General features: G+C 58.3%; 103 protein-coding genes, 3 tRNA genes and 4 pseudogenes (2 of these 110 cut by a window edge). 71 read left to right on the top strand and 39 right to left on the bottom strand.

Translation table 11 applies throughout. The features are described from left to right. Both BST95_RS15450 and BST95_RS15445 read right to left on the bottom strand, forming a co-directional pair. On the bottom strand, nucleotides 1–16 hold the 5' end (the start) of the coding sequence (locus BST95_RS15450) for a glycosyl hydrolase (protein ID WP_157114498.1). 2252 nt of this gene lie to the left of the window's left edge; 16 of the gene's 2268 nt are visible here — the first part of the coding sequence; the start codon lies at nucleotides 14–16; its stop codon lies off the left edge, out of view. Nucleotides 17–354: 338 nt separating this feature from the next. Then, nucleotides 355–430: transfer RNA gene (locus tag BST95_RS15445), tRNA-Asn, on the bottom strand. A gap of 163 nt (nucleotides 431–593) precedes the next feature. On the opposite strand from BST95_RS15445, the gene uvrB reads away from it, so the two are divergent. Beyond that, a complete protein-coding gene (uvrB, locus tag BST95_RS15440; RefSeq protein WP_084200424.1) occupies nucleotides 594–2618 on the top strand; it encodes an excinuclease ABC subunit UvrB in 2025 nt (674 codons plus the stop codon). Here uvrB and BST95_RS15435 read toward each other — a convergent pair. After that, a complete protein-coding gene (locus BST95_RS15435) occupies nucleotides 2615–2938 on the bottom strand; it encodes a hypothetical protein (protein ID WP_084200423.1) in 324 nt (107 codons plus the stop codon). The two genes, uvrB and BST95_RS15435, sit on opposite strands and share 4 nt — an antisense overlap. A 186-nt stretch (nucleotides 2939–3124) precedes the next feature. On the opposite strand from BST95_RS15435, the gene BST95_RS15430 reads away from it, so the two are divergent. Further along, entirely contained in the window at nucleotides 3125–4681 is a 1557-nt protein-coding gene (locus BST95_RS15430; protein WP_084200422.1) for an arylsulfatase, read from the top strand. 79 nt (nucleotides 4682–4760) lie between these two features. Here the strand turns inward: BST95_RS15430 and BST95_RS15425 are convergent, their stop codons facing one another. Next, nucleotides 4761–6824, bottom strand: coding sequence for an ATP-binding protein (locus BST95_RS15425; RefSeq protein WP_084200421.1), 2064 nt, complete (start codon nucleotides 6822–6824; stop codon nucleotides 4761–4763). Further along, the gene (gene pdsR / locus BST95_RS15420) at nucleotides 6812–7501 is read right to left on the bottom strand and encodes a proteobacterial dedicated sortase system response regulator (protein WP_084200420.1); all 690 of its coding nucleotides are present in this window, start codon (nucleotides 7499–7501) and stop codon (nucleotides 6812–6814) included. Before pdsR ends, BST95_RS15425 begins: the two co-directional genes overlap by 13 nt. Before the next feature lie 142 nt (nucleotides 7502–7643). Between pdsR and BST95_RS15415 the strand changes: the two genes are divergently transcribed. The 16 genes and pseudogenes from BST95_RS15415 to BST95_RS15340 all read left to right on the top strand — a co-directional run bounded on the left by BST95_RS15415 (nucleotide 7644) and on the right by BST95_RS15340 (nucleotide 23306). Then, a complete protein-coding gene (locus BST95_RS15415) occupies nucleotides 7644–9455 on the top strand; it encodes a marine proteobacterial sortase target protein (protein WP_084200419.1) in 1812 nt (603 codons plus the stop codon). Then, nucleotides 9410–9835: a hypothetical protein gene (locus BST95_RS15410; protein WP_157114497.1), complete on the top strand. Its 426-nt coding sequence runs from the start codon at nucleotides 9410–9412 to the stop codon at nucleotides 9833–9835. The genes BST95_RS15415 and BST95_RS15410 overlap by 46 nt, the downstream gene beginning before the upstream one ends. Further along, the gene (locus tag BST95_RS15405; protein WP_102106105.1) at nucleotides 9828–10415 is read left to right on the top strand and encodes a class GN sortase; all 588 of its coding nucleotides are present in this window, start codon (nucleotides 9828–9830) and stop codon (nucleotides 10413–10415) included. The genes BST95_RS15410 and BST95_RS15405 overlap by 8 nt, the downstream gene beginning before the upstream one ends. A 73-nt stretch (nucleotides 10416–10488) precedes the next feature. After that, nucleotides 10489–11865 carry a wax ester/triacylglycerol synthase family O-acyltransferase gene (locus BST95_RS15400; RefSeq protein WP_102106106.1) on the top strand — a complete coding sequence of 459 codons (1377 nt, stop codon included), beginning with the start codon at nucleotides 10489–10491 and terminating at the stop codon, nucleotides 11863–11865. Further along, nucleotides 11865–13148 (top strand): alpha/beta fold hydrolase, encoded by a 1284-nt coding sequence (locus BST95_RS15395; protein WP_084200416.1) that lies wholly within the window; start codon nucleotides 11865–11867, stop codon nucleotides 13146–13148. The genes BST95_RS15400 and BST95_RS15395 overlap by 1 nt, the downstream gene beginning before the upstream one ends. 315 nt (nucleotides 13149–13463) lie before the next feature. After that, nucleotides 13464–15373, top strand: a pseudogene (gene thrS / locus BST95_RS15390) (threonine--tRNA ligase). A gap of 103 nt (nucleotides 15374–15476) precedes the next feature. Continuing rightward, nucleotides 15477–16067, top strand: coding sequence for a translation initiation factor IF-3 (infC, locus tag BST95_RS15385; protein ID WP_205737288.1), 591 nt, complete (start codon nucleotides 15477–15479; stop codon nucleotides 16065–16067). 56 nt (nucleotides 16068–16123) lie between these two features. Next, nucleotides 16124–16318 carry a 50S ribosomal protein L35 gene (rpmI, locus tag BST95_RS15380; RefSeq protein WP_066048269.1) on the top strand — a complete coding sequence of 65 codons (195 nt, stop codon included), beginning with the start codon at nucleotides 16124–16126 and terminating at the stop codon, nucleotides 16316–16318. A 25-nt stretch (nucleotides 16319–16343) separates the two neighbouring features. Then, on the top strand, nucleotides 16344–16700 hold the full coding sequence (gene rplT / locus BST95_RS15375; RefSeq protein WP_066048266.1) for a 50S ribosomal protein L20: 357 nt from the start codon (nucleotides 16344–16346) through the stop codon (nucleotides 16698–16700). A gap of 208 nt (nucleotides 16701–16908) precedes the next feature. Then, on the top strand, nucleotides 16909–17922 hold the full coding sequence (gene pheS / locus BST95_RS15370; protein ID WP_084200415.1) for a phenylalanine--tRNA ligase subunit alpha: 1014 nt from the start codon (nucleotides 16909–16911) through the stop codon (nucleotides 17920–17922). A gap of 27 nt (nucleotides 17923–17949) precedes the next feature. Continuing rightward, nucleotides 17950–20325, top strand: a complete 2376-nt coding sequence (gene pheT, locus BST95_RS15365; RefSeq protein WP_084200414.1) for a phenylalanine--tRNA ligase subunit beta — start codon at nucleotides 17950–17952, stop codon at nucleotides 20323–20325. A 10-nt stretch (nucleotides 20326–20335) separates the two neighbouring features. After that, on the top strand, nucleotides 20336–20644 hold the full coding sequence (gene ihfA, locus BST95_RS15360; protein WP_007228977.1) for an integration host factor subunit alpha: 309 nt from the start codon (nucleotides 20336–20338) through the stop codon (nucleotides 20642–20644). After that, nucleotides 20619–20981: a MerR family transcriptional regulator gene (locus BST95_RS15355; protein ID WP_084200413.1), complete on the top strand. Its 363-nt coding sequence runs from the start codon at nucleotides 20619–20621 to the stop codon at nucleotides 20979–20981. The genes ihfA and BST95_RS15355 overlap by 26 nt, the downstream gene beginning before the upstream one ends. A 58-nt stretch (nucleotides 20982–21039) precedes the next feature. Continuing rightward, nucleotides 21040–21115 (top strand) — tRNA-Pro (locus BST95_RS15350). 424 nt (nucleotides 21116–21539) lie between these two features. Then, nucleotides 21540–22175, top strand: a complete 636-nt coding sequence (locus tag BST95_RS15345; RefSeq protein ID WP_084200412.1) for an NUDIX hydrolase — start codon at nucleotides 21540–21542, stop codon at nucleotides 22173–22175. 258 nt (nucleotides 22176–22433) lie between these two features. After that, nucleotides 22434–23306, top strand: coding sequence for a DMT family transporter (locus tag BST95_RS15340; protein ID WP_084200411.1), 873 nt, complete (start codon nucleotides 22434–22436; stop codon nucleotides 23304–23306). Here BST95_RS15340 and BST95_RS15335 read toward each other — a convergent pair. After that, on the bottom strand, nucleotides 23290–23556 hold the full coding sequence (locus BST95_RS15335; RefSeq protein ID WP_180962004.1) for a CBU_0592 family membrane protein: 267 nt from the start codon (nucleotides 23554–23556) through the stop codon (nucleotides 23290–23292). The genes BST95_RS15340 and BST95_RS15335 overlap by 17 nt on opposite strands. Before the next feature lie 139 nt (nucleotides 23557–23695). Here BST95_RS15335 and BST95_RS15330 point away from each other — a divergent pair, with 139 nt between their 5' ends. Next, the gene (locus tag BST95_RS15330) at nucleotides 23696–25018 is read left to right on the top strand and encodes a M24 family metallopeptidase (RefSeq protein ID WP_084200410.1); all 1323 of its coding nucleotides are present in this window, start codon (nucleotides 23696–23698) and stop codon (nucleotides 25016–25018) included. Nucleotides 25019–25111: 93 nt separating this feature from the next. Here BST95_RS15330 and BST95_RS15325 read toward each other — a convergent pair whose 3' ends face one another. Continuing rightward, complete coding sequence (locus tag BST95_RS15325) at nucleotides 25112–27490, bottom strand: TonB-dependent receptor (RefSeq protein WP_084200409.1); 2379 nt, start codon at nucleotides 27488–27490, stop codon at nucleotides 25112–25114. A gap of 114 nt (nucleotides 27491–27604) precedes the next feature. Between BST95_RS15325 and BST95_RS15320 the strand changes: the two genes are divergently transcribed. Continuing rightward, complete coding sequence (locus BST95_RS15320) at nucleotides 27605–28396, top strand: SDR family oxidoreductase (RefSeq protein WP_084200408.1); 792 nt, start codon at nucleotides 27605–27607, stop codon at nucleotides 28394–28396. On the opposite strand, the gene BST95_RS15315 is transcribed toward BST95_RS15320, so the two are convergent. The 3 genes from BST95_RS15315 to BST95_RS15305 form a co-directional block, all read right to left on the bottom strand. After that, nucleotides 28393–29562, bottom strand: a complete 1170-nt coding sequence (locus BST95_RS15315; RefSeq protein WP_169843965.1) for a GGDEF domain-containing protein — start codon at nucleotides 29560–29562, stop codon at nucleotides 28393–28395. The two genes, BST95_RS15320 and BST95_RS15315, sit on opposite strands and share 4 nt — an antisense overlap. Before the next feature lie 93 nt (nucleotides 29563–29655). Next, a complete protein-coding gene (locus BST95_RS15310; protein ID WP_084200406.1) occupies nucleotides 29656–30423 on the bottom strand; it encodes an SDR family NAD(P)-dependent oxidoreductase in 768 nt (255 codons plus the stop codon). Nucleotides 30424–30515: 92 nt separating this feature from the next. Further along, the gene (locus tag BST95_RS15305; protein WP_084200405.1) at nucleotides 30516–31004 is read right to left on the bottom strand and encodes an Lrp/AsnC ligand binding domain-containing protein; all 489 of its coding nucleotides are present in this window, start codon (nucleotides 31002–31004) and stop codon (nucleotides 30516–30518) included. A gap of 117 nt (nucleotides 31005–31121) precedes the next feature. On the opposite strand from BST95_RS15305, the gene putA reads away from it, so the two are divergent. From putA to BST95_RS15295, 3 genes are read left to right on the top strand one after another with little or no spacing between them, the layout of a single operon-like run. After that, nucleotides 31122–34256 carry a bifunctional proline dehydrogenase/L-glutamate gamma-semialdehyde dehydrogenase PutA gene (putA, locus tag BST95_RS15300; protein WP_229801593.1) on the top strand — a complete coding sequence of 1045 codons (3135 nt, stop codon included), beginning with the start codon at nucleotides 31122–31124 and terminating at the stop codon, nucleotides 34254–34256. A 24-nt stretch (nucleotides 34257–34280) separates the two neighbouring features. Then, complete coding sequence (locus tag BST95_RS20680) at nucleotides 34281–34502, top strand: SDR family NAD(P)-dependent oxidoreductase (RefSeq protein ID WP_229801592.1); 222 nt, start codon at nucleotides 34281–34283, stop codon at nucleotides 34500–34502. Then, on the top strand, nucleotides 34457–34939 hold the full coding sequence (locus tag BST95_RS15295) for a Rossmann-fold NAD(P)-binding domain-containing protein (protein WP_229801591.1): 483 nt from the start codon (nucleotides 34457–34459) through the stop codon (nucleotides 34937–34939). The genes BST95_RS20680 and BST95_RS15295 overlap by 46 nt, the downstream gene beginning before the upstream one ends. A gap of 398 nt (nucleotides 34940–35337) precedes the next feature. Here the strand turns inward: BST95_RS15295 and BST95_RS15290 are convergent, their stop codons facing one another. Genes BST95_RS15290 through BST95_RS15280 form a run of 3 tightly spaced genes read right to left on the bottom strand, consistent with a single transcriptional unit; the run spans nucleotide 35338 to nucleotide 37959 of the window. Then, nucleotides 35338–36099 (bottom strand): heme ABC transporter ATP-binding protein, encoded by a 762-nt coding sequence (locus tag BST95_RS15290; protein ID WP_084200403.1) that lies wholly within the window; start codon nucleotides 36097–36099, stop codon nucleotides 35338–35340. 4 nt (nucleotides 36100–36103) lie between these two features. Further along, nucleotides 36104–37087 carry a FecCD family ABC transporter permease gene (locus BST95_RS15285; protein ID WP_229801590.1) on the bottom strand — a complete coding sequence of 328 codons (984 nt, stop codon included), beginning with the start codon at nucleotides 37085–37087 and terminating at the stop codon, nucleotides 36104–36106. 35 nt (nucleotides 37088–37122) lie between these two features. Further along, nucleotides 37123–37959, bottom strand: a complete 837-nt coding sequence (locus BST95_RS15280; RefSeq protein ID WP_169843964.1) for a heme/hemin ABC transporter substrate-binding protein — start codon at nucleotides 37957–37959, stop codon at nucleotides 37123–37125. Nucleotides 37960–38135: 176 nt separating this feature from the next. Here BST95_RS15280 and BST95_RS15275 point away from each other — a divergent pair, with 176 nt between their 5' ends. Genes BST95_RS15275 through BST95_RS15265 form a run of 3 tightly spaced genes read left to right on the top strand, consistent with a single transcriptional unit; the run spans nucleotide 38136 to nucleotide 41115 of the window. Next, nucleotides 38136–40160 (top strand): TonB-dependent hemoglobin/transferrin/lactoferrin family receptor, encoded by a 2025-nt coding sequence (locus BST95_RS15275; protein WP_205737287.1) that lies wholly within the window; start codon nucleotides 38136–38138, stop codon nucleotides 40158–40160. A gap of 11 nt (nucleotides 40161–40171) precedes the next feature. Beyond that, complete coding sequence (gene hutX, locus BST95_RS15270; protein WP_084200401.1) at nucleotides 40172–40573, top strand: heme utilization cystosolic carrier protein HutX; 402 nt, start codon at nucleotides 40172–40174, stop codon at nucleotides 40571–40573. 8 nt (nucleotides 40574–40581) lie between these two features. Beyond that, entirely contained in the window at nucleotides 40582–41115 is a 534-nt protein-coding gene (locus BST95_RS15265) for a HugZ family pyridoxamine 5'-phosphate oxidase (protein ID WP_084200400.1), read from the top strand. 8 nt (nucleotides 41116–41123) lie between these two features. On the opposite strand, the gene BST95_RS15260 is transcribed toward BST95_RS15265, so the two are convergent. The 7 genes from BST95_RS15260 to BST95_RS15230 all read right to left on the bottom strand — a co-directional run bounded on the left by BST95_RS15260 (nucleotide 41124) and on the right by BST95_RS15230 (nucleotide 47228). After that, nucleotides 41124–41804, bottom strand: coding sequence for an SDR family oxidoreductase (locus tag BST95_RS15260; protein ID WP_084200399.1), 681 nt, complete (start codon nucleotides 41802–41804; stop codon nucleotides 41124–41126). After that, nucleotides 41801–42688, bottom strand: a complete 888-nt coding sequence (locus BST95_RS15255) for a patatin-like phospholipase family protein (RefSeq protein WP_084200398.1) — start codon at nucleotides 42686–42688, stop codon at nucleotides 41801–41803. Before BST95_RS15255 ends, BST95_RS15260 begins: the two co-directional genes overlap by 4 nt. 740 nt (nucleotides 42689–43428) lie before the next feature. After that, a complete protein-coding gene (locus tag BST95_RS15250) occupies nucleotides 43429–44697 on the bottom strand; it encodes a saccharopine dehydrogenase family protein (protein WP_169843963.1) in 1269 nt (422 codons plus the stop codon). Continuing rightward, nucleotides 44694–45305, bottom strand: coding sequence for a TetR/AcrR family transcriptional regulator (locus BST95_RS15245; protein WP_084200396.1), 612 nt, complete (start codon nucleotides 45303–45305; stop codon nucleotides 44694–44696). Before BST95_RS15245 ends, BST95_RS15250 begins: the two co-directional genes overlap by 4 nt. A 709-nt stretch (nucleotides 45306–46014) precedes the next feature. Next, entirely contained in the window at nucleotides 46015–46317 is a 303-nt protein-coding gene (locus tag BST95_RS15240) for an aminotransferase class III-fold pyridoxal phosphate-dependent enzyme (protein ID WP_084200395.1), read from the bottom strand. A gap of 6 nt (nucleotides 46318–46323) precedes the next feature. Beyond that, entirely contained in the window at nucleotides 46324–47019 is a 696-nt protein-coding gene (locus BST95_RS15235; RefSeq protein ID WP_084200394.1) for a class II aldolase/adducin family protein, read from the bottom strand. Next, complete coding sequence (locus BST95_RS15230; RefSeq protein WP_084200393.1) at nucleotides 47016–47228, bottom strand: hypothetical protein; 213 nt, start codon at nucleotides 47226–47228, stop codon at nucleotides 47016–47018. Before BST95_RS15230 ends, BST95_RS15235 begins: the two co-directional genes overlap by 4 nt. Nucleotides 47229–47366: 138 nt before the next feature. Here BST95_RS15230 and BST95_RS15225 point away from each other — a divergent pair, with 138 nt between their 5' ends. Then, nucleotides 47367–47654: a helix-turn-helix domain-containing protein gene (locus BST95_RS15225; protein ID WP_157114496.1), complete on the top strand. Its 288-nt coding sequence runs from the start codon at nucleotides 47367–47369 to the stop codon at nucleotides 47652–47654. A 104-nt stretch (nucleotides 47655–47758) separates the two neighbouring features. Here BST95_RS15225 and BST95_RS15220 read toward each other — a convergent pair whose 3' ends face one another. Together BST95_RS15220 and BST95_RS15215 are read right to left on the bottom strand one after the other, a co-directional pair. Further along, nucleotides 47759–48283 carry an aminoacyl-tRNA deacylase gene (locus tag BST95_RS15220; protein WP_084200391.1) on the bottom strand — a complete coding sequence of 175 codons (525 nt, stop codon included), beginning with the start codon at nucleotides 48281–48283 and terminating at the stop codon, nucleotides 47759–47761. 84 nt (nucleotides 48284–48367) lie between these two features. Further along, entirely contained in the window at nucleotides 48368–49417 is a 1050-nt protein-coding gene (locus BST95_RS15215) for an isoaspartyl peptidase/L-asparaginase family protein (RefSeq protein WP_084200390.1), read from the bottom strand. A 78-nt stretch (nucleotides 49418–49495) separates the two neighbouring features. On the opposite strand from BST95_RS15215, the gene BST95_RS15210 reads away from it, so the two are divergent. After that, a complete protein-coding gene (locus BST95_RS15210) occupies nucleotides 49496–50536 on the top strand; it encodes a phosphotransferase (protein WP_084200389.1) in 1041 nt (346 codons plus the stop codon). A gap of 934 nt (nucleotides 50537–51470) precedes the next feature. On the opposite strand, the gene BST95_RS15205 is transcribed toward BST95_RS15210, so the two are convergent. Continuing rightward, a complete protein-coding gene (locus tag BST95_RS15205) occupies nucleotides 51471–52163 on the bottom strand; it encodes an anti-sigma factor family protein (protein ID WP_084200388.1) in 693 nt (230 codons plus the stop codon). A gap of 13 nt (nucleotides 52164–52176) precedes the next feature. Next, nucleotides 52177–52677 (bottom strand): RNA polymerase sigma factor, encoded by a 501-nt coding sequence (locus BST95_RS15200; protein ID WP_084200387.1) that lies wholly within the window; start codon nucleotides 52675–52677, stop codon nucleotides 52177–52179. Nucleotides 52678–52884: 207 nt separating this feature from the next. On the opposite strand from BST95_RS15200, the gene BST95_RS15195 reads away from it, so the two are divergent. Further along, nucleotides 52885–54606 carry a S8 family serine peptidase gene (locus BST95_RS15195; RefSeq protein WP_373295060.1) on the top strand — a complete coding sequence of 574 codons (1722 nt, stop codon included), beginning with the start codon at nucleotides 52885–52887 and terminating at the stop codon, nucleotides 54604–54606. A 1-nt stretch (nucleotide 54607) separates the two neighbouring features. Here BST95_RS15195 and BST95_RS15190 read toward each other — a convergent pair whose 3' ends face one another. Next, complete coding sequence (locus BST95_RS15190; RefSeq protein ID WP_146004152.1) at nucleotides 54608–55525, bottom strand: surface lipoprotein assembly modifier; 918 nt, start codon at nucleotides 55523–55525, stop codon at nucleotides 54608–54610. 153 nt (nucleotides 55526–55678) lie between these two features. Between BST95_RS15190 and BST95_RS15185 the strand changes: the two genes are divergently transcribed. The 4 genes from BST95_RS15185 to BST95_RS15170 all read left to right on the top strand — a co-directional run bounded on the left by BST95_RS15185 (nucleotide 55679) and on the right by BST95_RS15170 (nucleotide 59682). Further along, nucleotides 55679–56431: an esterase/lipase family protein gene (locus BST95_RS15185; protein WP_084200385.1), complete on the top strand. Its 753-nt coding sequence runs from the start codon at nucleotides 55679–55681 to the stop codon at nucleotides 56429–56431. Between the two features lie 84 nt (nucleotides 56432–56515). Beyond that, the gene (locus tag BST95_RS15180) at nucleotides 56516–56788 is read left to right on the top strand and encodes a DUF3144 domain-containing protein (protein ID WP_084200384.1); all 273 of its coding nucleotides are present in this window, start codon (nucleotides 56516–56518) and stop codon (nucleotides 56786–56788) included. Between the two features lie 16 nt (nucleotides 56789–56804). Then, nucleotides 56805–58283 (top strand): pyridoxal phosphate-dependent decarboxylase family protein, encoded by a 1479-nt coding sequence (locus BST95_RS15175; RefSeq protein WP_169843962.1) that lies wholly within the window; start codon nucleotides 56805–56807, stop codon nucleotides 58281–58283. A gap of 94 nt (nucleotides 58284–58377) precedes the next feature. Then, complete coding sequence (locus BST95_RS15170; protein WP_084200382.1) at nucleotides 58378–59682, top strand: nucleotide sugar dehydrogenase; 1305 nt, start codon at nucleotides 58378–58380, stop codon at nucleotides 59680–59682. Nucleotides 59683–59695: 13 nt separating this feature from the next. Here the strand turns inward: BST95_RS15170 and BST95_RS15165 are convergent, their stop codons facing one another. Then, complete coding sequence (locus BST95_RS15165) at nucleotides 59696–61228, bottom strand: FMN-binding glutamate synthase family protein (protein WP_205737286.1); 1533 nt, start codon at nucleotides 61226–61228, stop codon at nucleotides 59696–59698. Nucleotides 61229–61360: 132 nt separating this feature from the next. Here BST95_RS15165 and BST95_RS15160 point away from each other — a divergent pair. Then, nucleotides 61361–62113 (top strand): annotated as a pseudogene (locus BST95_RS15160) (aconitase family protein). Nucleotides 62114–62130: 17 nt separating this feature from the next. Here the strand turns inward: BST95_RS15160 and BST95_RS15155 are convergent. The 3 genes from BST95_RS15155 to mnmC are packed head-to-tail and all read right to left on the bottom strand — an operon-like array spanning nucleotide 62131 to nucleotide 67886. Continuing rightward, entirely contained in the window at nucleotides 62131–65070 is a 2940-nt protein-coding gene (locus tag BST95_RS15155; protein WP_084200381.1) for an insulinase family protein, read from the bottom strand. A 42-nt stretch (nucleotides 65071–65112) separates the two neighbouring features. Further along, nucleotides 65113–65871: a glutaminyl-peptide cyclotransferase gene (locus BST95_RS15150; RefSeq protein WP_084200380.1), complete on the bottom strand. Its 759-nt coding sequence runs from the start codon at nucleotides 65869–65871 to the stop codon at nucleotides 65113–65115. Next, nucleotides 65871–67886 carry a bifunctional tRNA (5-methylaminomethyl-2-thiouridine)(34)-methyltransferase MnmC2/FAD-dependent 5-carboxymethylaminomethyl-2-thiouridine(34) oxidoreductase MnmC1 gene (gene mnmC / locus BST95_RS15145; RefSeq protein ID WP_169843961.1) on the bottom strand — a complete coding sequence of 672 codons (2016 nt, stop codon included), beginning with the start codon at nucleotides 67884–67886 and terminating at the stop codon, nucleotides 65871–65873. Before mnmC ends, BST95_RS15150 begins: the two co-directional genes overlap by 1 nt. A gap of 140 nt (nucleotides 67887–68026) precedes the next feature. Between mnmC and BST95_RS15140 the strand changes: the two genes are divergently transcribed. Continuing rightward, on the top strand, nucleotides 68027–68536 hold the full coding sequence (locus tag BST95_RS15140; protein ID WP_146004153.1) for a hypothetical protein: 510 nt from the start codon (nucleotides 68027–68029) through the stop codon (nucleotides 68534–68536). On the opposite strand, the gene BST95_RS15135 is transcribed toward BST95_RS15140, so the two are convergent. Continuing rightward, entirely contained in the window at nucleotides 68525–69004 is a 480-nt protein-coding gene (locus tag BST95_RS15135) for a MaoC family dehydratase (protein WP_084200377.1), read from the bottom strand. The two genes, BST95_RS15140 and BST95_RS15135, sit on opposite strands and share 12 nt — an antisense overlap. Nucleotides 69005–69084: 80 nt before the next feature. Between BST95_RS15135 and hrpA the strand changes: the two genes are divergently transcribed. The 7 genes and pseudogenes from hrpA to BST95_RS15100 all read left to right on the top strand — a co-directional run bounded on the left by hrpA (nucleotide 69085) and on the right by BST95_RS15100 (nucleotide 77496). After that, the gene (hrpA, locus tag BST95_RS15130; RefSeq protein WP_084200376.1) at nucleotides 69085–72825 is read left to right on the top strand and encodes an ATP-dependent RNA helicase HrpA; all 3741 of its coding nucleotides are present in this window, start codon (nucleotides 69085–69087) and stop codon (nucleotides 72823–72825) included. 149 nt (nucleotides 72826–72974) lie between these two features. Continuing rightward, on the top strand, nucleotides 72975–73334 hold the full coding sequence (locus BST95_RS15125) for an HvfA family oxazolone/thioamide-modified RiPP metallophore (RefSeq protein ID WP_420866353.1): 360 nt from the start codon (nucleotides 72975–72977) through the stop codon (nucleotides 73332–73334). Continuing rightward, nucleotides 73324–74175, top strand: a complete 852-nt coding sequence (locus tag BST95_RS15120) for an HvfB family MNIO-type RiPP peptide maturase (protein WP_084200375.1) — start codon at nucleotides 73324–73326, stop codon at nucleotides 74173–74175. Before BST95_RS15125 ends, BST95_RS15120 begins: the two co-directional genes overlap by 11 nt. Next, nucleotides 74172–74918: an HvfC family RiPP maturation protein gene (locus BST95_RS15115; protein ID WP_084200374.1), complete on the top strand. Its 747-nt coding sequence runs from the start codon at nucleotides 74172–74174 to the stop codon at nucleotides 74916–74918. Before BST95_RS15120 ends, BST95_RS15115 begins: the two co-directional genes overlap by 4 nt. A 71-nt stretch (nucleotides 74919–74989) precedes the next feature. Continuing rightward, nucleotides 74990–75711 (top strand): annotated as a pseudogene (locus tag BST95_RS21430) (MlaA family lipoprotein). A 122-nt stretch (nucleotides 75712–75833) separates the two neighbouring features. Continuing rightward, entirely contained in the window at nucleotides 75834–77015 is a 1182-nt protein-coding gene (locus BST95_RS15105) for a PP2C family protein-serine/threonine phosphatase (RefSeq protein ID WP_084200373.1), read from the top strand. Nucleotide 77016: 1 nt separating this feature from the next. Next, nucleotides 77017–77496, top strand: a complete 480-nt coding sequence (locus BST95_RS15100) for an STAS domain-containing protein (RefSeq protein ID WP_084200372.1) — start codon at nucleotides 77017–77019, stop codon at nucleotides 77494–77496. On the opposite strand, the gene BST95_RS15095 is transcribed toward BST95_RS15100, so the two are convergent. Then, complete coding sequence (locus tag BST95_RS15095; RefSeq protein WP_084200371.1) at nucleotides 77497–79533, bottom strand: TonB-dependent receptor; 2037 nt, start codon at nucleotides 79531–79533, stop codon at nucleotides 77497–77499. A gap of 4 nt (nucleotides 79534–79537) precedes the next feature. Continuing rightward, a complete protein-coding gene (locus BST95_RS15090) occupies nucleotides 79538–79966 on the bottom strand; it encodes a group II truncated hemoglobin (RefSeq protein ID WP_084200370.1) in 429 nt (142 codons plus the stop codon). Between the two features lie 231 nt (nucleotides 79967–80197). Here BST95_RS15090 and BST95_RS15085 point away from each other — a divergent pair, with 231 nt between their 5' ends. From BST95_RS15085 to BST95_RS15065, 5 genes are all read left to right on the top strand, one after another. Continuing rightward, the gene (locus BST95_RS15085; protein ID WP_084200369.1) at nucleotides 80198–81301 is read left to right on the top strand and encodes a phosphoribosylaminoimidazolesuccinocarboxamide synthase; all 1104 of its coding nucleotides are present in this window, start codon (nucleotides 80198–80200) and stop codon (nucleotides 81299–81301) included. Nucleotides 81302–81311: 10 nt separating this feature from the next. Next, nucleotides 81312–82064: a sulfite exporter TauE/SafE family protein gene (locus BST95_RS15080; protein WP_229801584.1), complete on the top strand. Its 753-nt coding sequence runs from the start codon at nucleotides 81312–81314 to the stop codon at nucleotides 82062–82064. An 83-nt stretch (nucleotides 82065–82147) separates the two neighbouring features. Further along, nucleotides 82148–82954, top strand: coding sequence for an enoyl-CoA hydratase-related protein (locus BST95_RS15075; RefSeq protein WP_084200368.1), 807 nt, complete (start codon nucleotides 82148–82150; stop codon nucleotides 82952–82954). Between the two features lie 100 nt (nucleotides 82955–83054). Beyond that, nucleotides 83055–83459, top strand: a complete 405-nt coding sequence (locus BST95_RS15070; RefSeq protein WP_066051822.1) for a protein tyrosine phosphatase family protein — start codon at nucleotides 83055–83057, stop codon at nucleotides 83457–83459. A gap of 13 nt (nucleotides 83460–83472) precedes the next feature. Beyond that, on the top strand, nucleotides 83473–83970 hold the full coding sequence (locus BST95_RS15065) for a cyclic nucleotide-binding domain-containing protein (protein WP_084200367.1): 498 nt from the start codon (nucleotides 83473–83475) through the stop codon (nucleotides 83968–83970). A 2-nt stretch (nucleotides 83971–83972) separates the two neighbouring features. Here the strand turns inward: BST95_RS15065 and BST95_RS15060 are convergent, their stop codons facing one another. Continuing rightward, on the bottom strand, nucleotides 83973–85934 hold the full coding sequence (locus BST95_RS15060) for a DUF3604 domain-containing protein (RefSeq protein WP_084200366.1): 1962 nt from the start codon (nucleotides 85932–85934) through the stop codon (nucleotides 83973–83975). A 100-nt stretch (nucleotides 85935–86034) separates the two neighbouring features. Next, entirely contained in the window at nucleotides 86035–88311 is a 2277-nt protein-coding gene (locus BST95_RS15055; protein ID WP_169843960.1) for a TonB-dependent receptor, read from the bottom strand. 96 nt (nucleotides 88312–88407) lie between these two features. Between BST95_RS15055 and BST95_RS15050 the strand changes: the two genes are divergently transcribed. Beyond that, nucleotides 88408–89073, top strand: coding sequence for a cytochrome b/b6 domain-containing protein (locus tag BST95_RS15050; protein WP_084200364.1), 666 nt, complete (start codon nucleotides 88408–88410; stop codon nucleotides 89071–89073). Nucleotides 89074–89075: 2 nt separating this feature from the next. Here BST95_RS15050 and BST95_RS15045 read toward each other — a convergent pair whose 3' ends face one another. Then, the gene (locus BST95_RS15045) at nucleotides 89076–89555 is read right to left on the bottom strand and encodes a c-type cytochrome (protein WP_066051796.1); all 480 of its coding nucleotides are present in this window, start codon (nucleotides 89553–89555) and stop codon (nucleotides 89076–89078) included. A gap of 197 nt (nucleotides 89556–89752) precedes the next feature. Here BST95_RS15045 and BST95_RS15040 point away from each other — a divergent pair, with 197 nt between their 5' ends. The 4 genes from BST95_RS15040 (at nucleotide 89753) to BST95_RS15025 (ending at nucleotide 93754) form a co-directional block, all read left to right on the top strand. Then, nucleotides 89753–91468 (top strand): FAD-dependent oxidoreductase, encoded by a 1716-nt coding sequence (locus BST95_RS15040; protein WP_084200363.1) that lies wholly within the window; start codon nucleotides 89753–89755, stop codon nucleotides 91466–91468. Between the two features lie 6 nt (nucleotides 91469–91474). Continuing rightward, entirely contained in the window at nucleotides 91475–91717 is a 243-nt protein-coding gene (locus BST95_RS15035) for a hypothetical protein (RefSeq protein ID WP_084200362.1), read from the top strand. Nucleotides 91718–91870: 153 nt separating this feature from the next. Further along, a complete protein-coding gene (locus BST95_RS15030) occupies nucleotides 91871–92689 on the top strand; it encodes a formyl transferase (protein WP_084200361.1) in 819 nt (272 codons plus the stop codon). A 102-nt stretch (nucleotides 92690–92791) separates the two neighbouring features. Further along, nucleotides 92792–93754: a S49 family peptidase gene (locus BST95_RS15025; RefSeq protein WP_084200360.1), complete on the top strand. Its 963-nt coding sequence runs from the start codon at nucleotides 92792–92794 to the stop codon at nucleotides 93752–93754. Between the two features lie 47 nt (nucleotides 93755–93801). Here BST95_RS15025 and BST95_RS15020 read toward each other — a convergent pair. Then, nucleotides 93802–93888 (bottom strand) — tRNA-Leu (locus tag BST95_RS15020). A gap of 166 nt (nucleotides 93889–94054) precedes the next feature. On the opposite strand from BST95_RS15020, the gene BST95_RS15015 reads away from it, so the two are divergent. Genes BST95_RS15015 through BST95_RS14985 form a run of 7 tightly spaced genes read left to right on the top strand, consistent with a single transcriptional unit; the run spans nucleotide 94055 to nucleotide 98190 of the window. Next, nucleotides 94055–94312, top strand: a complete 258-nt coding sequence (locus BST95_RS15015) for a hypothetical protein (RefSeq protein WP_180962005.1) — start codon at nucleotides 94055–94057, stop codon at nucleotides 94310–94312. A gap of 57 nt (nucleotides 94313–94369) precedes the next feature. Continuing rightward, nucleotides 94370–95434, top strand: a complete 1065-nt coding sequence (gene queA / locus BST95_RS15010) for a tRNA preQ1(34) S-adenosylmethionine ribosyltransferase-isomerase QueA (protein ID WP_084200359.1) — start codon at nucleotides 94370–94372, stop codon at nucleotides 95432–95434. 14 nt (nucleotides 95435–95448) lie between these two features. Further along, complete coding sequence (tgt, locus tag BST95_RS15005; RefSeq protein ID WP_084200358.1) at nucleotides 95449–96552, top strand: tRNA guanosine(34) transglycosylase Tgt; 1104 nt, start codon at nucleotides 95449–95451, stop codon at nucleotides 96550–96552. After that, a complete protein-coding gene (locus BST95_RS15000) occupies nucleotides 96553–96870 on the top strand; it encodes a YqfO family protein (RefSeq protein ID WP_084200357.1) in 318 nt (105 codons plus the stop codon). Beyond that, a complete protein-coding gene (locus BST95_RS14995) occupies nucleotides 96867–97478 on the top strand; it encodes an NUDIX hydrolase (RefSeq protein ID WP_169843959.1) in 612 nt (203 codons plus the stop codon). Before BST95_RS15000 ends, BST95_RS14995 begins: the two co-directional genes overlap by 4 nt. Next, a complete protein-coding gene (locus tag BST95_RS14990) occupies nucleotides 97475–97999 on the top strand; it encodes a gamma carbonic anhydrase family protein (protein WP_066051726.1) in 525 nt (174 codons plus the stop codon). Before BST95_RS14995 ends, BST95_RS14990 begins: the two co-directional genes overlap by 4 nt. After that, nucleotides 97996–98190, top strand: a complete 195-nt coding sequence (locus BST95_RS14985; protein ID WP_066051722.1) for a DUF1289 domain-containing protein — start codon at nucleotides 97996–97998, stop codon at nucleotides 98188–98190. Before BST95_RS14990 ends, BST95_RS14985 begins: the two co-directional genes overlap by 4 nt. Here the strand turns inward: BST95_RS14985 and BST95_RS14980 are convergent. Both BST95_RS14980 and BST95_RS14975 read right to left on the bottom strand, forming a co-directional pair. Then, nucleotides 98187–99464, bottom strand: coding sequence for an HlyC/CorC family transporter (locus BST95_RS14980; protein ID WP_084200355.1), 1278 nt, complete (start codon nucleotides 99462–99464; stop codon nucleotides 98187–98189). The genes BST95_RS14985 and BST95_RS14980 overlap by 4 nt on opposite strands. A 70-nt stretch (nucleotides 99465–99534) precedes the next feature. Then, a complete protein-coding gene (locus tag BST95_RS14975) occupies nucleotides 99535–100338 on the bottom strand; it encodes a cytochrome C assembly family protein (RefSeq protein ID WP_084200354.1) in 804 nt (267 codons plus the stop codon). Nucleotides 100339–100455: 117 nt separating this feature from the next. Here BST95_RS14975 and ffh point away from each other — a divergent pair. The 11 genes and pseudogenes from ffh to recJ all read left to right on the top strand — a co-directional run bounded on the left by ffh (nucleotide 100456) and on the right by recJ (nucleotide 112219). Continuing rightward, nucleotides 100456–101866, top strand: a pseudogene (ffh, locus tag BST95_RS14970) (signal recognition particle protein). Nucleotides 101867–102190: 324 nt separating this feature from the next. After that, entirely contained in the window at nucleotides 102191–102439 is a 249-nt protein-coding gene (gene rpsP / locus BST95_RS14965) for a 30S ribosomal protein S16 (protein ID WP_066051713.1), read from the top strand. Nucleotides 102440–102458: 19 nt separating this feature from the next. Beyond that, nucleotides 102459–103007: a ribosome maturation factor RimM gene (gene rimM / locus BST95_RS14960; protein WP_084200353.1), complete on the top strand. Its 549-nt coding sequence runs from the start codon at nucleotides 102459–102461 to the stop codon at nucleotides 103005–103007. Nucleotides 103008–103015: 8 nt separating this feature from the next. Beyond that, nucleotides 103016–103753, top strand: coding sequence for a tRNA (guanosine(37)-N1)-methyltransferase TrmD (gene trmD, locus BST95_RS14955; RefSeq protein ID WP_084200352.1), 738 nt, complete (start codon nucleotides 103016–103018; stop codon nucleotides 103751–103753). Nucleotides 103754–103807: 54 nt separating this feature from the next. Further along, complete coding sequence (rplS, locus tag BST95_RS14950) at nucleotides 103808–104161, top strand: 50S ribosomal protein L19 (protein WP_066051704.1); 354 nt, start codon at nucleotides 103808–103810, stop codon at nucleotides 104159–104161. 463 nt (nucleotides 104162–104624) lie between these two features. Beyond that, the gene (xerD, locus tag BST95_RS14945; RefSeq protein WP_084201196.1) at nucleotides 104625–105530 is read left to right on the top strand and encodes a site-specific tyrosine recombinase XerD; all 906 of its coding nucleotides are present in this window, start codon (nucleotides 104625–104627) and stop codon (nucleotides 105528–105530) included. 86 nt (nucleotides 105531–105616) lie between these two features. Next, nucleotides 105617–106366, top strand: a complete 750-nt coding sequence (locus BST95_RS14940; protein ID WP_066051701.1) for a DsbC family protein — start codon at nucleotides 105617–105619, stop codon at nucleotides 106364–106366. Between the two features lie 171 nt (nucleotides 106367–106537). Continuing rightward, nucleotides 106538–107728, top strand: coding sequence for an alanine transaminase (gene alaC / locus BST95_RS14935; protein ID WP_084200351.1), 1191 nt, complete (start codon nucleotides 106538–106540; stop codon nucleotides 107726–107728). 31 nt (nucleotides 107729–107759) lie between these two features. After that, nucleotides 107760–109070 carry a homoserine dehydrogenase gene (locus tag BST95_RS14930; protein ID WP_084200350.1) on the top strand — a complete coding sequence of 437 codons (1311 nt, stop codon included), beginning with the start codon at nucleotides 107760–107762 and terminating at the stop codon, nucleotides 109068–109070. Nucleotides 109071–109080: 10 nt separating this feature from the next. Then, nucleotides 109081–110478 (top strand): threonine synthase, encoded by a 1398-nt coding sequence (thrC, locus tag BST95_RS14925; protein WP_084201195.1) that lies wholly within the window; start codon nucleotides 109081–109083, stop codon nucleotides 110476–110478. 7 nt (nucleotides 110479–110485) lie between these two features. Continuing rightward, nucleotides 110486–112219 (top strand): single-stranded-DNA-specific exonuclease RecJ, encoded by a 1734-nt coding sequence (gene recJ, locus BST95_RS14920; RefSeq protein ID WP_084200349.1) that lies wholly within the window; start codon nucleotides 110486–110488, stop codon nucleotides 112217–112219. 27 nt (nucleotides 112220–112246) lie between these two features. On the opposite strand, the gene BST95_RS14915 is transcribed toward recJ, so the two are convergent. Continuing rightward, on the bottom strand, nucleotides 112247–113560 hold the full coding sequence (locus tag BST95_RS14915) for an aminotransferase (RefSeq protein ID WP_084200348.1): 1314 nt from the start codon (nucleotides 113558–113560) through the stop codon (nucleotides 112247–112249). A gap of 180 nt (nucleotides 113561–113740) precedes the next feature. Here BST95_RS14915 and cueR point away from each other — a divergent pair, with 180 nt between their 5' ends. Continuing rightward, nucleotides 113741–114076, top strand: partial view of a Cu(I)-responsive transcriptional regulator gene (gene cueR / locus BST95_RS14910; RefSeq protein WP_084200347.1) — the 5' portion only. It continues 66 nt past the right edge of the window; 336 of the gene's 402 nt are visible here — the first part of the coding sequence; it begins with the start codon at nucleotides 113741–113743; its stop codon lies beyond the right edge, outside the window.

Below are 114076 nucleotides of genomic sequence, written 5' to 3'. Positions count from 1 at the left end.
CAGAAAATACCGACACAATAAAGGGATACCACCATCTTTCGGGTGGCTTGGAATAGCCGAAGGTTACTAGCAGGATCGCGCCAGCGACAAGGACGCTCCCGACCAAGGCTGAGGCTGCCAGAAGCAGTTTCTTCAGGGGAGGGGGTTCAATATGCACCTGTTATTATTGTTGGACCCAGCCAACATAGTGCATCGAACAATGCATGCATGCAAATGACTATTGACCCGGCAATGTGGAGCGTGTTCGCTGGCTAGATGGGGGCTTCCCGGTTCGTTGATTGATTTGTAGTCGCAGCAGTGATCTGACGGGTAAAAAAAAGCCCCGAAGCAATGCTTCAGGGCTTTTTCAGAATTTGGCTCCGCCTGCTGGGCTCGAACCAGCGACCCAATGATTAACAGTCATTTGCTCTACCAACTGAGCTAAGGCGGAATTGATCTCGTCAGAGGCCGCGTATATTAATGATGGAGGGGGGATGGTCAACACCCCGAATCGAATTATTTCAGATTCTTTTCGAGGGTCGAAAACAGGCTGCAATTCCGTCCTATGTGGATGATAATTAACGGCTATTTTTTGATCGCAAGAGCTGTCCACGATGTCGCGTCCCTTCAAGGTAGAGTCCAAGTTCGAGCCCGCTGGCGACCAGCCGGAGGCGATTCGTCAGTTGGTGGAAGGGGTGCAGGCGGGGCTGGCTTCCCAGACCCTGTTGGGGGTGACCGGATCCGGTAAGACCTTCACCATGGCCCAGGTGGTGGAAAAGCTGCAGCGGCCCACCATTGTCATGGCGCACAATAAGACACTGGCGGCCCAGCTCTACGGCGAATTCAAGGAGTTCTTCCCCAATAACGCGGTGGAATACTTTGTCTCCTACTACGACTACTACCAGCCTGAGGCCTATGTGCCGTCTTCGGATACCTTTATTGAGAAAGACGCCTCGGTGAACGACCACATCGAGCAGATGCGGCTATCCGCCACCAAGGCGTTGATGGAGCGCGATGACTGTCTGGTGGTGGCCACGGTATCGGCGATCTATGGCCTGGGTGATCCAGAGTCCTACTACAAGATGCGTATGCACCTGTCCCGCGGGGAGATTATTGACCAGCGCAAGATTCTCCGGCACCTGGCGGAGCTGCAGTACACCCGCAACGACGTGGATTTCTCCCGTGCCACCTACCGGGTGCGCGGCGATGTCATCGATATCTTCCCGGCAGACTCCGAGCGAGAAGCAGTGCGTATCGAGCTGTTTGACGAGGAAATCGAGAACATCTACCTGTTCGACCCCTTAACCGGAGCTGTCGAGGCCAAGATACCCCGGATTACAATTTTCCCGAAAAGCCACTATGTTACCGAGCGCGATGTCATGCTGCGCGCGGTAGATCAGATCGAGGCAGAACTGGAAGTGCGGCTCGATCAACTCAAGGATCTCGACAAACTTGTTGAGGCCCAGCGTCTGGCCCAGCGGACCAAGTACGACCTCGAGATGATTCGTGAACTGGGTTACTGCCAGGGGGTGGAAAACTATTCCCGCTATCTGTCTGGCCGTGCCGCCGGTGAGCCGCCGCCGACGCTGTTTGAATACCTGCCCGATAATGCGCTGGTGATTGTCGACGAATCCCACGTCACCATTCCCCAGATCGGCGCCATGTATAAAGGTGACCGGTCGCGTAAGGAAACCCTGGTGGAATACGGTTTCCGGCTGCCATCTGCCCTGGATAACCGGCCGCTGCGTTTTGAGGAGTGGGAGCGCTTGGTGCCCCAGGCAATCTTCGTCTCGGCCACGCCCGGCAAGTATGAAGACGAACATGCCGGACGGGTGGTGGAGCAGGTGGTAAGACCCACCGGGCTGCTTGATCCCGGGCTCGAAGTGCGACCTGCGACCACCCAGGTCGATGATTTGCTCGGCGAAATCCGGACAACTGTGGAGCGGGGCGAGCGTGTGTTGGTGACCACCCTGACCAAGCGCATGGCGGAGGACCTCACCGAGTACTTGAGCGACCACAGCGTGCGCGTGCGCTACCTGCACTCCGATATCGATACCGTGGAGCGGGTCGAGATTATTCGCGATCTACGCCTGGGTGAATTCGACGTGCTGGTGGGCATCAATCTGTTGCGGGAAGGTCTGGATATGCCTGAGGTGTCGCTGGTGGCTATTCTGGATGCCGACAAGGAGGGCTTCCTGCGATCGGATCGCTCGCTTATCCAGACCATTGGCCGGGCGGCGCGAAACCTCAATGGTCGCGCAATTCTGTATGCCGACAACATTACCGGCTCCATGGAACGGGCCATGGCCGAAACGGAGCGTCGCCGGCAGAAACAGCTCGCCCACAATGCTGAGCATGGCATTACCCCGAGGGGCGTGGAAAAATCGGTTCAAGACATCATGGAAGGTGCCCGGCGCATGCCCACCAAGGGCAAGGCAAAGGCCAAGAAGGTGGCGGAGCCCAAGCTCGCCTTTGGGGCCGAGATCGCCAGCCTGTCACCGGCGGCCCTGTCGCGCAAACTCAAGCAACTGGAAGACCAGATGCAGGAGCATGCCAAGAATCTGGAGTTCGAGGAGGCCGCTGCGCTGCGCGACCAGGTCGCCGAGATCAAGCAGCAGGCCTTCCTCTTGGAGGCCTAGTTGGCGGCCTCCTTGGCCATCACGCTTTCGAAGTAGGCTTGCGCTTCTGGCGTGGCAGTCATTTCCAGGGTTTCCAGCTCGCCCTCATCGTTGCGCCAGCTGACGACACTCAGCTCGTTATTCGCGGGTGTGGCGGCGGCCTCGTGCTTGTTGACCACTTTTTCCTTAGCGGCGCACATTTCTTGGCGAATGGACTCTGCGCCATGAAAGTCGCCGCGAGCGAGCATCTCTATCAACTCCCGCTTACGCGAATCATTGGCTGGCACCTGGGCCTCAGGCTGGTGCGGGCGGGGGCGTTTGGGAATAGCAACAATAGCCATATTCTGATCCTCCTGTGGTCATAAGAATCATCCTAAGGAGGCGGCAGGATGGCGCACATGGCAGCCGGCGACAGGATCATGGCCGTCAACGCCATGTAATGGGAAAGCGCGCATTGCGGATCAGGTTGCGTGGTCTATATTCAGACAGGAAAGCAACTTTCCGCAAGACATTCCAAGGAGTTATCAATGCTGAAATACACCAAGTTGTTAGTGGCTGGAGCCTTCGCGTGCATTGCGCTGGGTGCCCAGGCGGCTGACAGGCCCAACATCCTCGTCGTATGGGGTGATGATGTTGGCCAGTCCAATATCTCTGCCTATACCAAGGGGATGATGGGCTACACTACGCCCAACATTGACCGCATCGCCAAGGAAGGCATGATTTTTACTGACTACTACGGTGAGCAGAGCTGTACCGCTGGTCGCTCATCTTTCATCATGGGACAGTCGGTTTTCCGCACCGGTCTGAGTAAGGTCGGATTGCCGGGTGCAGACCTGGGCATGCGGGAAGAAGATCCCACCATTGCCGGTCTGCTCAAAAACCACGGTTATATGACGGGGCAATTTGGCAAAAATCACCTTGGGGACAAAGACGAACACCTGCCCACCAACCATGGTTTCGACGAGTTCTACGGCAACCTGTATCACCTCAATGCAGAAGAAGAGCCCGAAAACTACGACTATCCGGATGACCCTAGCTTCCGCGAGCAGTTTGGCCCGCGAGGTGTGATTCGCTCTTTCGCCGATGGCAAGATCGAAGACACCGGCGCACTCACCAAAAAGCGCATGGAAATTGTCGACGACGACACTGTGGCGGAAGCTCTCAAGTTTATTGAGAAGGCCGTCAAAGTCGACAAGCCGTTCTTCGTCTGGTGGAGCGGCACGCGCATGCATTTCCGCACCCATGTCTCTGATGACAAGCTGAAGTGGTGTCAGGAGACGTATCCACGTCGTGGTCGCGATCCTTACACCTGCGGCATGTTGGAGCATGATGCCCACATCGGCCTGTTTCTGGAGAAACTGGAAGAGCTGAATATCGCGGAAAACACCATCATCTTTTATTCCACTGACAACGGGCCTCATATGAACACCTGGCCCGACGCTGCCACGACGCCGTTCCGCGGTGAGAAAAACACCAACTGGGAAGGCGGCTGGCGAGTGCCGGCCATGGTGCGCTGGCCTGGCAAGATTGAGGCTGGCTCCGTGTCCAATGAGATCATGCACCACATGGACTGGCTGCCCACGTTCCTGGCCGCAGCCGGTGAAGCAGACGTAAAAGACAAATTGCTCAAAGGCCACCGAGCGATTGGTCGGCGCTACAAGGTGCACTTGGATGGCTACAACTTCCTGCCATTCCTCACCGGTGAAGCCACCGATACACCGCGTAACGAGATCTTTTACTTCTCTGATGACGGTGACCTGACCGCTATGCGCTATCGCGACTGGAAACTGGTATTCATGGAGCAGAAAACCCAGGGTGGTTTCCGGGTGTGGATGGACCCCTTCGTGCCTCTGCGTGTGCCCCTGATCTTCAATCTGCGCCGCGATCCGTACGAACGCGCGCCGCTCACCTCCAATACCTATTACGACTGGCTGCTGGACCGCGCTTATTTACTTGTGCCCGCACAGGCTTACGTAGGGCAGTTCCTGGAGACATTCAAGCAGTACCCGCCGCGCCAGAAAGCGGCGAGCTTCTCGCTTGATGAGGTGATGGACAAACTGACTGATCCCGGCGGTCCGCAGTGACGGACAACGGTAATTGATCAAGGGCCTCTTCTGAGGCCCCTTTTCTTGGTCCAGTGTCAGCGATTGCCGCTCACCAGGCTTAGCCGCCATCGCCGGGCAGTGAGAGCGTAAACCGTACACCGCCGGCCACGTTGTCCGCGAAAACGCGGCCTTCATGATATTCCGCAATCAGTCTCACCACGTGCAGGCCCAGGCCCAGATGCACTTCACCGGCGTCGCCTTTGCGCAATGACACCATGGGTTCGAACAGCCGATCGCGCAGTTCGTTCGGCAGCGGCGGACCTTCGTTGCTTATCGCTATCCGCCAGTGGTCATCGGCTGCCTCCAGGCGAATCACAATCGGTGTCTGCAGTGGCGCAAATGAGGCGGCATTGTCGAGAAGTTTATCCAGCGCCTGGGCGAGTAGTTCGGGTGCGGCACAGACGTTTGCCTGCTCGCTGCCGGTCTCGAAGCGCACCGTATGCCCGCTATGTACGTCAGCGTAGGCCGCGCTGATCTCCAGCAGGAACGGCACCAGATCGAGGTCCCGACGCGGATTGCTGCGCACGCTTTCTTCCAGGCGATTGGCTTCGCTCATGGCCGTTAGAATGGCTTTGAGTCGGTCCAGCCCTTCTCTCGCGCGCAACTGGTAAGTCTGGTGCTGCTGCGGTGAGGCGTCGGTGTGCTCCAGGTTTTCCAGTGACGACTGAATCACGGCAATGGGGGTGCGTAGCTCGTGGGCAAGCTTGCGGCTGAGGGTGCGCAGGTAGTCATTGTACTCGCGCAGTTTGGCCAGCAGGTCTGCATAGGCACGTGATAATTCGCCGATTTCGTCCTGTGCGCGACTGCGGGGAAACACGCCCTGGATAGAACCGTCGTTGGCGATCACACTGTGTGCGGCGCGATTGAGCCGGCCAATGCGGAATGACAACACACTGGCATAGCCCAGCAAACCCAGCACGCCGGTGCCCAGTGCCAGTAGGCTATAGCCCAGTAGCCGGCTAAAAGCCTGGTCGGTAAGCGAAAGGTATTGCTCGCCACTCTGGCTGACGATGACGGCGCCTATCGGCTGCTCGGCACCTTCCACTGGGGCGGTCGCCAGTAAAAGGTTGCGGTTGGCATTTCGCGGATCGCGAAAGCGCAGGTTCTCGGCGGTGCCTGCCAGGGCCTCCTCAATCACCGCTGGTGCGGCCTTGCCCGGCGTCTCGCTTTGTGGCGGCACCGGCAAGGTTTCCTCGGCGAGAATGCTGCGATACAGCAGCCGTACTAACCAGAACGTATTGCCGTCGGCGCGATGGCTGATGGCGCCGGCGCTGGCCAGCTGCCAACCGTCACGGTCCACTACTTGAATATTGACCTGTTGTTTGTCGAACAGGGAGAGGGCGGCCTGCAGGTTATCGCTGGTGTAAATCAGCCAGGGTGGTGAGCTTGCGCGCAGGGGCCGGATGTTGCCCAGGGTGACAACGTTGCGCCCTTCGCCGTGGCCCACGTCATTGATATACAGCCCCAGGCGGCCACCGGTCATGGCCATCGGCATCTCCACTTCGATCGTGTAACCATCGACGGCATCCTGCCAGTAGCCGCGAATTTTGCCGGGGTCCATGCCGCGGGTGCGACGACTCGCGGCGCGGGCACGCACACTGCCCGGGGCAGCTGTGGCAATCACATAGTCCTGGCGCCGGTCGGCCTGCCAGGTGCGAATCACCAGCCGATCGCCATTGGGTTCTGGAGAGAGGCCTGGGTTGTGGTACACCACCTCGTTGTCTTTGACTTGTACCAATAACAGTAGCCGGTCGTCGCGGGTCAGGGCCTTGATGGAAAGTGCCAGCTCAGTGTTCTGACTCTGCAGTGTCAGTGCCGGTGTTCCTTCCCAGCCCTCGGCATAACCATCGATGGCGATGGGCAGCGTCGCGGGATGAGCGTGAACGCTGGGGCGCTCTTCAGCAGGCGCGCTGAGTCGATCGGGATAGGGGTAGATAATCTGGGTGTCTGCCCCCACCACCGCGGCCACGGCCTGGGCGGTGGCCTGTAGCGTCTGGGCCTGACCATGGCGCAATGCGCCTTCCATCTCGCGGACGAACTGGCAGCCCGCCCAGGGCAGTGTGAGCAATAGCAGGGCGACAACAATCAGTTGCCGGCGCAGGCTGAATGTCAGCCTTTCCATCGGTAGCCCACACCGTAGGCGGTTTCGATGTTCTGGAACGTGTCATCGACGGTCTGAAATTTGCGCCGAATCCGCTTGATGTGCGAGGTAATGGTATTGTCGTCGAGAACCACATCGGCGCTATTCATTAACTGCTGCCGCGATTTCACATGGCCCGGGTGGCGAGCCAGGGCGTAGACCATCCAGAACTCTGTCACGGTAAGCTCTACCGGCTGGTGGTTCCAGCGAACCGTCATCCGTTCACGGTTGAGTTCAAGCTTACCTTGACGGATTACATCATCTTTCTTTTCCGGGCTGGCCAGCGCGCGAACCCGTCGCAGCAGTGCATGGATGCGCGCCATTAACTGCGCTTGGCTGATGTCCTTGGTGAGATACTCATCCGCCCCCAGGCGCAGGCCCGAGATAATGTCGAGTTCCGAATCGCGCGCCGTTAGGAATACAATCGGCAACTCTGCAGAGCGCACCCGCAATTCCCGGCAAAGCTCGAAACCACCTTCCATTTCGTCGCCCAGGCCCACATCAATAATCGCCAGATCCGGCAATGCCAGGGCAAAGGCGCTCGCCGCCTGCTGGCGATCGGCGTAAAGCTGGACGGCGAAACCCTCGCGTTCCAGGTGGTCGCGGTAGTTGGCGGCAATGGCCGGCTCGTCTTCGACAATGGCAATCTGTTGTGGCATTTCGCGATGGTTTCAAATATTCGGTGCCAGCTCAAGCGGCTGCCACAATTCATCATAATTCATCGCTGCATCGCCACGCTTCAATCGTGGTTTTGCCACGGTGGCGATTTTCAATACAGGTTCCCTGATCTGGAGACCTGTTATGAAAACCGAACGTTTACCCCAAACCTTACAGCGCGAGATGTTCGACTTTGGCGGACCCTTGCTGTGGTTGTGTTTCCGTTGCCTGCCGGTGCTGCTACTGGCGGGTATTTCGCTATTGTTACTGGTCAGCACAACGGTGCGGGCCGAGAGCACGCTTAATGATGCCGAAACCGGCCAGCTGTACTTGCAGGGCGATGCCCCTGGGTACCAACCCGCCGTGCTGCACGGCAGCAGCATGTCTGTTGATGCCTCCGGGATGATCGCTGTGGTCACGCTAAAGCAGGTCTTCAGTAACCCCTCCGATCAATGGCGAAAGGGAGTTTATGCCTTTCCACTGCCCGATGACGCGGCGGTGCGGGCCATGGAAATGCGTATTGGCGAACGTCGGATTATCGGCGAGATCCGCGAGCGCAAGGAGGCGCAAAAAGCTTACAAAAAGGCTCGCGAAAGTGGCAGGAAAGCATCGTTGGTGGAGCAACAGCGCCCCAATTTGTTTACTAACCGGGTGGCCAATATCGGCCCTGGCGAGGAGATCGAGGTTACGCTGGAGTATGTACAGCCGATAGCCTACCGCGACGGTGTGTTTGCGCTGCGTCTGCCCACGACGATCACGGCGCGCTACATCCCCGGTGGGGCGCTGACTGAGCCTGCGCTTGACGATGACACGCCAATGACGGTGTTGCCTGCCCATGGCTGGGCGAGGGCCACATCACAGGTGCCGGATGCGGCAGACATAACGCCTGTGCAGCACCCGCAGCCCGGCGCTGACGGCGCGCCCCACAATCCGGTGGTCATCGATGTGCGTCTGGATCCCGGTGTCCCACTGGCGGGGGTGGAGTCGCTGTACCACGACGTGGCCCTGAGCCGCAGTGGTGGCGTTTACACGATCACGCTGGCCACAGGGAAGGCTGAAATGGATCGAGACTATGTCCTTGAGTGGCGTCCCGCGACCGGCAGTAAACCTGCCGCCGCGCTATTTACCGAGCAGGTGGACGGCCAGTATTTTGGTTTGCTGATGGTCGTGCCGCCGGCCCTGGAGCGTGTGTCTCCTGCCACGCCCAGAGAGATGATCTTCGTGGTAGATACTTCCGGCTCCATGGGCGGTGTGTCGATTCGTCAGGCCCGCGAGAGCCTGCACGAAGCCCTGCGTATGCTGCGGCCTGAAGACACCTTCAACATTATCGCGTTCAGCAGTGATTATCGCAGTTTGTACCCGCGTGCCGTGCCGGCCAGCCGTCACCACCTGCAGCAGGCGCAGGAGTTTGTGCGCCACCTGGACGCTAATGGCGGTACGGAAATGTTGCCAGCGCTGCGCGCTGCGCTGCAGCCAATCGGGGAGCCGGACGAGTTCACGCCGCATGCCAGTCTGCGGCAGGTAGTGTTTATTACCGACGGGGCAGTGGGGAATGAGGAGGCATTATTTGCAGAGATTCAGCATCTGCTGGGTCCCAGTCGCCTGTTTACGGTGGGTATTGGTGCTGCACCCAATAGCTGGTTTATGCGCAAGGCCGCAGAGTTTGGTCGCGGCACATTTACCTTCGTCGGTGATGTCGGGCAGGTCAGTGAGAAAATGACCGCCTTGTTTCGTGAGCTGTCCAGCCCGGTAGCGGTGGATCTTGCGGTCAGTTTACCCGAGGGCGCCGATATGTGGCCCCAGCGGCTACCTGATCTGTATCGCGGCGAGCCGCTGCTGATTGCAGTGAACTTCGGTACACAACTGCCTGCTGATGACGTCATTGTCAGCGGTACCATTGCCGGGCAGGCATGGCAGCGACAACTGGGTTTTGGGGGGCAGATCCACAACAGATAGCGCAGCATGAGGGTGTCGCCTCCCTGTGGGCCCGGCGCAAAATTGAGGGCTTGCTGGACGACAAGGTACGTGGCGCCGACCCCGACACCATTCGCGCCGCGGTGCTGCCCCTGGCGCTTGCGCACCAGTTGCTAAGCCCCTACACCAGCTTTCTGGCGGTGGAGCAGCCTATTTCCCGGCCCGCTGAGTCGCCGCTGCGCAGCCATCCGGTACCCAACTCGCGGCCCCAGGGGCAGACGAGCCAGCCTTCCGCGGCCGCGCAAACTTATGCCTACCCGCGCGGGGCGACTACTGGCCCGGCGAAGCTCTGGTTTGGCGCTCTGCTGATGTTTGTGGCGCTGCTGGTGCGGGCTGTCCGCGGGGAGGGTGCCGATGCCTGATCTGCTGTGGCGAGCGCTGTGGCCATTGCTGCTGCTGGTGGCCCTACAACAGTTGGGTGGGGCAGGGCTGATTCATGCCAAGGCCTGGCTGGCGCCACTGCTTATGGAGCGCGCCTTCGCCGAAAGTGCGGCTCGTGGCGGTGCGGCGGTGCGACCCTGGCCATGGGCAGATACCTGGCCGGTGGCCGAACTGCGGGTACCCTCAATGCGTATCTCGCGCATGGTGCTCGCCGGTGATAGCGGTAACGTGCTGGCGTTTGGTCCGGGTCATAGCGCGGGTTCTGCGCCGCTGGGTGGGTCCGGTGAGAGTGTGATCGGCGGGCATCGGGACACCCACTTCGGCTTTCTTGAGCAGGTCACTCCGGGCACGCCTGTACTGCTGCAACTTGCGGATGGTCGCGGGGTGCACTATCGAGTGGTCGCCACGGAGGTTGTCGATACCCGCCGTCATGCCCTGCAGACAGGTGTCAATGAAACACGCTTGCTGTTGGTCACCTGCTATCCCTTTGATGCGCTCGACAGCAATGGGCCGCTTCGCTATGTCGTTACCGCCGAACCTGTGGCGCGTATGCATTTGTAGTGATATTTGCCCGTGGCTGTGGTTACGGGCGCTGCTATAATGCGCCGTCTTTCTGGTGCCCGAGCACAATGTTATGTCTGCTTACAAGCTGAAGCCGCTGGACTCCGTGTGGATGATGATGGAGACCCCTGATACCCCCATGCACGTTGGCGTATTGGCGATTTTTCGCAAGCCTGCCAAGGCCGGGGTAAATTACACGGCCGATCTGGCCGCGCAATTGCGTGAAGCCAAAGCTGTGGCCCCCTGGAATTGTCGCGTCAGTGGCAGCCTGAATCGACAGCTTGTCGAAGACGATGAATTTGAGCTCGACTACCATTTTCGTCGCTCAGCCCTGCCTGACCCCGGTGGTGAGCGGGAACTGGGACGCATGGTGTCGCGCCTGCATAGCAATTCGCTGGACCGTTCCAGGCCACTGTGGGAATTCCACCTGGTGGAAGGTTTAGAGAACCATCGCTTTGCGTTCTACATCAAGATCCATCACACCCTCGTGGAGGCAGTAAACGGCGTGCCAGCGCTGCTTTCGACCCTGGCGAGCAATGCGCGGGCTCGCAATGTTCTGCCGATCTGGACCACGCCGCTATCTGCCTCGGGTGCCGGCGGTGACCTGATCGAAGAGTTTGCCGGCAGCGGCGTGGAAGAGGCGATTGAGTCTGCTGGCGCGCTGGGGCGCGCCGCGGTGGAAATGGCTCGGGGCGCCTTACAGCCAGCCGAGCGCAACAGTTTCCTGTTTCCCCGGGGAACGCCTCGCTCCACCCTGAACCGACGCATTAATGCCCAGCGCCGTTTCGCCACCCAGCAGATTGAGCAAGGCCGTATCGAGGCTCTGGCCGAGGCCACGGACAGCACGGTTAATGAAATGCTCACCTACCTAATGGGGAGTTCGCTGCGCCGCTTTTTCAAGGAGTACAACGCGCTGCCGGACGAGTCGCTGGTGGGTATGATGCCGGTGTCTCTGCAGGAACGCGGCCAGCATCTGGCGGGCAATGCCATCGCCGGCCTGCGAGTCTCCCTCGGGACTCATCTCGGTGATCCGCTGGCGCGCCTGGAGTCAGTGAAAACGTCTATGCAGGAGGTGCGTCAGGATCGCGCCTCGCTGCCGGAAGATGCCGTCACCTCATATGTGATGCTGCGCGCTGCGCCGCTGTATGCGAGCCAGGTGGGCGCTCTCGGCCGATTCATTCCGCCGCTGTACAACCTGGCCGTCTCCAATACGCCGGGCGCTGAAAAGCCGCTGTACTTCAATGGCGCGCGTCTGGAAGCGGTATACCCGATGGCGCAGCTGATGCAGCACAGTGCCCTCAGCGTTGACTGTGTCAGTTATAACGGTCATTTCAATATCGGATTTACCGGTGCCCGCGATACCCTGCCGCATTTGCAGCGCATGGCCGTATATGTGGGTAAGGCCTTGCAGGATCTTGAAGAACTGGTTGCGAGCGGGGAGGTCGCCTGATGAATAAACTGGCCAATACCCTGATTCAAAAGGGCCTGGAACTGAATCACCGCATGGCCTCGTCCACGGCCAATAGCGTCGACTGGCTGTTCAAGCGCGATACCCTGATCAAGTCCGGACGCACCTGGTTTGAACTGGTGCACGATGGCGACCTGATGTCGGTGCGTTACTACGAACTGCCGGATGATGACGAAATTGAACTGGTCGATGGGACCCGTCTGCCGATTGAGCGACAGCAGCACGCGCTGCCGCTGGTGTTGATTCCACCCCTGGGCGTGACGACCGAAACCTTTGATCTGATGCCCCAGCGCAGCCTCGTCCGTTACATGGTGGCACGCGGCTTCAAGGTGTACCTGGTTGACTGGGGTAAGCCCAGAAAGGAACACGCCCACCTGGGCATGCTCGATTATTGCGACGACATGATGGGTACCGCGCTGGACAAAATCCGGCGCCATTCTGGCATCCAGGAACTGTCGTTAATGGGTTGGTGTATGGGCGGCCTGTTCTGCCTCATGTACCAGGGGCTTAATCAGGATCCCAATATCCGCAACATGATTACTGTGGCCAGCCCGATTGATCTGGAAAGTGGCAAGGGTGTGGTCGGCATGGTGGCCGGTGCGGCCCAGGCGCTGGATGGCCCTGCCCAACTGGTGAGTAACTACACCAACCTGCGCCTGAATACCCTAGACCCGGCGCGCCTGTCGCTGCCTGACTGGGCCACCACGATTGCCTTCAAGATGACAGACCCGGTGGGCAGCGTAGCCACCTACTGGGATCTCATGACCCGGCTGTCAGATCGAGAGTTTGTTGAATCGCACTCCACCACCTCGGATTACCTCAATCACATGCTGCGGTATCCGGGTGGTGTGGTCAGGGACATGGTGGGCAGCGTCAACGAAAACCAGATGGCCAATGGCAAGGTTTACATTGGCGATACGGTGGCCGATATCGACGAGATCCGCTGCAATTTGCTGGCATTTGCTGGTGAAACGGATGCGTTGGTGCACCCTGATGTGGCCGGCGCTATTGTCGATGTGGTCGCGTCAGAAGAGCGCGAATTCCGCGTCGCCCCTGGCGGCCACATGGGGGTGATTATTGGCAGCAAGGCCCCCAACGCCGTGTGGAAAGAATCCGCCGACTGGCTGACGCCGCGTTCTGAAGCCAAGCCCGTGAAGAAGAAACGCAAGGTCGCGACTCGAAAAGTTGCCGCCAAGCCAAAGGCCCGCGCGAAAGCTAAGGCCAAAGCTAAGACCAGAACCAAGGTGAAACCAAAGCTACGGTAGTCCCAAGGCCGTCCTGTTTGGATAGCCTTCATGTGGCATCGAGTGCGTTAGATAACGGATTTCGGAGCCCATGAAGGCGCCGCCAGCGCAGTTGCTGTCGCGGTAATTCTGCCCCTTTCAATTCCACAGCCATTACCTGATAATGCGCGTCCCCCGGTTGGGGGGCAGGCGGCCGTTCACCGAGCGAATTCCAGTGTAAGGGGTTACTCGAATGGTCGCCAAAAACCAGCCATACCCATTGAATGCTGGCGATATCTGTCGCTGGTGATGACATGTGGCCTTTAGTAGGGGTCACCACTGACACAAGGAAAGCTCATGCCTGTTATTACTCTCCCCGATGGTTCCCAGCGCGCGTTTGATGCGCCCGTCACTGTTATGCAAGTCGCCGAAGACATCGGCCCCGGTCTCGCCAAAGCGACCCTGGGTGGCCGTGTGAATGGCGAGCGTCGCGACACCGTTGACCTGATCACCGAAGACGCAGAACTCGCTCTGTTCACCGCCCGTGACGAAGACGGTCTGGAAATCATTCGCCACAGCTGTGCCCACCTTATCGGCCACGCTGTGAAGCAGCTCTGGCCGGATGCCAAGATGGCGATCGGCCCCACCATTGAAAACGGTTTTTACTACGATATCGATCTCGAACATCGCCTGACCGATGCCGATATCGAAACGCTGGAAGCGCGCATGCGTGAGCTTGCTGCCACGGAATATGAGGTCGTGAAAAAGAAAGTCGATTGGCAGACCGCCTACGACACTTTCCAGGCCCGTGGCGAGAATTACAAGATGGAGATTCTCGACCAGGATATCGCCAAGGACGACCAGCCCGGCCTGTATCATCACGAAGAATACGTGGACATGTGCCGCGGCCCCCACGTGCCCAACATGCGCCACTGTCAGCACTTCAAACTGATGCGCGTATCCGGTGCCTACTGGCGCGGTGATCACGACAACAAGATGCTGCAGCGTATCTACGGTGTGGCCTTTGGCGACAAGAAGTCCCTGAAAAAGTACCTGCAAATGCTGCAGGAAGCGGAAAAGCGCGACCACCGTAAGATCGGCAAGAAGCTCAACTTGTTCCACACCCAGGAAGAAGCCCGGGCATGGTGTTCTGGCATCCCGCCGGTTGGAGTGTGTACCAGACGGTAGAGGACTACATGCGCGAGCAGCAGCGTCGCCACGGCTACCAGGAGATCAAGACGCCGCAGCTGGTCGATTTGACCCTGTGGGAAAAGTCAGGTCACGCTGACAAGTTCGGCGACGACATGTTCATGCTCAAGTCGGAAGAGCGCGACTTCGCGGTCAAGCCCATGAACTGCCCCTGCCACGTGCAGGTGTTCAACCAGGGCCTAAAGTCCTACCGCGATCTGCCGCTGCGCCTGGCGGAATTCGGCTCCTGTCACCGCAATGAACCCTCGGGTTCGCTGCACGGCATCATGCGTGTGCGCGGTTTCACCCAGGACGACGCCCACATCTTCTGTACCGAGGAGCAGATCCAGCCCGAGGTGTCGACCTTCATCGACTTTCTGCACGAGGTCTACAAGGACTTCGGCTTCGACGATGTAATCTACCGCCTCTCGACCCGCCCGGAAAAGCGGGTGGGTACCGATGAGGACTGGGACCGCGCCGAAAAGGCCCTGGCCGACGCGCTGAATGCACATGACCTGCCCTGGGAAGAGCTGCCCGGCGAGGGCGCCTTCTACGGGCCCAAGATCGAGTTCTCACTCAAGGACTGCATTGGTCGGGTGTGGCAGCTGGGCACCATTCAGGTGGACTTCTCCATGCCGGGCCGTCTCGACGCCCAGTATGTGGCTGAAGATGGCTCTCGCAAGGTGCCGGTAATGCTGCACCGCGCGATTCTCGGCTCCTTTGAGCGCTTTATCGGTATTCTGATCGAGCACTACGAGGGTAATTTCCCGGTCTGGCTGGCGCCGGAGCAGGCGGTGGTACTTAATATCACCGACAAGCACGCGCCCTATGCCGAGGAAGTGGTCGCCAAACTGCAGACCCAGGGGCTGCGAGTGTCTGCGGACCTGCGCAACGAAAAGATTGGCTTCAAGATCCGCGAACACACCATGCAGCGGGTGCCATACCTGCTGGTTGTGGGTGGCAAGGAGATGGAGGAGGGCGCTGTCGCGGTCCGTACTCGCCACGGTGAAGACCTCGGTTCGATCAGTGTTGACGATTTTGTGGCGCGAATATCGGCTGAGGTGGCTGCACACAGCTAACACGTGGCCAAATAGGCCCCTTGAGAACCCTTGTAAAACAAAGGGTTCGGGCCAGATTTGGGGTTGAGAAAGCTGCTCAACCTCTATACAATCGCGCGTCCGAATGACGTGTGGGTGGTTTCCATGGGTTATTTGTTGCAATTTACAGTGGAGAATCAGCATTAAGAGAGATAGCAAAGGCGCCGCCAAAAAGGCGCTGACCAACGACCAGATCACGTCGGACCCGGTCCGACTCATTGGTGCCGATGGCGAGCAGGTGGGCATTGTGTCCCTGTCTGAAGCCAAGGCGGCGGCGGAAGCTGCCAGTATGGATCTCGTATTGATCGCTGATTCCGATCCCGCAGTCTGTAAGGTGATGGACTACGGGAAGCACATCTTTGAAGCGAAGAAGCAGAAAGCGGCCCAAAAGAAAAAGGCCAAGCGGACTCAAATCAAGGAAATGAAGTTTCGTCCAGGGACGGAAGAAGGAGATTATCAGGTAAAACTACGCAACCTGACACGTTTCCTAGAAAACGGCGATAAGGCCAAAGTCACCCTGCGTTTTCGCGGGCGTGAAATGGCTCACCAGGAAATTGGCATGGAGCTACTCAAGCGAGTAGAAGCTGATCTGGCCGAGTTGGGTGGTGTCGAGCAATTCCCGAAAATGGAAGGCCGACAGCTCACTATGGTTATTGCCCCCAAGAAGAAGAACTGACGGCTTGTGACGCCCCAGTTTCTCAGTGTTTAACTTGCAAATGCGGAGTATTTGATATGCCCAAAGCAAAAGTTCACAGTGGTGCAGCCAAGCGGTTCAAGAAGACTGCTGGCGGCTACAAGCGCAAAAGCGCACACAAGAGTCACATCCTGACCAAAATGACCACCAAGCGGAAGCGTCAGCTGCGTGGAACCTCCATGATTCACAAGAATGATGAGGTTCTGATCGATCGTATGCTGAAGACCAAGTAACCGGTTATAGGAAAGGAGTAGACTAATGCCTCGAGTAAAACGTGGTGTGGTGGCTCATCGCCGTCACAAGAAAATCCTGAAGCAGGCCAAGGGTTACTATGGTGCCCGCAGCCGTGTCTTCCGTGTTGCCAAGCAAGCCGTTACCAAGGCTGGCCAGTATGCATACCGTGACCGCCGTCAGCGCAAGCGTCAGTTCCGCGCGCTGTGGATCACTCGCATCAACGCCCAGTCTCGCGCCAATGGCCTGAGCTACAGCCGTCTGATCAATGGCCTGAAAAAGGCTGACATTGCCCTGGACCGTCGCGTACTGGCGGACCTGGCTGTGCATGACAAGCCGGCTTTTGCAGCGATCGTGGAGCAAGCGAAGGCCCAACTGGCCTAAGCCCACCCCGCCGCAGTGATGTTGACTGCGGATTCGCTGGCTACACTGTAAAACCAAAAGGGAAAGGGCCTCGCTCTTTCCCTTTTTTATTTTAATTCCGTCATCCCCGCGCAGGCGGGGATCCAGAAAGGATGGGAATATGCCTCGGGCTTCACTGGATCCCCGCCTGCGCGGGGATGACGGCCTGAGATGAAATCGAGACCAAAAAATGGAAAACCTCGAAGCCTTGGCCGCCGAAGCCAAAGCCGCAATCGAAGCAGCCAACGACGGCGCCGCGCTGGAACAACTGCGTGTAGATTACCTGGGTAAGAAAGGCCAGATCACCGGCCTACTGAAAGGCCTGGGCAAACTGTCGGCGGAAGAACGTCCCGCTGCTGGCGCCCAGATCAACGTCGTCAAGCAGGAGCTACAGGACCTGATCGGCGCGCGCAAAACCGCGATGGAAGCTGCGGCGGTCGAAGCGCAATTGGCTGCCGAAACTATCGATGTGACCCTGCCGGGTCGCGGCCAGACCACGGGCGGCATTCACCCGGTAACCCGCACTATGGAGCGCATGGAAGAGTTTTTCGCTGCTATTGGTTTCGAGGTCGTCGAGGGTCCTGAGGTAGAAGACGACTACCACAACTTTGAGGCGCTCAATATTCCCGCTCACCACCCGGCGCGGGCCATGCACGACACCTTCTATGTGGATGAGCACACGGTATTGCGCACGCACACCTCTCCGGTGCAGGTGCGGGTGATGGAGTCCCAGCAGCCGCCACTGAAAATTATCTGTCCGGGCCGCGTTTATCGCTGTGACTCGGACCTGACTCACTCGCCCATGTTTCACCAGGTGGAAGGCCTGCTGATCGATGAGCAGTCCAGCTTCGCCGACCTCAAGGGCATTATCGAGCGCTTCCTGCAGGTGTTCTTCGAAAAAGACCTGGAAGTGCGCTTCCGCCCCTCATTCTTCCCGTTCACTGAACCCTCTGCGGAAGTGGATATTCAGTGTGTGAACTGCGGCGGCGAAGGCTGTCGTGTGTGCAGCCATACTGGCTGGCTGGAAGTGCTGGGCTGCGGCATGGTGCATCCGAAAGTACTGGAGTACTCCAACATCGATCCGGAAAAGTATTCCGGCTTCGCCTTCGGCATGGGCGTGGAACGCCTGGCCATGCTGCGCTATGGCGTGAACGATTTGCGCCTGTTCTTCGACAACGATCTGCGATTCCTCGAGCAGTTCTAAGCCACCGTATTCTGGAGTAAGTGAAAAGTGATTATCAGTGAACAGTGGCTGCGCGAATGGGTCAGCCCTGCCATCAATACCGAAGACCTCGCCCACCAAATTACCATGGCGGGCCTGGAAGTAGACGCGATCGACCCCGTGGCCGGTGACTTTTCCGGCGTAGTCGTCGCGGAAATTATCTCTGCGGAGCAACACCCTGACGCAGACAAGCTGCGTGTGTGTGAAGTGAATGCCGGAGGTGAAACAGTACAGATCGTGTGTGGTGCACCGAATGCACGCGCCGGCCTGAAAGCGCCCCTGGCTGCGGTCGGCGGTGTTTTGCCCGGTAACTTCAAGATCAAAAAAGCCAAGCTGCGTGGTGTGGAATCCTTTGGGATGCTCTGCGCCGAGCAGGAACTGGGCCTGTCGGACGAGAGCGATGGCCTGATGGAACTCGCTGCGGACGCGCCGGTAGGTACCGACATTCGCGAGTACCTCGGTCTGGACGACCAGGTGATCGAGATTGGCCTGACCCCCAATCGTGCCGACTGCCTTGGCGTGGCGGGCATTGCCCGTGAAGTGGGCCTGCTCAACGATGTGCCGGTCAACGCCCCCGAGATTAATGCCGTAGCGGCCAGTCACCAGGAGAGCTTCCCGGTAGAACTGGTGGCGCCTGAGCGTTGCGCCCGCTTTGTGAGCCGGGTGATTCGCGGCATCGACGTGAGCAAACCCAGCCCACTGTGGATGCAGGAGAAACTGCGCCGGGTGGGTCTACGCTCAATCGATGCGGTGGTGGATGTGACCAACTACGTCATGATGGAACTCGGCCAGCCCATGCACGCCTTCGACTACAGCAAATTGTCGGGCGGCATTCGCGTGCGCCTGGCAGAGCAGGGCGAGGAGCTAGAGCTGCTCGACGGCCAGACTGTTGAGTTGAACGACGATACCCTGGTGATTGCCGACCACGACAAAGCCGTTGCCATGGCGGGAATTATGGGCGGCCAGGCCACAGCCGTGTCAGACGCCACCACCGACCTGTTCCTGGAAGTGGCCTTCTTCACGCCTGAGCTGATGGCGGGCAAGGCTCGCAATTACGGCCTTCACACCGACGCCTCGCACCGCTTTGAGCGCGGGGTTGATTTCAAGTTGCAGGCCACGGCTATGGAGCGTGCCACGCAACTGCTGCTGGATATTGTCGGCGGCGATGCTGGGCCGCTGTGTGAGGCCGTTAGAGAGGAACATCTGCCAACGCGTCCCGATGTCAGCCTGCGCGCTGCCCGAATCAAGAAAGTACTGGGCTTTGAGATGGACAGTGCCGAGGTCGAGCGGATTCTGTCCGGCTTGGGGCTGGGCGTTACCACGACAGCAGATGGCTGGACTTGCACTGTACCCAGCTGGCGTTTCGATATCGCCATTGAAGCCGACCTGCTCGAAGAGCTGGCGCGCGTGTACGGCTACAACCGCCTGCCGGTCAGCCACATCAAAGCCGATCTTATCTTGCCGGAAAAGACGGAGACTGAGCTCGGTATTCGTGGCCTGCGCCAGCACCTGGCAGCGGCGGGCTACCAGGAAGCGATTACCTACAGCTTTGTCGATCCCAAGTTACAGCAGCTGTTTGATCCCACACTGGACCCTGTGGCCTTGACCAACCCGATCTCGGCGGATATGGCGGTGATGCGCACCAGTCTGTTGCCTGGTTTGCTGACCGCGTTGACGCGCAATACCAAGCGCCAACAGCCCCGCGTGCGTCTGTTCGAGACTGGCCTGCGCTTCCTGCCCGGGAGCGAGGGCCTGGTACAGGTGCCCACCCTGGCCATAGTGATCACGGGCGATCAACTGGAAGAGGGTTGGGCCGAGAAGGCTCGCCCGGTCGACTTCTTCGACCTCAAAGGGGATATCGAGGGCCTGCTGGCACTGACCCGTGCCGCCAACACCTTCGCGTTTGCTCCCGGTCAGCGCGATGCGCTGCACCCCGGCCAGACAGCGCTGATCAGCCGCGGCGGCGAAGCCATTGGTTTCCTCGGTGCCCTGCACCCATCCGTGGCTAAGGAGCTGGGGGTGAGCGGCAGCGTCTACGTAGCCGAAATCACCCTGTCGGCGGTGCTTGAGTCGAAGCTCCCGGCCTTTACCGAGCTGTCCAAATTCCCCGAGGTTCGCCGCGATCTGGCGGTGCTGGTGGACAAGGAAGTGCCAGCCTGTGACATCCTGGCAAATGTTCGAGCGTCAGCGGGCACTTACCTCACAGACTTAACCCTCTTTGATGTGTATGAGGGCAAAGGCATTGATCCTAAACGAAAAAGTCTTGCTTTAGGTTTGACATTCCGGGATTCTTCGCGCACTCTTAGTGACCAGGACGTGAATCTAGCGGTAGAGCAAGTGGTTGATTCGCTGGAAAAAAATTATAAGGCCGAGCTTAGGAACTAGGTAAGGGAACGTGACTGCGCTGACAAAATCTGAAATGGCGGAACGCCTGTTTGAGGAGCTTGGGCTCAACAAACGGGAAGCCAAAGAGATTGTTGAGCTCTTCTTCGAGGAAATCCGCGCGTGCCTCGAAAACAACGAACAGGTGAAGTTGTCGGGTTTCGGCAACTTCGACCTGCGCGACAAGAGCCAGCGCCCCGGACGCAACCCCAAAACCGGCGAGGAGATCCCCATCTCTGCTCGCCGCGTTGTTACCTTCCGCCCTGGGCAAAAGCTGAAAGCCCGAGTAGAAGAGTATGCTGGAACCGAGCAACAACCATGAATTGCCCGCGATCCCGGGGAAGCGTTACTTCACCATTGGCGAAGTAAGCGAACTCTGCGCAGTTAAACCCCATGTGCTGCGTTACTGGGAGCAGGAATTCCCGCAACTGAAACCCGTCAAGCGTCGCGGCAACCGCCGCTACTATCAGCGCGACGACGTCCTCACCATCCGCCAAATTCGCAGCCTGTTGTACGATCAGGGCTACACCATTGGCGGTGCCCGTCAGCGCATGACCGACGAAGATGACGGTGCCGCCGGCCCCGAAATCCAGGCTGTGATTCGCGAGACGATCGAAGAGTTGGAAGAACTGCTCAAAACCCTGTCACCGGGCAAATAAGTATTTGTAAGCAGGGTGGTTTTGAGTATAATGCCGGCCTCGCAAACAATGCGATTCTCGGGCGTAGCGCAGTCTGGTAGCGCACCACACTGGGGGTGTGGTGGTCGTAGGTTCAAATCCTGCCGTCCCGACCAACTCATAAAAAAAGGCCACCCTTTTGGGTGGCCTTTTTTTATGAGCCGGCGGCCCGGCGGGTTTGTTCTGTAGCGATCGCCAAAAGCGATCGCGTACCCAGGTTCACAAATTCTCCCCACCGGAGAATTTGCAACGAGGCGCAAAGCGCCGAAGCCCGCAGGGGCAGAACAGCCCCAAGGCTGTTCTGATTCAATCCTGCCCCTACACCCATAGCCGAAACGCACCCTTTTGGGTGGCCTTTTTTTATGAGCCGGCGGCCCGGCGGATTCATTCTTAAGCGAGCCCTCCTGGCGAGCCTAACCAGACTCACAAACTATCCTCCACGCAGTCCATACGCCCGCAAAAATTCAACCCCCTGTCAAACACCACCCCATCCATGGCACATTAAGCCTCCATACCCTTGGCCTTAAACTGACATCACCCGTGCAAGCACTCCAAAACTTCCAGTTCACTCTGCGCAATCGCCTGCAAATCGTCGAAAATCTCGGCCTGTTCAAAAGCGATGAAGTAGGGCACACGCAAGCCAAGCGTGCCGCAGTCGCTGTCACCATTATTCGCAACCACGCGGAGTCTGTCGTAGTTATTACCCGGCGCTCCAGCGCCCTGCGCGCACACGGCGGGCAGTGGGCATTGCCCGGCGGCAAAATCGATCAGGGGGAATCCGTGGTCGAAGCGGCGTTGCGTGAGTTGTACGAGGAGGTCAACGTGTCCCTGGATGAGTCATCGGTGCTTGGCACGCTGGATGACTACACGACCCGATCCGGATATCTGATTACCCCGGTGGTGATCTGGGCCAATATCGATTGGGATGCAATGTCACCTAATCCTGATGAGGTCGAAAGTATCCATCCGTTTACTTTTTCGGAGCTAGCCCGGCCCGAGTCACCTTATCTCGAAACCATCCCGGAAAGCACCGCGCAAGTGCTATCAATGCATTACGAGCGTGATCGGATCTATGCTCCGACGGGAGCTATTCTGTATCAGTTCCGTGAGGTGGGAATTCTGGGGCGACCGACCCGGGTTGCTCACTTCGAACAGCCGGTGTTTGCCTGGCGCTAGCAGCCTGATTTATGCTTGCAACTAATCCCATAGCTTCTGATCCGTCGTAACGGGCGCTATCACGATTGACCAAAAGGAAGCCCTTGGTCAATAGCTAGCCGTTACTGTATCTCCTCATACCAAGCACGGCTCGGCCGACCCGACGGAGACCACCAACATTATCAAATTCAGCCTCAACATCGGCATGTGCGACCCTTCCCATTGTCGCGGTTAGTTCGCAAATGTTCTGTTGTTCACGGTAGGGCAGACACTCGCAGCATGAATGCAGCACTTTACCTGTCAACCATCTTTATCTGGGGCACGACCTGGCTGGCGATTTACTACCAGGTCGGCGAGGTGCCGGTGGTCGTCTCGGTGTTTTATCGCTTCGTGTTGGCTGCGGCTATCATGTTGCTGGCGATGTTGGTGTTGCGCAAGTTGCAGAAGACCACCCGCCAGGATCATCTGTTCTTCCTGCTGCAGGGCGGCTGCCTCTTCTCGTTTAACTTCATTTGTTTTTACACGGCTACCGAGTCCATCGCGAGTGGGCTGGTGTCGGTCGTATTCTCGCTGGCGACGATATTCAATGCGGTGAACAATCGCCTTATCTGGAAAGAAACGATCCCGGCCAGAGTTGTTCTGGCGGGCGCTGTGGGAGCACTGGGGCTGGTGCTGTTGTTTTTGCCGGAGCTTGGTGGGCAGTCCATGGGGATGAGGTCCGTTAAAGGCCTGCTGCTGGCCACCGTGGGCACTTATCTGTTCTCGCTGGGCAATATGATTACCCGCCGCAATGGCAGTCACGGCCTGCACCCGGCTACGACCAATACCTACTCGATGCTCTACGGCACAGTGATACTGGCGGTAGTGCTGCTGATAACCGGCCAGCCCCTGGTCGTACCGAAGGGTGAGTTTTATCTGCCGGCGCTGCTGTACCTGAGTATCTTTGGCACGGTGATCGGCTTTACCACCTATCTGATGCTGGTCAATCGTATAGGCCCCAATCACGCGGCCTATGCCACGGTGTTGTTCCCGGTGATTGCGCTGTTCCTGTCGAGCTGGTTTGAAGGATACAACTGGCAGCTGGCGAGTTTTGTCGGCCTGGGCCTGGTGTTGCTGGGCAATGTCATCCTGATATTCAGGAAGCCTGGTTAGTTTGCTGGCGGCGCTGCACGTACTTGTAAAGGCCGATGAGCGAAGCGGCAATCCAGAACAGTTCAATCACAAAGCTTGCCAGATTGAAGTTCACACACAGGCTGATGAGCAGCAATATGGCGCCTATCAAATTTAGGGTGTTGTAGGTCAGACTGGTCGCTGCAATGCGCTCCAGTTGCAAAAGCAGGTAGGCGATAACAACCAGTGCGGTGCCGGTCATGCCGATCAGGTCGGTGAGATCAAATTCCAAAATTCAGGCCCGTACAATGTTGGATTGAAGTTGTTATCCTACTAGAAACAAACCGTCGATGTTTCCATGGCTCTTTGATAGCCATTGTGTAGGGCGCGACACTGGCGCAACTATTCGCTACAGCATTACAAGGTTATTCATGTCTATTCGTATCCTCGCCCCTCTGATCCTGTTGGTATTCCTGATTGCTCAAGCCCATGCCTTCGAACCAGCGGCGCTCAGGGAACGCGCCCAGTTGCTCGACAAGATAACCCAGGAGCGCCTGACCGAGGTGCTGCCCGGATTAATGCGCCGTCAGAACATCGATCTCTGGGTCATCATGTCGCGCGAGTACAACGAAGACCCGGTCCTGAAGACGATGCTGCCCGCCAACTGGATGTCGGCTCGTCGCCACACCATGCTGGTCATACATGATCCCGGTGCGGGTAGGGCGCTGGAGTATCTTGCAGTCGCTCGCTACCCCGTCGGTGAGTTATTCCAGTCCGTCTGGGATCCTGAGCAACAGCCCGATCAATGGCAGGCGCTGGCACAGCTGATCGCTGCGCGCGATCCCGACACCATTGCAGTGAATACGTCTGACAGCTTTGCGCTGGCCGATGGCATGTCGAGCACCGAATGGCGCGAACTCAACGCCGCGCTCAGCCCCACAATGCGCGCCCGCGTGGTCTCTGCCGAGTCACTTGCCATCGCCTGGTTGGAAACTCGCAGTGCCACCGAAATGGCGTATTATCCGCAGTTGGTGTCCAAAGGCCACGAACTGATCGCCCGGGCGTTTTCTAATGAGGTGATTACGCCCGGGGTTACGACGACTCAGGCCGTGGGATGGTGGTTGCGCGAGCAGTCACAGGCGCTGGGGCTGGCGAACTGGTTTCATCCCGCGGTTTCATTGCAGCGTCGCGGTGAAGCTGGATTTAACCGGCAGGGTGTTATTCAGCCGGGCGATCTCATCCACGTGGATTTTGGACTGACCTGGCTGCGCCTGAATACGGACCAGCAACAGCATGGCTATGTGCTGCGAGAGGGGGAAACCGAACCGTCTGCTGGCGTCGTGCAGGCCATGGCTGCGGCGAGTACGCTGCAGGACATTCTCACTAGCAACTTTGTCGTCGGTCGCACTGGCAATGAACTGCTCGCCCTGAGCAGGCAGCAGGCTTTGGCCAGTGGCTTGCGCCCCACCATTTATTCGCACCCACTCGGGTTACACGGCCACGGTGCCGGCCCGACGATAGGTATGTGGGATGCTCAGGAAGGTGTGCCGGTTAATGGCGATTATCCGCTGTTCGCCAATACGGCTTACTCTATCGAGCTGAGTAATACCGCAGCGGTGGCTGAGTGGGGTGGGGATGTGCGTATCATGCTGGAAGAGGACGCCTTTTTCGATGGCCAGCAGGTACGCTATCTCAATGGACGACAGACTAAACTGCACATTATTCGCAGCGGTGCTGCCGCAGTAGTCAGGTAGCTGTTGTCCAGACCTCTGGTCTCACAGGGCCCGAGCATCCGGGGGTAGATTCCGCTGCCCACCCTGCGGGCAGCGGGTTGCAGTTGCAGCGCCTCAGAAGGCGTAGCGCAGGTCGAGGCCGTAGGTAATGGTATCGCGGATACTGGTGTGGGCGGCTCCCAGGGTATCGGCAGCGAGGCCACCGGGGTTGGACGCGTACTCTTCGTCCAGCAGGTTGTCGCCCCACAGCGCTATCTCAAGATTCTCCTGCTCGTTGGTCCACGCCACGCGCGCGTTGAGAATTTTGCGATCCTGGAAGTACCAGGGCCCATCTACAAAGATCGCCGTATCCGGGTCAAACTTGGCCGGGTCCTCATTGAACACATAGTTCATATGCAGCAGCAGGAAACCGGTGGGGATCTCCGGTGTCCAGTCCAGGCGCAGGGTGTAATCGTTGTTGGTGCGCGACGTGAATTCCTCGCCACCGGCAGGTTCACCGGCCGCATTGAAATACGCTTCTTCGATTGAGCGGGTCTCGCGATAGGTGGTGAGGCCGGCGATGCGCAGGGTGTCGGTAATGCTCCAGGTCACGACAATCTCAATGCCTTCGGCTTCCTCATCACTGGTGACTACCGTGGGGGCGGCAGTGGGATCATCGGGGCTGTCCTTGGTCGATTTGGAATTCTGCTTGCCATCGAGTTCGTGGTAGAAAAGCGCCGCCTCCACCCGCAGGGTATCTGCAAAGAAGTCGCCTTTCAGGCCGATTTCGTAGCTGGTCATGTCTTCAGGGTCGAAGGGACCGGCCGCGTAGGCGGAGAACGACTGGCCGTCGAAGCCACCCGATTTGTAGCCGGTGGCTGCCGAGGCGTAGAGCATTGCATAGTCACTGAACTCCCAATCCAGCACCAGGCGTCCCGTGGTTTTACTCCAGTCGTCCTTCAACTTGAACTGGTCCAGCCAGACTTCTTCTGGGGCGCCTGATTCTGCCGGGTTGTATGCGACACGCTCTGGGGCGTACGGCCAGTCCAACTGGGATTCGTAGGTTTGCCAGGTGTACTCTTTTTCGTCGTAGCTGTAGCGTAAGCCAGCAGCGAGACTCAGCGTGTCGGTTAACTGGTAGGTGGCATCGGCGAATATACCCCAGTTAACGAAGTCGCCTGTATTGTCCATGGTCTCGGTGAAAAATTCGCCTGAGAACGAGGGGGGTAGCACCGCAATGCCTTCTGCTGCAGAGAGTGCGAGATACAGTTCCTCGCTGGGTGGCAGTAAATTCCAGATGTGGTCATCCGGACCGCCGAAGCCGCCAAGGATAGTCAGGAATTGCATGTACGAGTCGGCCAGCAAGCCGATGTCGGTGCGCTGAAACACGTCTTCCTTACTGTAGTTACCACCGGTAATAAAGTTCAGTTTGTCGGTGACGTAATGGAAGCGCAGTTCAGAGTAGAAGATGTCTGAGTCTTCGATATTGTTGGTGTCCAGGTAGCGACGCGGATCGGCGGTACCGTCTTCTTCCTGGAGATTGGTGGTGTCCCAGTCGCGATAACTGACGATACCAAACGTCGACCATTCATCAGTCAGCTCACTCTCCAGTTTCAGCGACACACCGTACATTTCGCGCGTCTCTTCGCCGCCAATCACATCGTGAGCGGTCTCTCCGGAGAAGGGGTCATCGCTGGCCTCATAGGCATATTTGCCTACGCCGATGATGACGGATGGCGCTTCATCGCGATCTTCCACATCCACGGCAAGTTGTAGCGATGTGCTGTCGCTCACGTCCCACAGCAACGCTGCGCGAGCTGCAATGTATCCCTCGTCCTTAACGTCGTCGCCCACGCCTTTCTGTTCAGTCAGGCCATCGCGCTGATGGCTGAATACATTCGCCCGCAAATACACTTCGTCGGTGACGGGGGTGTTTACCATGCCTTCCAGACGCAGCAGGTTGTGGTTGCCGACCCGGGTCTTCACAAACGCTTCGAACTCGTCGTGGGGGCGGTTGGGTACAATATTGATCACGCCGGCGGTGGCGTTGCGCCCGAACAAGGTGCCCTGTGGCCCCTTCAGAACTTCTGTGCGAGCGATATCGGTAAAGGGAATCGACGTTGCTGCCCGGGGCATATAGGTGCCGTCGTAAAACGTGGCCACCGACGGATCGCCACCGGAGCTGATGTTGGGGCTGCTGACACCGCGGACGGTGACACCGGCCTGGGTAGATGAACCGGAACCAAAGGCGCTGCCAATTTCCACGCCGGGCATGAAGGTGTCGATGTCGCGAATATCATCGGCGCCGGTATTTACCATGTCCTGCGCGGTGAAGGCGTTTACCGTGACCGGCACGCTCATGAAATTCTCTTCGCGCTTCTGGGCTGTGACCACCACTTCCTCCAGTTGCAGACTGTAGCGCCTGCTGTCTTCCTGGGCAGTGGCGGGGATGGCGAAATTGGCTGCGATTAGCGCAGTAGCGATTGGCGTCAGGCGCCTATTGCGGGTGTGCACGATAGGTACTCCTTATAATTATAGTTTCTTATACTAACTTTTTTGCATGACTAAGACACGCGTGGTCTAGTGAATGCATCACCAGCCTGAAACAAACATTAAAGAAGGTCTGTTATGTCTGACTATCTCGAATCGCTCTTTTCGTTGAATGGGAAAACTGCGCTTGTCACCGGCGGTGGCAAGGGCATTGGCCGCATGATTGCCGAGAGCCTGCTGCAGGCGGGTGCCCGGGTGTATATTTCCTCGCGCTCGGCAGAGGACTGCGAGGCCGCGGCGGCCGAAATGGCGGCGCTGGGCGATTGCCGGGCCTACCCCTATGACTTGTCACAACTAAACAATATTGAAGCCCTGGCGGGCGAGATTGAGGCGGCGGGGCAGGGCCTGCATATCCTGGTGAATAACTCCGGAGCCACCTGGGGTGCACCACTGGATGAGTTCCCTGAGGCGGGCTGGGACAAGGTCATGAACCTCAATGTAAAGAGTCCCTTCTTTCTGATTCAGAAACTGTTGCCGCTATTACGTGCAGCGGGTACCCAGGAAGACCCGGCCCGGGTGATCAATATCAGTTCAGTGGCCGCGACCATGGCCGGTAGCCAGAGTGCCTATTCCTACATGGCCAGCAAGGCGGCTATTTCCCATCTGACCCGCGGGTTGGCGGTGGATCTTGCCAAGCAGCACATTGCCGTGAATTCGATTGCGCCGGGTTTTTTCCCGAGCAAGATGACCAGTCATATGACGACCGACGAAGGGCTGGCGTTCATGCGATCGCTGGCGCCCATGGGGCGCATTGGTGAACCTCAGGATATTGCCGGTGTGATGCTGTTGTTATGCGGTGCAGCAGGGTCATTCATGACGGGCGCCACGATTCCGATCGCCGGCGGGATGGATCTCGGAGCGGGCTATTAGCGGCGACTCTGCTCGCCGCCGGGTCGGCGAATCGGCGTGACGTTGTCACACAGTTCGACCCTGTTTCTGCCCGCGGTTTTGGCTGCATACAGTGCCGAGTCAGCCTGTTGCAATGCATCACTGAATTCGCCGCGTACTTGGGCGACGCCGAAACTGGCGTGAATAATCGCCTCGCCATCGGGGAATGCGAAGGGTATTTCATACAGCTGACGGCGCAGCGCTTCCGCCACCACCTGGGCTTTTTCCGCCGAGGTCCCGGGTAGTAAAATCGCAAACTCTTCTCCGCCGATCCGGCCGCAGATGTCAGACTCGCGCACCGACTCGCGCAGCATTTTCGCGACGTGTTGCAATACGTCATCGCCCACCGCGTGGCCGTAACTGTCATTCACAGCTTTGAAGTGGTCCAGGTCCAGCAGTACCAGCGACAGCGGATTGCCGGTGCGTTGCGCCTGGGCGGCCTGCAGGCGGCTGTACTCATTGAACGCGCGGCGGTTGTAGAGGTTGGTCAGTTCGTCGACGCGTGCCAGTCGTTCTGCGACCGCATTGGCGTTAATGAGTTGGTGTTTGAGGCGCAGGTTGGTGTCGATGGTGCCGGCCAGCACCCGTGCCGAGCGCGTTGCCGATAGCAGGAATATGAGGCCGGCGGTCGCCATACCCGCTTCGGGCAGGGAGCCCTGGGCGAAAAACCAGGACACAATGGGCAGCAGCAACAGTGCCACTGCACCGATTTGCAGCGGCCAGTTGGCGGAGAATACCGCCACCGCGCTGCCGGCGAGACCAATCATAAAGTACAGCACAATGATCTGGTCGGCGTAGGAGGCCTTCGGCATGATCCACAGGCTGCCAATGCCCCACCAGGCAAAGTAGGTCAGGGTGGCGGCGAAGTAGATGAATTCCCGGTGGCTGTTTTCGTCGACCTCCGGGGGGTGGCGCCGGAAGCTCTGGTACATGACAACGCGCACACTGGCTGTGGCGACAATGCCCCCCATCCATGTCAGCAGGCGATCAGACGATTGCTGCTCCCAAAGCACAGCCACCAGAATCGCGGCCACCCCCACAGAGATGTAGGCGGCAATATGGGACTGCTGCAGGAGTAAGGTCAGTTTCTCCTGATGTACAGCACTGGGCAGGTTGGCGGGGCCCGCGCGCTGGTCTTTATTTATCATCTGCTGAGTGTAGCAGCCTCGGGGCGGGCAGGGCATTACCGCGAGTAACAAAAAAGGCGCCCCGTGGGCGCCATTGCGAGTGTGGATGCGGGCCTAGAACTGTACGCGCTTGGTAAAGCCACCGTCGACCACCAGGTTGGTGCCAGTGACAAAACTGGCCGCGGGGCTGGCGAGGAAGACGACCGCGTTCGCTACCTCTTCAGCGCTGCCCAGTTTGCCTCCGGGGAAGCCACTCTCAACCTGCTGGAACACTTCGGGTGCACCCTGGTTCACCATGTCCCAGTTGCCACCGTCGAAATAGGTGGGGCCGGGGGAAACGCAATTCACCCGAATGCCCTGCTCACCCACGGTCTGCGCGAGCTGGCTGCTGTAGGTGATCAGTGCGGCCTTGAGGGCATTGTAGGGCTGGGGGGCAAAGAAGTTCTCTACCGCCGCGGTAGAACTCATCAACACGATGGAGCCCGCGTCAGATTTGGCGAGATAGGGGACTGCGGCGTCCACACCGCGGCTGGCTCCCATGATGGTAGTTTCAAAGTTGGCGCGCCAGGAGTCTTCGTCCACCGCACCGCCAACGCCGCTGGCCATGATGATGAGAATGTCGATGGTGCCCATGGCTTCGCCGCAGCTCTGGATCCAGGCCTCATAGCCGGCCTTGTCTGTGACATCGACCGCGGCGCCAGAGGCGTTACCGCCGTTTGCTGAGAGAGCGGCAACCGCTTCATCTACCGTAGCGGCATCGCGGGCACAAATAGCGACTTCTGCGCCTCCGCCGACCAGCAGTTCTGCCGTGGCGCGCCCAATACCTCGGGCGCCGCCCACGATGACTGCCTTCTTGCCTTCAAGGCCGAGAGAAAATTTCATGATTGTGAACTCCGGTGTTGTTTATTGGCTTATGGAACCGAAGGTCTACGCTAGCTGAGCTGATGAAATAAAACAAGCCTACCTGATTGTTTTTATGCTTTGGCGGGGGCCACCGGTATCGCGGTCTCGTTCTTTACTTCCTCGATCACCACGTAGGTATGGGTCTGGGAAATCATCGGTATCGCGCCCAGGTGTTCGCCGAGGAATTGCTGGTAGTCCTGCATATCGGCGCAGCGAATCTTGAGCAGGTAGTCAAAGCCGCCGGCCACCATGTGGCAGGATTCCACTTGGGGCAGGGCCTGCATGCGTTGATTGAACTCGCGCAGTATTTCAGTGCTGGTGTTGACCAGCGATACCTGAATAAAGGCCAGGGTATTGGCGTGGAGTCGTGCCGGGTCGGCCAGGGCGACATAGCCGGTTATGTAGCCCTCGCGCTCCAGGCGCCGCACTCGCTCCAGGCAGGGTGTCGGGCTCAGTGCAACTTCACGGGCAAGGTCTACATTGGATATGCGGCCATCCTGTTGGAGCAGGGTCAGAATTTTGCGATCGGTTCGATCGAGTTCACGCAGTCGTTTGTTCATAGTGAATAATCCTGATAAACCCTGTTGTTCAGCATAATACGCTGTTTAAGTGGCAAATTAAGAGACAAATATTATGCTAAATACGGAAAATACAGCCAAACACTAAGGAGAATGGCTGTGACTGATACCTTGCAACACTACCGGGATAACATCCGTGGGGCGTATTGCGCCGACGAGCACAAGACTGTGGCGGGGCTGTTGGATGCCTGTCGCCTCGGCGCTGAGGCTCGCGATCAGATTCGCACTGACGCGATTCAGTTGGTGGAGCAGTGTCGCGGCCAAAGCGATCGCGCCGGCACCCTCGATGCGTTCCTGCAGGAGTTCGGTCTGTCGAACAAAGAAGGCATCGCGCTGATGTGTCTGGCGGAATCCCTGCTGCGGGTGCCGGATCAGGAAACGGCGGACAAGCTTATCGCCGAAAAAATTCTCTCCGGTGACTGGGCTGCCCACAAAGGCAAATCCGGTTCGCGTTTTGTGAATGCCTCGGTATGGGGCCTGATGTTGACCGGACGCATCGTCCATCTGGATGATGAAATCACCGGTGACACCGCCTCCTGGATGAAAAAACTGGTCAGCGGCATGGGCGAACCCGTGGTGCGTCGCGCTGTGCTCCAGGCCATGAAGATTATGGGCGGGCAGTATGTCTTGGGCCGCACCATAGAGGAGGGCGTGCAAAAAGGGGTTGCCGGTAATCGCCCCGGCACGCGTTTTTCGTTCGATATGCTGGGAGAGGGAGCGCGCACCGACGCCGACGCCCTGCGCTACTATGACGCCTATGCGCAGGCCATCGAGTGCATTGTCCGCCTCGGTAGTCGCGAGGGCGTGATTCAGTCTGACGGTATTTCAGTCAAACTGTCGGCGCTGCACCCGCGGTATGAATACCGACAAAAGCGCCGGGTGGTCGCGGAGTTGCTGCCCAGGGTTAAGGCCCTGGCGCTGATGGCAAAGCAGGGCAATATCGGGTTCAGTATCGACGCCGAGGAAGCCGACCGACTCGACCTCTCCCTAGACCTCTTTGAAGCCCTGGCCCGCGATCCCGATTTACGTGGCTGGGACGGCCTGGGTTTCGTGCTGCAGGCTTACCAGAAGCGCGCCGTGGAAGTGGCCCGCTGGTTGATTGCGCTCGCCGAGAGTGCCCAGCGCCGGTTGATGGTGCGACTGGTGAAAGGTGCCTACTGGGACGGTGAGATAAAACATGCTCAGGAAATGGGTTTGGCGGATTACCCGGTATTTACTCGCAAGTGCCACACGGATTTGTCGTACCAGGTTTGTGCCCAGGTGCTGTTAAGTGCCCCTAAGGATATCTTCCCTCAATTCGCTACGCACAACGCCCATACCGTGGCATTGGTTCAGGCGCTGGCCCCCGACCCTGCCGCATTCGAGTTTCAGCGCTTACACGGCATGGGCCATCTGCTGTATGACCAGGTTCAGGAAGCCTCACCGCAGACGGCTATCCGCGTGTACGCGCCGGTCGGCAATCACCGTGACCTGCTGCCTTACCTGGTTCGACGTCTACTGGAAAACGGCGCCAATAGCTCGTTCGTGAACCGTTTCCTCGATGCACAGGTACCTGCGGCAGAACTCATTACGGACCAGGTGGATCTCACCCGGTCGTCGCAGCCGTATCGTCACAGTCGTATCCCGCTGCCCATCGATCTGTACCAGCAGGCGAATGTGTCCTGGCAAAATTCCCGCGGCATTGATCTGGCCGACCCGGTCGCGGTTTCGCCACTACTGGAAGCCATGGCTGCAGGCGTTCGACCTGACGCTTTAGCCGGCCCTGTCATTGGGGGAGAGCGCAAACCTGGCGACTCAACGCTGGTCATCTCGCCGGCCGATCACAGCGTTCAGGTGGGCAAAGTTATCGACGCCAGTCCGGCCCAGGTGACTGAGGCTATGGCGCGCGCCTATGCCGCCCAGCCGGCCTGGGATGCATTGGGTATCGATGCACGCGCTGCCTGTCTTGAACGCGCGGCCGATTTGCTGGAGCAGGAGTGCGAATCGCTGATGGGGCTGATTGTCGCCGAGGCCGGACGCACGATTGATGACGCCCTGTCCGAGGTGCGCGAGGCGGTGGATTTCTGCCGCTACTACGCGCGCCAGGGGCAGCACAGTTTGCGCGGCGATGATCATCTTCCCGGGCCTACGGGTGAGGATAATCGACTCAGCTGGCACGGACGCGGTGTGTTTCTCTGCATCAGTCCCTGGAATTTCCCCCTGGCTATTTTTGCCGGCCAGGTGGTCGCCGCACTGGTCGCGGGCAATTCTGTGGTCGCCAAACCTGCCGAGCAGACACCGCTGATCGCGGCACGCGCCGTGGATATTCTGCACCGCGCCGGTGTGCCCGGTGATGCATTGCAATTGTTACCCGGTGACGGCGCCACAGTGGGCGGCGCGGCGGTTCGTGATCCGCACCTGGCCGGTGTCGTATTCACGGGTTCTACAGACACGGCAAAGCTGATCAACCGTCAACTTGCGGAGCGTGACGGTACTATCCTGCCGTTGATTGCCGAGACAGGCGGCCTCAATGTCATGCTGGTTGACTCAACGGCCCTGCCGGAACAGGTGGTTGACGACGTTATCAGCTCTGCCTTTCAGAGTGCCGGCCAGCGTTGCAGTGCGCTGCGCGTACTGTATTTACAGGAGGATGTGGCGGATAACATCATCACCATGCTGCGCGGTGCCATGGCTGAATTGAAACTCGGTGACCCCGCGGCGCTGAGCACAGATATCGGTCCCGTGATTGACCTGGACGCGCGCCAGATGCTGGAGCGTCACGAGCAACGCATGCAGCGCGAGGGGAAACTACTCGCCAGCTGCGAACTCGACGCCGCCCACCGCGAGGGTAACTTCTTTGCCCCGCAGGTTTACGAAATCGAAAAACTCGGTCAGCTCGAGCGCGAGGTGTTTGGCCCTATACTGCATGTGATTCGTTACAAGGTCGCCGACCTGCCGCGAATCTATGATGACATCAATGCCAGTGGTTATGGCCTGACCCTGGGGGTGCACAGCCGTATCGATGCGTTCGCCCGTGAGGTGTTCCGTGCAACGCATGTCGGCAACACCTATATCAACCGCAATATGGTTGGTGCCGTGCCGGGTGTGAATCCATTTGGCGGTCACGGCCTGTCCGGCACCGGACCCAAGGCGGGTGGCCCGAACTACCTGTTGCGCTTCGCCACGGAGCGTACCCGCACCGAGAACGTCGTGGCCCGCGGCGGCAACACTCAGTTATTCGGGCTGGAGGAATAAATCTGACTTGAGGAAATCATGCAGATGAATAAGAAAATGCTGATCACCGGTGCCACCGATGGCATCGGTCTGGAGACAGCTAAAAAACTGGCGGCAATGGGGCGCGAGGTGCTGATCCACGGGCGCAATCCGGCCAAGCTCGACGCTGCGGCCCATGCGGTTGAGGAACACGCACGCCTGCCCCGGTACTCGCTAACGGCATGGACGTGCGCTTCGTCGTCAACGCGCTGGCGCCGCTGCTGTTAACGCGTCGCCTGCTGCCATTGCTGGGCAACGAGGGCAGGGTAGTGAACCCGTCATCCGCCGCGCAGGCTCCCGTCGATCTGGATGCGCTTGCAGGGAAGGTTCAGATTCCCGATCACTTTGGTGCCTATGCCCAGAGCAAACTGGCCCTGACCATGTGGTCGCGCAAAATGGGCTTGGCCGAAGGGCCGGCCGTCGTCGCAGTGAATCCGGCATCTATGCTCGCCAGTAAAATGGTGAAGGAGGGGTTCGGTGTTGCCGGCAACGATCTCAGCATCGGCGTAGACATTCTGGTCAGGGCCTGCCTCGACGATGAGTTTGGCGCGGCCTCCGGTCAGTACTTCGACAACGATCAGGGGCAGTTTGCGGCACCCCATGCTGATGCGCTTGATGACGCCAAGGTCGAGCAGGTCTGTGAGGCGCTGGACAGCCTGTTGTAGAAGATCAATTTTTTTTCATTCTCTGCTTGCAAATGCGACTGGGAATGATAATAATTCTCATATGGTTGAGCGGACGGGGAATTCCCGGTAACGGGGGAGTTCGCTTAGCCAGTTGTCAAAGAGGAGCAATGGAGTCTCCCCCGGAGTGACGCTTTGGCAGCATGGAGGTCCACCTCGGCCTTCAGAAGACAATTGTCTTCATGTAAATGTGTGGAGCTTAAAGCCCGCCGGTGTGAGCAACCGGCGGGCTTTTTTTTGCCTTGCAAGAGGGTGGATGGTCGCAGGCCGGTTATGTCACAGCGCTGACGTGATGGTGTTGCTCATCTTTACAAGCCCGCACGCGGGACAGAAGAAGACTGTGCCTGCGCGGCAGCGTAGAAGCAGAAAGGGCGAAAAGGTCAGGCGACCACGAGAGCACCATCGGCGGTGCGCATGAGTTGCGCGTTGTAACCCCAGTATTTCGCTATGCTGTCACTGCTCAACACTTCCTGCGGCGCGCCCTGGGCCACGCTGCGGCCGGCATCGAGATGCAGGCAGTGAGTGGTGTGGCGCAGTGTCAGGTTCAGATCATGGAGAATGGCCACAACAGCATAGTTGTGTTCGCGAGCGAGGCCGCTGGCGAGTTCCAGCATGCGGTGTTGCTGGCCGAGATCCTGAGCAGAAGTGGGTTCGTCTAATAAGAGCACCGGCGCGTGTTCTGCCTGGCTGAGCTGCACCAACACCCGGGCCAGGTGAATACGCTGCCGCTCGCCACCGGACAGACGCGGATAGGGCTTTTTCGCCAGATGGGCACAGTCGGTCGCGCGCATCACGGCTCGCACGGTATGTTGCGCGTTGCGCCAGCCGGTGTTCAACGGAGTCAGGCCCAGTGACACCACTTCTTCAGCGGAGAACGCAAAACTCAATGAGCTGGCCTGGGGGAGTACGCCGAGATGGCGGGCGCGTTCCAGTGCGCTCCAGTCTTGCAGGCGTTGTCCGTGCAACCTTATGTCGCCGCCGGTAGGAGCCTCCTCGCCGCACAGCAGTTTGAGGAATGTCGATTTACCCGCGCCATTGGTTCCCAGCACTGCTTGCACGTGACCGGGACTAGCCCGCCAGTCGGCAACTTGCAGGATGAATTCGCGCCCGCGGCTGAACTTGAGATCGTGTACGTGCAACATGTGGCTATGCTCGCTGTCGCTGCTGCAATAGCAGCACCAGAAAAAAGGGCGCGCCGAGAAGCGCGGTCAAAATGCCCACGGGTAGTTCGGCCGGAGCGAGAAAAAGTCGTGCGCCGATATCAGCGAGCAGTAGCAACAAGGCTCCTCCCAGGGCCGCCAGTGGCAGTAGCGTCGTGTGATTGGGTCCCGTCAGCATGCGCACAAAGTGGGGCACAACCAGACCGATGAAACCAATGACACCCGCGGCAGAAACCGCCAGCCCCACACCCAGCGCAACCAGGAGCACCAGTTCGCGCTTTAGCTGTTCGACATCAATACCCAGATGGCGAGCTTCAGCCTCGCCGAGTAACAGCGCGTTGAGGCCGTTGGCGCTGCGCTGCAGTCGCCAGGCTATCAGCGCGAATGCGGCGGCTAGAATCCAGAGCCGGCCGCTGTCAGCAGAGGCCAGAGAACCCATTTGCCACAAGCTGAGATCCCGCAGCCGGGCGTCGTCAGCGATATAGCTGATAAACCCAATAAATGCACCTGCCAGCGCTGAGATGGCAATACCCGCCAGAAGCAGAATGAAAACCGACGTGCCTGTGGACCCTCTGGCCAACTGGTAGATAAGCACGCTGGTGCCGAATCCGGCGGCAAAGGCGCCCAGGGGGACGATCCACCAGGCCAGCTCGGGCGGCGAAAGAAATATCGCCAGCACCGCCCCGACAGCGCTGCCGGATGACACGCCGATAATACCGGGGTCTGCCAGCGGATTGCGAAACATACCCTGCATTGCCGCGCCACATTGCGCAAGGATTGCGCCCACCAGTAAGGCGAGCAAAGTTCGTGGCAGGCGCAATTCGACAATGACTGCGCGCTGGTAGTTGGCCAGATCAGCCGCGTTGCTGCCAATGGCTGCGTCAATCAGTGCCAGTAGACTCTTTTTGGCCGGGATAGCCATTGCACCTTGAGTGACAGAAGCCACGGCGCCGAGCATCAGCAGACTCATGAGCGCGATGGCACTATTTCTATACGACAAGCGCTTCATTGTGCCGCGGTCGATTGGCCAAGCGAATCTGCCAGACGCACCGCGTCAGCGATCGCACCGGGGCTCAGCCCGGCAACAAGATTCGCCGCGTTAACGCTGAGTATTCGTCCGCGCTTCGCGGCATCCCCGTATTCGAGTATGGCGTTCAATTCCAGGAGTCGCGCTGGGGAAGCACCCTCGTGGCTCGCGACCAGAATAAGCGAGGGGTTTAGCTCTAGCAGTGCTTCGGCAGACAGTGTGCGATAGGCATCGAAGCCGCCGATATTGCTCGCGCCAAGTAACTGGATGAAGGCATCGCCGGCGGTGTTTGTGCCAGCTATGAGCAGTTTGCCGGGTTCGATACTGAGGATGAATGCGACTCTCTCAGCGCCGAGGTCTGCTGCGGCAAGTCGCTGCGAATCTGCTTCGATGGCCGAGATTACTTCAGCGGCATGGTCGGTGGCACCTGTGGACTGCGCAATTTCCTGCACGTTGGCTTTCAGGGTGGCGACACTGTCGGGGGAGGGCAGTTGTAGCACCGCGACGTCAGCGCTGGCGAGTGTGGATAGTACCGCCGCGGGCCCAATGTGCTCCGAACCAATGACCAGATCAGGCTGAAGTGCCAATACGCCCTCCGGGGACAGTGCACGGTGGTATCCGACATTCGGCACTGAACGATATCCCTCCGGGAGAGCGCTGGTGACATCGACGCCGACCAGAGCGCTGTCCACGTTAAGCGCGAACAGAATCTGCGTAGCACCGCCGTCGGTGCTGATCACGCGAGGTTGGGCGTGGACGCCAAAAGAGACGGCCAGCACCAGGCCGAACATCAGTGCCATAAATCCGCGTTGCATTCGTAGTACTCCAATTTTCGTCGAAGGCCTGTCAGGCCCTGTGTGGGTGAGCGAGCTCATAGTACTTTTTGCAAATAATAAATACAATAAGAATCATTATCATTTACATGTGGGGAATTCGCTGCTAGATTGCCGGCCTTTCCAACACGCAATCCCAATACACAGGAGATCGAGCGATGCACAAATGTGGGGTATTCAAATCACTAACCATGGTGACCGCCGTCGCTGCGGCGGTTAACCCGTCCTGGGCCGAAGAGACTGTCAGCGAGCAGCAAGCCGCCCTGGAAACTGTTGTCGTAACCGCAACGCGTATCGAAAAGCCGCTCAATGAGGTGGCGCGTAGTATCGCTGTGGTGGACCAGGAAGAGCTCTTGCAAATTCAGCCCAAGTCAATTGCTGAAGCCCTGGCGTACTCGCCGAACATCACAACCAGTGGTGGGCCTCGAGCGGCCAACCAGACGGTTAACGTGCGAGGCCTGACTGGCAACAAAGTATTGCAGACTATCGATGGCGCCCGACAAAACTTCGAGTCTGGCCATCGTCCCAGTTATTTCCTCGATCCAGAGTTGGTCAAGTCCGTTGAGGCGGTGCGCGGTCCGGCGAGTAGTCTCTGGGGATCCGGTGCCATCGGCGGGGTGGTCGCGCAGAACACGATTAACGCTGACGATCTGGTCGACGGTGACAGCGGGTTGGGCGGTTTTGCGAAGGGTGGTTACAACGACAATAACGACGGTGCCACGGCCACTATGGCCCTCGCCGGCAAGCAAGGTGACTTTGGCTGGCTTGTGAGCGGCTATGGACGCGATAGCGACCATCTCGAAATGGGTAATGGTCAAGAACTGCTGGGTTCAGAGTCTGAGTCCTGGGGGGCGATGGGTAAACTGAACTGGAACCTTGCAGAGGGCCAGGATATTGAGCTCGCCTATCGTCACTCTGACTGGGACGGTGCGGTCCCGACCAATGCCGCTGCAGAGCTCAATGGCACCAGCAACTTCATGATTGACCGCAAGCAGACCACCGACAACACCAACCTATCCTATCGCCTGGATGCAGGTAACGACTGGCTGAACCTCGAGGCCCGTTTGTATAACAATCAGGTAGAGATGGATGAGGTCCGCGTCGCCGACGGCCGCGCGGATACCACAGAGATTGACACCTGGGGCTTCAATCTGACCAACCAGAGCCTGTTGGGTAATACGCGTCTGCTCTACGGAATCGATACCTACATTGAAGATTTCGACACCGCGCGCGGCGGCGAAAATCGCCCACAGCCGCCGGAAGCTCAGACCACATCCTGGAGCGTGTATGGCCTGGCGGAGGTGCCACTGGCGGATGCCTGGAACCTGGAGTTCGGATTGCGCTACGACGATTTCGAAACCGAGGCGAAAAATCTCGATGCCAGCTCCAGTGACAGCGCCACTTCACCGTCGGCAGCGATTGTCTGGGATGCAGCAGATTGGTTGGTTCTCAGCGTGCGTCACGATCGTGCTTTCCGCGCGCCGGGTTCCGAGGAGTTGTACAGCACCGGTTATCACTTCTGCATGTTCCCCGGTTTTTGCAATACCTTTGAACCCAATCCAGAGCTCGAGCCAGAAGAGGCAGCTAACACGGAGTTGAATGCCAAGATGGCTTTCGCGGACACGCTTGGCGCCGATGTTATTCACGTGGAAGCGGCAGTGTTCCAAAACAATGTCGACAACTTCATCGAACAGGTCGTGGCGTTCCCGGACTTTACCCGCTTCGATCCGGGCACTACCTCCTGGTTTAATGTTGATGAAGCCATCCTGGAAGGTGCGGAGATCTCTGCAGCCTACCTGCGTGGGCCTCTCGCACTGAAAGCCTCTTACGGACAGGTGCGCGGCGAAGATGACAATACCGGTGAAGACCTCACCAATATTCCTGCCGATACCTGGAAGCTTGATGCGTCCTTTGGTTTTGAATCCATCAATATGCTGGCCGGCGTGCGTTACGTATACGCCGATGACCAGGCGCGTACGGATTACGAAGAAAATGTGGGTGGCACGGTTTATGACAGCTATGGCGTTACCGATCTGTATCTCAGCTGGCAGCCACAGGCAGTTGAAGGCGTGCGCTTCGATCTGTCTGTTAACAACCTCGAAGACAAATACTATCGCCAGGCCTGGGAACAGCTTTACTCCGCTGGCCGCGAAGTGATTTTCAGCGCGCGATATCGTTTCTAGGAGTGATCGACATGGGTCATGAATCAGCGCCCGCACTTGCGGGCAGTGAGGCCGAGGCGCTGCTGCGCGAAGTGGCCACCTGGGGAAAATTGACCACGGTTATCCTCCATGGTGGCTGTGTGTTTGAGTTCAAAGGCAGTTTCCCCGCCGGTGACATTGGCATGGGGTTCTACAACCTCGATGGCTGTACCTCGGGTGGCTTTGAAGGCCACATCCGCCTCGACGCCATCGCATCGATCGGCTTTCAGGACAAACTCCATCGTGGGCGCGCAAGTTATGCGTTTACCTTTAATAACGCCAGCGGTGAAAACCTGTTCAAGGTCTTTCTCGGGCGCGACGAGCAAGGTGAGGTTTTTGCCGCACAGCTCGAAAAATTCAACATGATCCGCGATCAACTCAAGGTCGCAGCGTAAGGAAAACTATGAAAAACAAAGCAATGCAGGTTCGCCTCAGTACCGAGGTGAGAGACTTTATTGATGCGCGCAAGAGTTTGCAGTTGGCCAGTATTGATGCGGACGGTTACCCCTACGCTTCTTATGCGCCGTTTGCTATCGGTGAGGATTGTCTCTACGTGCTGTTGAGTGAGATAGCCGTTCACGGCGTCAACCTGCAGAAGAACCCGAGAGCATCAGTATTAATCGTGGAAGATGAGGATTCAGCGGAGGAACTCTATGCGCGTATTCGCGTTAACTACGCCATGGACGTGCAGCAGCTTGAGCACGGTTCTGACGACTGGCAGACAGCGCTGGACTGTCTCGTCCAGCGCCACGGCGACCGCCCGGGCAATCTGAGTAAGCTTGCCGATTTCAAAATGTTCCGCCTGGTGCCGACCCACGGTCGTTATGTGAAGGGCTTTGGTCGTGCCTTCCATCTCGCGGGCAAGACTCTCGTGGGAGAGGTGCTGACCCACATGACCGACGGCCACAAGCCCCGGGCTGAGGCAGCGAACGCCTGAGTCGTGGCTTAGCGGCCTACCCAGCCACCGCACATCGGAAATACCTGGCCGACAAAACAGTCGGCCACGTCCGAGCACAGGTAGGCGATCAGGCTGACATCCTCTTTAGCGGTGACCAGCCTGCCCAGGGGGACCTCGCGTTTCAGACGCTCCTGAAAGCGCGGGTTCTCCTGCACTTCCGTGGGAAAGTAACTCGGGTTCTCCACAAAGTTCTGTGCGATACAATTCACCTGAATGCCATGCCGGGCCATTTCCAGTCCCACAGCCTGGACCCACGACACCTGGGCACCGCGCGCGGCGCAGTAGGTCGACGTGCGATTAATGCCGCGCAGCGCAGAAGCACTACCAACGACAATCAGCTTGCCGCTGCCACGCGCTTCCCAGGCAGGCAGCACGGCACGGGCAAGTCGCGGCAGGGGGTGAACCAGGGCGTCAAAAACGGCTGTCCACTCTTCATCCGCAACCTCGGTGGCCGGTGTCGTTGGAGCTGCAATGGCGAGGTTGGCAATGAGGATGTCGAAGTCACCCGCTGAATCAATGGCATCAATCACGGCCTCTGGTGTTGTCAGTGCACCCTCTTGCCGAATGACGTCGGCACCCTGAGCCGTGAGTTCGTCACAGATTGCGGGCCCCATGAATGTTTCAGCCTGGGTGACGAGAATACGTTTGCCTTGTAATACCGGGCTCATAATGCGATTCCTCTAGGGGTGTTTTCCCAATGTTGGGATGTAAAAGTCTTGCCATCGGCATAGCCTAGATCATAGGTGTCCTGGAGTCCCTGCGGATTGGCGTAGTCAAATTTATCGAGATGGATTTGCTCGCTGGGCTGTACGTAGATACGCGTATCAGATGTGGGCAGAGCCTGGCGATAGCGCTTGCTCAGTAGCACCAACGTGTTTCCCTCGCGGTCGTCGGCCATGAAGGCGGGCACGTTGTCGATGATACCGCCATCGAGTACACGCATCCCCCGATAGCGACCAAAAGGCAGTACCGGCGGCACACAGGACGATGCGAGGATCGTGTCGATCAGATCGGCAATGGTGGCGGCGTTCTGGTTGCCGTAACGCAGTGGCTCAAATCCCAATTTGCTTGTCCAGTTGGGGTGCAATACACCGGTGAGATGTTTTTCCAGGCCGTAGATGCTGAACGCCAGCGGTGTGCCGATGGCGTTGGGAAGCCACGCGGGAAACCGGGCCATCAGAAATTCCAATTTGCGCCCGGCCAGTGCTTGAAGATCATCTTCCGTGAGAAAGTGCTTCAGGGCATGACGGTACATGTTCATGTGCGGAAGCAGCGGTGTACCAGAGCCGGGTTTTAGATTGTGCCAATGGATGTTGGCGGGGTTCTGATCGGTTAGCACCTTGAACATGGCCAGCGCCTCGGCCCCGCGCCCGAGCATGCATGCGGTGGCCATGGCACATCCCGCGCTGGTACTGGCGGCATAGTCCACGCTGTCCTGCAGGCCCAGTCCCGCGCTATTGGCACCGTCCCAGAAACCCACCTGCCAAAGGCAGCGGCTGCCGCCGCCAGCAAAAATAGCGTTCTTGATGGGCGCGCGCGTAGTCGATGTCATTGCGTTGGAAAGTTACCGTCGGACGAAGCCCCATAATATGTTCCCCGAGCTGGGAAAGTTAAGGTTTATTTCATACGCCGGCTCAATACTTGACGCCAAGCCGCTAGAACCTGATTACCACCAGCGTGAGACAGACTATGAAAGCCCAGCGCTTTATCGCCGTTACGACCAACATCAGCACCGTTGCGATGCTCGTGTTTCTGTATTTCTTTGTATAGACCGGGGCTTCACGTTTCTGGGCTACCACCACACCCGTGCCGGTGTGACGCCAGCCAAAGACACTATCTTCAGCGGCCTTTTTTGGCCAATGATTAGGCCTCGGTTCCACGCGGTGCGTTCACAAGTTGCCTGGTGTATGGCCATATCCAGGACCCCGCTATTTGATTATGGGAGCCTTTGGGATAGGCTGTTACCAACGTCTGCTTTCGTCGCCCAAAGCGGACATCGCCCAGCCCGATCCAGAACGACCGGTTTCGCCTATTTTGAGTCGTTGGGAGAATCTTGGGCCGATGACCGCTTCATCGGTTGTGCCTTCCTCCGCTGCTCTGTGTACCGCCTCTTGCGTAAACTCCGTGCGATAGCGTTTGTACGCCTTGGGGTTTCTCATCTGACACATCCGCCGGGCTTTCTGGCTCTATTCTAGGTGTTCACGGATTTAGGTCAAAACCACAAAGCGGTCACGATTAGAGGTTGTTGCTCCGCCAACGGTATAGCCCTTCCAGCCTAGTGGCTTTGACGTACTAGTAATCGCACATCTCCATCTTCACGCCGGCTCGCTCCAAGCGGGGCAGAAACTCTAGTCCTAGCGCCGTTGCGGGCGTTACCACACCGAAGGAAACGGGCGGCCGAGTGTTCTCCTCCGCAAGAAAAAGCCCCACCTCCGCGACGATCTTTGAAGTGGATAAGTAGCCAGGATGCCCTTTAGCCCTGGCTTGTGCCCGTATAGAACGCCCTCTGTCAGATTCGCCAAACAGTCTCAGCGTGTAGTCAACGAAGGGCAGCGACTCCTGGCTGGGGCCGTCACCGGGCTCGACACCCAGGCTATCAAGTCGGCGTCGGATAAGCCCACGCAGTGGCCTGGGCCCTGCAAGCGCTATTGAGGTAATTCTGTTGATCCTCGCACTTCTCTTCGCGGCTCGCTGCTGACCCTCAGGGCTGTCAGCATAGAACTCCATAGTCATGGAATCGCTGTAGGAGAAGTTTGCTCCGTAGTCGATACCAGCCTGGGAAAGGAGGTGTGCAGAACGAAGAACGACAGGGACGTTCAGGAAGGGCGCGGGCTGCAGCGGACCTGTAAAAGCCTGGACGTCCTCATCATAGCGAGCAGCATAGCGAATCTTGTTGCGGTCTCGCACCCGACCGTTGTCTGCCTTGGGAGGCAGGAGGCAGGCCATGTCATTAAACGCATTGCAGTCATCCCCCGCCAAAATGTTCCTCATTGTGCCGATGCTTCCTCCGCTAATACGGTTATCTCGGACGCCCCCTAATCTGTGGAATGAGGTGACAATTTTTATCTTTTCGCAGTGCTCCTGATAGGCGCCTTCAAGATGTGTTATCGCAAGCAGGGTTAGCAGATCAAAGGGTACTGATTCGTACCCGGCCGTGGGGAGCAAAATCACTTTTTTTTCGCTCGCAGCCTGGTGGTACTTTTCGATCATCCTCTTAATAAAGAACGTTTCGCCGCCGATATCGACATAATGCGTGCGATGCTCGATACATTTTTCAAAAAACAGTTCGCCGTGCGTGGCGTAAGGGCCCGCGAGGTGAATCAGCACGTCGCAATTTTTGATTAGGGCATCGACGGAATCTCTGTCTACGATGTCCGCCGGGATGTAAGCGGGTGTGGAATTCCTGTCTGGGAAGTCGGACACGAGCTTCTTCATTTTGTCCGGATTTCTCCCGGCTATCGCCCAGCTAAAGTCCGCCGGAAGATGCTCAGCAAGATGCCGGAACGTGTTTTGACCCGTAACGCCAGTGGCACCGAGCACGACCAATCGATAAGTTTTCAAGAGCTGAACCACTCCTCGCTGATTAGCATCTCCGACGAGTATCTTGGTCCGGCAAAAGTGCTGAACAAGGCCAGAGTTGCCTGTTGTAAAAAGCGCTCATCATCTGATCGAAGGTATCCATGGATGGTGAGATCGATGTACCCGTGCGCCGTGGACCAGAGGAGACGTCCAATTTCGTCTGGTGAGCCGGATAGAATTTCATCAGCTATAGCTTTGTTGACGACATTGATGGTGATGGAACTCCACGGCGCCGCGTGCCGTAGCTCCCGATCAGGCACGGTAACGCTGCCAGTGGCCCGACCGATCATTAGCGTGTAGAACTCCGGATTCTCTTTGGCAAACTGGATGTAACAACGGCCTAGGGAACACAGGGTTTCCAGGGGGTGGCTGCTCTCTGGCACATCGCGAAGACGATGAGTCAGCGTATTCCAGCACTCCTCAAAAAGAGCGGCGATTAAACCTTCCTTCCCGCCGAATAGTGTGTAGACCGCCTGTGTCGTAACCCCGGCGTCTTCGGCTACGTTTCGTATAGTCAGCTTTCGGTTATCGGGCGTGGTCGCCAATTTAGCTGTGCAGTTCAGGATGCGATCTCGAGTAGCTGTCTTCATAAATAAAATAAAATTACAACGTTATAACGATGTTATTATTGAACCGGTACTTTGTCAACCTCGCTGGACTGGCGGTTGGATTTTCAGATGCTAAGTGTTTTTCCTGGCAATAAATCAGATTCATTAATCTACAGTCCCTAATTGATCGATAACAATATCCAACGCTGCGCTGCTCCCGGCCGATCAGTGCCCTTCGATTCTGGCTGGAGAGCGTTTCCAGAGCTTTCGCTTCAACGTTTCTGGAAATTACGTCAATTCTGGCAACTTCAAGCATCACAGATGTGATTTAAGTTGGCTGCTCCTGGCCGGAAGCGGTCCTAAAAAAACGTTATTTTAACTTCACCGACCGGCCGCTTTGAGGTGAAAGCGGACATTCTAGGAATTAGGTCCAAAGTCCGCTTTTGGCCCCAAAGCGGACACTCCGATCTGTGGCCATGCTCTATATTTGAGCAGATTTCGCGAAAATCCAGTTAGGTTTGGCATCTCGGATGCTCGCCCTTGTAAGCAAAAAAACATGAAAACTCTTACATGGCCACTTGCTAGCAAAATCAATGAGTTACACGTATGTAAGGGTTGCGAGACAAACTAAAGGAGCGTCGCGGCAAGTGTGGCAATGCGACACCGCTGTTTGATGCTGTGCAGGGGCGGGTGGTACTCGGCTATAACCTCAGCGGCCTCAATGAACCTGTCCTACACCACAGCGCCGCGGTCATGACCAGCGACGATGGCGGCCTGAGCTGGGCCCGGTCGCGGCATCGGCGATGGTCTGTTGTTTTAGGGCCGCCGCATCGACCTTGGGATGACAGTAGCCGAGCAGATTGGTGCCATAGCCGCACATAAAGTCGATGTACTGATTGCCATCGGTGTCCCACAAATACGGACCTTCGGCCCGGGTGAAGAACTGCGGATGCATGGGTGACAAAGAGGCGGAGGCCTGGTGGCCATAGACACCGCTGGGAAACGCGCGCTGGGCGCGCTCGCGCAGCTTGAGGTCGTTGTCGATCGAGTACATGGCGTATCAGTCCTTGTTGAGTTTGTTGCCTCTGGCCAGGTCTTTGCGCTCAGCCTGTTGTCCGTAGCTGGCGAAGGCGACCAGCACGTCGTCCATTTGCGCTTTGTCCAGGACGACGGGGCCGCCTATGGCCAGGGTGCCCCAGTAGCAGTGCGCCTGCTCCTCGACTAATTCGGCGAGTTTGAGTGCGCTTTCGATGTTGAAGCCGGTGGCGAGTTGGCCGTGATTGGCCAGCAGGCAGGCCAGCGAGGAGGACAGCGCGTCGACGTTGGCGTCAGACAAGGCCTGACTGCCAAAGGTGGCATAGTCCGCCAATGGGATACAGCAACTGCCGGTTGCCGCCACCATATAGTGCATGGCGGGAATAGGTTTGCGTGCGCACGCGAGTATGGTCGCGTAGGGCGAATGACAGTGGACAACCGCAGTAATGCCCGGCTTGTTGGCATAGACATCGGCGTGCATTTTCCACTCGCTGGAGGGCGTGAGCTGGTCTGCATCGGGTTGCCCGTCAAGGGTCATGTGAACAATATGCTCTGGCTGCAGTTGTTCCGGGCTGACGCCGGTCGGCGTAATCAGCATGCCGTCGCTGGTGGCTATCGAGACGTTCCCCGATGTGCCTTTGTTAAGGCCTTTGTCCCCCAGAGCGACCAACGCATCAACCACCACCTGGCGGCTCCGGGTATCGTTGCTGTATTGAGTCATGTTGTAGTCTCCTCAGTGGGCATGATGCCTGCATTCATGATCGCCAGCGTATCTGTATAACTGCCCACAGCGCCATTGGAGCCAACGGCGCTGGCCACCTGGGCGGCGGTGGCGGCGCCAAAGCGGGCTGCCTGCTCGGGGATGCTGTCGATCTGATAGCTTAAGATATCGAGGATTGTGGCCCCCACACTGACAAATGACCTGGTCATCTGGCGCTCCGCTCAGAGTTATGATTGAGCCTACATAGTAAGTGGCACTGCGTAAGGTTAGGAGGGCGAACTCCTTCAAATACTGGTTAATTTCGGTCGATTTTCTTAGACTGGCGACAGAACTTGATGGGGTTAGCTATGGGCGCGGACACACAATGCATACCTCCGTTCATGATCAACCTGATGGTCAGGGTGCTGGAAGAGGAGGGCAGTGGCGGTATTGCGGAGCAGGTACGCACACGCCTGGTGCAGCAACCGGGCCGCTACCCACCCATAGCGGAAGTTGCCGCAGATTATGGTATGAGTGAGAGTACGCTGCGCCGTGCTCTCACTGCGGAGGGAACGTCTTATCAATTGCTGCTCAATGACGTGCGACGCAAACTCGCGATCGAATACCTCACAACCTCGCGGTTGAAGCTGGAGTAAATAGCGGTACTGGTTGGTTACACCGACCTGAGTAATTTTCGTCGGGCGTTTAAATTCTGGACCGGCGAAGCACCACTGGCCTGCCGGCGCAGGGCGACAGCTAGCTAGCGCTGCCCACCCCAGAACTCAGAGGCCTGGTAGGCCAGATAATCATCACTTGGCTGGCTGATAATACCGTGCGGGAACGCATCGAACAGACGGTGGAATTCAGCCTGGGTAATTTCGATCAGCCCCTCGTGATCGCCCGCCTCGAAGTACACACTGGGCTGTTGGCCCAGATCATCATCCCAGACCATATCCAGTTGGTAGGCCTGACCAAGGCCCGGCACCGCGCCTAGCTCAAAGTCGGGGAAGACATCACTCAGTTCTGCTTCGCGGGCAAGTACCGGATCTGCCGCTGTGTTTTCGCGCACCCAGTCGAGATTGACCCGATAACAGGCGGGGGTGAGTGCTATCAGATACTGCCCGCTGCGTCGGTCGCGCAGCAGCACGGATTTGGCTACCCGGGCTGTCGATAAGTGGGCAGCATGTGCCGAACCGACGGCTGATTCGGTGTGGCGGTGATCGACAGTGCGGTACTCGGTCTGGCTTAGGCGCAGGAAGTTATCCAGTCTCGGCGCAGTGCTCATAGCGTGATCTCCCTTTGATGTCACATAGGTATGGCGAAAACTTGCGGCGACCTAATAACGCTTACTGCTATCGAAATAGTGCTGTTAGTCCGCCTTGTAGATGCCGGTTTTCACTGGTTGTTCCCTGGAGCGCGAGGCCCGATACATGCCCGGTGTATTGAAACTCATACTGATGTTCCCGGACGGATCGAGCACGATAACGCCCCCGGTTCCACCTGCCGGCATCAGCACATCGTGAATCACATTATCGGCCGCCTGTTGCGCGGATTTACCCTGATACTTCACGCGAGCACAAATATCGGCTGCAACGTGGAAGCGGATAAAGTATTCACCGTGACCGGTAGCGGACACGGCACAGCTGGCATTATCCGCCCAGGTACCCGCGCCAATAATGGGTGCATCGCCAATTCTGCCGTAGCGCTTGGCCGTCATGCCGCCGGTAGAGGTGCCTGCAGCAAGATTGCCGGAAGCGTCGAGGGCTACGGCACCGACTGTGCCATAGCGGTAATGGAGGGGGAGGGCGTCGAGAGCGGCCTGGTAGTCCTTGCCCAGTCGCTCTTCTTTCTCCAGTTTCTGTTTGGCCTTTTGCAGGGCTTCGTAGCGTCGCTCGGTATTGAAAATACTGTTGTCGACCATGGGTACATCCTGGCTGCGGGCAAATGCCTCGGCACCTTCACCCATTAACATCACATGTGGAGAAGCATCCATCACCAGGCGAGCGAGCGAGATCGGATTGCGGATATGTTGGACCCCCGCCACAGCCCCCGCGTTCTGGTCGGCACCGTCCATAAGTGAAGCGTCGAGTTCGTGGTGCCCTTCATAGTTATACACCGCCCCGCGTCCCGCATTGAACAGCGGCGAATCCTCGAGAATACGAATGGCAGCGATCACCGCGTCCATGGCTGAGCCATTGTTCTCAAGCACCGCATAGCCGGCGTTGGTGGCCTCTGTGAGCTTGGCGCGTACCGCTTTTTCAGTGACCTCGGTCATATTTTCCTTGAGGATTGTGCCCGCCCCACCGTGGATGACGATGGCCAGCGGCGCTGACGTTTCTGATGATGCTGCCATTCCCGAGGCAGCTACCGCGAGGGAGAGGGCGGCAATGGCGGGTTTCAGAATCTGTACCTTGAGCATAATTTGGTCTTCCTTCCGCTGAGTGTGGAGCAGAGCGTATTACACTTTGCAGTAACGCCCAAAACCGGAACTCCCTCTATGGCTATTCCCGACAGTGTTGCCCAGCTATCCGCCGGCTGGTTGAGTGAAGCGTTGCAGACCCCAATCGCCAGCGTGAGCACCCTGGACCAACACGACGGCACAACAGGACGGGCGGCACTCGCACTGCAGCGGGAGGACGGAACCTCGCAACGCATCTTTGCCAAGCTACCGCCGGCAGATGAGCAGCAGCGGATGTTTGTTGTTGCCACCGGCATGGGCGAGCGCGAAGCGCGCTTCTACGCGGAACTCGCTGCGGAAGTGCCGGTGCGTGTGCCCGCATCCTACTATTCAGAATGGGCTCCCGGTGGTGAACACTACATCATGGTGCTGGAAGATCTTGAGGCGAGTGGCTGCGGGTTCCGTACTGCCAGCGAGCGCTATTCCCTGGCCTACGTGGAATCCGTGCTCGATGCGTTTGCCACGCTCCACAGTCAGTACTGGGAGACACCGCGCTTTGCCACCGACCTGGACTGGATAAGTGCGCCTCCCCAACACCCGATTGCCCCGGTACTTGTCGCCCAGGCGCACGAGGCCTTTGCAGATCAGATGCCTCCGGTGTTCAGTGAGTTGGCCCAGCTTTATACCGAGCACACCGATGCCATTCACCGGCTCTGGGAGCGGGGGCCGCATACGCTGGTTCACGGCGATGCCCACGACGGCAATATGTTTGCCGACGGCGATTCGCCGGGTTTTCTGGACTGGGCCTTGCTGGCCAAGACTAACCCGATGCGCGATGTGGGCTACTTCCTGGCGGGCACGGTTGAGCCGAACGATCTCAAAGCCTCGGCAGGCACATTGCTGGCACGATACCGGGAGGCCCTGATCCGCGAGGGTGTGACACCGCCTGACGCTGCCCAGATGTACTGCGACTGCCAGTTGCACGCGGCCTACGTATGGGTGGGGGCCGTCACCACCCTGGCCATGGGCGACGCCTGGCAACCCCAGAATTATGTACTCAAGACCCTGGAACGGCTTCATCAGTCGCTGGAATTCCTGGAAACTGCAAAAACTATCGAATCGGAACTTGCTGATTTATAAAGGAAAAGTAATTTATTCCGGCTCACGGGCAATTTTTTTCAATTTTTTTGTGAATTTTGGGAATAAAAGGGGACGCCGAACCGTCAAGTAGTCAAAGTGGAGTGAAACACCGCTTGAGGTTGCAGTGGTGGCATACCATTTGGGTACGCATCACAGGCCCCTGAGGCCACCATAGAATGCGTGGTAGTCACTGCTCTCCTCTACTTCTTTTACCGGGGCGTTCCTTGGGGACGCTCCGGATCACAGCTCCCAGAGCGGGGACCGCTAGCCCTCCGCACTGAACTTCAGGGTCTGTCATCTACATGGGGTGGCAGGCCCTGTATCTCTTCTGGGGTTCTAATTTTTTGTTATCTACGCGACGGTACGGGAGCAGGTGAAGCTTTGCGAGACCGCTGCAAGGCCATTCATGGCGTGCTTTTGCGTACGGCATCCTGCCTCCCGACAATTTCGCAAAGCTTCCGCTGCCCCCGCACCTGGGGTTGTTCTACGTTGCCAAGATTACCCATAGCATCCTGTTCCTAGATGCAGGCGCTGTTTGAGTGTTTCGAAATCGTCGGGAGCTATGGAGGGCGCGGCCGGCGTTCCGGGACGCGAAAGTGAACATATGGATGTGTTTGTAGTGATTTCGAAAAGGCTAAACACCGTCTGCTCCGGCTTGCGGTTAATAAGCGCTTTCTGTGTGCCTTATGATCATGGTTAGGCGCAGGCGCAGCTGGAGTCTTTCGAAATTGTCGGGAGCCAGGGATGGCGGACGCCGAAGCGCGCCATGGATGGCCTTGCAGCGGTTTCGAAAGACTCCAGCTGTGCCTGTGCCGACGGGTAGAGAAAGTGCAAAACTAATTGCCAGTCAGCACTCTGGGGCACGAACACCCACCAAATCGTAGGCAAAAAAATACCCGGCATATAGCCGGGTACAAGTGGAACTGGCGTGAAATCAGTTCCAGTGATTCTCGATCAGGCTGGCTTCTTCAGAAGCGCTCAACGGGATGCTGTCGGCTTGTTCGGCCAGGAAGTTGGCCACCGGGTTGGCGTCAGCAGCGCCTGCGGGGCGGAATTGGCCAGCGTCGCCGGGGATCTCAGTGGCGGCCAGTACTTGGGTTTGCCATTCCCCAGCGGCGCGACAGGAGACACCGCGGGAGGCTTCGCCTGCTTCGGTGATTAGAAACTCGCGGCACCAGTTGCCGGCTCTATCTTTAAAGCTGAGGACCGGGCGAACCTGGTCGCCGTTGTCCAGGGTCTGCCAGCCGCTGGCCATGGAGGGGCTGGTTTCCAGTACGTTGGCCAGCATCTGGTCGGCGCTGGGGGCCTGCTGCCAGGCCGGGCTGATCGCCAGGCCGGCTGCGGCAATCAGGGATGCTGCCACCGCGTATTGCCAGGTGGGGCGAGCCTTGCGCTGCGGCAGGGCAACCACGTTGCTTGCCGGTTCCAGCATGGCGCGAACCGCCGCCGGGGCTTCGGCTGTGGTGTTCAGGGCGCCCCGAATGGCGGCGTCCTGGCCTTGCAACTGTGCCAGTGTGGCAGCGAGCTCAGGCTCCTGCTGGAGGCGCTGTTCCAGCTGGCGTGTGGTGAATACATCCAGTTCACCATCCAGGTACTGCGACAGCTGTTGGTAATCCTGTTCGTTCATGGTCTCATTCTCTTCAGTCCGCCCCTGGCGGGCTGTAAATGTCTAGTAAGTTCTTTCTCGCCCGGGCGATTCTGCTCATGATGGTTCCCACTGGAACCTCGAGAATCTCTGCCGCTTCGGCGTAACTTTTACCTTCTACCGTGACCAGGGTGAGCGCCAGTCGCTGATCTTCGGGCAGTTGTTCCAATGCCCTTGATACTGCGTCCAGTGCCTGTTCGCCTTCGGCGACGGCTTCGGTGGACCGCGCATCTTCCTCTTCATCTGCGATGCTGGGATAGCGCTGGCGCACCTCGCGGGACCTCAGTTCGTCAATCCAGACGTTCTTGCAGACCCGATAACTCCATTTAGCAGTATGCGCATCTTCCGGAATTCCTTTACTCAGCAGCTTTTCTACGGTCCCCTGCAGCAGGTCATCCGCGTCAGCGGCATTCCCGGTGAGGGAGTAGCAGAATCGGCGTAATCCACCCAGTTCGGCCATAAGGGCCTCACGTTGTGAATCGCTGAGCGATGGCATACGAATCCTGTTAGAATGAGTGACGTTTGGGCGGCGGATTTTATTCCATGATTTGGAATTTTTCTTCGCGTAAATCGTCTTTAATAGTAATTACGGCGTTAAATCCAGGTGGTGGATACTACCATGTTTTTGTGCAAGTCATTGAATTTCCGACATTTAATATCCTTTGAGGGTAATTTTTCCGCATTTTGCCTCGCGTTGGCGCTGGTGTTGGCCGTCGCGCTGGCCACGCCGCCGGCAGCGTTTGCCCAGGTCCCAGGGTCGCTGACCGGGGCTGAGGAGCAGGTGGAAGAGGATGTCGAAGAGAATGTTGAAGAAGAAGTAGAAGAAGAAATTGTCCAGGAAGAGGTCGAAGAGGCCGTTGAGGAAGAGGTCGAGGAACAGACCAGTGAGCTTGTGCTCGGCTACACCGAAGACATTCTGGAAGACGACGTCGAGGAAGAAGTGGTTGAGGACGTCGAGGAATCCGTAGAGGAAGTGGTCGAGGAAGAGATCGTCGAAGAGACGGTGGAAGAGACCATCGAGGAAACTGTTGAAGAGCAGGTGGCGGAAACCGTCACCGAAGACGTCGAAGAGAATGTCGAGGAAACCGTTGAGGAAACGGTGGAAGAGACGGTTGCCCAGGACGTCGAAGAGGTCGTCGAAGAGAGCGTTGAGGAAGAGGTTCAGGAACAGGTTGCCGAGACGGTTGAAGAGAGCGTTCAGGACGATGTTCAGGAGCAGGTCGCCCAGACCTTTGAAGAGACCGTTGAAAGCGGCGTAGAGCAAAATGTCGATCTCGCTGTGGCCGTCCAGGTTGAAACCGCAGTCGAAGAGCGCCTCGAATCAGAAATTGACGATATTCTCGACGCCGTTGAAAGCGATCTGGAAATTGACGAAGAGCGCATTCATCGCGAGCAATGGTTGGTTATGGCTGAGCCTGAGGTCTTCGAAGAGCTGGCCGAGGAAGGCTATTTGTTCGATACCGTCACTGATCTGCCAGGCCTTGGTATGCGCCTGGCTGAGGTTGCCGGACCTTCAAGTTTCGACATCACAGCGGTGCGCCGCGGCGTGCTCGACGTGGTCGGTAAAGATCGCGCCGAGGTCGACCTCAACCACATCTATACCGCAGGCACCCAGCTGGCCAGTGCAGAACACGGCGTAGCGCCGCGCACGGTCATGCAGTTACCGGCAGGGGCCGAAACGGCTGCGCCTCGTATTGGCATGATCGACAGCTCAGTGGATACCTCGCATCCAGCGCTGGCGGAGTCGCAGATTGAGAGCCGTGTCTTTGTCGGCAAAGGTGCCGATGTACCTGAATTCCACGGCACCGCCATCGCTTCGATTATCGCTGCCAATTCACCGGACTATAGCGGCCTGGCACCGAATGCCGAGGTATATGCTGCCGGCGTATTTGAAATCAGCGAAGAGCACGGCGAAATTGCTTCTACCGTCAGTCTGCTTCGCGCTCTGGACTGGTTGATTTCATCCGAGGTTGATGTGGTGAACATCAGCCTGGCGGGTCCGCCGAATCGTCTCCTGGAGGCTGCGCTGGGTCGCGCCAAAGAGCAGGAGGTGGTGGTACTGGCTGCCGCGGGTAATGGCGGTCCGGTCGCCGCACCCATGTATCCTGCCGCCTACGATACGGTGGTGGCAGTCACAGCCGTGGATAGCAGTCATCAGGTGTTCCGCCTTGCTAACCGGGGGGAATATCTGGATCTGGCAGCGCCCGGTGTCGACCTGTTGCACGCCCGGGCGGGTGGTGGCTTTGTGGCATCTTCCGGCACATCGTTCGCGGTGCCCTTTGCGGCGACAGCTGCGGCGAGTCTGTTGAGCCAGCAGCCCGGTGAAGATGTGATGAACCTGCTTTATCAGTCAGCCGAGGATCTTGGCCCACCGGGACGCGATGAAATCTACGGTCATGGCCTGTTGCGCCTGGCCGGTAACTGATTTATTCCCAGCGCCAGGACAGGCGCGTGCCGACTACGTGCTGGTCGTAGGCAGCCCGGGGAAAGTTTGAGTCGTAATCGGAGTAGCCGCCGTAGATTTGCAGCAGCGTTCGCTCGCTTAGCGGGTACTCCATGTCGATCTTCCAACGATGGCGCTGATCAGCGCGCTCTTCATCAATGCTTGGCGTAATGCCGCTGTAGTCGCGGTCCTCGTAGCGCCAGGAGAATTCCATTTTCAGCACATCGCCCCACAGGTCGAAGCGGTGGATATATCGCAGCTTTACGTTGTGGGCCTTGTAGTCGTAGCGCTCAGCTGTGGCGTCTTCGTCTTTGAACTTGTAACCGGCATTGAAATAGCTGCGAAGTCCGCGGCGAAAAAAGTACAGGTCAAATTCGCCGGCGTGGCTCTCCGCGTCCCGGTCTGGATTTTGGGCAATGGTTTTGTCGGAGTACACGTAGGCGCCGCGGGCAAACCATTTCTTGGCCAGAAAGCCCGATACATAGGGCGAGCCCCGGTAGTACTCCAGGAAGTCGTTACCGTCGAGCTGGGCGTTGATGTAGTAGAGCGCCATGCCTGTGTTAACCGCACCCAGGTCGGCGCCGAGATCTGCACCCACCAGGTGAGTGGTGCGGTCGAGGCGTTCGAAGCGGTCGTAATTGGTCTGGCTGACGTTGTAGTTCAGTGACAGGTCGACCTTCTCGCCCAATTGCTGATCGAACCCGAGGTCGGCGTCTGCGATGTAGGCGTAATCGCTTTCGTTGCTGGTGGCGTCCAGTTCATCGACAGAGACGTTGCTGTCGTATTCTGCGCCCAGGCCAAACTCTGCTGAAAACTCAGTGCCGGCGGCTATGACAGGCGCAGCGGCAACCCACGCGATCAACGCGCAGGAAAATCTAACCGGTTTTATAGGCCATGCCATTTATTCTAATCCTGGAAAGTCCGGAGCCAGCGCTGCGGCGTTGCCCGGCGCGGGAATCGGCTAATGATAGCAAAAAGCCGCGCAAATCGAATCGAAAATACCAGGGAAAGCCAAAGGTATACTTTGTGTCCAACGTTCTGCAGTGAGCCATCCATGCCTGTTGTTCGAAAAGTCGCCAGTTTCGGTCTCATACTCTGGCTGTTGCTTGCCCCTCAGGTCCGGTCCGATGATTACCTGGTGGCTAGTGCGGATCGCTGCGTGATCCTGCTGCACGGTTTGTTTCGATCGTCGCTGTCGCTCAAGCCCATGCAGTGGTACCTCGATCACGCCGGCTACACCACGGTCAACCTGAGTTACCCCTCACTGCTTTATCCGATTCCTGAATTGGCGGAGATGGCGGTGACCCAATCGTTGCGCACCTGTCATTCCAGGGGTGCCCACCAGATCAACTTCGTGACCTATTCTTTCGGCGGCATCCTGGTGCGCCAATATGCGAGCGTTCAGCCCATCCAGGGTATGCAGCGAGCGGGAATGCTGGGGCCGCCCGACGGCGGTAGTCATGTGGCCTTTTACTATAGTTCGTTTGAATTTTTGCAACCGATTGAATCAGATGTTTTGGTGCAGCTGGGGAAGGGCGATGAATCTATTCTGCTGACGCTTGGGCCGGTGGCATTCGAATTGGATGTCATCGCCAGCACGATTCCCGACATTACCCTGTTGCCCAGTTTCCCGGATGAACTCAGCGATGGCACCGTGTCACTGAGCGAGGCCAGGGTGCCCGGCGTGAAGGAATTGCTGACCATGCCGGTGACGCATACGGTCATGATTCTTAATCCTGAGGTCATGCGCCATAGCGACGAGGTGGAAAGGGGCATGCATCTGGGTCTTGTTATTGCACTCCTCTGACATTCAAGAAAGCACAACCCCACGTCAATATAGTGCTAGAATCCTGCGCCACTTTTGTTTCGAATCACTTTCAGGAGAATCGCCATGTCCAAGACAGAGGCTCAGCAGCACCACGAAACCATGAATCGCTTTATCGACCTGGCCAATGAGATCAAAAATGAAGGCGTAGGGACCCACGTGGTATCCGCAGCGTTGATGACGGCATCGGCGGTCTACGCCAGCTATGTGGCTGCAGGCAATGAGGGTGGCCTCAATCCTTCCGGTATCGAAAAGGTGGTTGACGCCTATCGCCACCAGATGGAACAAATCCAGGAAATGAAGCGCGCTGAGCTGCAGCAAAAGCAGCAGGATCAGTAAGTTCGAGTCACTGTTTGTGGAAGACCAGGAAAAATCGCTGCTGGAACCGGCTGACTGGGGCAGCTTTCGCGAGGAGGCCCACCGCGCATTGGATATAGCGCTGGACTTTGCACGCGATCGCGCCAAAGCGCCGGTCTGGGCGCCGCTGCCCGAATATGCCCGCAATATCGAAGAAGGGCTGCCGCGAAGCGGTGCGCCGCTAACGACTGTTGTCGATGAAATTCAGCAGCGCGTGCTTCCCCATACACTGGGCAATACCCATCCGCGTTTCTGGGGCTGGGTGAATGGCTCTGGTACCCCCAGCGGCATTGTCTCGCAACTGCTCAATGGTGCCATCAATGCCAATGTGGGCGGGCGTGACCACAGTCCGATATACATTGAGCGCCAGCTGATTCGCTGGATGTGCGAGCTGTTCGATTATCCGCTGGATGCCGGCGGTATCGTCTGCACCGGTACGTCGACAGCCACGTTGTATGGTCTGGCTGTCGCCCGTCACCGCACGCTGGGTGACGACGTGCGCCAGTTGGGCAATCAGGACACAAGGCTGGTGGCCTACTGCTCCGCTCAGGCCCACGTATCTGTCAGCAAGGCGATTGAACTCATGGGGCTGGGTAGCGATGCCCTGCGGGCAATCCCCGTGCAAGACGATTTCGCCATAAATGCCCACGCACTGGCCGAGCAGATTGTTGCCGACCGCGCGGCCGGCTTGCAGCCCTTTGCGGTAATCAGCTCGGTGGGTAGCGTCAACACCGGTGCCATCGACGATCTCCAGGCTATCAACGCGATTTGTGCCGAGCATCATTGCTGGCACCATGTCGACGGTGCATTTGGGGCGCTTATCGCCCTCTCTGACACCATGCGCCCGCGACTTGCGGGTATTGAGCAGGCGGATTCCATCGCCTTTGATTTTCACAAGTGGATGCACGTACCGTACTCTTCTGCCTGTTTGCTGGTGCGTGATCGTGAAGAGCACCTTGCGACCTTTGCTACAGCCCACGCTTATCTCAAAGGCGAAAACCGGGGTGTGGCCGGCGGAGCACCCTGGCCGAATGACTTTGGTATTGATTTGTCGCGGGGTTTTTCCGCGCTTGGGCCGTGGATGCTGCTTAAGGAAATGGGCAGTCAGCGCCTCGGTGCCGCCATTGAACGCAATTGCCGTCAGGCGGCCTGGCTGGGCGAGCAGGTGGATGCGCATCCGGCGCTGGAACGACTGGCGCCCGTGTCACTGAATATCGTCTGCTTCCGGTTTGTCACCGGCAGCATCGGCGCCGACCAGCTGAATCGTCTCAATCGTCATCTGGTCGTTGAGCTACAGTGTCGCGGTATTGCCGTGCCTTCATTTACCCGACTCAACGGCAACACAGCCATCAGGGTGTGCATTGCAAATCACCGCACCACGCGCGCTGACCTGGCCGCGCTGATCGAGGCTGTGCCGCTGCTCGGCGAAGAGTTACTGCGCGCCGGCGGCGAACCCGCTGCTTTCGAACTTCAATAGCGATTTCGACAACACGCCTTTGCCAAGCGGGTAACGCTTGGGCAAACTAACTGCTTTCAGGGCCTCAGTGCCTGGTCATGTGTTTAGGATAACAATGTATAAAACAGCAGCGGTAGTGGGGCTTGGCTATGTGGGGCTGCCGGTGGCGGTCGCCTTCGGGCGTCATCTTCGCACCATAGGCTTTGATCTCGATGAGAGCAGGCTCGATCAATACCGCGCCGGTACCGATCCCAACGGCAGTGTCACCACCGCGGAACTGGCTGCGGCGAATCAACTGGAGTACACCAGTGATTCCGCGGCGCTGGCGGAGGCTGAAATTATCCTGGTGGCTGTGCCCACGCCTATCGACGATGCCCGGCGTCCGGATCTCGAACCGCTGCACGGTGCCTGCCTTACGGTCGGCCTGAATATGTCAGCCGGTGCCACGGTCGTCTTCGAATCGACGGTGTATCCCGGGTGCACTGAGGAATATTGTGTGCCCCTGCTCGAAAAAGCTTCAGGCATGCAGTGGTCGGGCAGAGGGGCGCGCACGCAAGAACAATTTCACGTGGGCTATTCGCCCGAACGCATTAACCCCGGTGACAGCGCGAACCGATTGGAAACCGTGGTGAAGGTAGTTGCTGGTGATAGCGCGGATACTCTCGAGGCCGTCGCCCGGTTTTACGAACTGGTGGTTGCGGCGGGTGTGCATCGGGCGCCCAGCATTAAAGTCGGTGAAGCAGCTAAGGTCATTGAAAACGCTCAGCGCGATCTGAATATTGCCCTGATGAATGAGTTGGCGTTGATTTTCAATCGTCTCGATATCGATACCCAGGATGTGCTGGATGCTGCCGGCACCAAGTGGAACTTCCTGCCGTTCCGGCCGGGCCTGGTAGGCGGCCACTGCATCGGCGTCGACCCCTACTATCTGACCTATAAGGCCGAAACCGTGGGCCACCATCCCCAGGTGATTCTTGCGGGCCGCCAGACCAATGATGACATGGCCAAATTTGTCGCAGAGCAAACAGTGAAACAACTGCTCAAGCAAGGCTGTTCTCCGGACAAGGCCCGAGTCGTGGTGCTGGGGCTGAGCTTTAAAGAAAACTGTCCGGATATCCGCAATTCCAAGGTGGCAGATATTGTGACGGAGTTGCGTGATTACCAGTGCCAGGTGCTGGTCCACGATCCCATGGCCGATCCCGCCGAGGCTGAAGCTGAATACGGTATTGCCTTGTCCGGCTGGGAGGCTTTGCCGCCTGCGGATGCATTGGTGCTGGCGGTGCCACACGCGACGTACCTTGATATGGGCGAGGACGCCATTGTCGGACTGCTCTCGGAGCGGGGCATCGTGATCGATGTGAAATCCTGTCTCGATCGCGACAAGCTCGCCAGCCTGGGCGTCCCCGTATGGCGGTTATAGGCCAGGGGCCTGTCTAGTCGCCGCTACTGCGTTGGTATTGCGGCAAGGGCTGAGCCTCCGGGTGCAGGGTCAGCATCGGCTGCGGCAGGCCGACCTCGTCGATGATCTGGGCGTGACTGCGATCCAGGTCCTGGGGCTCCTCCACCCCGCAACAGTGCGCAATGACTTCCACCTCATGCATCAGGTTGCGGGCGTAGTTGGCTACCCGGCGAGCCTTGTCCGTTGGGTCCAGGCCCTTCTGTAAATCTTCGTCGTGGGTGGTAATGCCCGTTGGGCAGGTATTCTTGTTGCACTGCAGTGCCTGAATGCAGCCCAGAGAAAACATAAAACCACGCGCAGAGTTTACCGTGTCGGCGCCGAGGCACAGCGCGGCTGCCACCCCGGAGGGATTGACCATTTTGCCCGAGGCAATCACTTTGATGCGCTCGCGCAAGCCATAGGCCACCAGCTTATCCACTACCAGCGGCAGACTGCGGCGCAGGGGAAGCCCCATAAAATCGATCAGGCTCTGCGGGGCAGCGCCGGTGCCGCCGTCGGCACTGTCGACGGTAATAAAGTCCGGTGCGCATTCCAGGCCGCGTTGCTGAATATGCTGGCACAGATCATCCAGCCAGGCCGATTGTCCGATCACTGCCTTGAAGCCAGTGGGCTTGCCCGTGACCTGACGGACCCGGACGATCATGTCGAGCAGTTCATCAATGGTGCTGATGTCTGTGTGGCGATTGGGACTTAAAGAGTCTTCACCGGCGGGGATACCCCGGGTGCTGGCAATCACTTCGGTCACCTTGGCGCCAGGAAGAATACCGCCCTTGCCCGGCTTGGCGCCCTGCGAGAGTTTGATCTCAAACATTTTGACTTCAGGGTGGCTGGCGATCTCGCGCAGTTTCTCCTCATCCAGTGCGCCGTGTTCATCGCGCACACCGTATTTGGCGGTGCCGATCTGGAACACAATGTCGCAGCCACCCTCCAGATGATAGGTTGAGATAGCCCCTTCACCGGTATTGAGCCAGATGCCGGCTTCAGCGGCACCGGCAGACAGCGCGCGGATGGCCGGCGCTGACAGTGCGCCAAAACTCATGGCCGAAATGTTGAAAAACGCCCGGGTGTGGTACGGCGTTTCGGCGAAACCGGCACCGAACACAATTTCGCTTCTGGGCCGTACTTCTTCTTCCAGTGGCGGGAACAAGCCATTGAGAAAGACAAAGTCACCCGGTTGGTTTAGCGGGTGGGTGGAGCCGAAGGCCACGGTGGCGTCAACGTTCTTGGCGGCGCGGTAGACCCAGCTGCGCTGGGCGCGATTAAACGGTAGTTCCTCGCGATCCAGGGCAAAAAAATACTGCCGGAAAAACTCACCTAGGTGTTCGAAAAAATAGCGGAAGCGGCCGATGATCGGGTAGTTGCGACGGATGGTCTGCTCGCGCTGAGTGACGTCAGCAACGTACATATAGACCAGTGCGATAACCAGCAGCAGTACCCCTAAGGCCATCACCAGGGCGCTGATTTCGAAGAAGGCCAGGGTAAAAGCCTTGAGTGTATCCATTTCCATGATCTGTCCCCCGGGGCGTGGTTTGGCGGCCATTCCACCGATTAAGTTATAACGCTATATTTATATAACAAATAAGCTGAAGGCTATGACCCGCCGCTCAAAATGACTCTGCACTAAAGATATAGCACAGCTATGGCTGCAACTCTTTTTGACAAACTCTGGCCTGAGCATCTGGTTGAGACCCAGTCAGATGGCACCGACCTTATTTACATCGATCGGGTGTTCCTGCACGAGCGCACCAGATCAATTGCGCTATCGAGCCTGCAGGCCGATGGTCGTGAGGTGTTTTACCCGCAGCAGGTTTTCTGCTGTATGGATCATATTGTCGATACCTAACCTGACCGCACGGACGACACGACCATGCCCAGTGGTAGCGACTTTATCGTCGCCACGCGTGAGGGCGCCAATGCGGCCGGATTGACCCCGTTTGATCTCGACGATTCGCGCCAGGGCATTGTTCACGTGGTGTCACCGGAGCAGGGCATAGTCCAGCCGGGTGGCACACTGGTCTGCCCCGATAGTCATACCTGCACCCAGGGCGCACTGGGTGCGTTGGCGTGGGGTATCGGCTCCAGCGAGGCGGAGCATGCACTGGTAACCAAAACCCTGCGAGTGAAGAAACCACGCACGTTGCGCGTGCGGTTTGACGGTGAATTGCCGTTTGGGGTGACCGCCAAAGATATGATTCTGCACCTGACCGGCATTCATGGTGCCAGTGGTGGCAGTGGCTATGCCGTGGAGTTTGCCGGCGAAGCGGTGACCGCACTGGGCATGGAAGGCCGCATGACGCTGTGTAATATGGCGGTGGAATTCTCGGCCTTTACCGGATTAATCGCCCCCGAGGCAGGTCTGCCCAAGGGGTTTAGTGCCGCTACTCCCCAGTAGCGGCATCGTCTCTGGCCTCACAGCTCCTGAACGGTGAGCGCCAGGTCACTCAGCTGCGCTTCGTTGGCGTCCCGCTGAACGCTGTTACTTACCACGGCCGTGCTGGCGGCGTCTGCGCGTAAGTAGGTTTCGCCGACGCGCATCAGGTCGTCCAGGCTGACCGCCAGAATGCGCTCGCGGAACTGCTTGCGGTGCGCATGAGTGCGGCCAAAGAGGCTGTTGTGGAAGTGCTGTTTCGCTTCCCCGGCCGGTGAGCTGGGCTTGTCCAGCGAACCGATGACACCAAGAATGGCTTCTTCCAGGGCGCGGGCATCGTGGCCACCCTGCAGCAGCCAGTCGATGGCCGCGTCAAAGTCAGCCAGGGTATCTGCCAGCCGTGGGTCGCGGTAGGAGTAGAAGCGGAACGCCGCGGAGCCTGAGTCCTGGGAGGCGCCGCCACCATAGGCGCCACCCTGTTCGCGAATGGCGCGGTGCAGGAAGCCATTGCGCATAAAGCCGCCCAGCACTGACAGGGCCGCCGCGTCAGGGTGCCCCACAGGTACTGTGGGATAGGCCCTGGCGCAGAAATTCACCTGGGTATTGGTCACCCAGAACTCACCGCGCCGCTCGCGCACCGGAGCCAGTGACAGGGTCTTGGCGCCGCTGTTCGAAGCATCTGCATAGATCGCTGACAGGTCCGTCGCCAGTCGTTCCGCTTCCTGGGGCTCTGCTACCACAAGCAATTCACCGGGCATGCTCTGCACGTTGGCGTGAATGTTGGCCAGGGTATCGCCAAACGTTGCCAGTTCGCCGTCGTCCTTGAGCGCTTCGTCCAGCGCCCGCAGGCGGCGAATACCCGCCAGGCCGGTTAGTTCATGATTGAGGTTGGCCAGTGGGCTCATCCCGGCACAGGCCGCAGCCATGGCCAGGCCGTGCCCATTACCAGTGACGGATTGCTCGCGTCGGGCACGCTGCTGGCTGACGAGATCGCGCAGGCGAGCATGTTCGTCGAAACGGGCACTGTGCAGGGTGTCGCGCATCAGCTCCGCCTGGGCAGCGGCATTGCGCAGCAGGGCTTTGGATGACAGCACGAAGTTCGCCTTGATGGCCTGCTCGTCTTCCACTTTGCCGCGCATGGAGGTGAATGCGTGTATAGAGCCGACATCGGCGGATTGACGGTGCTGGGTTTCCAGGTAGGTGCTCTCACCCAGGCCGAGTTCTGAGAGAAAGCTGGTATACAGCGGCAACACCGCGCGCTGCTTGTCGTCCAGTGCCGGCAGGGGCGCCACCCACTGCTGATACACCAGGCCGTTGGTGCCCTGGCCATAGCGGGTGACTGTCAGGCCATTGATGGGTGATTGCGTGGGGCTGACGTCGCTGACTTCGGCAGGGATGTCGGTCAGCTCTACCTTGGGCAGAATACTTTCGTCGTCGGTACTCTGCTGGCGTTCAATCAGGTCGGCGGCCAGTTTTACGGTGGCCTGCTTTTGCTCTTCGCTCATGGCTTGCTTAATGTCTGCCAGGCGAGCCGCCTCGCGCTCGAGTCGACGCGCCGAGAGCTCGCTGTCAGGTTCGACGACCAGCGTTAAGCGGTGGCTGTTGTCCAGCAGTAATTGCCGGGCGAGGCGCTTGATGTAGTCAGGATCCTGAATCTTGGTGCGCAGTGATTCGATCACGGGGTCGAGGTTCATTGCCGCAATCGGGTCGGCGTAGTGGGTTGCAGAGCCCAGCGCCTGCAGAATCAGATGCAGGCCATAGGGGTAGTTATCACCGCTGACCTCGCGCTGATGTAATTCCAGCTGGTGTAGCACGGCTTCGAGGCGTTCGGCGGCCACGCCGTTATTGGCCACATCCTCAATAATCTCCAGCACCATCTGTTCAAATGCGTCAGCGTGCTCAGCCTCGCTGCCTTCGATACCGCACACAAACACCATCTCGCGCATGGATTCCTCCAGGCCACAGAGAGGCGAGGGGGCTTGACCGAGCTCGGTGGTTTCCAGAGCGTGCTGCAGTGGTGAGGCGCTGTTCTCCAGCAATACGCTGGACAGCAGCTGTGCTTCGAGCATGCCTTCCAGGTCGCTGCTTTCACCGAGCATCCAGCCCATCACCAGGTGAGTCTTGCCTGCGGTGTCAGTGTTCTCGTCGAAGGCATAGATGTCATTGACACGAATGGGCGCGGCCAGCCGTTGCTCCGGCTGAACCTCGATGCGTTGATCGAGTCGCTCGAACCTGGCAAGGGCGCGCTCTTCAAAGGCGGCCTGATGCTCGGCGGCGGGAATGTCACCAAAGGTCATAAAAATGGCATTGGTCGGGTGATAGTGACTTTCGTAGAACGCCTTCAGTTGTGCGTAGCTGAGGTCCGGGATGTTTTCCGGCTCGCCGCCGCTGTTGTAGTGATAAGTGGTAGAGGGGAACAGGTGTTCGCAGAATTTCTGCCACAGGGTGCTGCTCACGGAGCTCATGGCGCCCTTCATTTCATTGAAAACCACTCCCTTGTATATCAGCTCAGAGCTGGGGTCATCGGGGGTGGCAAACTCCACCCGGTGTCCTTCCTGGGCAAAATCCAGGGGGTCCAGACGCGAGAAGAAAACGGCGTCCAGATATACGTCGAGCAGATTGTTGAAGTCTTTGCGATTCTGGCTGGCAAAGGGGTAGGCCGTCCAGTCGGAACTGGTAAAAGCGTTCATGAAGGTGTTCAGGGAGCGGCGCAGCATCATGAAGAACGGGTCGCGTACCGGAAACCGTTCCGAGCCACACAGGGCGGTGTGCTCGAGGATATGGGCGACCCCGGTAGAATCCTGCGGCACAGTGCGCAGCGCGACCAGGAACACGTTCTCGGTGTTGTCGGCGGCCATATGATAGTGCACGGCGCCAGTCTCGCGGTGGCGAAACTCCTGGATTTGCAGGTTGAGGGATTCAATGGCCTGGGCGCGCACGGGTTCAAACGTCGCGTGGGCGGTGGGCAGGGGGTTGCTCATTCGCTGTCTCGATCAGTGTGGTAGGAGGCTATTCTAGCGCGATTACTCGCTCGGGTGGGGTATCAGTTCGATTCTGTACAACCACGGCCAGCGTTTGCCGGTGACCCAGAGGGCGCCGTCCTGAGGATTGCGGGCAATGCCATTGAGTACATCGGTATTGGGTTTGCGATCATCGCGGGGCAGCAGGCCAGCGAGATCGATATTGGCGGTGACTTTGCCGGTGGCCGGATCGATGATGACGATGCGATCCGTCTGGTAAATGTTTGCCCAGATCTTGCCGTCGATCCACTCGAGCTCGTTCAGGTGGTTCACAGGTGCGCCATTGAGAGTGACGGCCACTGAGCGTTTGTGCTGAATTTCACCCGGGGTGAAAAAGTGCAAATGATGGCCGCCGTCGGTGTAGATCAGCTTTGAACCATCGGTGGTGAGGCCCCATCCCTGACTATTAATGGGATGCCATTTGATCGGTTTGAGGGTCGCAAAATCAAATTCCAGCAGCATGCCTTCGCGCCAGGTGAGCTGATAGAGCTTGTCATCCAGGCGGGTGAGACCCTCGGCAAACAGGCGCGGATTCAACGGAACATCGTGTTCCAGCGACATGGATTCGAGGTCATAGCGGCGCAGTCGCGATTTGCCGTACTCGCCGGCGCTGACATACAGCTTGCCGTCGTGAATTTCCAGGCCCTGGACATAGTTGGCCCGATCGTGGGGGCGCTTTTCCAGCACGCGATAAGTGTACTGTTCGACCGCCATACTCATCGGTGCCAGCACGAACAGGAGTAAAGCGATGGCTGTACGCATCAAATGCGATTCCTCGCCAGATCACGGATCAGGAAGCGCGCCGGTGCCAGCGCCCGTTGTAATTCCCGGCTCAGGGGCACAGCTTCGCGACACACCATGCTGGCCAGCACTTGTGCTGTCAGTGGGGCTGAACTCAGGCCGCGTGAGCCGTGGGCTGTGTTGACGTACAGATCTCGCATGTAGCTTCCATGATCCGGGATCACCTGCCTGGCATTTTTACGCAGCCCGGCATAGTTGTGCAAGAAGGCGTCGAAGTCGGGCACGGGGCCGGCTATCGGCAGGTAGTCGGGGCTTGCGCAGCGAAAGCCGACCCGGCCTTCGAGCGTGCCCACGTCGATGGCGTAGATAGCGTCGCGCCACTCGGGCAGTGCCGCCGCCAGGCGCCGTAGATTGTGCAGGTGGTCTGCGTCACGAACATCTCTGTCGTCGTCCTTGAGGTTAAAGGTGGCCCCGATGCAGTGCCGGCCCTGTCGTGCTGGCGCAATATAGCCCTCGTGACAGAATCCGGCGGTCAGGGCGGTAACGGCAGGGTTCTCCGGTACTAGGCTGGTCTGGCCGCGAATGGATTGCAGCGGCAGCCACTCAAGGCCCGCAAATTGGTGGGTTGCCACCCCAGTGCAAATAATTGCAACCTCCGCCTTTGTCACGGCACCCTGGACGCTAGTGGCGACCCAGTGCTGGTCGTCACGGGCCAGTGACAGCGCACCGCAGTGCTCGGTAAGCGTAATGTTGGGGTGGTTGGCCAGCGCGGCACATACCCCCGGTGGACGCAGCCAGCCTGAGCGTGGAAACCAGTAGCCTGGCTCGCTCGGTTTAACACCCAGGTGCGATACGGCGGCATCGGGTTCCAGCACTGCCGCGAGCTGGGGTAGCGCCTGCAGGCGCTTCCTCAACACCGCGAGGTCCTCGGCGTTGCGGTGCTGATGAAAGCTGCCACACAGTGCGCCGTCGTCACCCTCGCGCAGCAGACCCAAAGCAAACATCGACCGATACATCGCTGCGGCAAAGGTGAAACTCTGCAGGGCGAAATCCGTCAGGACCGAGTGGCGCCGCGACAGCCGTGTGTAAAGTATCCCCTGATCGTTGCCCGACGCTTCGCCCGCCAGTGGTCCCGAATCCAGCAGGCTGACCTGTATCCCGCGTTGGGCGAGCGCCGCGGCAGTGGTGCAGCCCGCCAGGCCGGCACCGATGATGATAGCGGTGCGCGGTTGCGGGGTTGGCGCAGCAGATGCTTTGCTGAGGTCCCATGGGGTGAGCTGCGCGGGTGATGGGGCGGGCCGGGTCTCGAGCTGGCCGCGCAAGCACTCTCGCTTGCGCCCGAATCCCGGTACTTTCTCGACCTTGAACCCACTGGCCTGCAGGCCGCGTCGTACGTGCCCGGCAGCGGTAAAGGTAGCGAAGGTGGCGTCGTCGCGACTCGCCTGGGCAATGGCGGTATACAGTGCCGGCTGCCACATGGCGTCGTTGCGCGCCGGGGCGAAACCGTCCAGAAACCAGGCGTCGATCGTAGGACCACGGCTGGCAATATCAGGGAGCGCTGCACCGACGTCCTCCCACCACAAGTCCAGAATCACCTGGCCGTCTTCGAATACCAGACGATGCTGGCCGGGCAGTAAGTCTGGCCAGTGCTGCAGCAGCTGGGTCACGAGCGGTGCGAGCTCTGGCCAATTGCTCAGCGCCCGTGTCAGATCGTCCCGTTGGAGTGGAAACTTCTCGACAGACAGGTAGTGCAGGCGCGGTCGTTGCGGACCGAGCTGGCGCCACAGCTGCCAGGTGAGCAGAAAATTCAGGCCGGTGCCGAAACCGGTTTCACCGACGCCGAAGGTCGGGCCGCGGGCTTCCATAAGGCGCTCGCCGAGCCGATTGCCGTCCAGAAACACGTGGCGGCTTTCGGCTGCGCCGTCTTCACCCGAGTAGTAGACGTCGCCAAAGATCTCAGACAGCGGATCGCCGTTGTCGGTCCAGTCGAGCCGTGCGGGGGTGACAGGTGTCCAGGGTTCGTTCTCGCGGTTCACGCAAAGCCTTGTTGAATGCTGTTGTGGGGGCGGTTCGTCGCGCCGCACAGCATAGCAAAGGCCCGCCTTTATGGCAGGGTTTTCGTTGCTCGCAACCGCCTGTGGCAGTAGACTTGCAGCTCTTTTCAGCCGAGGTAAACATGGCAGACAATCAGACCCATTCCATCGAGCGCGACAAGTTCCTGACGATGGCCGTAAATATTCTCCACCGGGCTTTCATCGAGGCGCCCCGAACCGACGCCAAGAACCTGTTCAAACAGGTTGCTGAGGGAAAGGCGGTGCCCCTGACCAAGGTTGAGATGGAAGATAAATCCGTGGTTCGTTTCGACCTGGCGCTGGACCACAGCGAGTATCCAGGCACGTTAAACTACAGTGCGTTTCGCACCAGTCTGGCGACGACCCTGGGCAACCTGGTGAACGCCCTGCAAAACAAGCAGAACATTCCTTCGTTCACAGCGCAAAATCAGCCCAACAATCAGATCATTGGTATTACCGGTGTGACCGTCGAGGACGACGAGCCTTCGGTGATGGTGTTGTCCGTGCAGACCGCGGATCGCGAGGCTGCGGTACTGCTACGCCCCATGTACCTGGACTACGAACAGTTTCAGCGCTCTCAGCAGCAGGCAGAAGGCGGTGAATCAACCGCCTGATACGGTGGCTATGGGCGTGGCCGGCACGGGCAACTGCAGCTTCTCTGACGGAGCGATGACGGTCGACGTGCCGGTGAGTACCAATTTGCCGTCCTGGTTGTAGACCTTGTTGTCTATGATGAGCGTTTTGCGGCGCTCGCCCGTATCAACCACTTCCAGTTCCACCCGCACCTCGTCACCGATCTTGACCGGCAGGCGGAATTTGAGCGATTGCTCCATAAAAATACAGCCTGGCCCGGGCAGTTTCATGGCCAGCGCGGCGGAGATCACCGAGGCGGTCAGCATACCGTGGGCAATGCGCTCCCCGAATCGGGTGCTGGCGGCAAAATCGGGGTCCAGATGGAGTGGATTGACGTCGCCGGAAACTGCGGCGAACAACTGTATATCGAGCTCGGTGACCTGCTTGGAATAGCTGGCAGTTTGGCCTATGGTGATTTCGTCGTAGGTGAAGTTGGTCAGCGTACTCATGGTCTCTCTCATATCAGCGGGGCCCAGAGCATAACCCAGGGTGCAATTGCACCGCCACGATAATAGGCTCGTGAGGGAGCATGACAAACCAGAAGGGGGTGCTCCCCGACCTACAGATAGAATACCCAGAAGCACTTCCGGTCACTCAGCGCCGCGAGGAGATTGCCCGCGCCATTGCCAATCACCAGGTGGTGATCGTGGCCGGTGAAACCGGTTCCGGTAAAACCACCCAGTTGCCGAAGATCTGCCTCGAATTGGGTCGCGGCCAGAACGGGCTGATTGGTCACACGCAGCCGCGGCGTCTCGCTGCCCGCACCGTTGCCCAGCGTATTGCCCAGGAGCTGAAGGGGGAGTTGGGCCAGCTGGTGGGATACCAGGTGCGCTTTACTGACAAGGTATCGGAAGACACGGCCATCAAGCTGATGACCGACGGTATCCTGCTGGCGGAAATTCAACGCGACCGCCTGTTGCGCCGCTACGATACGATTATTATCGACGAGGCCCATGAGCGCAGCCTGAATATTGATTTTTTGCTCGGTTACCTCAAGCAGTTACTGCCCCAGCGCCCGGACCTGAAAATTATCATCACATCGGCAACCATCGATGTGGACAGCTTTGCCCGTCACTTTGACGATGCCCCGGTGATTGAGGTATCGGGCCGAACCTACCCCGTAACCACCCATTACCTGGATGCCGATCCCGGCGAGGGAGAGGATGTCCCGCAGCGTATTGCCACACTGGTTCAGGACATCGACGCGGGCGACTACGGCAAACGGGGCGATATTCTGGTGTTCCTGTCGGGTGAGCGAGACATTCGCGAGCTCGCCAAATTGCTGCGCCGTGAAACCCAGCTCGACATATTGCCGCTGTATGCCCGTCTCAGCGCCGCGGAGCAGAACCGGGTGTTTGATCTGGGTAGCCGTCGCGGGCTGCGCGTCATTCTGGCGACCAACGTCGCAGAGACATCGCTGACCGTCCCGGGCATTCGCTACGTCATCGACCCGGGCGATGCCCGCATCAGCCGCTACAGTTATCGCACCAAGGTGCAGCGGCTACCGATTGAGTCGATTTCCCAGGCCAGCGCCAACCAGCGCATGGGACGGTGTGGCCGGGTAGAAGAGGGCGTTTGTCTGCGCCTCTATAGCGAGCAGGACTTCCTGTCGCGCCCTGAATTCACTGACCCCGAAATTCTGCGTACCAATCTGGCGGCGGTCGTCCTGCAAATGACAATTTTGGGGCTCGGTGATGTGGAGGCATTTCCGTTTATCAACCCGCCGGACCCGCGTTTGGTGCGCGATGGCTACAAACTGCTCGAAGAGCTGGGTGCGGTGACACCGGATCGTGAACTGACTTCGGTGGGCCGGCGCATGGCCCGACTGCCGGTCGATCCCCGGTTGGGGCGAATGGTGCTGGCTGCGGGCGAACTGGGTTGTATGGCGGAGGTGCTGGTGATTGCTGCAGCACTGGCGGTGCAGGATCCAAAGGAGCGACCGGCCGATAAACAGCAACAGTCCGATCAGGCCCACGCGCGTTTTCGTCACGAGAAATCTGATTTTCTCGGCTGGCTGAACCTCTGGCGTTACTACGAAGAGCAGCGCCAGGCACTGAGCCAGAATCAGCTGCGCAAATTGTGCAAGAAAGAGTTTCTGTCGTTCATGCGCATGCGCGAGTGGCGCGATATTCACGCCCAGTTGAGCATCGCCTGTCGTCAGCAAAAAATTAAAACGCCTGCTCAGTTACCCGAAGAAGAGAACTATCAGGGTGTGCATCGCGCCCTGCTGGCGGGCCTGCTGGGTAACATTGCCCAGCACCATGAAGATCGCGAGTACCTGGGCGCACGCAATCGCAAGCTGCAGATTTTTCCGGGGTCCGGTTTGTCGCGTAAGCGGCCGAAGTGGATTGTGGCGGCTGAAATTGTTGAAACCAGCAAAGTCTTTGCCCGTACCGTCGCTGCCATCGATCCGCTGTGGGTCGTGGACATCAACCCCGATTTGCTCAAGCACCACTACTACCAGCCGCGCTGGCAGTCGCGCAGTGGCAGGGTCATGGCCTGGGAACGGCTGACCCTGTACGGGCTTACGATTGCCGATAAACGCTCTGTTCACTACGGCCCGCTGGCGCCGGAGGAGTCACGTGAGCTGTTGATTCGCGAAGGCCTTGTCGCCGGTAAGTACCGACAGCATCCGCCCTTCCTCAAGCACAATCTGCGCCTGGTGCGCGAGGTGGAGGAGCTGGAATCGCGCACCCGTCGGCGCGATATTCTGGTGGACGAGGAAGTCATCTTCGAGTTCTACAATGAGCGCCTGCCCGATAACGCCTACACCGCCGGCCGATTGCAGTCCTGGTTGAAGCGCAGCCCGGAGCGGGGCGAGAGCCTGCAAATGGCCCGCGAGCAGCTGCTGGCCCGGGACCCGGGTGGGGAGCTGGAAGACCAGTTCCCCTCCAGTCTCGATTGGCAGGACATGAGTTTTCGCCTGAGCTATCAGTTCGAACCGGGTAAGGAGGCGGACGGCGTGTCGGTCACTGTGCCGGTAGCGCTGCTGAACCGCGTGCCGCGGTTTCTGTTTGACTGGCTGGTACCAGGCCTGCTACGTGAAAAGTGTATTGCACTGGTCAAAAGCCTGCCTAAGGACAAGCGCAAGCGGCTGGTCCCGGCGCCGGATTTTGTCGACCGGGCGCTGGCGACACTCGAGCCGGATGATAGTGACCTGCTTCAGGCGCTGTCGCGTACCCTGGACAAGATGGGTAATGTCCAACTAACGCCAGCGGACTGGTCCGCGGGCAAGCTCGATGACTACTATCGGATGAATGTTCGTGTGGTCGATGCCCAGGGCAAGCTGCTCGCTCAGGGCCGCAATCTGCAGGCGCTGATCGACCGCTTCCGGGACGACACCCGCCAGAGTGTAGGAAAGGCCAAAACGGCTTCACCGGCCCGCGATGGATTGACTCGCTGGGACTTTGGCGATGTGCCCCGTGAATGGCGCTTTCGCCAAGCCGGTCAGGATATTGTTTCTTATCCTGCCCTCGTGCCCCGCGAGAAGGGCGCTGCTATTGAGTTGTGTGATTATCCGGCGGTCGCCAGGCTGGCGCATCGCGAAGGTGTATTGCACATGCTACGCCTGCACAGCGCACAACAAGTGAAATATCTACGCAAGCAACTGTTGCGCGGCAATGACTTTAATCTGGTGCTCGCCGGCGCCGGTCTGGACCGAACCGCGCTGGTCGATGATCTTATCGACGCAGCGTACGTTCAGGCGATGTCATTGGACGAGCAACTTCCCTATAGCGAAGCGGACTTTGGCAAACAGCTTGAACGCGGCAAGGGAGATGTCATCAGTCGCGCCAATGAGATAGAAACTACCGTGTTGGCGGCGCTCAAGCCCCTTGCTACCGCTCGGACCAAACTAGCGGCATCGCCCATGCAGCGCTGGCCGAACATCAAGCGTGATATTGATGACCAGGTCAGTGGCCTGTTGGTCGCGGGATTTTTGCGCGATACACCTGCCAGTTGGCTGGTCCAGTACCCGCGGTATATGAAGGCGCTGCTGAATCGAATCGAACGCCTCAGCGGACAGGTGGCCAAGGATGAAAAATACTGTGCATTGCTGGCCGGGCTCACTGAACCATTGCAGCAGGCAACGAGCCAACGTGCCGGGTTCCTCGCGGCCTGTCCGGCGGCCATGCAGTATCGATTCATGCTCGAAGAGTACCGGGTGTCACTGTTTGCCCAGCATCTGGGGACTCGCCAGGCGGTCTCTGAAAAGCGCCTTGCCCAGCAATGGCGGGAGGTGGAGCAGTGGTTGGAAGCGAATCCACAGTGATTGTTAGTGATGACCCTCTAAAAAAGTTGAAGTTGACGAAACTTAGTTCATCAACTTGAGTCATATCTAGCACGCCAAGGTGCAACGGATGATTTCAGGTCATCGTGGCGGCAAAACTATGAAATTTGGATAACCACAGGGAAATAACCATGTCACAGTCAAAAAAACCTCTTGCAGTCGCTTTCGGTGCCGCGTTCCTGGCGACTTCTATTGCACCTCTGGCAACTGCCGAGGTTAACCCGTTTTCTTCTACTCAGCTGAGCGGTGGTTACGACCTCGCCAACTACGACAAGCACAGCGAAGGCAAGTGCGGCGAAGGTAAGTGTGGCGAAGGCAAATGCGGTGAAGAGAAAGCCGGGGCGAAGGCAAGTGCGGCGAAGGCAAATGTGGCGGCGAGAAAAAAGCCGGCCATGAAGGCAAGTGCGGCGAAGGAAAGTGCGGCGGCGAAAAGAAAGCCGGCGGTGAAGGCAAGTGCGGCGAAGGTAAGTGCGGCGGCTAATGCCTTCTAAAGCAACAGAGTTCCGCGGCGCGGGACTCGGACTCAGGCGGGCCCTTTTGGGTCCGCTTTCGTCTATGCAGCAAGGCGCTGTTGACTTCCTGGAAGTAGCGCCGGAAAACTGGATTGGTGTGGGCGGCCGTTACGGGCGTCAATTTCGCCAGATGGCCGAGCGTTATCCGATCGCACTGCATGGCCTGTCGCTGGATATTGGTGGCCCCGATGAGCTTGATACCGAGCTGGTGAAATCAGTGCGCCGTTTTATGGACGAGTTCGATGTGCCACTGTACAGCGAACACCTCACCTACTGTGCAGCAGAAGGGCACCTGTACGATTTGCTGCCGATACCGTTTACCGAAGAAGCCGTGCACTACGTCGCTGAGCGCGTGCGTCGCGTACAGGACATCATCGGTGAACCGATTGCCCTGGAAAATGCGTCCTATTACGCACAGCCCCATAGAGACCTCAGCGAATCGCAGTTCATTAATGCGGTTCTGGAGGAGAGCGGCTGCGATCTGCTCCTGGACGTGAACAATATTTACGTGAACAGCATTAACCATCAGTACGACCCTATAGAATTTCTCGATGCTTTGCCGCTGGCGCGCGCCAGGTATATTCATATCGCAGGTCATTTCGATGAGGCGGATGATCTCAAAGTGGATACACATGGTGCCGATGTGATCGATCCGGTCTGGAACCTGCTGGCCCAAGCTTACAAGCGGGTAGGCGTGTTGCCGACATTGCTGGAACGCGACTTCAACCTGCCGCCGCTGGAGGAATTGCTCGCTGAAGTAGAGCGGGTGCGAGCGATCCAGCGCGATGGAAGTAACGCTCCGGAGGCCATGACCGCATGACAGTCCAGCAGTTGCGTGACAGCCAGATGCGCATGGCCAGTTACCTACGCGATCCTGAGCACAACCCGGCGCCCGAACAGGTCGAGGAACGCCGCCTGAAGGTGTATCGCGACCTGATTTACAACAATGTGGAAGGTTTTATACGCGGCGGCTTTCCAGTGCTCCGCAGCCTGTATGCCGAAGACGAATGGCGTGCGCTGGTGCGCGCGTTCCTGGATGGCCATCGCTGTCGTTCGCCGTATTTCCTGGAAATCAGCCAGGAATTTATTCAATTCCTTATGAATGAGCACACGCCGCGCCCATGCGATCCGCCGTTTCTGGACGAGTTGGCCCACTACGAGTGGGTGGAGTTGGCTCTGGATGTCGCCGAGCAGGAGTTGCCGCCACGGCTGGAACTGGATGACACCGGATCAGCCTTGCTGACCCTGTCACCCCTGGCCTGGGTATTGGCCTACCAGTTTCCCGTGCATCATATCGGCCCCGGCTTTAAGCCGGAGGCGCCCGCTGATCCCTGTTATCTGGTGGTGTATCGCGATAGACATGATGAGGTGAAGTTCATCGAAATCAATGCGGCAACGGCGCGCCTGTTGGAGCTGTTTCGCGACGGCGATGCTCAGCCGGTCGATACCTTGTTGGCGACGCTTGCCAATGAACTGGGCATGCCATTGGAAAATATGCAGGCTTTTGCCCTGGAGCAGGTTGAGCAAATGCTTGGCCTCGACGTGCTGGTCGCGCAGATGTAATGGTGTGTGATTTGCTTCCCACTGCACCCGCGCGTAACATCCACGTTTCCCGCTGACTCGTATACGTCGATATGAAAACCCTTACTCGCCTGATGCTCACGCTGGCACTTTTGTTGCCCCTGGCCTCGATGGCACAGGAGCAAGAGAAAAATATCGATCCACTGGAGTCGATCAATCGCCCATTGTTTGCGCTGAATAATACGCTCGACAAATACCTGATGCGCCCGGTAGCCGTGGGTTACGACTGGGTCATGCCGTCGTTTGCCAAGCGTGGCGTGGGCAACATGTTTGCCAACATGTACGACTTTAACTCAGCGATTAACGGCGTCTTGCAAGGGCGCTTTGGCGGCGCGGCACAAGGTGGTGGCCGTTTCTTGATCAACAGCACGTTGGGTCTGGTCGGATTATTTGATGTGGCCACGCCCATGGGTATATCACCTTATCGAACCGATTTTGGTCACACCCTCGCCATCTGGGGAGTGGATTCGGGCCGTATATTATGGTGCCGTTCTTTGGGCCACGGACGTTCCGTAGCGGGACCGGCACCATTGTTGATACCTACACGTCGGTACCCACTTATATCGATAATGTTCCACTGCGAAATTCATTGTGGGGTCTGGAGCTGGTGGACGGCCGCGCCCGGTTGCTGGCCGCAGATGAACTACTCACTGGTGACCCCTATATCTTCGTTCGCGACGCGTACCTGCAAAACCGCAATACCTTTGTAAACGACGGCGTTGTCCAGGACAATTTCTCTGACTTTGACCAGGAAGAAGACTGGGAAGAGTTCTGATCCACCCTTGCCGGGCGATGATTGAAAAAGTTGTGAAATCTTGCCAAAACCGGCCAAAGGTATGTTGCCTGTGCTGAGTGATGGGCGTAGTGTCAGCGACAGTTACACGCGAATTATCACTGATGGATGCTCCCGGAACTGCACTGGTCGTAGACCACGACAAATCCCGCGTTTTAGCCTTGGCCGAGCTTGTCAAAGGGCTGGGTTTTGAGCCCGTAATTCATACCACCGCGCTTGGCGCACGTGAATTTCTGCACTCGCGTCCGGAGTTGGACGTCATCCTCTGTGAATTCGATATGGAGGGTCTGACCTGGGATGCCACTCGGCGCTCGGTTCCCGAATTGGACCACCAGATCCCCATCGTACTGATCAGTGATGAGGCTCGCGCAGAGTCAATAATGCGGGCATTGCGCTGGGGCGCCAGTGATTTCTTTGTGCGTCCCCTGGATGACATCGAAGCACTGGAGCGTTCCCTGGAGCGATGCCGGCGCCAGCGCCAGGTAAGGCGTGAGCTTGAACGTTCGCGCAAGCGTCTGGAAGCCGCCAATACCGAACTGCGTGGCACGATCAAAGTACTTGAGCAGGATCAGCAGGCCGGCCGCCAGGTACAGATGCGTATGCTGCCCTCTACGCCGATGGTGCTGGACGACTACGTATTCAGCCACACCGTGATTCCATCGTTATACCTGAGTGGCGACTTCACCGACTATTTTACGGTGGGCGATCGACATGTCACCTTTCTCATGGCCGACGTCTCCGGGCATGGCAGTTCTTCCGCCTTCGCTACGGTCTTGCTTAAAAACCTGTTTGCGCGCAAACGTTCCGATCTGCTGCGCAAGAACGACGATGCCATATACAGCCCGGTAGCTATGCTCAAGCAGGCGAACCTGGAGCTCATGGACCTTGAGGTGGGTAAGTTTGCCACGATGGTTGTGGGCGTGGTCGATACTCAGGAAAATACCTTGCGCTACAGTGTCGCGGGGCACTTGCCTCAGCCGGTGCTGGTGTCCCATGAGGGAGCCCGATATCTGCGAGGAGAGGGCTCCGCGGTGGGCATTATGGCAGACGCCCATTACGAGGAACATCTCATCGATCTGCCAGACAGCTTCATGTTGGCGCTGTTCTCGGATGGGATTCTCGAAATCCTGCCGCCGAAAAATCTGATCGAGAAAGAAAATTACTTCATCCGGGTGTTTGAGGAAACTGCTGACTCACCGGAAGAGTTGGTGACCCGCCTGGGGCTTGACCGGGTGGAGACGGCACCGGATGATATCGCCGCCCTGTTTATTAGCAAACGCGACTGAGATGGACGGAAGAATTCTTGCGGCGAGCCACGACGGCGCCTACGTCATCCGGATGAAAGGTGATGTGCGTGTGACGTTGTGCACTACCATCGAAGAATACTTTCATACCATGTTCGAAGACCCTGAGTTTACGAGTGTCTGGGTGGATTTGTGCGATGCTGAGGGTATCGACAGTACAACGCTGGGTCTGCTGGCCAAGTTGGCCATTAACGTGAAGGAAAAGTACGACTTTCAGCCCGCCATCTTCTCCTGCGAGCCGGGGATTAATCGCCTGCTGAAAAGTATGGGGTTCCAGCGCCTGTTTGAATTGCGCGAAGAGGCCTGTGCCAGTCCCAAAGATATTCAGGAACTGCCGCAGGTCACGGGTAGCGAGGCAACTGTGAAGGCCAAGGTGATCGAGGCCCATCGTGTGTTGATGGGCCTCTCGGAAGAAAATCAGGCCAAATTCAAGGATTTGATGATGGCCCTGGAACGGGGCTGATCAGCGCAGGCTGTAGCGCACTTCTGCGTACACACCCAGGGGCTCTCCCACAAAATATCGATAACTGCCAAAACCGAAATCGGCCCGTTCAGCGTAGTCTTCGTCAAGCAGGTTGGTGACGCGCAAAGCCCCCGACCAGCTCTCGTTGAACGCTGAACTTACCCTCAGGTTAACCAGTTCGTGGCCATCGTACTTGTGCTGGTTGTCTGGCTCCAGATAGTGCGAGCCCAGATAAATCCACTCCAGTTCCGCGGTGCTACTATCGTTGAAGTTCCACCCAAGGCGCGCGCTGCCCGTATGGCGTGGTGCGGTGTCGATGTCGTTACCTTTTATGTCGCCGCTGGAACCGAGCAGCTCGATAGCGCTGGCATAGCGGTGGCGGGCTACGGAAGCGACCGCATTCAAGTACCAGTTCTCGGTAAAGCTGTAGTCAATTGAAAGTTCCAACCCCTGGTGCTCCGTGCTGGCTCCACTGACGTTCTGACGATTGGCATCCTGGAAAATGACTTCGTCTTTCTCCATGTAGTACAGCGACGCGGTATAGCTGAACTTGTCTGTGATGTTGCCGCGCAGCCCCATCTCGATGCTGTCCAGTTCTTCCTCATCCAGGTCGGCGACCTCCTGGCCGGACTGCAGACGGTAGAGCTCCGTCGCCTGAGGCGCGCGGAAACCTCGCGCCAGACGCAGATAGGCACTGTGATCATCGAGCCACTGGTAGTTGACACCGGCATTGAGTGACAGGCCGGTGAAATCGTCCTCGCGGTCGGCGGGACGATAAAAGCGACAGGCAGATGCTTCCGGGCTGCAGGCCGGACCGTCGTCAGTGCGATTGTTGTAGTCGTAGCGGTTGTATTCAAGGCGCGCGCCGCCAGAGAGCTCGAGGCGCTCGGCCGCCCAGGTGGCCTGGCTGAATAACGCTGCACTCAGTGCGTCGACCTGATAATCGTAGTGCACGCCGGCAGGCTGATTGGGGCTGAAGGGCTCTGCCTGGGTTTCCTTCAGCCAGCCGTCGGTGTAATCGAGGTCGGCGCCATTAGTCCAGGCCCAGTTACCAGCCTCTGTGTGCAGTGCACTCTGCAGGCCCAGGCTGGTGTGGCCGTTTTCCTCGACCGGCTGCCAGGGCAGAAAGTGCATGAGGAATTCCATGCTGTTGTCACGCAAGTAAGGCGTAACGACCAGCGTATTCTGCCCGTCCAGATCGCGGCTCATGCGGCTGTAGGCGCGCACCGATCGCGCATCTCGATAGGCTTCAGGATTGGGGTTGGTATCTTTCAGGTCTTCGTCGGCGTAAGCCTTATAGCCGGTAATGAACCCGGCAGTTTCCTGATTCAGATTGGCATAATCCAGTACTGAGGTGATGCTCCAGTTTTCGCCCTGATAATCATCGCGCAGGGTAAGTTTCTGTTGGTCAAAACCTGAGTCAGCTTTGTAGCCGCCGTCGCTGGTGCCGTTGAAGCTGATGCCGAACTTGTGAGCCCCCGCGCTGCCGGCATAGCGGTACTTGCCGCGGTAGTAGTCGTGTGGCCCGGCCTCCAAGGCAATACTGTGCTCTGGAACGTCTGGGGCTGCACTCAGTATATTGATGACACCGTGCATGGCATTGGAACCATACAGAGCCGTTGCCGGTCCTTTGATGACTTCAATAGCGCCGGCCTGTTCAGTGTTGGCGTCAAACAATTGGTTCACGTTACAAAAACCGGGTGCACGCAGGGCAATGCCATCGGCAGCCATGTAAAATGCACCACAGCTACCCGCACCGGTGAGTACCGGCGAGCGCAATGAAGGCAGACTTTCCTGGCCATTGCCGCGACTGATCCAGGCACCCGGTACCTGTTGCATCAACTCGTTGATGTGGACCTGGCCGGCCAGGTTAATGGCCTGCTGATCGATACTGGACCAGCTCAGGGGCAGGTTGTCGGCATTGGTGGGCAGGCGGGTGGCGGTAACCAGCACTTGCTCCTCTACCAATTCGTCGGCGAAAGTCGGGTTGAGGGTGCAAAGCAATACAGCCGCAGCCAGCGGTAGTCGATAACTCATAAGATTAGTGTGACGCGATAATGTTGGGATTGGTAGCAGAGGCCGCCGGCCCCTCGCGATTGCGCACCGCGTCAGCCACGCGGAACATGGGGTGTTTGAGCATTTGGATCAATTCATCGGAAGCGCCGGTGCGCTCCAGTGCCAGATCCATACATTGCAACCACTGATCTCGCTCCTCGGGACCGATGTGGTAGGGCTCATGGGGTTCGGTCATGCAGACCGTGCCGTGCTTGTCGGCGTACAGCGGTGGCCCGCCCATCCAGCCGATCAGGTAGTCGGCGAGCTTTTCCTTCATGGGCCCCAGGTCGGCCGCGTGCATCGCCCGCAGCCTAGTGAGCTCGGGGTGCTCGTCCATGATGTCATAGAAGGTGCTGGTGAGATTGCGAATGCCTGGTTCACCAAGTATCTGATAGGGAGTTTGTGGTTGATTCATCGTTATTCATTTCCTGCTGGACCACATACGGCGAGGTCCTTGGGCGCCTATTGTAGCGAGGCTGGGGGTAGCTTGTCAGGCTTGAGTGCGGATATTTGCGGCTGCTGGTATGGCACAGTTATGACAAAGCCGGCAACGCTCGCCGGGCCCGTGATGGCTCTGCTAGAATGCGCGCTTCCATAGAGGGCTACGAAGCCCTGTTCGTGTGCTGCAACCAGGTGAATGTTCCTTATGAGTCTTGCCCAACAAGTGATGGCTGTGAACAACGATCTCCCCATACGTACAGGCGCGCCTGTGCACAGTGGCAAGGTGCGCTCAGTGTATTGGTTGACGGATGAGGACAGCGCCCGCCTGGTGCAGGAGCGTGGCTACGATGTTCCGGCAAATGCGCCCCTGGCAATTATGGTTATCTCGGATCGAATCTCCGCCTTTGACTGCATCTGGCATGGCGAGGGGGGGATGGCCGGCGTGCCAGGCAAGGGCGCCGCGCTCAATGCCATTTCGAATCACTGGTTTGAGTGTTTCCGCAACCAGGGCCTGGCCGATAGCCACATTCTCGAAATTCCCCACCCACTGGTGTGGATAGTGCAGAAAGCCAAGCCTGTGATGATCGAAGCGATTGCCCGGCAGTATATTACCGGTTCCATGTGGCGCTCTTACGCCAATGGCGAACGGGAGTTTTGCGGTATTTCGATACCCGATGGTCTGGAGAAGGATCAAAAGCTGCCGCAGTTACTGATTACACCATCGACCAAGGGAATTCTTGAGGGTATTCCCGGGGTACCTGCGGTGGATGACGTGAACATCACGCGCAGCGATATCGAGAACAACTATGCCGCCTTCAATCTTCGGTCAGCCGCGGATGTATATCGCTATGAGCAGTTGCTCACGGAGGGCTTTGCCCTGATCAGCGACCAGTTGGTCGCGCTTGACCAGATCTTTGTCGATACCAAGTTTGAATTTGGCTATGTCACCGACAAGGCGGGCAACGAGAAGCTGATTTACATGGACGAGGTGGGCACGCCTGATTCGTCGCGGATCTGGGATGGGCCGGCCAGGCGCGAGGGTAGGGTGGTCGAAAACTCCAAGGAGAGTTTCCGCCAGTTATTGCTCAACCACTTTCCCGACCCCGACATTCTGCTGAACAAAGATCGCATGGCCGAGCGCACAGCGCTCGCGGCAGACAACGCACTGCCCGCGGACGTACTAATGGATGTATCCGTAACCTATACAGGCATAGCCGAGAAGATTATCGGCAAGCCCGTGGATATTTCTGCTAATCCCAAGGCCGAGATTATTGCTGTGCTCAGGGACGAGTTTGGCCTGATCGACTAGGCGCCGATTCATGATGCTGACAGATCCCGCGTTTTATCTGGTCAGTATTCCGGCTGTGCTGCTGTACGGCATTTCCAAGGGCGGTTTTGGCGGTTCGGTAGCGGTGTTGTCGGTGCCCATGATGGCGCTTGTTATGCCGCCGACCCAGGCTGCTGCCATTATGCTGCCCATTCTGGTTGTCATGGATTTTTTTGTAGTGCGCACCTATTGGGGGCATTACGATCGCCTTGCCCTGAGGGTGTTGTTGCCGGGGGCAATTTTCGGCATTTTGCTCGGCTACCTCAGCGCTGATGCTATGAACGATAGCTATATGCGCATTATGGTGGGAGCCATTTCCCTGTTGTTTGGCCTGCAGAGCCTGTTCGCGATGCGCGCAGATGTGCAGCGCAAGCACAACCCAGTGGCGGGCACGCTGTACGGTACCGTGGCCGGCTTTACCAGCTTCAGCATTCACGCCGGCGGGCCGCCTTTTACCATGTATCTTATGCCCAAGGGCCTCGCGCCGCTGTTGTTCGCCGGTACGGCGGGGCTTTTTTTTGCCGTGGTGAATGTGGTCAAACTGGTGCCGTACACCTTGCTCGGACAGTTCAGCGCCGACAACTTGCTTTACTCCCTGGCACTGGTGCCTCTGGCCCCGGTAGGCGTGCGTATCGGACACTATCTGGTGCGTCGCTCTGAGCCGGCCGTGTATTACCGCATCATCAGTTTCTTCCTGCTGGTGGTGGGTGCCAAGCTGTTGTGGGAGGGCGTTACCGGTGTGTAGGGCAAAAAAATTGGCCGCGTCCGGCATGGTGGAATGGTGCAGCGCTGACTAGGCTAACTGTTCTTACGTCGGGAACTACCGCTATGAGCGCCATACAATTCGAAAAACGCGGCCACCAGGCCTGGATTACTCTCAACCGCCCCGAGGCAAAAAATACGCTCAACGGCGAGGCCTTTGTCGGCCTGGCGGACGCCTGGGATGAGGTGCGTGCAGACACCGATATCCGGGTGGCGGTTGTCACGGCGGCGGGCGATGAAGACTTCTGCTGCGGCGGAGACCTTGGCGATGTTATCCCGCTGTGGACTGGTGCTCGTGAGCCCACCTCGGAACTGGAAGAACGCCTCAAGAACGACCCGCTGATTTCCGATAAGGTGATGTTGAAGGGAGAACCGTTGTACAAGCCGGTGGTGGCCGCGATTAATGGCCGGGCGCTGGGCGGCGGCACTGAGCTGATCCAGGCGACTGACATTCGCATTGCCGCTGAGCATGCCCAGTTTGCGCTGCCTGAGCCGAAACTGGGTATTGTTCCCGGTGCCGGTTCCATGGTGCGCCTGACACGGCAGTTGCCCTGGGCCCACGCGATGAAGATTCTGCTCGGCGGCGCACCGGTGAGTGCAGGGGAAGCGCTGGCCATGGGGCTGGTGTCGGAAGTGGTGCCCCTGTCGGATCTTCAGGCGCGCGCCGAGTACTATGCGGATGCCATTTGTGCACAGGCGCCGCTGGCGCTGCAGGCGATTAAGCGTACCGCGCTGGAAACCCATACCCAGCCCTGGGCAGAGGCCTTTGGTTTTGAAATGGGCCAGGCCGCGGACATTATGATGAGCAAGGATGCGCGCGAGGGCACCCGTGCATTTCGTGAAAAGCGTGCGCCTGAGTTCAGCGGTGAGTAAGTAAAGCTACGTTCAGGTATTAGCCGCAGGGCTGCTTCTTCAGCAGCGTGACTGGCACCCTTGGCATTGCTCTGCTATAACGCCTCAATCGGAGGTATCAATGAACGTTTACAAACTTTCCCCTACGGTCGGCGTTGCCGGCCAGATTCGCCCGGAGATTATTCCCCAGATTGCTGAGGCCGGTTTCAAGGTGTTGATCAACAATCGGCCCGACGGTGAGGAGCCCGGCCAGCCCAGCAGCGCAGATATTGCCGCAGCGGCAAAGGCGGCGGGTTTGGAGTACCACTACCTGCCGGTGACCGCGATGGACTTTCCCGGCCCCGCAGTGGATCAAATGGCGGACTTTTTCGACGATGAAGACCGTCCCGTGTTTGCGTTTTGTCGCACCGGCACGCGCTGCACTAACCTGTGGGTGGTGACCCGCGATGTCGATGCTCAGGACGAGGCCGCCGCCCAGGCTCGCGGCATCGGTTTTGATCTGAGCATGGCTGCCCGGGTCATCTAGGCGGGCTGCGGCCATGGAGACGCGTTCCGCGGCCGACGTGCTGGCTCAATACGGGCTGCCGTATTTTCGTGAGTTGGCCACCTTTGGCGCGCTTTCTGATGAGGCCATTGAAACCCTGTTGTGGGATGGCGAGATCCAGTTTCTGGCTCAGGGCGAGAAGTTGGAGCGAATTGAAGAGCCGGCGGACGATTTCCAGGTGGTGCTCTCAGGTAAGACGGCGTTTTATAAGCGCGGCGATACCTGTGAGGTGCTGACCCGCTACTATTGCCCCGGCGATCAGGTCGGTTTCGATCTTATGATTGGCATGATTGAGCACAACGGCACCGATGTCGCTGTTAAGGACACACTGTGGCTGAACATCGACAAAACGCTGTTTTATCGCCTGCATGTGGAGTACCCGGCGGACTTTGGGTTGCTGATGATAAATCTCTCGCGCGAGCTGTCGCGAGAGATAGAAATTCTTGAGGATGTTCTCGTGGGCGCCGGTGACGGCGCCCAGCAGGCGGGTTGAACTCAGGCTTCCGGCGTGTGCCAGATCGGCGAACTCCAGGCCCGCTCCTGGATGACTTTCTTGTGATCTGCCGCGCAGCAGTTTTCCATGCCTGCGGGAATCGTGGCCGGGTCGTCGCAGCGTACGCCGGCGTCGACACAGATTAGCTGGCTCCAACGACAGGTTGGGTTTTCCAGTACCCGGGTGTAGTAAAACGCCTGTGCCTCAGGATCGAAATCGTTGTCCTGCCAGACGCTGCACAGCTGTCCGTGGCCCGCGCCCTGGGTTTCGCAGGTATTGATATCGACCGTGGCGTCGTTGTCAGCACCGGCAACATTCAGCACCTTCTCGTGCAGTTCACCGTCTTCATACCAACGTTTGATCAACTGCAGGCGCTGTAGCGGCATGCCGGGATACTCATCGGTGCCCGCATCCGCCACGGCCGAGACAATAAAGCGTGGTGCCGTGTTGTCGGCGTCCGGTGCGGCCATATCGCCGCCCATGGGTACGCCACCCTCGTAGCCCTGGGCGACCATGTCAGGTGCGCTGCATACGTCTTCCGGGTAATCCCAGCCACCGAAGAAGCGCAGAACAGGGCGGGTGCCACTGGTGGCATAGGCTTCGCGGCGCTGCATTGCGGCGAACAGGGATTCACGGGTGTTTTCCTCGGCGTACAACACGGCAAGGCCGCCGGGGCCGTACTCGAGTTCGTCAGGCAGGCCCACGGGCACACCGTCACCTGCACCCATGCCGGCGCCGCCGTGGCCCGGGTGGTTCTTCTCCATAGCCAGGCCGGGAGCAGCAATGTGCGTATCGGTGCTGGACACCAGGCCGTACTTGAAGCTGTTTACGCCGAGTTCTTCCTGTTGCTGCAGACCTTTTTTCAGCGCGTAGCGCAGGAAGTTTGAGGCATCGGGCTTCTTGGTGACGGGCTGATCCTCTTCAGGCGCAAGCCGTGCCAGCCACGATAGTGGCAGCCCGCCGGGGGTGCCGCTGTCTTTGCCGCCGAAGGTATCGTAGTTCAGTTTTTCAAAATCACAGTACTCATCTTCGGACCACACTGGCAGGCGGCTGTCACATTCTGATGAGCCCTTGTGCTGCATCACCTCGAACAGCGTGTTCCAGCGCGCGCGGCGCTCGGCTTCTTCACGAGTGACAGGCTCGGGGGGAGTAGTGGAGTTTTCCAGGCGAGCAGTTTCAAACATGAGGCCGCCACTGAGATTGGAGTTGTGCGGGATAACCACCGCATCACAGCCGGGGTTGTTGGCCACACACTCGTTTTCCAGGTAGTTCCATAAGTCTACCTGGGAGGGTGTGTCGATCCAGGACAGTGCGTAGTCGGGCACCTTATCGTTCTTGAATACGACATTGTGATGCAGGTTCTGGCCCGAGCCGACGGACGCTGTCCATTCATAGGCGATGAAGCTGGTGAAACTGCAGTCGGAGCTGCGGTCATAGGCTTCTTCGGCGGCGCGCTGCACGTCGGCCCAGGTGTTGGTCGCCTGCTCCAGGCAGACCTCGTGATTGTCACCGCACATGCTGCTCCAACGCATCTTGCCGCTTAGACCCATAGCGGCCAGCGTGGCAAAGGTGGTGCTGGGGACGTAGCGATGTGCCATGCATACCGGGTGCCAGTAGCCTGGCGAGCCTTGCACATTACACATGCGCATCTCGCCCATGAACTCCGAGTGATCAGTGACCGCGGTGAAATCCAGTGCCCGGTCAATCTTGATCGTGCGCAAAGGCTTGTCATTCTCGTCGTAGGGTTTGATACCCAGCGCCTCTCCTTTGGCAAAACGGTAGGCCGCATCCGGCTTGTTGCGGGTGTCCTGTGAGCGGGCGTCAAACGACCAGGCTGTGTGTACATGGGTGTCGCCAAAGTGAGGTCGGCGCAGCGGGTCGTGATTATCGCAGGGCTGGGCGGTGCTGGTGTGCGCGAAGGACGCGAGCAAAGCCGCACTGGAGAGTAGGGTGAGAGAGCGCATATGAGTACCCGCTTTGATTTTTCGCTGTTGGTGCACAGGCTTTCATGGATGTAACACGCTGGTAAAGCGGGCGGTATTGGAAGTTGGACCCTCGTAAAATTTAATACGAGTATCTCAGGTCTAGCCCCCAGCTGCGCGGTTCGCCCCAGTATACGGCGCGGCTGGCGTGGGGGAGGTTGTCGATCGTAAACGTGACATAGTCTTCATCCAGCGCATTTTGGATCCAGGCGGATACCGACAGTTCACCCTTCGCCACGGCGATGTCGCTTAGCGACAGCCTGGCGCCCAACAGGCTGTAGCTATCTATGGCTAATTGATCGTCCTGCTTTTTGCGCTCATCTGTATAGCTGCCGTTGATGTTGAGGGCCCAGCTGCCCCAGCTGAAATCGGCGATCGCGTAGTCCACGTTAAAGCTGGCGCTGTTGTTTGGTGCGTTATCGAAGTAGAAGCGGCGGGATTCACCGCTAAAGGGGTCGATCACGTCGTCTATGTCTGTGTCCAGGTAGGCATAGCTGACCCGGGCTAATAGCTTGCTGGAGAGAAAGGCCGATGCCTCAAGTTCGATCCCGGAGAGTGTGGCGCTGCCGCTGTTAAACACCCGGGTGTCGGAAATACTGTTGGGCAGCAGGAAATTGAGTTGCATGTCCTCGATATCCGAGTAGAACGCCGCGAGGCTGAAGCGCAGTGCCTGTTGGAGCCATACACCTTTCAGCCCTATTTCTGCAGTGCGATTAATCTCCTCGTCAAAGCCCTTGGCAAAAGATTCGGGGTTGGGGTCGCGGGTATTGAAACCGCCGCTCTTGTAGGCCTCCACGACCTTGGCGTAAAGCCGCGTACCCTCGCTCCAATCGTGCTCTACGCTGGCACTGAAGGACAGGTTGTTGAAGTCCTCTTTTGCTGCCGCCTCGAAGTCCGAGGTTTCAAAGGGGCCGAGTACAACGTCGCCGAAATCAACGTAGTTTTCCTGTCGAAACAGCCGCTCGACCTCACGCTGGTCGCGCGAGTAGCGCCATCCGAGGGACAAATGCCAGACGTCGGTAGCGTGCCAGGTCAGCTGGTTGTAAATGGCCAGGGCCTGGTTCTCGATTTGGTTGTCTTCTGCGCGGATGTTCACCGCCACGGCCTGATCGCCCGACTCAATAATGGGGAAGCTGAAAATGTGGTGCATGGGAAACCAGTTCTCACGCGCTTTTTCCTCGAAGTAATACAGTCCGGCAATCGCATCCAGAGATTGCCATTGCCCCAGCGCCTGAAACTCCTGGGAAAACTGCTCCTGATCCACCCGCGTGCGCACGCTAGGGTAGGTCTGCTCGCCATTACCCAGGCTAATCGCCGAGAAGTCCACGCGATACTCCTCGCTCGCGCCGCTGGCGAAATCAATGTAGCTGTCATCGGTCAGCTCGCGCCAGGCGGTAATGGATTTGAGCGTCAGTGGCGACCAATCCCAGCTCAGTGACAGCGCGTGACCTTCAATCGTTGTGTCGGTTGGCAGCAGCGGCACACTGGTGGCAAGGGTATCCAGGCGGCGTTCGCTGTAGGTGACAAAGCGCTGCGAACTGATGATCGCCGCGTCTACGGGGGTGCCTGTGGGAATGCCGGGGGCCACGGCCTGGGGAGTGTAGTTATAGGTCTCCAGCCGTGATTTATCCCAGCTGTAGTCGAGGGTTAACTGATCACCCGGTTGCCAGCGCCAATCGAACCTATAGGCCTCACCGCGATAATCGCCAAAGCCTCCGCCCGGGCCCTGGTTACCGATGAAACCATCGATCCTGTGTCCGAGTGCCGCCAGCTTAATGGCGTGCTCGCCACCGAGGGGAAGGTTTACACTGGCTTTGGCAAAGCGCCGGTCGCGATTTCCCGCGCCCAGCTCCATGTTGGCCGCGGGCCGCTCGGCATCCGGTTTCGACGTGACCATGTTCAGCGCGCCGCCGGTGGTGTTGCGCCCGTAGAGCGTACCCTGGGGCCCCCGCAATACTTCGATTCGTTCAAGATCAGCGACGTCGGTGGCCAAGCCCGTGGAACGGGCGAGGTAAACCCCGTCGAGATACACGCCGACGGCGGGGTCCTGGGTGATCTGGACATCGGTAATACCCAGCCCGCGGACAAACAGGCGCAGCGTCTGTTGGCTGGAGGGAAAACGATCGATGACAAAGTTGGGTACCTGAGCGCGGATGTCGTCGATACCGGCGATGCCGAGATCGCGCAGCGTGTCCTGTTCCAGGGTGACAAGTGACAGCGGTGTTTCCCGGGCGGACTGTTCCACCAACTGGGCAGTCACAATGACCTCCTCGAGCCTGGTGTCGAGTGGCTGGGCCTGGGCGGCAGCGGCCGTCAGGGAGGTGGTGAGTCCCAGGGTGAGGCTAAGGCGCAGTTGCATGCACGGTCTCTTGTCGTTATGCCGCCACTTTAGCATAGCGGTTACATCGGCTGTTACACTGATGAGGCCTGCCAAATGTAGCGAAAGAGAACTGACATGCATCCGATTTGGGATATACCTACCCGGTTGTTTCACTGGTCATTGGTCACCGCTGTGGGACTCGCCTGGTGGAGTGCCGAGACTGAACGGCTGGATGTCCACGAGGCTGCAGGGATAACCATTCTCGTGCTTGTCGGCTTTCGCCTGGTGTGGGGCGTGATTGGCAGCGTGCATTCCCGTTTTTCAGATTTTGTAACGGGCCCGGGCAAAATTCTGGCGTATATCCGCGGGCAGGGGAGTCCCACACCCGGTCACAACCCCTTGGGCGCCTGGTCTATTCTTGCGCTGCTAGGGCTGCTCCTGCTACAGGCGGTCAGCGGCCTGTTCAATACTGATGATGTCTTTTTCAACGGCCCCCTCTACTACGCAGTGGATTCCGATGTCAGGGACACGATGGGCGCCATCCACGATTGGGCGTTCACCTTACTGCAGGTTTTGGTGGGATTGCATATCACCGTGGGCCTGTATCACCAGTTCCTGAAAAAGGATGGCATGATTGGGGCGATGTTTACCGGGCGGGCACCGGACCGCACCGGGCGTGCTGCGCCTGTGCCATTCTGGTGGGCGATTATTGTGGTTGCCATACTGGCCTGCGGCTTGTGGTGGGGGCTGGAGCAGGCGCCCGGCCCCCGCCGTCCCTCTGGTAGGGACGGCGTTATTTGACGCTAGTACAGGTATTCCTTGGACTTGTACTCGTCGTGGCAACTTTTGCAGCTTTTGCCGGCGGCGCCTGCCGCAGCACCGATAGCCTTCTTGTCACCGGATTCTGCCGCCACTGCCAGTGATGCCAGGGCTTCACGCATGTCGGTGAGCTTGGCGGTGAAGTCTTCCTGATTTTCCCAGATACCGGGCTTGGCGCGGGTAGTGCCCTTGTCGGTACCCGGGCCGAAGGCGCGGCCTACATCCATGCTGCCCAGGGCGCCCAGCTCTGAGGCGAAGGTTTTCACTTTGGCGTCGTCCCAGGGCATCTCGCCCTTGAGCATTTTGCCTATCGGGCCGAAGTTCATGGCCACCAGATTGAAATAAGACTGACGGTAGGCCTGCATGGGCTCGTCGGTGTCCATGTGAGCGACAACCTGGACAGAGGCGGCCAGAGCAGTGGCGCCAGCGAGGGTCAGACAGGTATTGCGAAGTGAGCGTTTCATTATTCAATCCCTAGTAAAGGTGTGTTCGCGGACCAGTGTATGCAATTGAAGGCCAGACCGGCAAGATGCCGATAGTTAAACCGTAGCTGCCCTCTGCGACCAACAATTTAAACCTCTCGCGCCAAAAGCCGCCCAGGCTTTCATGGCGGAGTGCCCGCTGAGCTACCATGACGCCATAAACATGACAGGAGTGCGCAATGAGCACCGAACAACAGTGGGATTACAGCTTCGACGTGGTCGTGGTCGGCTCCGGCAACGGCGGTATGACAGCCGCGCTGTGCACCTACGAAATGGGCACCCGGGATGTGCTCGTTATTGAAAAGTCCGACCAGTACGGCGGCAGCAGCTCGATTTCCGGCGGTGGGGTGTGGATTCCCGGCAATCGCTACGCGAAGGCGGCAGGTGCAGAGGACTCCTTCGACAAAGCCAAGACCTACCTGCGCCAGCTGATTACCGAGGAGGAGGTGCCCGAATATCAGTTGGACGCTTTCCTGACAAACGGCCCCAAGATGGTCGATTTCCTCCATGAACGCACGCGGGTCTGCTATCAGACCCTGGAGCACTACCCCGACTATTACACCAATCTCGACGGTGCCATGGCGGGCCACCGGTCGATGGAGCCGGCCACCTTTGATGCCAGTGAGTTGGGCGAGGAATGGCGCCGCCTGCGGCGCACCCACCCGATGATGCACATTGGCGGGCGTATCGGGATTACCCAGGTGGAAGCAGCGGTATTTGTGGGGCAGCAGCCCGGCTGGATGAAGATGGCCGGAAAACTGGTGCTGGACTACATCCTCGATTTTTCCTGGCGCCTGAGAGACAAGTTTCACCGCCGCCTGGCCACTGGCTGTGCCGGCGTGGCGCGGTTGCGGGCGTCCATGCTCGATCGCGACATGCCGCTTTGGCTCAACACCGGCATGACCCAGCTGATTCAGGAAGACGGCAAGGTCGTGGGCCTGGAAATGGAGCGCGAGGGCAAGACCTTGCGCATTCAGGCGCGCAAAGGTGTAGTGCTGGCAGCTGGTGGTTTCGAGCACAACCAGCAAATGCGCGAGGCATATCTGCCCAAGCCCACCGATCACCAATGGAGTGCCGGCACCCTGGATAATACCGGTGACGCACACCAGGAAGGTTTGCGCCTGGGTGCGAAAATGCATCGCATGGATGAAGCCTGGTGGTGTAACACCATTTCTCCGCCTGGCGAGGAGATTCCGCGTCTGAGTATCATGGAGAAATCCTACCCGGGCTCCATCGTGGTGAATCCGGCGGGGGAGCGCTTCAGCAACGAATCCCAGAACTACATGGCGTTCCAGCTGGAAACCTTTGAAAAGCACACAGAAGAGAATCCCACCTACCCGACATGGCAGGTATTTGATGCGGACTTCCGCTCCAAATACTTTGTTGGCCCGATTTACACCAGCCAACTCATGCCTGATTTCCTGGTGCCCTGGAAGCGCTATGAACAGGAAAACTTCATGGCCAAGGCTGACACTATTGCCGAACTGGCTGCGAAGATTTCTGTAGACGCCGAGGGCCTGGAAAAAACCGTTGGCAGAATGAACGAATTTGCCTGCAAAGGGGTGGACGACGACTTGCACCGGGGTGAATCTGCCTACGATCGCTACTACGGCGATCCGCGCATGGAACCCAACCCCTGTCTGGGACCTGTTGCGAAGGCGCCGTTTTACGCAGTACGAGTCGATCCCGGTGACTTTGGCACCCAGGGCGGTATGGTGATTACCGCTAACGCCGAGGTAGTGCACGAAGACGGCTCAGTGATCGAAGGCCTGTATGCCTGCGGTAACTGCAGCGCCCCAACGCTGCCATGTTATCCCGGCCCGGGTGCCACGCTCGGTCCTTCCATGACCTTTGGCTACCAGGCCGCAAAGGCCATTACGGGCTATCAGGACTAACGTCTGATGACCTCACTGGAATCACCGCAAAGAATCGCTGAACAGAATCTCTCTCTGGCCCAGCGACATCTCGATCAAGGCGACACTGCCACGGCGATGAAGTACGCCTACCGGGCTGACGAAGCCGCCGCCAAAACGGATGATTGGGATTTGCGACGTGCGGTGATCCAGTTTCTGCTTAACGAATCTGGCGAGGGATTAGGACTCGTGCATCTGCGCGAAGATGGCAGTCAGGAGCCGCTCGTTTAGTTGAGCCAGATTGTATCGGGGCTGCGCGCTGGCAGAGCCTTTAAATAGTGTGGCGTATCGCAGTATCGACGCGACTAGCCGGGGCATGCTTGACTATTGAGCTCGTCTCTCAGCTGTGATTTTCTATAGATGAACACATCCAGTGAGCGCACGATGAAACTGCTTCTCCTTTCCAATAGTGATCTGGCCAGTAACTATGCGCTGAACCTGTTGCTGCCGAAGCTGCAGGGGCATTCTGCTCAGCTGCTGCTTTCTTCTGCCGTTGGCGGTGTTCGCAAGCGCGCCGATGATATCGAGCGTCTGAAGTTCTTTGAGCAGTCGCTGTTTAACGAGCTTTTGTTTCCATTGCTCGATGAGCGGCCCTGCCAGGATGCCGAGTTGCTCAGCTTTCTGGGCCTTAGCAAATACCTGCAGGCCCCGCCAAAAATCGAGAACGCGATTAATTCACCTACGTCGCTGGCGACTATTCGCGAGCTCGACCCAGACCTCATTCTTTCCCTGCGCTATGGCGGCATTCTCAAGGACGAGGTGATTGCCATTCCTCGCCACGGCGTCATCAATCTGCACTCTGGTCGCCTGCCTGATTATCGCGGTGTCATGGCCAGTTTCTGGGCAATGAGCAATGGCGATGAGCAGCTGACGGCCACGCTGCACTACATCAGCGATGGCTCTATCGACACTGGCGGTGTGATCTCTGAGGTATCAGTGCCGGTGGATTACAACTCGCCTTATCTGGACAACGTGCTCGCCCTTTATCTTCCTGGCATTCAATTGATTACGGCCGCAGTAGCAGCTCTGGCGGCAGGGGAGAGCGTGCTCGCCCTGGAACAGGGCGGTGAGGGAAGCTATTACAGTTATCCAGAGCAGGCTCATATCGATGCCTTTCACGCCAGAGGTTTGCGGCTGGTGGATGAGGCGCGTGTATTGGCGCTGGCAAAGCGTTTCCGAGGTGCCTCATTGGCACAGGCGTGATGGTTTCCCCGCATTCGCGTACAAGAAAACTGCGTGCTAGAGTTTCGTGAGTAACAGACGAGCGGTACTAAACAGACACCCAGTGGAAAAGGAGCTGCCCAGGTGACAGAAGAAAGCCGTAATTCAGCCACGCCCGGTGAGCGTGAATTAATGGAGAGGCAGATCAGCCTCATGGAGAATGCCCAGAAGACTGAGGCATCCAAAGCGCGATGGTCGAATATTCTGAAAGGTTCGGTCATCTTTTATGTGGCGATCATTCTGGTATCAGCCGCTGCCGGCTACATTGCCGCAATGCCTCCCAGGCATGACCACGTCGCAGTGGTGGAGATATACGGCGAGATTTCCGAGCAAGAAACCTCAACCAGCTTAATGCTGCCCGGCATACGGGAGGCTTTTGAGAACGAATACGTCACCGCCATTATTCTGGAGATTGACAGTCCCGGTGGCAGCCCGGTTCACTCCAAGGATATTTACGATGAGATTCTCAGGCTGAAAGCACTGCACGAGAAACCCATCGTCTCTGTGATTCGCGATATCGGCGCATCGGGCGCTTATTACATCGCTTCCGCGACAGATACGATTTACGCCAGTGAGGCCAGCCTTGTCGGGAGCATCGGCGTCACCGCGGCAAGTTTTGGTTTCACCGGGCTGATGGAAAAAGTGGGCGTCGAACGACGCGAATTTGTGTCTGGCGATAGCAAGGCCTTTCTCGACCCCTTTAGCGAATCAGATGCCGCACAAGTCGCCTTCTGGGAAGAAGTACTGGGAGATGTGCACCAACTGTTTATTGAGGATGTGAAGCGCGGCAGGGGAGAGCGCCTCTCCAGCGATCCAAAAATCTTTACCGGATTGATCTGGAACGGAGAGCGGGCCAAGGAATTGGGTCTCATCGACGACTTTGCCACTGTGGGCGAGGTCAACCGGGATGTCTTCGAGTCTGACAGCCTGCTCAACTACACCTATGAAGAGGCGTCGTTACTGGGAGACCTGCTCGGCGGCCTTGGTGTTGAGCTGGGGGGATCTGCATTACCTTCGGGGCGTGCGAGGCTCTATATGAAGTACTGACCAGTCCTACATCAAGGCAGTGACAGGGGTCATTGATCATTCAAGGGTGGTACCGGAGGCCGGACTCGAACCGGCACGCTTTTAAGGGCGGGGGATTTTGAATCCCCTGTGTCTACCAATTTCACCACTCCGGCACAGAGTAGAAAGTCCCAGAGAGGGCCTTTTTGGAGAGCGCGGGATTATAACAAGCAGCCTCCACAGCGCAATAATTTTCATGTAGAATCCGCGCCAGTTCTTTCGGGAACACCTGACGTATCCACGCCTACGGGCGATCTGAGTACCTTTTAAGGAGAAAAGAGCATGGCCATGAAACTGGTTAAGAAGACGGCTGAATACAGCATCTACAAGCGTGCCGATGAGCGCTACGCAGTTAAGGGCGCCGACAAGAAGCCCATCAACGGTGAAGAGAAGGTGAAAATCCTGCTGGCCGAAGAGCTGATCAAGGTCACTCTGCCTGCTGCACCTGCTGAAGAGGAAGCTGCCGAGGAAGAAGCCCCCGCTGAGGAAGCTGCTGCTGAGGAAACCCCTGCAGAAGAGGAAGCTGGCGAGGAAGAGTAAGCTTCCCCAGCGACTTACAGGAAGCCGGCCCAGTGCCGGCTTCTTTGTCTATAGCCTATGTTACGCAGCGACTTCCATTTCGAGCTCCCCGATGAGCTGATCGCCCAGTACCCGCTTCCGGAGCGCAGTGCCAGCCGGCTGCTGTGTCTTGACGGTGCTTCTGGCGCTATTGATCACCGCCATTTCAGCCAGTTGCCCAGCCTGCTGCGGGAAGGTGACCTGCTGGTGTTTAACGACACCCGGGTGATTCCGGCCCGGCTTTGGGGCCAGAAGGAAACCGGCGGCAAGCTTGAGATTCTGGTGGAACGTCTGACGGGCACACACACGGCACTGGCGCATATTCGCAGCAGCAAGTCACCCAAGCCGGGCACGCGAATTTTGCTGACCCCTGAGCAGGGCGCCGAGCCCTGCGGCCTTGAGCTGACCGTGACCGGTCGCGATGACGCCTTATTCCTGCTGTCCAGTGAAGGCGGGCCTGCGCTCTCACAGATGATGCGCGAGGTGGGGCATATGCCGCTGCCGCCGTATATTGAGCGCAGTGACGAGGCTGCCGACCAGGAGCGCTATCAGACGGTGTTCGCCGCCAGGGAAGGCGCTGTGGCAGCGCCCACCGCTGGCCTGCACTTTACCGATGCTTTGTTGAATGAAATAGCCACCATGGGGGTGCAGCGCTGTACTGTCACCCTGCATGTGGGGGCGGGCACCTTCCAGCCTGTGCGGGCCGACAATATTGAAGACCATAGGATGCACTCGGAGTACATCGAGGTCGATGAAGCCGCCTGCGCCGCGGTACGCGAGACCCGTGCCCGGGGCGGAAGAGTGATAGCCGTGGGCACCACCGCAGTGCGCTCCCTGGAATCCGCGAGCCAGGGGGGAGAGATCGCTCCCTTTACGGGCGACACAGACATTTTCATTTACCCGGGGTATCGTTTCCGCAGTGTCGATGCCATGGTCACCAATTTCCACCTGCCGGAATCCACGCTGCTCATGTTGGTCAGCGCCTTTGCTGGACGTGAGCCTATAATGGCGGCCTATGCCGCCGCCGTGGCTGAGCGCTACCGGTTCTTCAGTTACGGGGATGCCATGTTTATTACCCCCGCCAATGCACAGGAATCAGCATGACCAGAGAGTGTCGAATGCAGTTCGAACGGCTCGGTGACGACGGCAATGCCCGTCGCGGCCGGCTTACCTTCCCCCGGGGTACGATTGAAACGCCCGCATTTATGCCCGTGGGTACCTACGGTACGGTCAAGGGCATGTTGCCCCGCGACATCAAAGAGATTGGCGCGGAAATCATTCTCGGCAACACCTTCCACCTTTGGCTGCGCCCGGGTACCGACATTATCGAGCAGCACGGCGATTTGCATGATTTCATGGGCTGGGATGGCCCCATCCTCACCGACTCCGGCGGCTTCCAGGTGTTCAGCCTGGGAGATATGCGCAAAATTTCGGAAGACGGCGTGAAGTTTCAGTCACCTGTCGATGGTTCCAGGGTGTTTCTCGACCCGGAAAAGTCCATGGAGATTCAGCGCAAGCTCGGCTCCGACATTGTCATGATTTTCGATGAGTGCACGCCGTATCCAGCCACTGTCGACGAGGCCCGTGATTCCATGGAGCTGTCACTGCGGTGGGCAAAGCGCAGTAAGCAGGCACACGGCGATAGCAGCGCTGCACTGTTTGGCATTGTCCAGGGCGGTATGTATCCCGAGTTGCGCCAGGAGTCGCTCGACGGCCTCACAGACATCGGCTTCGATGGCTATGCCATTGGTGGCCTCTCGGTGGGCGAACCCAAGGACGAGATGATGCACGTGCTGGAGGCGATGCAGCCCATTATGCCCGCCGACAAGCCCCGCTATCTTATGGGTGTGGGTACTCCGGCAGACCTGCTGGAGGGCGTGCGCCGCGGTGTCGACATGTTCGATTGCGTGATGCCCACCCGCAACGCCCGCAACGGCAACCTGTTTACCTCCCGCGGGCAGCTCAAGTTGCGCAACGCGCGACACAAAACCAGCACGCTGCCTATTGACGAAGACTGTAATTGTTACACCTGTCAGAACTTCAGCCGCGGCTACCTGCACCATCTCGACAAGTGCAATGAGATCCTCGGCTCACAGCTCAATACCATTCACAACCTGCACTACTACCAGCAGCATATGCAGGGTATTCGAGCGGCCATTGAGGATCAGAACCTCGAAGACTTTGCCGCCAATTACTACGAAGCTCAGGCCCGGGGCGTCTAGATGTACAAACTCGGCTTTTACGTCCCCGAGACACACCTTGAGCCGGTAAAAGCAGCGGCCTTTGCCGCAGGTGCAGGCCGCATCGGCGATTACGACCAGTGCTGCTGGCAGGTGGCAGGGCAGGGGCAGTTCCGGCCGTCAGCGGCAGCCAATCCGTTCATCGGCAAGCCGGGTGAACTTGAGTTGGTAGACGAATATCGCGTTGAAATGGTGTGTGCTGATGACTGCGTTCGCGCCGTTGTAGACGCCATGATTGCTGCCCACCCCTATGAAGAGCCAGCCTGGGATCTGCTGCAAATGGCGGAATTACCCGAGTGAGTGACGCCGCTGCTATCTTCGCGCGACTGCAGGCGCAGCTTCCCTTGGATCGACAGGCCTGGGATCCAGATCCTGGTCGGCGACCAGAGGCTGCGGTACTGGTGCCATTGACCGACGAAGCCGAGCCGCGAGTGTTGCTGGGCCGGCGCGGCCGCCACTTGAAGACCCACCCTGGCGAAGTAGCTTTTCCCGGTGGCAAGCGCGAGCCGAGCGACGCTTCTCCCTGGGTGACGGCGTTGCGAGAAGCCGAAGAAGAGGTGGGTATTCGCGGGGCGCAGGTGACACCTCTGGGTGAACTTGCGCCGATGATTACGCGTACCGATTTTGAAGTCCACCCCTGTGTAGCCCGGGTGCCCTGTGGACTAGAGCTGGTGGTCGATACCCGCGAGTTCGATTCCGTATTTTACCAGCCGCTGGCTGTGTTCGCCGATGCATCGCGCCTGCAAACGCTGAAGTTCGAGATGCCCGGCAAAACTTACTTTACCCCGCAATACCAGATAGACGGCGATAACATCTGGGGTGTGACCGCCGCTATTCTCGGCCAACTGGCCAGTGTGGCCTACGGGGTGCCGCTTGAAATGCGCAGAGGATGGAGTATCCAAGCATGAAATATCGTCTCGGCGACAAAGAAGTTCAGTTAATGGGCGAGGGGCATTTTATTGCGCCCAACGCTGCAGTGATTGGTGATGTAACGCTGCACGACAGTGCCAGTGTCTGGTTCAGCTGCGTGCTGCGCGGTGACGCCGACCGCATCGAGGTGGGCGCGCGCAGTAATATCCAGGACGGTACAGTCATTCACGCTGACCCGGGCTTCCCTGCCGTCATTGGTGAGGACGTCACTGTGGGGCACAACGCCATGATTCACGGCTGTACGATTGGCGATGGCACGCTGGTGGGCATTAATGCGGTGGTACTTAACGGCGCCAAAATCGGTATGGGCTGCCTGATTGGGGCGAATGCCCTGGTCACTGAAGGTACCGAGATTCCCGACGGCTCGATGGTGCTCGGTTCCCCGGCCAAGGTCGTGCGTCAATTGGACGAGGCCACCCAGGCCATGCTGCGCGGCAATGCCGAGCACTACGCGAGCAATGCCCAGCGCTTCAACGCATCGCTGGAGGAGCAGGCGTGAGCCAGCAAGAGCCGCAGTCGCCCTGCATCGCCGTCTGTGCGCTGGATGAAAACGATGTATGTATCGGCTGCTACCGCACCGCAGACGAGATCACCGATTGGTTTATGCTCGATGCCGAAGCCAAGCGTGAAATCGTCAAGAAAGCCAATGAGCGCCGTGACGAGCAGTCTGGCGGTGTGCGCCTGCTCTAGCTGTCTTCGACCTTGGCAGGTGCACTGGCGCAGGCTCTGACCGCCTGCACCACATTGTCTTCCAGTTCGAGAATTTCGAACTGGTAGTTGCCCACCGATAGTCCGGCGTTGGCGTCCGGAAAGCCTTCCAGGTATTCAAGCACCAGCCCCGACAGGGTCTTCGGGCCGTCTGTGGGCAGTGTCCATTCCAGAGCCTTATTGATATCGCGAATGCTGGCGTTACCGGCGATGATGTAGCTGCCATCGCGCTGCGGGAAAATGGTGGCATCTTCCTCTGAGCGGTTAGAGGTAAATTCGCCGACAATCTCCTCGAGGATATCTTCCAGAGCCACCAGCCCTATCACCTCTCCGTACTCATCCACCACCACGCCCAGGCGATGCTTTTTCTGCTGGAAATTAAGCAGCTGGGTGTGCAGTGGCGTGCTCTCCGGCACGAAGTAGGGCTTTTCTATTTCCCGTTCCAGCGCGCGCCGGTCAAGGCCTTGCATGTCGATAACGCGGCTGATGTTGCGCATGTGCAGCATGCCGACGATGTCGTTAATGTCCTTGCGCCAAACGGGCAGGCGGGTGTGGGAACTGTTCTGGATGCAACGCAGAATATCGTCGTCGCTGTCGTCCAGGTCGATACCGTAGACGTCGTTACGCGGCACCATGATGTCATCCACGCTGACTTCCTCGAGGTCGAGAATATTCAGCAACATGCCGCGGTGACGCGCGGGAATCAGCTGGCCGGCATCGGTCACAATGGTGCGTAATTCATCGGAGGAGAGGTTCTCATCGTGCTGTTTGCTGGGGTCAAAGCCGAGCAGGCGCAGTAGCCCGTTGGTGAACCAGTTCACCAGCGCCACCAGCGGATAAAACAGTTTTAGTAGCGGCAACAGAATCACGCTGGCAGGAAACGCCACTTTCTCAGGGTGCAGTGCGGCGATGGTCTTGGGTGTGATCTCGGCAAAGATCAGAATCACCAGCGTGAGCGCCAGGGTGGCGATAAAGATGCCGGCGTCGCCCCACAAACGAATCGCAATCACCGTGGCAATTGCCGAGGCGAAGATATTTACCAGGTTGTTGCCGATCAGGATCAGGCCGATCAACCGGTCCGGGCGGTCGAGGAGTTTAGCAGCGCGGGTGGCGCCGCGGTGCTTATTCTTCTGCAGATGCTTCAGGCGGTAACGGTTCAGCGACATCATGCCGGTCTCTGAACTGGAGAAAAAACCCGAGAGGAGAATCAGTGCAGCGAGTATCGAGAAAAGGATACCCAGCGGTGCTTCGTTCAAGGTGGGGGTGAACCTGTGTAATTACTGAGAGCGTATCTTGGAGAAAAAGCAGGGGCGGCGCAAGACTGTCTCAGCCCCGTTGCAACACCAGCTCCAGAACCAGTTTTGAGCCAAAGAAGGCCAGCATCAGCATGACAAATCCAGCGAGCGTAAACTTCACTGCTGTCTGCGCGCGCCAGCCCAGCTGGTGGTGGCCCCACAGCAGGGCGGTGAACAGTACCCAGGCGACGATGGTCAGGGTGGTCTTGTGGACCAGCGATTGGGCGAACAAATCATCCACAAACAGGAAGCCCGACACGATAGCCGCGCTTAGCAACACCACGCCCACAAACAGAAGTTCGAACAGCATGGTTTCCATGAGCTGCAGGGGTGGCAGCAGCTGGATGATGCCGCGGGTATGGCGGTGGCGCAGTTGGTAGTCCTGAATGGCAACCAGGCCCGCCTGGGCAGCCGCTAGGGTGAAGATGGCATAGGCGAGAATGGAGCTGCTGATATGGAACAGCATGCCGCCGGAGAGTTCTGCTGTGTCGGCACTGGTTTCTGGCGCGAACGTGGAGACGAGCACTGACATTGCCGACAGCGGAAACAGAAACACCAACAGGCTCTGGAGTGGGCGGCGTAACATCAACAGCGCACAGGCAACATTGATCACCAGGAAAATCAGCGCTGATATTTTATAAAAGCCCAGGGTGACACCGGTCTGGCTGTGAATGCTGTCCCAGGCGACCAGTGCGTGCGAAACCACGGCGACCACGCCCAGCGTGACTACCGCGCGGCTGAGGCCTTCGCGCCGCTGAAAAACATGCATAAGATGCAAGCCCGTGGCGGCCAGGTACAACAGTGCGGCAAACAGGGCGATAGCAGAGATGGGCATCAGTTTGGGGGTTAGGCCGAGGTGACGTATACTTCGCCCCTTTGTACCGAAGTGTCCCGCCAGAATCAATAGCGGTCAGGCACTTGCAGTAACTCCGTTGGATTGAAGAGTACCCCTATGTTCCAGAGCCTCAGCGATCGCCTGTCAAACAGCCTGCGCACGATTACCGGCAAGGCCACCCTGTCCGAAGACAACATCCAGGACACCCTGCGTGAAGTGCGCATGGCCTTGCTCGAGGCCGACGTTGCCTTGCCCGTGGTCAAGGGCTTCGTGGATTCCGTGAAGCAGCGCGCCCTCGGCCAGGAGGTCATGAAGAGTCTGAGCCCCGGACAGGCCTTCCTGAAAATTGTCCAGGCGGAACTCGAAACTGTCATGGGCACCGCCAACGAGTCGCTTAACCTGGCGACGCAGCCCCCGCGGTAATCCTCATGGCCGGCCTGCAGGGTGCAGGTAAGACCACCTCCGCAGCCAAGCTGGCCAAGCACCTGGCGGAGCGTGAAAAGAAAAAGGTCACCGTGGTGTCCGCCGACGTGTATCGCCCGGCGGCGATCAAACAGCTGGAAACACTTGCAGCTGAGGTTGGCGCTGATTTCTTCCCTTCTGACACGTCCCAGAAGCCGGTGGATATTGCCAACGCGGCTATCAGCCACGCCAAGAAGAATTTTTCCGATGTACTTATTGTCGATACCGCAGGACGGCTCGCGGTTGACCAGGAGATGATGGAAGAAATCTCCCAACTACACAAAGCGGTTAACCCCATTGAAACCCTGTTCGTGGTTGATGCCATGACCGGCCAGGACGCCGCCAATACTGCCAAGGCGTTTGGCGAGACGCTGCCACTTACCGGCGTGATCCTCACGAAGGTCGATGCTGATACCCGTGGCGGTGCCGCGCTGTCCGTGCGCTCTATCACGGGTAAACCCATCAAGTTCCTCGGTGTCGGTGAGAAGACCACGGCGCTGGACCCGTTCCACCCGGATCGCCTGGCCTCGCGCATTCTCGGCATGGGCGACGTGATGTCGCTGATCGAAGAGGCGGAGCAGAAGGTCGACAAGGAAAAGGCCGCCAAGCTGGCGCGCAAGGTCAAGAAGGGCCAGAAGTTCGACCTGGAAGATTTCCGCGATCAGCTGCAGCAAATGAACAATATGGGCGGCATCACCGGCATGTTGGACAAACTGCCCGGTATGGGCAACATGGCCCAGATGGCTCAGCAGAATCTGGATATGAAGCAGTTTGCCCGCATGGAAGCCATGATTAACTCCATGACCCCGGGAGAGCGCCGCAAGCCCGAGAGCATTCAGGGCTCGCGCAAGAAACGCATCTGCAAGGGTTCCGGCACCCAGGTGCAGGACCTGAACCGACTGCTCAAGCAGCACAAGCAGATGCAGAAAATGATGAAGAAAATGAAGGGCGGCGGCATGCAGAAAATGATGCGCGGCCTCGGCGGCATGATGGGCGGCCCCGGTGGCGGTATGCCCCCGGTATGGGCGGCGGAATGCCTCCTGGTGGCATGCCTCCCTTCAAATAAGGGCTGAGGTCGTCATCCCGGCGCAGGCCGGGATCCATTGACCTGGTCGCCAGGAATCATCTTAGTTATTTGCAGCGGACCGGCGCGCCTGGCAGACGCGCATTGTTGAGCTGATATATGGCGGATAATTCCCTGGTTTCCCGCCTTCGCGGGAATGACGGTAAGCTCCGGAAATAACTACAAAAATTCCTTTCAAAGGGGGTTTCATTCCCCCTGTGTTTTCCGTATGATACGCCACCTTTCCGGCCCGTGTGCCGGGTTTTGTCGTGGGCGAGCCATCCCAAGCGGGAGATTTCGCCTTAAAAATCAAGGAATTGAGATCACATGGTAACTATTCGTCTTGCACGTGGCGGCTCCAAAAAGCGCCCCTTCTACCACCTGACAGTGACCGACAGCCGCAATGCGCGCAATGGCCGCTTCATTGAGCGCGTTGGTTTCTTCAACCCCGTAGCCCGTGGCCAGGAAGAGCGCCTGCGCGTTGACTCCGATCGCATCGCATACTGGCAGGGCCAGGGTGCGCAGCTGTCTGAGCGCGTAGCCAAGCTGGTTAAGGAAGCTGCTGTAGCGGCCTAATCCCCGCTGACCGGTCTTTATGAGTGAGTCCGGTGCCAACCCGCTGACTGCCGGTAAAATTACCGGCCCGTACGGCGTTAAGGGGTGGGTCAAAGTGCACTCATTTACCGATCCTGAAGAAAACCTCTTTCGGTTCGGTGCCTGGCAGCTCCAGCGACGCGGCTCACTGGAAACGGTTGAGTTCGATGAGTGGAAGCGCCATGGCAAGGGCATGATTGCCCATATCGCGGGGGTGGATGACCGTACCCTGGCGGAGTCCTTCAAGGGACTGAGCATTGTGGTGGAGGCGAATAGCCTCCCCAGCCTGGAAGAGGGCGATTACTACTGGCACCAGTTGCAAGGTTTGCAAGCCTGGGGTCGGGAGCCCGAATCAGAAGGCGATCGCGTGCTGTTGGGCACTGTCGATTACATGATCGAAACCGGCGCCAATGACGTGCTGGTGATCAAGGCAAGCGACGGCAGCATCGATGACAGGGAACGACTGGTTCCCTACCTGCCCGGCGATGTGGTCACCCGGGTAAGCCTGGAAGAGGGCGTTATCGAGGTCGATTGGTACCTCGAGGAATAGGCGGCAACATGCATATTGCACTGGTCAGCCTGTTCCCGGAAATGTTTGAAGCTGTCACGGACCATGGTGTCACGGGCAGAGCGGTAAAGCAGGGGCTGGTGACTATCAGCCACAGCAATCCGCGGGACTTCACCACCGACAAGCATCGCACGGTGGACGACAGGCCCTACGGCGGTGGCCCGGGCATGTTGATGAAGATTGATCCCCTGCAGCAGGCGATAGCCGCAGCAAGGGAGGCGGCGGGAGTAGACGCTAGAGTGATCTACCTCTCGCCTCAGGGTAAGCGCCTGGACCACGGCAAGTCTGTGGCACTCTCACAGGAGCAAGCGCTGATCCTGGTTGCCGGCCGCTATGAAGGTGTCGATGAACGCCTGATCGAAGCGGAAGTGGATGAAGAAATATCCATTGGCGACTACGTTTTAAGCGGCGGCGAACTGGCTGCCATGGTGGTTATCGACTCGGTAACACGCCATTTGCCCGGAGTGTTGGGGCACGAGCTGTCGGCTCAGGAAGATTCCTACGCCGATGGCCTGTTGGACTGCCCACACTACACCCGGCCAGAGGAGTACCAGGGTAAGCCGGTACCGGAAGTATTGCTCAGCGGCAATCACGAGTGGATTCGCCGCTGGCGCCTGAAGCAGGCACTGGGAAGAACGTACGAGCGTCGCCCGGACTTGCTGGAGGGCAGGGCCAACACGGCCGAAGAAGACGAATTGTTGGCGGAGTATCTCCGCGAACGCGAGTGAAATTTTAAAACCGCTAGCTGTGAAGCTACGATTGTTAATCAACAGGAGCGCGCCATGAGCACCAACAAGATCATTTCTCAGCTTGAAGCTGAACAGATGGAGAAAGAGCTGCCTGAATTTGCCCCGGGTGATACCGTGGTTGTTCAGGTAAAAGTAAAAGAAGGCAACCGCGAGCGTCTGCAGGCGTTCGAAGGCGTTGTTATCGCCAAGCGCAACCGCGCGCTGAACTCTGCCTTCACTGTACGCAAAATCTCCCACGGTGTTGGCGTAGAGCGTACTTTCCAGACTTACAGCCCCCTCGTAGACAGCATCACTGTCAAGCGTCGCGGCGACGTACGTCAGGCCAAGCTGTACTACCTGCGTGAGCTGTCTGGTAAGGCTGCCCGCATCAAGGAGAAGCTGTCCTAAGCTTCTGCCTTTCGCAGTATCCGAAAGCGGCCCTAGTGGCCGCTTTTTTTTTGCCTTTAGTTCGGGGTTAGAAGCTTCTTCACGTGGCGGCCAAGAGAGCTTTTGCCCTTCCAAGACCACTGCGAACCCATCCATGGGGCGTTTCGGCGTACCGGATCGCCGGCCGCGCCACCCAGCCTCCCGACGATATTGGAAGGGCAAAAGCTCTCTCGGCCTTGGGGCTGTATGTCTACCGGTACCTGGGGTGTTTCTATTCTAGAGAGGCTTTTCGCCTGGGGTGTGGCGTGTATGGCGAAATAGAGGGCGGGAACGGAGTTTATCTCTCGAGATCGTCGGGAGCCATGGATGGCGGACGCCGAAGCGCGCCATGGATGGCCTTGCAGCGGTTTCGAGAGATAAACTCCGTTCCGGCCCGGCTAGCCGGAACAACCCCAATCACATCGAATCATGTTACCGTTACCGCATGTCAGAAGCCCTGCTAGAACACCCAGAAATCGAACGCTACATCGACGCCATGTGGATGGAGAAGGGCCTCAGTGACAACACCCTGAGCTCCTACCGCCGCGACCTGCGCCAATTCAATGAATGGCTTGCCAAAAACAAAGGTAGCACAGTGGTTCGCGCCGACCGCGCTGAACTGCAGGCCTACCTCGGAGCGCGCCTGGAGCAGGGGCAGTCACAGCGCTCCACCGCGAGGTTTATGTCCTGTGCCAGGGGCTTTTATAAGTACCTGATCAGGGAAGGGCGGATACAGGCCGATCCTACCCTGGATGTCGACAGCCCCAAGCTCGGGCGCCCATTGCCCAAGTCCATCTCCGAAGCCCAGGTCGACAAGCTGCTTGAGGCACCCGATCTCGACGATCCGCTGGAATTCCGCGATCGCACCATGCTCGAGCTGTTGTATGCCTGCGGCCTCAGGGTGACAGAGCTGACCAGCCTGCAGGTGACCCAGGTGAGCCTCAACCAGGGGGTGGTGCGGGTGTTCGGCAAGGGCAGTAAGGAGCGGCTGGTGCCTATGGGTGAGGAGGCGCTCAGCTGGTTGCAACGCTATATGGCCGGTCCGCGGGGTGAAATGCTCAAGGGAATCCCCTCCGATGTTGTGTTTCCCAGTAAAAGAGGGCGGCAGATGACTCGCCAGACCTTCTGGTATCGTATTAAAATCTACGCCCAGCGCGCCGGTATTCGCCAGGCACTGTCTCCCCACACCCTGCGCCACGCATTCGCGACCCATCTCCTGAATCACGGAGCGGATCTGCGGGTCGTGCAAATGTTGCTGGGGCACAGCGACCTGACGACCACCCAGATATACACCCACGTGGCGAAGCAGCGGATGCAGGAACTGCATGCCGAGCACCATCCACGGGGTTGAGGAACTTATTGCGCTACTGATGCTCAAAGAGCTGAGAACTGTGCACCGGCCAGGGGAGGCCGGGGCGAAATTAATGAGGAAACAAGATGTTTAATCGACTGTACCAGGCCGCTGTGGCTACCCTGATCATTGCCGTGGCTCCTATGGTCAATGCCGGCGCGCCGGTGGACAAAGAAACCTTTGAGCGCATTAGTGCCGCCATGAACAGCCCCGCCATGGGCCTGTCGGTGAGCACTGTGAGCACCAGCGATATCCAGGGCATGTACGAAGTACAGTTTGATAACGGTCCCATGGTTTACGCCACCGCTGACGGCAAGCATTTCCTGGTGGGTGACCTGTTTCAGGTCGATAACGGCCAGTTTGTAAACCTCACCGAGCAGCGCCGTGATGGCGAGCGCCTGGCCAAGATGGAGGCCCTGGACGAGGCCGACATGATTGTATTTGCGCCTGAAGGAGAGGTGAAAGGCGAGATCACCGTATTCACCGATACCACCTGTTTCTACTGCCAGAAGCTGCACAATGAAGTGCCGGAGCTGAACAAACACGGCGTACAGGTGCGTTACCTGGCCTTCCCACGTGGCGGCACCGACTCAGCGGGCTATCGCCAGCTGGTAGGCGCCTGGTGTGCAGAGAACCCGCAGCAGACTCTCACCGCGCTGAAAAACAAGGAGCCGGTACCGGTTAAGCAGTGCGATTCCAACCCCGTTGATGAGCAGTACCAGCTCGGCCAGCAGCTCGGTGTGCGTGGCACCCCTGCGATTATTACCGACACTGGCCAGATGATTCCCGGCTACCAGGATGCTGACAAGATTCTTGCGACACTTGGTGTAGAGTAATTTTCTCTAAACCCGCGCGCCATTGCGTGCGGGTTTTTCCTTTTTCGCGGGTGTTTTTGGTAATCCCCCGCGTTGACATCCCCCCCTTAAACCGTACTGTTTCTGACCCCTTTCCTGTCAGTTCTCCAGCCCTTTGCTGGGCTGTCATAACCGAAGTAAGAGTTAGAAATCGTGGACGAACAATTCCGGCGCATTTCACGCCTACCTCCCTATGTGTTCAACATTATTGGTGAGTTGAAGCAGCAGGCGCGAGCGGCGGGCGAGGATATCATCGATTTCGGCATGGGCAACCCCGATCAGCCGACCCCGGAGCATATCGTCGACAAGCTGGTGGAGACCGCCCAGCGCGGCGATACCCATCGCTATTCGCAGTCCAAGGGTATTCCAAGGTTGCGCAAAGCGATTTGTGATTGGTACCAGCGCCGCTACGAGGTCACGCTCGACCCCGAAACTGAAGCCATTGTCACCCTGGGCTCCAAAGAAGGCCTGGCACACCTGGCGCTGGCCACCACTGGCCCCGGCGACGCGATTCTGGTGCCCAATCCCTCGTACCCGATTCACCCCTATGGTTTTGTGATCTCCGGTGCGGATATCCGCCACGTGCCCATGGGCATGAACGAAGAAGATTTCTTCGATGAACTGGAAAAGGCAATTCACAACAGCTGGCCACGGCCCAAGATGCTGGTGCTCAACTTCCCCTCCAACCCCACGGCCTATTGCGTGGAACTGGAGTTTTTCGAGCGCGTGGTGGCCATTGCCAAGGAACACAATATCTGGGTGGTACAGGATCTGGCTTACGCCGACCTGTGCTACGACGGCTATGAAGCGCCGTCGATTCTGCAGGTAGAGGGCGCCATGGATATCGCCGTGGAGTTTTACAGCATGTCCAAGAGCTACAACATGCCGGGTTGGCGTGTGGGCTTCTGTTGCGGCAACAAAACCCTGGTGGGTGCGTTGGCGCGGATGAAGTCGTACCTCGATTACGGCATGTTCACACCGATTCAGGTGGCGGCCATCGCGGCACTGGAAGGTGACCAGACCTGCGTGAGTGAAATCAACGCCATGTACAAGTCGCGCCGCGACGTGCTGTGTGAAGGCCTGAACGCCGTTGGTTGGGCGGTCACGCCGCCGCGGGCCACCATGTTCGTGTGGGCGAAAATTCCCGAGTGTTACAGCGACTACGACTCCATCGAGTTCAGTAAAAAGCTGCTGCAAGAAGCCAAAGTGGCGGTCTCGCCCGGCGTGGGATTCGGCGAGTATGGCGAGGGCTATGTGCGGTTCGGTCTGATCGAAAACGAACACCGTACGCGTCAGGCGATTCGCAATATCAAACGTATGTTTAAAAATGATGGTTTCGCCTGAGGCGAGCCGCAGCGCTGGAGATAGCAACAGTATGAGCAAGCCAGTAAAGGTCGGAATTTGCGGCCTGGGCACCGTGGGAAGCGGCACGTTTAACGTCCTCACTCGTAACGCGCAGGCCATTAATGCCCGCGCCCAAGGCGAGTTGGAGATTACCGTGGTGGGTGCGCGTCGCGATAACCCGGCCTGTGATCTTGGGGATACACGTGTTACCCGAGATATTTTCGAGGTGGCTCGCGACCCGGAAGTCGATGTGCTGGTCGAACTGATTGGCGGTACGACGGTAGCTCGTGACCTGGTGACTGAAGCGCTTACGAACGGCAAGCATGTTGTGACTGCCAACAAGGCGCTCATTGCTGAATTCGGTAACGAGTTGTTTGCGCTGGCCGAACAGAACAATGTGGTGATTCGCTACGAAGCCGCCGTGGCCGGCGGTATCCCTATTATCAAGGCGTTGCGCGAAGGCCTGGCCGGCAACCGGATTGAATGGCTGGCGGGCATTATCAACGGCACCGGCAACTTTATCCTCAGCGAGATGCGCGAGAAGGGCCGTGATTTCGCCGATGTGCTGGCCGAGGCGCAGGCACTGGGTTACGCGGAGGCCGATCCCACATTTGATGTGGAAGGTATTGATGCCGCTCACAAGCTGGTGATTCTCGCATCGCTGGCGTTCGGCATGCCGCTGCAGTTCTCCTCAGTGTATGCCGAGGGCATTACCCGTCTTACCACGCAGGATGTGGAGTACGCTGAAGAGCTCGGCTATCGGATCAAGCACCTGGGTGTTGCCAAGCAAAGTGATGAAGGCGTGGAACTGCGTGTTCATCCCACATTGATTCCGGAGTCGCGCCTGCTCGCCAACGTCAACGGTGTGAAGAATGCTGTGCTCGTAGAAGGTGATGCGGTGGGTCCAACGCTGTACTACGGCGCTGGCGCCGGGGCAGAGCCTACGGCATCAGCAGTAGTGGCAGATATCGTCGATCTTGCGCGTGAGTTGGGTGCGGGTCAGCAGTGCCGCGTACCCGCCCTGGGCTTTGCAACCGATGCCTTGCAGGATCTGCCTATCGTACCCATGGAGCGTGTCAGCACCGCGTGGTACCTGCGTATGGAGGCCGAAGACAAGCCCGGCGTACTCTCGCAGATCGCCAGCATATTCAGTGACCAGGGCATTAGCATCGAGGCGTTGATTCAGAAAGCGCCGGCCGCGGGTGAAACCCGCGTACCGCTCATCCTGCTCACCAACAAGGCCGTGCAGGGCAATGTCGATAGGGCGGTAGCATCGATAGAAGGTCTGGATACAATTTCAGGAGAAGTCACGCGCATTCGTGTCGAAGCGCTGGACGGTTGAGGAACAAAACGTGAAGTACATCAGCACCCGTGGCCAGGCCCCGGCTCTAAATTTTGAAGAAGTTCTCCTGACAGGCCTGGCGTCTGATGGCGGCCTGTACGTGCCCGAAACGCTGCCTACATTCAGCGAAGCCGAAATTGCGGCTATGGCCGGCATGAACTACGCGCAGCTCGCGCAAAAAATTATCACGCCGTTTGTTGATGACTGTATTCCTGAGGCGGATCTCAAAGCCATTCTCGAGGAAACCTACGCAGAGTTTCGTCACGAAGCGGTCGCGCCAATGGTGCAGATCGACAGCAACCAGTGGGTTTTGGAACTGTTCCACGGTCCCACACTGGCGTTCAAAGACTTCGCATTGCAGTTGCTGGGCCGCCTGCTCGATTACGTGCTGGAGCGCAAGCACCAGAAGGTTGTGATCATGGGCGCCACGTCTGGCGATACCGGCTCGGCCGCTATCGAGGGCTGCAAGCGCTGCAAGAATATCGATATTTTCATTCTGCATCCGCACGAGCGCGTCTCCGACGTTCAGCGTAAGCAGATGACTACGGTAGTGGGCGACAATATCCACAACCTGGCGGTGCAGGGTAACTTCGACGATTGCCAGGCCATGGTGAAAGCCAGCTTTAACGATCGCAGCTTTCTGCCTTCCGATCGCAGCCTGGTGGCGGTGAACTCCATTAACTGGGCGCGCATCATGGCCCAGATCGTTTACTACTTTTATGCCGCAGTCGCCCTTGGCGCACCTGCGCGTAAAGTCGCGTTCTCGGTGCCCACCGGTAATTTCGGGGACATCTTTGCGGGCTATCTGGCGCATAAAATGGGCCTGCCTGTGGAGCGTCTCATTATTGCGACCAACCGCAACGACGTATTGCACCGGATAATGACCAGCGGCAGCTACGGCCGTCAGCCCCTGGAACACTCGTTGTCGCCGAGCATGGACATTACCGTGTCCAGCAACTTCGAGCGCCTGTTGTTCGATCTGTACCAGCGCGATGGCGCAGCGATTGCGCAGCTCATGAGCGACTTCGACAATGGCGACATTCATTTCTCTGAGGACGCGATGGGAGCAGCACGCGAGTTGTTCTCCAGCCAGTGTGTGAGCGATGAAGAGACCTGTGCGCAAATGGCAGCGACATGGGATCGCTGTGAATACATGCTGGATCCGCACAGTGCCATTGGCGTGAAGGCAGCTCTGGAAGCAGGCGTGCCTGCCAGTGTGCCTGTCGTTACCCTGGCAACTGCACATCCTGCCAAGTTCCCCGGCGCTGTTGCCGAGGCGGGCCTGGGCGAGGAGCCAACGCTGCCGCACCACTTGCGCGACCTCTTCGACCGTCCTGAACGCTGTGAAGTGCTGCCCAATGAACTCGGGTCCGTACAGGCCTTTATGGCGGATAACCTGAACGCCTGAGCCGGGCGTGGATAAGGTCATCCGCCGGCGCGAGCCGGGCGAATCTACCGAACTGCAGGCCACCGGCCTGCACCCTATCCTGTCCCGGGTCTATCGGGGCAGGGGCGTCGCCGAAGCGGCTGAGCTCGAGCTCGATCTGGCGCGGCTCATTCCCCCTACACAACTGACCCACGCAGATACCGCTGCTTCTTTGTTAGCCGATAGCCTGGAGCGCGGTGAGCGTATTCTGGTGGTGGGCGACTACGACGCCGATGGCGCTACCAGCACTGCGCTGGCGCTCACTGCGCTGCGCGAATTCGGGGCGGCCGAGGTGACGTACCTGGTGCCGAACCGATTCGAATATGGCTATGGCCTGAGCCGGCAGATCGTCGAGCTGGCCCTGCGCGGTGACAAGCCGGACCTGATTATTACGGTCGACAACGGCATCTCCAGTATCGATGGTGTCGCTGCCTGCCGAGAGGCGGGCGTTAAGACGTTGATCACCGATCACCATCTGGCCGGCAGCGAATTGCCCAACGCAGATGTCATCGTGAATCCCAATCAGCCCGGCTGCGATTTCCCCAGTAAGAACCTTGCCGGCGTCGGGGTCATCTTTTACATCATGCTGGCGCTGCGTGCAGAGCTGCGCAAGCGCGATTGGTTTGACCAGCGCAAAGAACCCAACCTGGGGCGCCTTACTGACCTTGTGTCTCTGGGTACCGTGGCAGACGTCGTGCCCCTGGACCAGAACAACCGTATTCTCGTGGCTGCCGGACTGCAGCGCATTCGTACCGGACACGCTCGTGCCGGTATTCTCGCCTTACTGGAAGTGGCGGGACGCAATCTCCATTCGGTGGTAGCGTCGGATCTGGGATTTGCCGTGGGACCGCGCATTAATGCCGCCGGTCGCCTGGATGATATTTCCGTGGGTATTGAATGCCTGCTGCAGCAGGAGCAGGCCGGTGCCCGCCGGCTGGCGGCGGAACTGCACCAGAAAAACCAGGATCGCCGCCTTATCGAACAGGATATGCAGGACCAGGCCCTCGCCTTTCTCGATAGCCTGCCGTTGGCAGAGGAGGGCGTGCCTGTGGCTATGACCCTGTACCAGGGCGACTGGCACCAGGGCGTGATTGGTATCCTCGCATCCCGTATCAAAGATCGCCTGCACCGGCCTACCATTGCCTTTGCCAATGGCGATGCCGGTGAAATCAAGGGCTCGGCCCGCTCCATCGCCGGCATTCATATTCGCGATATTCTCGACGCTGTTGCCACCCGTCATCCGGGCATGATTCTCAAGTTCGGCGGCCATGCCATGGCAGCGGGCCTGACGATTCCAGCGGACGCGTATGAGGCGTTTAATGCGGCGTTCGTGGCAGAAGTGGAGCGCCACGCCGAGGATGTGCACTTGCAGGCAGTGATCGAATCCGATGGCGAGTTACAGCGGGATGATTTCGACCTCACGCTCGCCGAGGTGCTGCGTTACGCCGGGCCCTGGGGCCAGCACTTTCCAGAACCCGTATTCGATGGAGAGTTTCGTATCGTGCATCAGCGTTTGGTGGGCGAGAAACATCTCAAGTTGGTGCTGTCACCCGCTGGCAGCGCGCAACTGATCGACGCCATTGCTTTCAATATTGATCTGGACACATGGCCCGACGAGACGGTCCAGGACGTACGCCTGGCCTACCGCCTTGATGTGAATGAGTTTCGGGGGCGTAAAAGCGTCCAGCTCATGGTGGACTACATCGAGGCGCTCCAGTCCTAAGCCCGGAGCGCCCCAAGAGGGCCTCTGTTACAGGCACTGCTCCAGCGACATGGTGAGCTTGTCGACCAGCTCATCCACCTGTTCGTTGGTAATGATCAGGGGAGGGCAGACAGCGATCGCATTACCCGCCACGTTGCGGACAATCAGTCCATTGTCTTGGCAGGCTTTGGTCACGCGCTTGGCCAGGTCGGTTGCCGGCGCTCTGCTGGCGCGATCTTCCACCAGTTCTATGGCACCCAGCAGACCTTCACCGCGCACTTCGCCCACCTGGTCAAAACGCGCCAGCATGGACATCTTCAGCTGCAGGTATTCACCGACGTCACGCGCGTTGTCGTACAGACCATCGCGCTCGTAGATTTCCAGGGTTTTCAGTGCCGCGGCGCAACCTACCGGGTGGCCAGAATAGGTGAAGCCGTGGCCAAAGATACCCACCTCGTTGCTCGCCTCGACCATGGGCTCGTACATGTCGCCGCGAATTACCGAGGCCCCGATGGGGATGTATGCGGATGACAGCTGCTTGGCAAACGTCATCATGGCCGGGTTCTGAATGTTCATGGTGTCACAGCCGAACAGGTTGCCGGTGCGGCCAAAGCCGGTGATAACCTCATCAGCCCAGAACAGGATGTCGTACTTGTTGAGTACCGCCTGGATCTTCTCGTAGTAGCCCGGGGGCGGAACAATCACACCGCTGGCGCCGGTAATCGGCTCGGCGATAAAGGCGGCGATGGTGTCCGGACCTTCGCGCAGAATCAGTTCCTCGAGGTTGTTGGCCAGGCGGGTGCCGTACTCAGCGGCACATTCGTCGCCCTGTACACCGCGATAAAAGTGCGGAGCGTCGGTGCGTAGAATGCCCAGCGCCTCCAGCGGCGCATCGAAGTGCGCGAGGTTGGCGGGCAGGCTGGTCAGTGAACCGGCAGCCACGGTAACGCCGTGGTAGGCCCGCTCGCGGGTAATGATTTTGCGCTTCTCAGGCTTGCCGATGGCATTGAAGTAGTAGCGCAGCATTTTGATATGGCTGTCGTTAGCGTCCGAACCGGAGTGGCCGAAAAATACCTTGGCATTTTCTACCGGTACCATGCCGGCCAGCTTGTCGGCCAGGTCGATAACTGGCTGGTGTGTTTTGCCGCCAAAGTTATGGGCGAATGATAGCTTGCTCAACTGCGCGCTGATCGTATCAATGAGCTCCTGGTTGCCGTAACCGAGCCCGGTGCACCAAAGCCCCGCCATACCTTCGAGGTACTGCTTGCCATTTTTGTCATAGACATACACACCTTCACCGCGATCAAAATTGAGCTGCTCGGTCGCCGTGAGGTTCGTGGTTGGGTAGATAACTGCTGACATCGAATATTCCCGTAATGGATGGCGCGCGCCTTGCGCGCCAATAATAGTTGGCAACGATTGTAATGTTCCTACTTCTCAGTAATCCAGCGAATAACCCCCTGGGGTTGTAAGAATCTAAAGTTTCTTGACCTTCCAGTTGCTGGAAGGTTTAGATTGGGGCCTGAATGAGAGGTCATACCGATGAAGATTTCAGAAGCCGCCCGCCGCAGCGGGCTGTCCAGCAAGACGATTCGCTACTACGAAAATATTGGCATTATTGCCCCCGCACTGCGCGGTGAAAATGGCTATCGCCACTACGAGCCCGCTGCAGTGGAAGAACTCAAGTTCCTGGCCCGGGCTCGTGATGTAGGCTTTAACCTCGATGAGTGCCGGGAACTGCTGAACTTGCATCGCGACAGCGGTCGCCAGAGCCGTCACGCCAAGGCGCTGGTGCTGGAAAAGAGCGCCCAGTTACAGGAGCGCATTGCTCGCCTGCAGGCGATGCAGGAGGTCCTGGAGGGGCTGGCCGCGCGCTGC

This window comes from Halioglobus japonicus (assembly GCF_001983995.1).
Taxonomy (GTDB): domain Bacteria; phylum Pseudomonadota; class Gammaproteobacteria; order Pseudomonadales; family Halieaceae; genus Halioglobus; species Halioglobus japonicus.
Note: the sequence above shows the minus strand (reverse complement) of the source record. Positions and strands in the feature narration are given on the sequence as shown.

What these genes read in the sequence shown, in the direction of transcription:
- uvrB (WP_084200424.1), top strand. Translation starts at nt 594, where the DNA reads ATGTCGCGTCCCTTCAAGGTAGAGTCCAAGTTCGAGCCCGCTGGCGAC.
- BST95_RS15435 (WP_084200423.1), bottom strand. Translation starts at nt 2,938, where the DNA reads ATGGCTATTGTTGCTATTCCCAAACGCCCCCGCCCGCACCAGCCTGAG.
- BST95_RS15430 (WP_084200422.1), top strand. Translation starts at nt 3,125, where the DNA reads ATGCTGAAATACACCAAGTTGTTAGTGGCTGGAGCCTTCGCGTGCATT.
- BST95_RS15425 (WP_084200421.1), bottom strand. Translation starts at nt 6,824, where the DNA reads ATGGAAAGGCTGACATTCAGCCTGCGCCGGCAACTGATTGTTGTCGCC.
- pdsR (WP_084200420.1), bottom strand. Translation starts at nt 7,501, where the DNA reads ATGCCACAACAGATTGCCATTGTCGAAGACGAGCCGGCCATTGCCGCC.
- BST95_RS15415 (WP_084200419.1), top strand. Translation starts at nt 7,644, where the DNA reads ATGAAAACCGAACGTTTACCCCAAACCTTACAGCGCGAGATGTTCGAC.
- BST95_RS15410 (WP_157114497.1), top strand. Translation starts at nt 9,410, where the DNA reads ATGGCAGCGACAACTGGGTTTTGGGGGGCAGATCCACAACAGATAGCG.
- BST95_RS15405 (WP_102106105.1), top strand. Translation starts at nt 9,828, where the DNA reads ATGCCTGATCTGCTGTGGCGAGCGCTGTGGCCATTGCTGCTGCTGGTG.
- BST95_RS15400 (WP_102106106.1), top strand. Translation starts at nt 10,489, where the DNA reads ATGTCTGCTTACAAGCTGAAGCCGCTGGACTCCGTGTGGATGATGATG.
- BST95_RS15395 (WP_084200416.1), top strand. Translation starts at nt 11,865, where the DNA reads ATGAATAAACTGGCCAATACCCTGATTCAAAAGGGCCTGGAACTGAAT.
- infC (WP_205737288.1), top strand. Translation starts at nt 15,477, where the DNA reads ATGACGTGTGGGTGGTTTCCATGGGTTATTTGTTGCAATTTACAGTGG.
- rpmI (WP_066048269.1), top strand. Translation starts at nt 16,124, where the DNA reads ATGCCCAAAGCAAAAGTTCACAGTGGTGCAGCCAAGCGGTTCAAGAAG.
- rplT (WP_066048266.1), top strand. Translation starts at nt 16,344, where the DNA reads ATGCCTCGAGTAAAACGTGGTGTGGTGGCTCATCGCCGTCACAAGAAA.
- pheS (WP_084200415.1), top strand. Translation starts at nt 16,909, where the DNA reads ATGGAAAACCTCGAAGCCTTGGCCGCCGAAGCCAAAGCCGCAATCGAA.
- BST95_RS15355 (WP_084200413.1), top strand. Translation starts at nt 20,619, where the DNA reads ATGCTGGAACCGAGCAACAACCATGAATTGCCCGCGATCCCGGGGAAG.
- BST95_RS15340 (WP_084200411.1), top strand. Translation starts at nt 22,434, where the DNA reads ATGAATGCAGCACTTTACCTGTCAACCATCTTTATCTGGGGCACGACC.
- BST95_RS15330 (WP_084200410.1), top strand. Translation starts at nt 23,696, where the DNA reads ATGTCTATTCGTATCCTCGCCCCTCTGATCCTGTTGGTATTCCTGATT.
- BST95_RS15320 (WP_084200408.1), top strand. Translation starts at nt 27,605, where the DNA reads ATGTCTGACTATCTCGAATCGCTCTTTTCGTTGAATGGGAAAACTGCG.
- BST95_RS15315 (WP_169843965.1), bottom strand. Translation starts at nt 29,562, where the DNA reads ATGATAAATAAAGACCAGCGCGCGGGCCCCGCCAACCTGCCCAGTGCT.
- BST95_RS15310 (WP_084200406.1), bottom strand. Translation starts at nt 30,423, where the DNA reads ATGAAATTTTCTCTCGGCCTTGAAGGCAAGAAGGCAGTCATCGTGGGC.
- BST95_RS15305 (WP_084200405.1), bottom strand. Translation starts at nt 31,004, where the DNA reads ATGAACAAACGACTGCGTGAACTCGATCGAACCGATCGCAAAATTCTG.
- BST95_RS20680 (WP_229801592.1), top strand. Translation starts at nt 34,281, where the DNA reads ATGAATAAGAAAATGCTGATCACCGGTGCCACCGATGGCATCGGTCTG.
- BST95_RS15295 (WP_229801591.1), top strand. Translation starts at nt 34,457, where the DNA reads ATGGACGTGCGCTTCGTCGTCAACGCGCTGGCGCCGCTGCTGTTAACG.
- BST95_RS15290 (WP_084200403.1), bottom strand. Translation starts at nt 36,099, where the DNA reads ATGTTGCACGTACACGATCTCAAGTTCAGCCGCGGGCGCGAATTCATC.
- BST95_RS15285 (WP_229801590.1), bottom strand. Translation starts at nt 37,087, where the DNA reads ATGAGTCTGCTGATGCTCGGCGCCGTGGCTTCTGTCACTCAAGGTGCA.
- BST95_RS15280 (WP_169843964.1), bottom strand. Translation starts at nt 37,959, where the DNA reads ATGCAACGCGGATTTATGGCACTGATGTTCGGCCTGGTGCTGGCCGTC.
- BST95_RS15275 (WP_205737287.1), top strand. Translation starts at nt 38,136, where the DNA reads ATGCACAAATGTGGGGTATTCAAATCACTAACCATGGTGACCGCCGTC.
- hutX (WP_084200401.1), top strand. Translation starts at nt 40,172, where the DNA reads ATGGGTCATGAATCAGCGCCCGCACTTGCGGGCAGTGAGGCCGAGGCG.
- BST95_RS15265 (WP_084200400.1), top strand. Translation starts at nt 40,582, where the DNA reads ATGAAAAACAAAGCAATGCAGGTTCGCCTCAGTACCGAGGTGAGAGAC.
- BST95_RS15260 (WP_084200399.1), bottom strand. Translation starts at nt 41,804, where the DNA reads ATGAGCCCGGTATTACAAGGCAAACGTATTCTCGTCACCCAGGCTGAA.
- BST95_RS15255 (WP_084200398.1), bottom strand. Translation starts at nt 42,688, where the DNA reads ATGACATCGACTACGCGCGCGCCCATCAAGAACGCTATTTTTGCTGGC.
- BST95_RS15245 (WP_084200396.1), bottom strand. Translation starts at nt 45,305, where the DNA reads ATGAAGACAGCTACTCGAGATCGCATCCTGAACTGCACAGCTAAATTG.
- BST95_RS15240 (WP_084200395.1), bottom strand. Translation starts at nt 46,317, where the DNA reads ATGTACTCGATCGACAACGACCTCAAGCTGCGCGAGCGCGCCCAGCGC.
- BST95_RS15235 (WP_084200394.1), bottom strand. Translation starts at nt 47,019, where the DNA reads ATGACTCAATACAGCAACGATACCCGGAGCCGCCAGGTGGTGGTTGAT.
- BST95_RS15230 (WP_084200393.1), bottom strand. Translation starts at nt 47,228, where the DNA reads ATGACCAGGTCATTTGTCAGTGTGGGGGCCACAATCCTCGATATCTTA.
- BST95_RS15225 (WP_157114496.1), top strand. Translation starts at nt 47,367, where the DNA reads ATGGGCGCGGACACACAATGCATACCTCCGTTCATGATCAACCTGATG.
- BST95_RS15220 (WP_084200391.1), bottom strand. Translation starts at nt 48,283, where the DNA reads ATGAGCACTGCGCCGAGACTGGATAACTTCCTGCGCCTAAGCCAGACC.
- BST95_RS15215 (WP_084200390.1), bottom strand. Translation starts at nt 49,417, where the DNA reads ATGCTCAAGGTACAGATTCTGAAACCCGCCATTGCCGCCCTCTCCCTC.
- BST95_RS15210 (WP_084200389.1), top strand. Translation starts at nt 49,496, where the DNA reads ATGGCTATTCCCGACAGTGTTGCCCAGCTATCCGCCGGCTGGTTGAGT.
- BST95_RS15205 (WP_084200388.1), bottom strand. Translation starts at nt 52,163, where the DNA reads ATGAACGAACAGGATTACCAACAGCTGTCGCAGTACCTGGATGGTGAA.
- BST95_RS15200 (WP_084200387.1), bottom strand. Translation starts at nt 52,677, where the DNA reads ATGCCATCGCTCAGCGATTCACAACGTGAGGCCCTTATGGCCGAACTG.
- BST95_RS15190 (WP_146004152.1), bottom strand. Translation starts at nt 55,525, where the DNA reads ATGGCATGGCCTATAAAACCGGTTAGATTTTCCTGCGCGTTGATCGCG.
- BST95_RS15185 (WP_084200385.1), top strand. Translation starts at nt 55,679, where the DNA reads ATGCCTGTTGTTCGAAAAGTCGCCAGTTTCGGTCTCATACTCTGGCTG.
- BST95_RS15180 (WP_084200384.1), top strand. Translation starts at nt 56,516, where the DNA reads ATGTCCAAGACAGAGGCTCAGCAGCACCACGAAACCATGAATCGCTTT.
- BST95_RS15170 (WP_084200382.1), top strand. Translation starts at nt 58,378, where the DNA reads ATGTATAAAACAGCAGCGGTAGTGGGGCTTGGCTATGTGGGGCTGCCG.
- BST95_RS15165 (WP_205737286.1), bottom strand. Translation starts at nt 61,228, where the DNA reads ATGGAAATGGATACACTCAAGGCTTTTACCCTGGCCTTCTTCGAAATC.
- BST95_RS15155 (WP_084200381.1), bottom strand. Translation starts at nt 65,070, where the DNA reads ATGAGCAACCCCCTGCCCACCGCCCACGCGACGTTTGAACCCGTGCGC.
- BST95_RS15150 (WP_084200380.1), bottom strand. Translation starts at nt 65,871, where the DNA reads ATGCGTACAGCCATCGCTTTACTCCTGTTCGTGCTGGCACCGATGAGT.
- BST95_RS15140 (WP_146004153.1), top strand. Translation starts at nt 68,027, where the DNA reads ATGGCAGACAATCAGACCCATTCCATCGAGCGCGACAAGTTCCTGACG.
- BST95_RS15135 (WP_084200377.1), bottom strand. Translation starts at nt 69,004, where the DNA reads ATGAGTACGCTGACCAACTTCACCTACGACGAAATCACCATAGGCCAA.
- hrpA (WP_084200376.1), top strand. Translation starts at nt 69,085, where the DNA reads ATGACAAACCAGAAGGGGGTGCTCCCCGACCTACAGATAGAATACCCA.
- BST95_RS15125 (WP_420866353.1), top strand. Translation starts at nt 72,975, where the DNA reads ATGTCACAGTCAAAAAAACCTCTTGCAGTCGCTTTCGGTGCCGCGTTC.
- BST95_RS15120 (WP_084200375.1), top strand. Translation starts at nt 73,324, where the DNA reads ATGCCTTCTAAAGCAACAGAGTTCCGCGGCGCGGGACTCGGACTCAGG.
- BST95_RS15115 (WP_084200374.1), top strand. Translation starts at nt 74,172, where the DNA reads ATGACAGTCCAGCAGTTGCGTGACAGCCAGATGCGCATGGCCAGTTAC.
- BST95_RS15105 (WP_084200373.1), top strand. Translation starts at nt 75,834, where the DNA reads ATGGATGCTCCCGGAACTGCACTGGTCGTAGACCACGACAAATCCCGC.
- BST95_RS15100 (WP_084200372.1), top strand. Translation starts at nt 77,017, where the DNA reads ATGGACGGAAGAATTCTTGCGGCGAGCCACGACGGCGCCTACGTCATC.
- BST95_RS15095 (WP_084200371.1), bottom strand. Translation starts at nt 79,533, where the DNA reads ATGAGTTATCGACTACCGCTGGCTGCGGCTGTATTGCTTTGCACCCTC.
- BST95_RS15090 (WP_084200370.1), bottom strand. Translation starts at nt 79,966, where the DNA reads ATGAATCAACCACAAACTCCCTATCAGATACTTGGTGAACCAGGCATT.
- BST95_RS15085 (WP_084200369.1), top strand. Translation starts at nt 80,198, where the DNA reads ATGAGTCTTGCCCAACAAGTGATGGCTGTGAACAACGATCTCCCCATA.
- BST95_RS15080 (WP_229801584.1), top strand. Translation starts at nt 81,312, where the DNA reads ATGATGCTGACAGATCCCGCGTTTTATCTGGTCAGTATTCCGGCTGTG.
- BST95_RS15075 (WP_084200368.1), top strand. Translation starts at nt 82,148, where the DNA reads ATGAGCGCCATACAATTCGAAAAACGCGGCCACCAGGCCTGGATTACT.
- BST95_RS15070 (WP_066051822.1), top strand. Translation starts at nt 83,055, where the DNA reads ATGAACGTTTACAAACTTTCCCCTACGGTCGGCGTTGCCGGCCAGATT.
- BST95_RS15065 (WP_084200367.1), top strand. Translation starts at nt 83,473, where the DNA reads ATGGAGACGCGTTCCGCGGCCGACGTGCTGGCTCAATACGGGCTGCCG.
- BST95_RS15060 (WP_084200366.1), bottom strand. Translation starts at nt 85,934, where the DNA reads ATGCGCTCTCTCACCCTACTCTCCAGTGCGGCTTTGCTCGCGTCCTTC.
- BST95_RS15055 (WP_169843960.1), bottom strand. Translation starts at nt 88,311, where the DNA reads ATGCAACTGCGCCTTAGCCTCACCCTGGGACTCACCACCTCCCTGACG.
- BST95_RS15050 (WP_084200364.1), top strand. Translation starts at nt 88,408, where the DNA reads ATGCATCCGATTTGGGATATACCTACCCGGTTGTTTCACTGGTCATTG.
- BST95_RS15045 (WP_066051796.1), bottom strand. Translation starts at nt 89,555, where the DNA reads ATGAAACGCTCACTTCGCAATACCTGTCTGACCCTCGCTGGCGCCACT.
- BST95_RS15040 (WP_084200363.1), top strand. Translation starts at nt 89,753, where the DNA reads ATGAGCACCGAACAACAGTGGGATTACAGCTTCGACGTGGTCGTGGTC.
- BST95_RS15035 (WP_084200362.1), top strand. Translation starts at nt 91,475, where the DNA reads ATGACCTCACTGGAATCACCGCAAAGAATCGCTGAACAGAATCTCTCT.
- BST95_RS15030 (WP_084200361.1), top strand. Translation starts at nt 91,871, where the DNA reads ATGAAACTGCTTCTCCTTTCCAATAGTGATCTGGCCAGTAACTATGCG.
- BST95_RS15015 (WP_180962005.1), top strand. Translation starts at nt 94,055, where the DNA reads ATGGCCATGAAACTGGTTAAGAAGACGGCTGAATACAGCATCTACAAG.
- queA (WP_084200359.1), top strand. Translation starts at nt 94,370, where the DNA reads ATGTTACGCAGCGACTTCCATTTCGAGCTCCCCGATGAGCTGATCGCC.
- tgt (WP_084200358.1), top strand. Translation starts at nt 95,449, where the DNA reads ATGCAGTTCGAACGGCTCGGTGACGACGGCAATGCCCGTCGCGGCCGG.
- BST95_RS15000 (WP_084200357.1), top strand. Translation starts at nt 96,553, where the DNA reads ATGTACAAACTCGGCTTTTACGTCCCCGAGACACACCTTGAGCCGGTA.
- BST95_RS14990 (WP_066051726.1), top strand. Translation starts at nt 97,475, where the DNA reads ATGAAATATCGTCTCGGCGACAAAGAAGTTCAGTTAATGGGCGAGGGG.
- BST95_RS14975 (WP_084200354.1), bottom strand. Translation starts at nt 100,338, where the DNA reads ATGCCCATCTCTGCTATCGCCCTGTTTGCCGCACTGTTGTACCTGGCC.
- rpsP (WP_066051713.1), top strand. Translation starts at nt 102,191, where the DNA reads ATGGTAACTATTCGTCTTGCACGTGGCGGCTCCAAAAAGCGCCCCTTC.
- rimM (WP_084200353.1), top strand. Translation starts at nt 102,459, where the DNA reads ATGAGTGAGTCCGGTGCCAACCCGCTGACTGCCGGTAAAATTACCGGC.
- trmD (WP_084200352.1), top strand. Translation starts at nt 103,016, where the DNA reads ATGCATATTGCACTGGTCAGCCTGTTCCCGGAAATGTTTGAAGCTGTC.
- rplS (WP_066051704.1), top strand. Translation starts at nt 103,808, where the DNA reads ATGAGCACCAACAAGATCATTTCTCAGCTTGAAGCTGAACAGATGGAG.
- xerD (WP_084201196.1), top strand. Translation starts at nt 104,625, where the DNA reads ATGTCAGAAGCCCTGCTAGAACACCCAGAAATCGAACGCTACATCGAC.
- BST95_RS14940 (WP_066051701.1), top strand. Translation starts at nt 105,617, where the DNA reads ATGTTTAATCGACTGTACCAGGCCGCTGTGGCTACCCTGATCATTGCC.
- BST95_RS14930 (WP_084200350.1), top strand. Translation starts at nt 107,760, where the DNA reads ATGAGCAAGCCAGTAAAGGTCGGAATTTGCGGCCTGGGCACCGTGGGA.
- BST95_RS14915 (WP_084200348.1), bottom strand. Translation starts at nt 113,560, where the DNA reads ATGTCAGCAGTTATCTACCCAACCACGAACCTCACGGCGACCGAGCAG.